This is a genomic window from Agromyces sp. NPDC057865 (assembly GCF_042796995.1).
Taxonomy (GTDB): Bacteria; Actinomycetota; Actinomycetes; order Actinomycetales; family Microbacteriaceae; genus Agromyces.
Window position 1 is genome coordinate 172218 of record NZ_JBHVMJ010000003.1, and the last position, 111579, is coordinate 283796.

At 72.6% G+C, this 111579-nt stretch carries 103 protein-coding genes and 1 tRNA gene (2 of these 104 running past the window's edge); 54 read left to right on the plus strand and 50 right to left on the minus strand.

Annotated elements, in window-relative coordinates:
- The 5 genes from ACFVN5_RS13710 to ACFVN5_RS13730 form a co-directional block, all read left to right on the plus strand.
- Positions 1-711, plus strand: partial view of a Glu/Leu/Phe/Val dehydrogenase gene (locus ACFVN5_RS13710; protein ID WP_376956808.1) — the 3' portion only. Its footprint begins 585 nt before the window's first position; only the last 711 of its 1296 coding nucleotides appear in the window; the start codon falls outside the window, past its left edge; its stop codon occupies positions 709-711.
- A gap of 64 nt (positions 712-775) precedes the next feature.
- Entirely contained in the window at positions 776-2245 is a 1470-nt protein-coding gene (locus ACFVN5_RS13715; protein ID WP_376955795.1) for an NAD-dependent succinate-semialdehyde dehydrogenase, read from the plus strand.
- Between the two features lie 186 nt (positions 2246-2431).
- Positions 2432-3814 (plus strand): flavin monoamine oxidase family protein, encoded by a 1383-nt coding sequence (locus ACFVN5_RS13720; protein ID WP_376955796.1) that lies wholly within the window; start codon positions 2432-2434, stop codon positions 3812-3814.
- The gene (locus tag ACFVN5_RS13725) at positions 3811-4683 is read left to right on the plus strand and encodes a universal stress protein (protein ID WP_376955797.1); all 873 of its coding nucleotides are present in this window, start codon (positions 3811-3813) and stop codon (positions 4681-4683) included. The genes ACFVN5_RS13720 and ACFVN5_RS13725 overlap by 4 nt, the downstream gene beginning before the upstream one ends.
- 11 nt (positions 4684-4694) lie before the next feature.
- A complete protein-coding gene (locus ACFVN5_RS13730) occupies positions 4695-6245 on the plus strand; it encodes an APC family permease (RefSeq protein ID WP_376955798.1) in 1551 nt (516 codons plus the stop codon).
- Between the two features lie 130 nt (positions 6246-6375).
- On the opposite strand, the gene ACFVN5_RS13735 is transcribed toward ACFVN5_RS13730, so the two are convergent.
- A complete protein-coding gene (locus tag ACFVN5_RS13735; RefSeq protein WP_376955799.1) occupies positions 6376-6705 on the minus strand; it encodes a hypothetical protein in 330 nt (109 codons plus the stop codon).
- 2 nt (positions 6706-6707) lie between these two features.
- Positions 6708-8330, minus strand: a complete 1623-nt coding sequence (locus ACFVN5_RS13740; protein WP_376955800.1) for a PspC domain-containing protein — start codon at positions 8328-8330, stop codon at positions 6708-6710.
- A 114-nt stretch (positions 8331-8444) separates the two neighbouring features.
- Between ACFVN5_RS13740 and ACFVN5_RS13745 the strand changes: the two genes are divergently transcribed.
- On the plus strand, positions 8445-9635 hold the full coding sequence (locus ACFVN5_RS13745; protein ID WP_376955801.1) for a PspC domain-containing protein: 1191 nt from the start codon (positions 8445-8447) through the stop codon (positions 9633-9635).
- Positions 9628-10293, plus strand: a complete 666-nt coding sequence (locus ACFVN5_RS13750; protein ID WP_376955802.1) for a LuxR C-terminal-related transcriptional regulator — start codon at positions 9628-9630, stop codon at positions 10291-10293. Before ACFVN5_RS13745 ends, ACFVN5_RS13750 begins: the two co-directional genes overlap by 8 nt.
- Positions 10294-10301: 8 nt before the next feature.
- Here ACFVN5_RS13750 and ACFVN5_RS13755 read toward each other — a convergent pair whose 3' ends face one another.
- From ACFVN5_RS13755 to ACFVN5_RS13770, 4 genes are all read right to left on the minus strand, one after another.
- Positions 10302-10952, minus strand: a complete 651-nt coding sequence (locus ACFVN5_RS13755) for an SRPBCC family protein (protein ID WP_376955803.1) — start codon at positions 10950-10952, stop codon at positions 10302-10304.
- Position 10953: 1 nt separating this feature from the next.
- Complete coding sequence (locus ACFVN5_RS13760; RefSeq protein WP_376955804.1) at positions 10954-11394, minus strand: ArsR/SmtB family transcription factor; 441 nt, start codon at positions 11392-11394, stop codon at positions 10954-10956.
- Positions 11395-11630: 236 nt separating this feature from the next.
- A complete protein-coding gene (locus tag ACFVN5_RS13765; protein WP_376955805.1) occupies positions 11631-13280 on the minus strand; it encodes an amidohydrolase in 1650 nt (549 codons plus the stop codon).
- Positions 13277-14509 carry an MFS transporter gene (locus tag ACFVN5_RS13770; protein ID WP_376955806.1) on the minus strand — a complete coding sequence of 411 codons (1233 nt, stop codon included), beginning with the start codon at positions 14507-14509 and terminating at the stop codon, positions 13277-13279. Before ACFVN5_RS13770 ends, ACFVN5_RS13765 begins: the two co-directional genes overlap by 4 nt.
- A 146-nt stretch (positions 14510-14655) precedes the next feature.
- Between ACFVN5_RS13770 and ACFVN5_RS13775 the strand changes: the two genes are divergently transcribed.
- From ACFVN5_RS13775 to ACFVN5_RS13795, 5 genes are all read left to right on the plus strand, one after another.
- A complete protein-coding gene (locus tag ACFVN5_RS13775) occupies positions 14656-15270 on the plus strand; it encodes a TetR/AcrR family transcriptional regulator (protein ID WP_376955807.1) in 615 nt (204 codons plus the stop codon).
- A gap of 189 nt (positions 15271-15459) precedes the next feature.
- The gene (locus ACFVN5_RS13780; RefSeq protein ID WP_376955808.1) at positions 15460-16104 is read left to right on the plus strand and encodes a DUF937 domain-containing protein; all 645 of its coding nucleotides are present in this window, start codon (positions 15460-15462) and stop codon (positions 16102-16104) included.
- Between the two features lie 125 nt (positions 16105-16229).
- The gene (locus ACFVN5_RS13785; protein ID WP_376955809.1) at positions 16230-16679 is read left to right on the plus strand and encodes a MaoC family dehydratase N-terminal domain-containing protein; all 450 of its coding nucleotides are present in this window, start codon (positions 16230-16232) and stop codon (positions 16677-16679) included.
- Complete coding sequence (locus tag ACFVN5_RS13790; RefSeq protein WP_376955810.1) at positions 16679-17107, plus strand: MaoC family dehydratase; 429 nt, start codon at positions 16679-16681, stop codon at positions 17105-17107. The genes ACFVN5_RS13785 and ACFVN5_RS13790 overlap by 1 nt, the downstream gene beginning before the upstream one ends.
- Positions 17107-18339 carry a UDP-N-acetylmuramate dehydrogenase gene (locus ACFVN5_RS13795; RefSeq protein ID WP_376955811.1) on the plus strand — a complete coding sequence of 411 codons (1233 nt, stop codon included), beginning with the start codon at positions 17107-17109 and terminating at the stop codon, positions 18337-18339. Before ACFVN5_RS13790 ends, ACFVN5_RS13795 begins: the two co-directional genes overlap by 1 nt.
- Before the next feature lie 22 nt (positions 18340-18361).
- On the opposite strand, the gene ACFVN5_RS13800 is transcribed toward ACFVN5_RS13795, so the two are convergent.
- The 9 genes from ACFVN5_RS13800 to ACFVN5_RS13840 form a co-directional block, all read right to left on the minus strand.
- Positions 18362-19081 (minus strand): VOC family protein, encoded by a 720-nt coding sequence (locus ACFVN5_RS13800; protein ID WP_376955812.1) that lies wholly within the window; start codon positions 19079-19081, stop codon positions 18362-18364.
- Between the two features lie 11 nt (positions 19082-19092).
- On the minus strand, positions 19093-20715 hold the full coding sequence (locus tag ACFVN5_RS13805; protein ID WP_376955813.1) for a phosphatase PAP2 family protein: 1623 nt from the start codon (positions 20713-20715) through the stop codon (positions 19093-19095).
- Between the two features lie 90 nt (positions 20716-20805).
- Positions 20806-21468, minus strand: coding sequence for a response regulator (locus ACFVN5_RS13810; RefSeq protein ID WP_376955814.1), 663 nt, complete (start codon positions 21466-21468; stop codon positions 20806-20808).
- Positions 21465-22646 (minus strand): sensor histidine kinase, encoded by a 1182-nt coding sequence (locus tag ACFVN5_RS13815; protein ID WP_376955815.1) that lies wholly within the window; start codon positions 22644-22646, stop codon positions 21465-21467. Before ACFVN5_RS13815 ends, ACFVN5_RS13810 begins: the two co-directional genes overlap by 4 nt.
- A 61-nt stretch (positions 22647-22707) precedes the next feature.
- The gene (locus ACFVN5_RS13820) at positions 22708-23529 is read right to left on the minus strand and encodes an ABC transporter permease (protein WP_376955816.1); all 822 of its coding nucleotides are present in this window, start codon (positions 23527-23529) and stop codon (positions 22708-22710) included.
- On the minus strand, positions 23526-24446 hold the full coding sequence (locus ACFVN5_RS13825; protein ID WP_376955817.1) for an ABC transporter ATP-binding protein: 921 nt from the start codon (positions 24444-24446) through the stop codon (positions 23526-23528). The genes ACFVN5_RS13820 and ACFVN5_RS13825 overlap by 4 nt, the downstream gene beginning before the upstream one ends.
- A gap of 119 nt (positions 24447-24565) precedes the next feature.
- Positions 24566-25948 (minus strand): RNA polymerase sigma factor, encoded by a 1383-nt coding sequence (locus ACFVN5_RS13830; protein ID WP_376955818.1) that lies wholly within the window; start codon positions 25946-25948, stop codon positions 24566-24568.
- Entirely contained in the window at positions 25891-26730 is an 840-nt protein-coding gene (locus ACFVN5_RS13835) for a YciI family protein (protein WP_376955819.1), read from the minus strand. The genes ACFVN5_RS13830 and ACFVN5_RS13835 overlap by 58 nt, the downstream gene beginning before the upstream one ends.
- 101 nt (positions 26731-26831) lie before the next feature.
- The gene (locus ACFVN5_RS13840) at positions 26832-27599 is read right to left on the minus strand and encodes a LysE/ArgO family amino acid transporter (RefSeq protein ID WP_376955820.1); all 768 of its coding nucleotides are present in this window, start codon (positions 27597-27599) and stop codon (positions 26832-26834) included.
- A gap of 72 nt (positions 27600-27671) precedes the next feature.
- On the opposite strand from ACFVN5_RS13840, the gene ACFVN5_RS13845 reads away from it, so the two are divergent.
- Both ACFVN5_RS13845 and ACFVN5_RS13850 read left to right on the plus strand, forming a co-directional pair.
- The gene (locus tag ACFVN5_RS13845; protein ID WP_376955821.1) at positions 27672-28568 is read left to right on the plus strand and encodes a LysR family transcriptional regulator ArgP; all 897 of its coding nucleotides are present in this window, start codon (positions 27672-27674) and stop codon (positions 28566-28568) included.
- A gap of 95 nt (positions 28569-28663) precedes the next feature.
- Positions 28664-28846 carry a CsbD family protein gene (locus tag ACFVN5_RS13850; RefSeq protein WP_376955822.1) on the plus strand — a complete coding sequence of 61 codons (183 nt, stop codon included), beginning with the start codon at positions 28664-28666 and terminating at the stop codon, positions 28844-28846.
- 64 nt (positions 28847-28910) lie between these two features.
- Here the strand turns inward: ACFVN5_RS13850 and ACFVN5_RS13855 are convergent, their stop codons facing one another.
- Positions 28911-30128, minus strand: coding sequence for a pyridoxal phosphate-dependent aminotransferase (locus ACFVN5_RS13855; protein WP_376955823.1), 1218 nt, complete (start codon positions 30126-30128; stop codon positions 28911-28913).
- An 87-nt stretch (positions 30129-30215) separates the two neighbouring features.
- On the opposite strand from ACFVN5_RS13855, the gene ACFVN5_RS13860 reads away from it, so the two are divergent.
- On the plus strand, positions 30216-33263 hold the full coding sequence (locus ACFVN5_RS13860) for a hypothetical protein (RefSeq protein WP_376956809.1): 3048 nt from the start codon (positions 30216-30218) through the stop codon (positions 33261-33263).
- Here the strand turns inward: ACFVN5_RS13860 and ACFVN5_RS13865 are convergent.
- Both ACFVN5_RS13865 and dgt read right to left on the minus strand, forming a co-directional pair.
- Positions 33223-33630: a hypothetical protein gene (locus ACFVN5_RS13865; RefSeq protein ID WP_376955824.1), complete on the minus strand. Its 408-nt coding sequence runs from the start codon at positions 33628-33630 to the stop codon at positions 33223-33225. The genes ACFVN5_RS13860 and ACFVN5_RS13865 overlap by 41 nt on opposite strands.
- A gap of 130 nt (positions 33631-33760) precedes the next feature.
- Complete coding sequence (gene dgt, locus ACFVN5_RS13870) at positions 33761-35275, minus strand: dGTP triphosphohydrolase (protein ID WP_376955825.1); 1515 nt, start codon at positions 35273-35275, stop codon at positions 33761-33763.
- Positions 35276-35518: 243 nt separating this feature from the next.
- Here dgt and ACFVN5_RS13875 point away from each other — a divergent pair.
- From ACFVN5_RS13875 to ACFVN5_RS13900, 6 genes are all read left to right on the plus strand, one after another.
- Positions 35519-35591 (plus strand) — tRNA-Trp (locus ACFVN5_RS13875).
- Positions 35592-35631: 40 nt separating this feature from the next.
- Complete coding sequence (gene secE, locus ACFVN5_RS13880) at positions 35632-35907, plus strand: preprotein translocase subunit SecE (protein ID WP_376955826.1); 276 nt, start codon at positions 35632-35634, stop codon at positions 35905-35907.
- A 60-nt stretch (positions 35908-35967) separates the two neighbouring features.
- A complete protein-coding gene (nusG, locus tag ACFVN5_RS13885; RefSeq protein WP_376955827.1) occupies positions 35968-36894 on the plus strand; it encodes a transcription termination/antitermination protein NusG in 927 nt (308 codons plus the stop codon).
- Positions 36895-37133: 239 nt separating this feature from the next.
- Positions 37134-37562, plus strand: coding sequence for a 50S ribosomal protein L11 (gene rplK / locus ACFVN5_RS13890; protein WP_148732537.1), 429 nt, complete (start codon positions 37134-37136; stop codon positions 37560-37562).
- Between the two features lie 145 nt (positions 37563-37707).
- Complete coding sequence (gene rplA, locus ACFVN5_RS13895; RefSeq protein ID WP_376955828.1) at positions 37708-38397, plus strand: 50S ribosomal protein L1; 690 nt, start codon at positions 37708-37710, stop codon at positions 38395-38397.
- A gap of 138 nt (positions 38398-38535) precedes the next feature.
- On the plus strand, positions 38536-40389 hold the full coding sequence (locus ACFVN5_RS13900; protein ID WP_376955829.1) for a LuxR C-terminal-related transcriptional regulator: 1854 nt from the start codon (positions 38536-38538) through the stop codon (positions 40387-40389).
- Here the strand turns inward: ACFVN5_RS13900 and ACFVN5_RS13905 are convergent.
- Together ACFVN5_RS13905 and ACFVN5_RS13910 are read right to left on the minus strand one after the other, a co-directional pair.
- Positions 40379-40738, minus strand: coding sequence for an SPW repeat protein (locus tag ACFVN5_RS13905; protein ID WP_376955830.1), 360 nt, complete (start codon positions 40736-40738; stop codon positions 40379-40381). The genes ACFVN5_RS13900 and ACFVN5_RS13905 overlap by 11 nt on opposite strands.
- Before the next feature lie 137 nt (positions 40739-40875).
- Positions 40876-41145 carry an acylphosphatase gene (locus ACFVN5_RS13910; protein ID WP_376955831.1) on the minus strand — a complete coding sequence of 90 codons (270 nt, stop codon included), beginning with the start codon at positions 41143-41145 and terminating at the stop codon, positions 40876-40878.
- A gap of 66 nt (positions 41146-41211) precedes the next feature.
- Here ACFVN5_RS13910 and ACFVN5_RS13915 point away from each other — a divergent pair, with 66 nt between their 5' ends.
- Together ACFVN5_RS13915 and ACFVN5_RS13920 are read left to right on the plus strand one after the other, a co-directional pair.
- Positions 41212-42834: a LuxR C-terminal-related transcriptional regulator gene (locus ACFVN5_RS13915; RefSeq protein WP_376955832.1), complete on the plus strand. Its 1623-nt coding sequence runs from the start codon at positions 41212-41214 to the stop codon at positions 42832-42834.
- 118 nt (positions 42835-42952) lie between these two features.
- Positions 42953-43591, plus strand: coding sequence for an iron chaperone (locus ACFVN5_RS13920; protein WP_376955833.1), 639 nt, complete (start codon positions 42953-42955; stop codon positions 43589-43591).
- 6 nt (positions 43592-43597) lie between these two features.
- On the opposite strand, the gene ACFVN5_RS13925 is transcribed toward ACFVN5_RS13920, so the two are convergent.
- On the minus strand, positions 43598-44398 hold the full coding sequence (locus tag ACFVN5_RS13925) for an alpha/beta fold hydrolase (RefSeq protein ID WP_376955834.1): 801 nt from the start codon (positions 44396-44398) through the stop codon (positions 43598-43600).
- A 97-nt stretch (positions 44399-44495) separates the two neighbouring features.
- The gene (locus ACFVN5_RS13930; RefSeq protein ID WP_376955835.1) at positions 44496-46019 is read right to left on the minus strand and encodes an APC family permease; all 1524 of its coding nucleotides are present in this window, start codon (positions 46017-46019) and stop codon (positions 44496-44498) included.
- A gap of 226 nt (positions 46020-46245) precedes the next feature.
- Between ACFVN5_RS13930 and ACFVN5_RS13935 the strand changes: the two genes are divergently transcribed.
- Both ACFVN5_RS13935 and ACFVN5_RS13940 read left to right on the plus strand, forming a co-directional pair.
- The gene (locus ACFVN5_RS13935) at positions 46246-47880 is read left to right on the plus strand and encodes a LuxR C-terminal-related transcriptional regulator (RefSeq protein ID WP_376955836.1); all 1635 of its coding nucleotides are present in this window, start codon (positions 46246-46248) and stop codon (positions 47878-47880) included.
- A gap of 92 nt (positions 47881-47972) precedes the next feature.
- Positions 47973-49121: a flavin-containing monooxygenase gene (locus tag ACFVN5_RS13940; RefSeq protein ID WP_376955837.1), complete on the plus strand. Its 1149-nt coding sequence runs from the start codon at positions 47973-47975 to the stop codon at positions 49119-49121.
- A gap of 126 nt (positions 49122-49247) precedes the next feature.
- Here ACFVN5_RS13940 and ACFVN5_RS13945 read toward each other — a convergent pair whose 3' ends face one another.
- From ACFVN5_RS13945 to ACFVN5_RS13955, 3 genes are all read right to left on the minus strand, one after another.
- Positions 49248-50612, minus strand: a complete 1365-nt coding sequence (locus ACFVN5_RS13945) for an NAD-dependent succinate-semialdehyde dehydrogenase (RefSeq protein WP_376955838.1) — start codon at positions 50610-50612, stop codon at positions 49248-49250.
- A 113-nt stretch (positions 50613-50725) separates the two neighbouring features.
- On the minus strand, positions 50726-51502 hold the full coding sequence (locus tag ACFVN5_RS13950) for a hypothetical protein (protein WP_376955839.1): 777 nt from the start codon (positions 51500-51502) through the stop codon (positions 50726-50728).
- Positions 51483-52253 carry a winged helix-turn-helix domain-containing protein gene (locus ACFVN5_RS13955; RefSeq protein WP_376955840.1) on the minus strand — a complete coding sequence of 257 codons (771 nt, stop codon included), beginning with the start codon at positions 52251-52253 and terminating at the stop codon, positions 51483-51485. Before ACFVN5_RS13955 ends, ACFVN5_RS13950 begins: the two co-directional genes overlap by 20 nt.
- 115 nt (positions 52254-52368) lie before the next feature.
- Between ACFVN5_RS13955 and ACFVN5_RS13960 the strand changes: the two genes are divergently transcribed.
- From ACFVN5_RS13960 to ACFVN5_RS13975, 4 genes are read left to right on the plus strand one after another with little or no spacing between them, the layout of a single operon-like run.
- A complete protein-coding gene (locus ACFVN5_RS13960; RefSeq protein WP_376955841.1) occupies positions 52369-53550 on the plus strand; it encodes a CaiB/BaiF CoA transferase family protein in 1182 nt (393 codons plus the stop codon).
- Positions 53547-54785 (plus strand): acyl-CoA dehydrogenase family protein, encoded by a 1239-nt coding sequence (locus ACFVN5_RS13965; protein WP_376955842.1) that lies wholly within the window; start codon positions 53547-53549, stop codon positions 54783-54785. The genes ACFVN5_RS13960 and ACFVN5_RS13965 overlap by 4 nt, the downstream gene beginning before the upstream one ends.
- Positions 54785-56284, plus strand: coding sequence for an aldehyde dehydrogenase (NADP(+)) (locus tag ACFVN5_RS13970; protein WP_376955843.1), 1500 nt, complete (start codon positions 54785-54787; stop codon positions 56282-56284). Before ACFVN5_RS13965 ends, ACFVN5_RS13970 begins: the two co-directional genes overlap by 1 nt.
- 37 nt (positions 56285-56321) lie before the next feature.
- The gene (locus ACFVN5_RS13975; protein ID WP_376955844.1) at positions 56322-56579 is read left to right on the plus strand and encodes a hypothetical protein; all 258 of its coding nucleotides are present in this window, start codon (positions 56322-56324) and stop codon (positions 56577-56579) included.
- Between the two features lie 82 nt (positions 56580-56661).
- Here the strand turns inward: ACFVN5_RS13975 and ACFVN5_RS13980 are convergent, their stop codons facing one another.
- On the minus strand, positions 56662-56991 hold the full coding sequence (locus tag ACFVN5_RS13980; RefSeq protein WP_376955845.1) for a hypothetical protein: 330 nt from the start codon (positions 56989-56991) through the stop codon (positions 56662-56664).
- Between the two features lie 297 nt (positions 56992-57288).
- On the opposite strand from ACFVN5_RS13980, the gene ACFVN5_RS13985 reads away from it, so the two are divergent.
- The 4 genes from ACFVN5_RS13985 (at position 57289) to ACFVN5_RS14000 (ending at position 60621) form a co-directional block, all read left to right on the plus strand.
- On the plus strand, positions 57289-58110 hold the full coding sequence (locus tag ACFVN5_RS13985; protein ID WP_376955846.1) for an amino acid ABC transporter substrate-binding protein: 822 nt from the start codon (positions 57289-57291) through the stop codon (positions 58108-58110).
- Positions 58111-58169: 59 nt separating this feature from the next.
- Complete coding sequence (locus ACFVN5_RS13990; RefSeq protein WP_376955847.1) at positions 58170-58835, plus strand: amino acid ABC transporter permease; 666 nt, start codon at positions 58170-58172, stop codon at positions 58833-58835.
- Positions 58836-58962: 127 nt separating this feature from the next.
- Positions 58963-59715 (plus strand): amino acid ABC transporter ATP-binding protein, encoded by a 753-nt coding sequence (locus ACFVN5_RS13995; RefSeq protein ID WP_376956811.1) that lies wholly within the window; start codon positions 58963-58965, stop codon positions 59713-59715.
- 111 nt (positions 59716-59826) lie between these two features.
- The gene (locus ACFVN5_RS14000) at positions 59827-60621 is read left to right on the plus strand and encodes a Pr6Pr family membrane protein (RefSeq protein ID WP_376955848.1); all 795 of its coding nucleotides are present in this window, start codon (positions 59827-59829) and stop codon (positions 60619-60621) included.
- Here the strand turns inward: ACFVN5_RS14000 and ACFVN5_RS14005 are convergent.
- The 3 genes from ACFVN5_RS14005 to ACFVN5_RS14015 all read right to left on the minus strand — a co-directional run bounded on the left by ACFVN5_RS14005 (position 60518) and on the right by ACFVN5_RS14015 (position 65434).
- On the minus strand, positions 60518-62053 hold the full coding sequence (locus tag ACFVN5_RS14005) for an FAD-dependent oxidoreductase (RefSeq protein WP_376955849.1): 1536 nt from the start codon (positions 62051-62053) through the stop codon (positions 60518-60520). The genes ACFVN5_RS14000 and ACFVN5_RS14005 overlap by 104 nt on opposite strands.
- A 255-nt stretch (positions 62054-62308) precedes the next feature.
- Positions 62309-63721, minus strand: a complete 1413-nt coding sequence (locus ACFVN5_RS14010) for an aspartate aminotransferase family protein (RefSeq protein WP_376955850.1) — start codon at positions 63719-63721, stop codon at positions 62309-62311.
- A 174-nt stretch (positions 63722-63895) separates the two neighbouring features.
- A complete protein-coding gene (locus ACFVN5_RS14015; protein ID WP_376955851.1) occupies positions 63896-65434 on the minus strand; it encodes a CoA-acylating methylmalonate-semialdehyde dehydrogenase in 1539 nt (512 codons plus the stop codon).
- A gap of 146 nt (positions 65435-65580) precedes the next feature.
- On the opposite strand from ACFVN5_RS14015, the gene ACFVN5_RS14020 reads away from it, so the two are divergent.
- From ACFVN5_RS14020 to ACFVN5_RS14030, 3 genes are all read left to right on the plus strand, one after another.
- Positions 65581-67254: a PucR family transcriptional regulator gene (locus ACFVN5_RS14020; RefSeq protein WP_376955852.1), complete on the plus strand. Its 1674-nt coding sequence runs from the start codon at positions 65581-65583 to the stop codon at positions 67252-67254.
- 388 nt (positions 67255-67642) lie between these two features.
- Positions 67643-68104 (plus strand): VOC family protein, encoded by a 462-nt coding sequence (locus tag ACFVN5_RS14025; protein ID WP_376955853.1) that lies wholly within the window; start codon positions 67643-67645, stop codon positions 68102-68104.
- Positions 68105-68117: 13 nt separating this feature from the next.
- A complete protein-coding gene (locus ACFVN5_RS14030) occupies positions 68118-68870 on the plus strand; it encodes a winged helix-turn-helix transcriptional regulator (protein ID WP_376955854.1) in 753 nt (250 codons plus the stop codon).
- A gap of 148 nt (positions 68871-69018) precedes the next feature.
- Here ACFVN5_RS14030 and ACFVN5_RS14035 read toward each other — a convergent pair whose 3' ends face one another.
- The 4 genes from ACFVN5_RS14035 to ACFVN5_RS14050 all read right to left on the minus strand — a co-directional run bounded on the left by ACFVN5_RS14035 (position 69019) and on the right by ACFVN5_RS14050 (position 73163).
- Entirely contained in the window at positions 69019-69573 is a 555-nt protein-coding gene (locus tag ACFVN5_RS14035; protein ID WP_376955855.1) for an MOSC domain-containing protein, read from the minus strand.
- Entirely contained in the window at positions 69570-69929 is a 360-nt protein-coding gene (locus ACFVN5_RS14040; RefSeq protein ID WP_376955856.1) for a cupin domain-containing protein, read from the minus strand. Before ACFVN5_RS14040 ends, ACFVN5_RS14035 begins: the two co-directional genes overlap by 4 nt.
- Positions 69926-71374, minus strand: coding sequence for an NAD(P)/FAD-dependent oxidoreductase (locus tag ACFVN5_RS14045; RefSeq protein WP_376955857.1), 1449 nt, complete (start codon positions 71372-71374; stop codon positions 69926-69928). Before ACFVN5_RS14045 ends, ACFVN5_RS14040 begins: the two co-directional genes overlap by 4 nt.
- A 286-nt stretch (positions 71375-71660) precedes the next feature.
- Positions 71661-73163 (minus strand): helix-turn-helix domain-containing protein, encoded by a 1503-nt coding sequence (locus ACFVN5_RS14050; RefSeq protein ID WP_376955858.1) that lies wholly within the window; start codon positions 73161-73163, stop codon positions 71661-71663.
- Between the two features lie 185 nt (positions 73164-73348).
- On the opposite strand from ACFVN5_RS14050, the gene ACFVN5_RS14055 reads away from it, so the two are divergent.
- Positions 73349-73828 carry a hypothetical protein gene (locus tag ACFVN5_RS14055; RefSeq protein WP_376955859.1) on the plus strand — a complete coding sequence of 160 codons (480 nt, stop codon included), beginning with the start codon at positions 73349-73351 and terminating at the stop codon, positions 73826-73828.
- 13 nt (positions 73829-73841) lie between these two features.
- Here the strand turns inward: ACFVN5_RS14055 and ACFVN5_RS14060 are convergent, their stop codons facing one another.
- The gene (locus tag ACFVN5_RS14060; protein ID WP_376955860.1) at positions 73842-74795 is read right to left on the minus strand and encodes a TIGR03557 family F420-dependent LLM class oxidoreductase; all 954 of its coding nucleotides are present in this window, start codon (positions 74793-74795) and stop codon (positions 73842-73844) included.
- A 172-nt stretch (positions 74796-74967) separates the two neighbouring features.
- On the opposite strand from ACFVN5_RS14060, the gene ACFVN5_RS14065 reads away from it, so the two are divergent.
- The 3 genes from ACFVN5_RS14065 to ACFVN5_RS14075 all read left to right on the plus strand — a co-directional run bounded on the left by ACFVN5_RS14065 (position 74968) and on the right by ACFVN5_RS14075 (position 78752).
- On the plus strand, positions 74968-75771 hold the full coding sequence (locus ACFVN5_RS14065; protein ID WP_376955861.1) for a dienelactone hydrolase family protein: 804 nt from the start codon (positions 74968-74970) through the stop codon (positions 75769-75771).
- Positions 75772-75895: 124 nt separating this feature from the next.
- Positions 75896-77371, plus strand: coding sequence for an anaerobic C4-dicarboxylate transporter family protein (locus ACFVN5_RS14070; protein WP_376955862.1), 1476 nt, complete (start codon positions 75896-75898; stop codon positions 77369-77371).
- Between the two features lie 25 nt (positions 77372-77396).
- A complete protein-coding gene (locus ACFVN5_RS14075; RefSeq protein ID WP_376955863.1) occupies positions 77397-78752 on the plus strand; it encodes a M20/M25/M40 family metallo-hydrolase in 1356 nt (451 codons plus the stop codon).
- A gap of 21 nt (positions 78753-78773) precedes the next feature.
- On the opposite strand, the gene ACFVN5_RS14080 is transcribed toward ACFVN5_RS14075, so the two are convergent.
- The 3 genes from ACFVN5_RS14080 to ACFVN5_RS14090 form a co-directional block, all read right to left on the minus strand.
- Entirely contained in the window at positions 78774-80156 is a 1383-nt protein-coding gene (locus ACFVN5_RS14080) for a permease prefix domain 1-containing protein (protein WP_376955864.1), read from the minus strand.
- A 4-nt stretch (positions 80157-80160) separates the two neighbouring features.
- The gene (locus ACFVN5_RS14085; RefSeq protein ID WP_376955865.1) at positions 80161-80532 is read right to left on the minus strand and encodes a PadR family transcriptional regulator; all 372 of its coding nucleotides are present in this window, start codon (positions 80530-80532) and stop codon (positions 80161-80163) included.
- 139 nt (positions 80533-80671) lie between these two features.
- A complete protein-coding gene (locus ACFVN5_RS14090) occupies positions 80672-81565 on the minus strand; it encodes an aminoglycoside phosphotransferase family protein (protein ID WP_376955866.1) in 894 nt (297 codons plus the stop codon).
- 574 nt (positions 81566-82139) lie between these two features.
- Here ACFVN5_RS14090 and ACFVN5_RS14095 point away from each other — a divergent pair.
- From ACFVN5_RS14095 to ACFVN5_RS14115, 5 genes are all read left to right on the plus strand, one after another.
- The gene (locus ACFVN5_RS14095; protein WP_376955867.1) at positions 82140-82694 is read left to right on the plus strand and encodes a hypothetical protein; all 555 of its coding nucleotides are present in this window, start codon (positions 82140-82142) and stop codon (positions 82692-82694) included.
- Positions 82695-82914: 220 nt separating this feature from the next.
- Positions 82915-84240, plus strand: coding sequence for an isocitrate lyase (gene aceA / locus ACFVN5_RS14100; protein WP_376955868.1), 1326 nt, complete (start codon positions 82915-82917; stop codon positions 84238-84240).
- A gap of 139 nt (positions 84241-84379) precedes the next feature.
- The gene (gene aceB, locus ACFVN5_RS14105) at positions 84380-86089 is read left to right on the plus strand and encodes a malate synthase A (protein WP_376955869.1); all 1710 of its coding nucleotides are present in this window, start codon (positions 84380-84382) and stop codon (positions 86087-86089) included.
- A gap of 231 nt (positions 86090-86320) precedes the next feature.
- Positions 86321-86872: a GNAT family N-acetyltransferase gene (locus ACFVN5_RS14110; RefSeq protein WP_376955870.1), complete on the plus strand. Its 552-nt coding sequence runs from the start codon at positions 86321-86323 to the stop codon at positions 86870-86872.
- 59 nt (positions 86873-86931) lie between these two features.
- Entirely contained in the window at positions 86932-87876 is a 945-nt protein-coding gene (locus ACFVN5_RS14115) for a GNAT family N-acetyltransferase (protein ID WP_376955871.1), read from the plus strand.
- Here the strand turns inward: ACFVN5_RS14115 and ACFVN5_RS14120 are convergent.
- Together ACFVN5_RS14120 and ACFVN5_RS14125 are read right to left on the minus strand one after the other, a co-directional pair.
- Positions 87873-89243, minus strand: coding sequence for a cryptochrome/photolyase family protein (locus ACFVN5_RS14120; RefSeq protein ID WP_376955872.1), 1371 nt, complete (start codon positions 89241-89243; stop codon positions 87873-87875). The two genes, ACFVN5_RS14115 and ACFVN5_RS14120, sit on opposite strands and share 4 nt — an antisense overlap.
- A gap of 26 nt (positions 89244-89269) precedes the next feature.
- Entirely contained in the window at positions 89270-90661 is a 1392-nt protein-coding gene (locus tag ACFVN5_RS14125) for an MFS transporter (protein WP_376955873.1), read from the minus strand.
- Between the two features lie 56 nt (positions 90662-90717).
- Here ACFVN5_RS14125 and ACFVN5_RS14130 point away from each other — a divergent pair, with 56 nt between their 5' ends.
- Entirely contained in the window at positions 90718-91677 is a 960-nt protein-coding gene (locus tag ACFVN5_RS14130) for a DUF5937 family protein (protein WP_376955874.1), read from the plus strand.
- Between the two features lie 310 nt (positions 91678-91987).
- On the opposite strand, the gene ACFVN5_RS14135 is transcribed toward ACFVN5_RS14130, so the two are convergent.
- Entirely contained in the window at positions 91988-92965 is a 978-nt protein-coding gene (locus ACFVN5_RS14135) for an NADP-dependent oxidoreductase (RefSeq protein ID WP_376955875.1), read from the minus strand.
- 100 nt (positions 92966-93065) lie between these two features.
- On the opposite strand from ACFVN5_RS14135, the gene ACFVN5_RS14140 reads away from it, so the two are divergent.
- A complete protein-coding gene (locus tag ACFVN5_RS14140; protein ID WP_376955876.1) occupies positions 93066-93755 on the plus strand; it encodes a Pr6Pr family membrane protein in 690 nt (229 codons plus the stop codon).
- Here the strand turns inward: ACFVN5_RS14140 and ACFVN5_RS14145 are convergent.
- From ACFVN5_RS14145 to ACFVN5_RS14155, 3 genes are all read right to left on the minus strand, one after another.
- Complete coding sequence (locus tag ACFVN5_RS14145; protein WP_376955877.1) at positions 93752-94546, minus strand: alpha/beta fold hydrolase; 795 nt, start codon at positions 94544-94546, stop codon at positions 93752-93754. The two genes, ACFVN5_RS14140 and ACFVN5_RS14145, sit on opposite strands and share 4 nt — an antisense overlap.
- Positions 94543-95184: a YqaJ viral recombinase family protein gene (locus ACFVN5_RS14150; RefSeq protein WP_376956813.1), complete on the minus strand. Its 642-nt coding sequence runs from the start codon at positions 95182-95184 to the stop codon at positions 94543-94545. Before ACFVN5_RS14150 ends, ACFVN5_RS14145 begins: the two co-directional genes overlap by 4 nt.
- Before the next feature lie 139 nt (positions 95185-95323).
- A complete protein-coding gene (locus ACFVN5_RS14155) occupies positions 95324-96040 on the minus strand; it encodes an amidase domain-containing protein (protein ID WP_376955878.1) in 717 nt (238 codons plus the stop codon).
- Between the two features lie 163 nt (positions 96041-96203).
- On the opposite strand from ACFVN5_RS14155, the gene ACFVN5_RS14160 reads away from it, so the two are divergent.
- The 3 genes from ACFVN5_RS14160 (at position 96204) to ACFVN5_RS14170 (ending at position 99078) form a co-directional block, all read left to right on the plus strand.
- The gene (locus ACFVN5_RS14160; RefSeq protein WP_376955879.1) at positions 96204-96608 is read left to right on the plus strand and encodes a hypothetical protein; all 405 of its coding nucleotides are present in this window, start codon (positions 96204-96206) and stop codon (positions 96606-96608) included.
- 9 nt (positions 96609-96617) lie between these two features.
- A complete protein-coding gene (locus ACFVN5_RS14165) occupies positions 96618-97661 on the plus strand; it encodes an alpha/beta fold hydrolase (RefSeq protein WP_376955880.1) in 1044 nt (347 codons plus the stop codon).
- 178 nt (positions 97662-97839) lie between these two features.
- Positions 97840-99078: a class I SAM-dependent methyltransferase gene (locus ACFVN5_RS14170; RefSeq protein WP_376955881.1), complete on the plus strand. Its 1239-nt coding sequence runs from the start codon at positions 97840-97842 to the stop codon at positions 99076-99078.
- Positions 99079-99160: 82 nt separating this feature from the next.
- Here the strand turns inward: ACFVN5_RS14170 and ACFVN5_RS14175 are convergent, their stop codons facing one another.
- Both ACFVN5_RS14175 and ACFVN5_RS14180 read right to left on the minus strand, forming a co-directional pair.
- On the minus strand, positions 99161-99832 hold the full coding sequence (locus tag ACFVN5_RS14175) for an ABC transporter ATP-binding protein (protein WP_376955882.1): 672 nt from the start codon (positions 99830-99832) through the stop codon (positions 99161-99163).
- A gap of 107 nt (positions 99833-99939) precedes the next feature.
- Complete coding sequence (locus ACFVN5_RS14180; protein ID WP_376955883.1) at positions 99940-101445, minus strand: ABC transporter permease; 1506 nt, start codon at positions 101443-101445, stop codon at positions 99940-99942.
- Between the two features lie 171 nt (positions 101446-101616).
- On the opposite strand from ACFVN5_RS14180, the gene ACFVN5_RS14185 reads away from it, so the two are divergent.
- The 4 genes from ACFVN5_RS14185 to ACFVN5_RS14200 all read left to right on the plus strand — a co-directional run bounded on the left by ACFVN5_RS14185 (position 101617) and on the right by ACFVN5_RS14200 (position 107263).
- Positions 101617-102357, plus strand: a complete 741-nt coding sequence (locus ACFVN5_RS14185; RefSeq protein WP_376955884.1) for a response regulator transcription factor — start codon at positions 101617-101619, stop codon at positions 102355-102357.
- A complete protein-coding gene (locus ACFVN5_RS14190; RefSeq protein ID WP_376955885.1) occupies positions 102354-103958 on the plus strand; it encodes a sensor histidine kinase in 1605 nt (534 codons plus the stop codon). Before ACFVN5_RS14185 ends, ACFVN5_RS14190 begins: the two co-directional genes overlap by 4 nt.
- Before the next feature lie 51 nt (positions 103959-104009).
- The gene (locus ACFVN5_RS14195; RefSeq protein ID WP_376955886.1) at positions 104010-105215 is read left to right on the plus strand and encodes a PucR family transcriptional regulator; all 1206 of its coding nucleotides are present in this window, start codon (positions 104010-104012) and stop codon (positions 105213-105215) included.
- A gap of 194 nt (positions 105216-105409) precedes the next feature.
- Complete coding sequence (locus tag ACFVN5_RS14200; protein ID WP_376955887.1) at positions 105410-107263, plus strand: Xaa-Pro dipeptidyl-peptidase; 1854 nt, start codon at positions 105410-105412, stop codon at positions 107261-107263.
- A gap of 69 nt (positions 107264-107332) precedes the next feature.
- Here the strand turns inward: ACFVN5_RS14200 and ACFVN5_RS14205 are convergent, their stop codons facing one another.
- From ACFVN5_RS14205 to ACFVN5_RS14225, 5 genes are all read right to left on the minus strand, one after another.
- Complete coding sequence (locus tag ACFVN5_RS14205; protein ID WP_376955888.1) at positions 107333-107728, minus strand: RidA family protein; 396 nt, start codon at positions 107726-107728, stop codon at positions 107333-107335.
- Between the two features lie 101 nt (positions 107729-107829).
- A complete protein-coding gene (locus tag ACFVN5_RS14210) occupies positions 107830-108270 on the minus strand; it encodes a MarR family winged helix-turn-helix transcriptional regulator (protein ID WP_376955889.1) in 441 nt (146 codons plus the stop codon).
- 10 nt (positions 108271-108280) lie between these two features.
- Complete coding sequence (locus tag ACFVN5_RS14215) at positions 108281-110002, minus strand: DHA2 family efflux MFS transporter permease subunit (protein WP_376955890.1); 1722 nt, start codon at positions 110000-110002, stop codon at positions 108281-108283.
- A gap of 192 nt (positions 110003-110194) precedes the next feature.
- On the minus strand, positions 110195-110440 hold the full coding sequence (locus ACFVN5_RS14220; RefSeq protein WP_376955891.1) for a hypothetical protein: 246 nt from the start codon (positions 110438-110440) through the stop codon (positions 110195-110197).
- Positions 110441-110448: 8 nt separating this feature from the next.
- On the minus strand, positions 110449-111579 hold the 3' portion of the coding sequence (locus tag ACFVN5_RS14225; protein WP_376955892.1) for a S8 family serine peptidase. Its footprint extends 222 nt past the window's final position; only the last 1131 of its 1353 coding nucleotides appear in the window; its start codon lies off the right edge, out of view; it ends in the stop codon at positions 110449-110451.

Below are 111579 nucleotides of genomic sequence, written 5' to 3' on the forward strand. Positions count from 1 at the left end.
GGCGGCTCCCAGGGCCGCGCGAGTGCGACGAGCCGCGGTGTCACGCACATCGCGCTCGCCGCGCTGCGCCACGTGGGCCTCGACCCGGCGCGATCGACCGCCGCCGTGCAGGGCTTCGGCAAGGTCGGCGCGGATGCCGCGCGGTTCCTGTCCGAGGCCGGCGTCCGCGTCACCGCGGTCAGCGACCAGTACGGTGCGGTGGTGAACGCCCGCGGCCTCGACATCGAGGCGCTGTCGGACCACGTGCGCGCGACCGGCTCGGTCATCGGCTTCGCGGGCGGCGAGCCGCTCGAGGGCGCGGACCTGCTCACCCAGCACGTGGACCTGCTCGTCCCGGCCGCGGTCGAGGGCGTGCTGCACGACGGCAACGCCGGCGACGTGAAGGCTGCGGTCATCGTCGAGGGTGCGAACGGCCCGACCACCCCGGCGGCCGACCGCATCCTCCGTGAGCGCGGCGTGCTCGTCGTGCCCGACATCCTCGCCAACGCGGGCGGCGTCATCGTCTCGTACTTCGAGTGGGTGCAGGCCAACCAGGCCTACTGGTGGCGCGCCGACGAGGTCGAGTCCAGACTGGAGGAGCGGATGCTCAGCGCCTGGCAGCACGTGCTCGGCTACGCCCGGGCGCGCGACCTCTCGCTCCGCACCGCGGCCACCGCGCTCGCCGTCGAGCGCGTCGCCGAGGCGCACCGCCTCCGCGGTCTCTACCCCTGATCGGGCACGACGCCGAAACCGCCATCACGACTCACCCTCCCGGCAGACACGAAACGGAACCAGAATGACCGACACCATGCTTGAGACGACGATCCTCGACCGGGTCGCCGACCGCCTCTTCATCGGCGGCGAGTGGGTCGAGGCGGAGGGCGGGCGCACGCTCGCCGTCACCGACCCGTCGACCGGCGACACGATCAGGGAGATCGCGGACGCCTCGCCGGCCGACGGCATCCGCGCGCTCGATGCCGCCGTGGCCGCGCAGGAGGCGTGGGCCGCGACCGCGCCGCGCGAGCGCGGCGAGCTGTTGCGCCGTGCCTTCGACACGCTCATGGCGCGCAAGGAGGACTTCGCCCTCCTCATGACGCTCGAGATGGGCAAGCCGCTCGCCGAGGCGCGCGGCGAGGTCGCCTACGGCGGCGAGTTCCTCCGCTGGTTCAGCGAGGAGGCCGTGCGCATCTCGGGTCGCTACGGGCTCAACCCCGAAGGCACGGGCCGCATGATCGTGTCGCAGCGCCCGGTCGGCCCGTCGTTCTTCATCACGCCGTGGAACTTCCCGCTCGCGATGGCCACCCGCAAGATCGCCCCGGCACTCGCCGCGGGCTGCACGGTCGTCATCAAGCCGCCGGCCCTCACGCCGCTCACGACCATCGCGTTCGTGCAGCTGCTCGAGGAGGTCGGGCTGCCGAAGGGCGTCGTGAACGTCGTCACGACCTCGAAGTCGTCGGCGCTGTCGGCCCCGATCATCGCCGACCCGCGCCTGCGCAAGCTGTCGTTCACGGGCTCGACCGAGGTCGGCCGCAAGCTGCTCGAGCAGTCGGCGCTCGGCATCCTGCGCACCTCGATGGAGCTCGGCGGCAACGCGCCGTTCGTGATCTTCGAGGACGCCGACCTCGACAAGGCGGTAGACGGCGCGATGATCGCGAAGTTCCGCAACATCGGCCAGGCCTGCACCGCGGCGAACCGCTTCCTCGTGCACGAGTCGGTCGCCGACGAGTTCGCGAAGCGCGTCGCCGACCGCGTGCGCGCCATGAAGGTCGGACGCGGCACCGAGGACGGCGTGAACATCGGCCCGCTCATCGACCAGGACGCGGTCGACTCGACCGACGCGCTCGTGCAGGACGCGGTCGGGCGCGGCGCGACCGTGCTCACGGGCGGCACCCCGATCGACGGCGACGGCACGTTCTACGCGCCGACCGTGCTCGCGGGCGTCGCGGCGGGCAGCCGCCTCCTCAAGGAGGAGATCTTCGGGCCCGTGCTCGGCATCACCACGTTCGCCGACGAGGACGAGGCCGTGCGCCTCGCGAACGGCACCGAGTACGGCCTCGTGTCGTACGTGTTCACGCAGGACCTCGCGCGCGGCCACCGCCTGATCGACCGCCTCGCCACGGGCATGATGGGCCTCAACACGGGCCTCGTCTCGAACGCGGCAGCGCCGTTCGGCGGCGTGAAGCAGTCGGGCATCGGCCGCGAGGGCGGCCTCGAGGGCATCCACGAGTACCTCGACACCAAGTACACGCTCATCCCGGTGAGCTGAGGCCGAGCGGATGCCGCAGCCGCGCGCCGCGGCATCCGTTCACCCCACCCCACCCCACCCCCACCTTTTTCAGGAGTCGGCCCCCGATTCATCCGCTTCTCAGGACGACACGCCGTGCCAGGTCGTGGTGCCGGCCGGAATCTCCTGAGAAACGTCGGCTCACCTCCACCAGAAAGCACAGGAATCATGGAACGCATCGACTGCGACGTCGTCGTCGTGGGCGCCGGGGCATCCGGGCTCACCGCGGCCAACCGCCTGAAGGACGCCGGCCGCCGGGTCGTCGTGCTGGAGGCCCGCGACCGCGCCGGAGGCCGGCTCTGGACCGACGACGTCGACGGGGCCATGCTCGAGATCGGCGGCCAGTGGGTCTCGCCCGACCAGGACGCGCTCATCGAGACGCTCGACGAGCTCGGGCTCGAGACGTACCCCCGCTACCGCGAGGGCGTGAACGTCTACATCGGCCCCCAGGGCGAGCTGCGCAAGTTCGAGGGCGAGATCTTCCCGGTCCCGCCCGCGACGGAGCAGGAGATCGTCTCGCTCATCGACAAGCTCGACGCGCTCGTCGCGCAGATCGACCCCGAGCGCCCGTGGGACCACCCGCAGGCGAAGGACCTCGATGAGATCTCGTTCTCGCGCTGGCTGGAGACGCAGACCGACGACGAGGAGGCGCGCGAGAACATCGGCATGTTCATCGCCGGCGCGATGCTCACGAAGCCCGCGCACGCGTTCTCCGCGCTGCAGGCGCTGCTCATGGCCGCCTCGGCCGGCTCGTTCTCGAACCTCGTCGACGCCGACTTCATCCTCGACCGCCGCGTCGTGGGCGGCCTGCAGCAGGTCCCGCTGCTGCTCGCCGAGCGGCTCGGCGGCGCGGTGCGCCTCGGCCAGGCCGTGCGTACGCTGCGCTGGCACCCGGATGCCCCGGAGCGCGGCGTCGTCGCCGTCACCGACCAGCTCGAGGTGCACGCCGCGCACGTCATCCTCGCGATCCCGCCGATCCTCATCTCGCGGATCTCGTACGACCCGCCGCTGCCGCGCCGACAGCAGCAGCTGCACCAGCACCTCTCGATGGGCTTCGTCATCAAGGTGCACGCCGTCTACGAGACGCCGTTCTGGCGCGCCGACGGCCTGAGCGGCACCGCCTTCAGCCCGTACGAGCTCGTGCACGAGGCGTACGACAACACCAACCACGAGGACCCCCGCGGCACGCTCGTCGGCTTCGTCGCCGACGAGGAGGCCGACGGCGTCTTCTCCCTGAGCGCCGAGGAGCGCAAGGCCCGGATCCTCGAGTCGTTGTCGCACTACTACGGCGAGCAGGCGAAGCATCCGGTCGTCTACTACGAGAGCGACTGGGGCTCGGAGGAGTGGACGCGCGGCGCCTACGCCGCGAGCTTCGACATGGGCGGCCTCGCGCGCTACGGAGCCGACCTGCGCACGCCCGTCGGACCCATCCACTTCTCGTGCAGCGACATGGCGGGCAAGGGGTACCAGCACGTCGACGGTGCGATCCGGGTCGGCCGCGAGGTCGCCGACGAGATCCTCGCCGCCGACGAGCTGCGCGCGGTCTCGTGAACGGACGGATCGTCGTCGGATACACCGCTGACGACTCCGGCGCCGACGCGCTCGCGCTCGGCACCCGGATCGCGCGGGCGAGCGAGGCGATCCTCGACGTCGTGATGGTGCTGCCCAGCGAGGCGCACAACAGCACGGTGCCCACCGACACCGGGTACGAGCGGTTCCTCAGGGGCCAGTCGCGCGAGTGGCTGGCCGAGGCATCCGAATCGCTCGACGACGAGGACGTCGTGCAGTCGCTGCACATGCGCTACGCGGAGTCGTTCGCCGAGGGCCTCATCGCCGCGGCGCACGAGTTCGGTGCGTCGCTCATCGTCGTGGGCGCGGCCCGCGGCGGCCTGCTCGGCCGGTCGCGCATCGGCTCCGTCGCGAACGAGCTGCTGCACTCCTCGGATGTCCCGGTGGCGCTCGCGCCCGTCGGCTCGCGCGACGTGCCCGTGGCCCAGGGCGTCACGCGCGTGACCGCCGCGATCGGCACGCGTCCCGGCGCGGACGCGCTGCTCGAGGCATCCGTGCGCCTCGCCCGCACCACGCACGCGCCGCTGCGGCTCGTGTCGCTCGTGCCCATCGACCTGCCCGCGGGCCTCGACGAGGGACTCGTCGAGCTCACCGGCACGGTGCACGCCGACGAGGTGCTGCACACCGCGCGCCGCGAGCTGCCCGCGACCATCGACGCCACGGCGATCGCGGCCACCGGCGCCACCATCGAGGAGGCCGTCCGGGGCCTCGACTGGCACGACGGCGAGCTCGTGCTCGTCGGCTCGAGCCGCCTCGCCGCCCCGCGGCACCTCTTCCTCGGCTCGACGGCGACGAAGATGCTGCGCGAACTGCCGGTGCCCATGATCGTGGTGCCGCGCACCACCACCTGAAGGACCTGGCCATGACGCACCAACCGAACCAGCCCCCGCTCACCGAGGCGACCTCCGCCGTCGACGGCGCCGAGCACGGCATCTCGAAGAAGGGCCTCTCGGCCGGGTCCGTCGGCCTCATCGGCGCGATCGTGATCGGCATCTCGTGCATCGCGCCCGCCTACACGCTCACCGCGGCCCTCGGGCCGACGGTGTCGGAGGTGGGCGAGCAGGTGCCGGCGATCATCCTCGTCGGGTTCATCCCGATGCTGCTCGTCGCGTTCGGCTACCGCGAGCTCAACAAGCGGATGCCGGACTCGGGCACCTCGTTCACGTGGGCGACCCGCGCGTTCGGACCGTGGATCGGCTGGATGGCCGGCTGGGGCCTCGTCGCCGCGACGATCCTCGTGCTCTCGAACCTCGCGGGCATCGCCGTCGACTTCCTGTTCCTGCTCATCTCGCAGGCGTCGGGCAACCCCGAGATCGCCGACCTCGCGGCGAACCCGTTCATCAACGTCGGCGTCTGCCTGCTCTTCGTGCTCGGCGCCACGCTCGTCTCGTACCGCGACATGCAGACCACCCAGAAGCTGCAGTACTGGCTCGTCGGCTTCCAGGTCGCCGTGCTCGTGCTGTTCTCGGTCGCCGCGCTCGTCGAGGTGGCCAACGGCAACGCCTTCGACGCGACGCCGATCGAGCTGGGCTGGTTCAACCCGTTCGCGGTCGACTCGTTCTCGGCGTTCGCGGCGGGCCTCTCGCTCTCGATCTTCATCTTCTGGGGCTGGGACGTCACCCTCACGATGAACGAGGAGACGAAGGGCTCGGCGAAGACGCCCGGTCGCGCGGCGACCATCACGGTCGTCACGATCGTGGTGCTCTACCTGCTCATCTCGGTGTCGCTCATCGCCTACGCCGGCGTCGGCGACGGCGAGTACGGGCTCGGCAATCCCGAGATCCAGGACAACGTGTTCTTCCACCTCGCGGGCCCGATCCTCGGCCCGCTCGCGGTGCTGGTGTCGCTCGCGGTGCTCACGAGCTCGGCCTCGTCGCTGCAGTCCACGTTCGTGTCGCCCGCGCGCACGCTCCTCGCGATGGGCCACTACGGCGCACTGCCCGAGCAGTTCGCGAAGGTCAGCCCGCGCTTCTTCACGCCCGGGTACGCGACGATCGTGTCGGCCGTCGTGGCATCCGTGTTCTACGCCGTCATGCGGTTCGTGAGCGAGAACGTGCTCTGGGACACCATCACCGCGCTCGGCATGATGATCTGCTTCTACTACGGCATCACGGCGTTCGCGTGCGTGTGGTTCTTCCGGAAGCTGTGGTGGCGCTCGGTGCACGACTTCTTCTTCACGCTGCTGTTCCCGCTCGTGGGCGGCGTGATCCTCGCCGTGCTGTTCTTCACGACGCTGATCGACAGCATGGACCCCGAGTACGGCAGCGGCTCGCACGTCTTCGGCCTCGGCCTGGTGTTCGTGCTCGGCATGGTCGTGCTGCTCTCGGGCGTCGCGATCATGCTGTGGCAATGGCGCACGCGTCCCGCGTTCTTCCGCGGCCAGACCCTCTCGCGGGCGGTCGCCGAGGACTGAGGTCCCGCCGATCCGGCCTCCGCTTCCGAGAGCACCGCAGGACCGCCCCCGCGACACCGGGGGCGGTCCTGTCATGTGTGCACTGCCGTGCGGGCGAGCGGATGCCGCGACCGGCGGATGCCGCGGGCGATCACGCCCCGCGGTGCTCCGAGCGCCGGCCGAGGCTCGAGAGTCCCGCGACCAGCAGCAGGGCGCCGAGCGCGACCAGGACCGTGAGGATCAGGCCGCCGGGCGTGAGCGTCGCCCACCAGCCCGCGACGAGCTCCATTCGGGCGGGATCGAGCACGAGCCAGAGCACCGTCGCGGCGAGCCCCGCGAAGACCAGGCCCCAGACGATCCCGGCCCAGCGGATGCGCGGCCGGAGGTCCTCGGGCTCAGGCGTGCCCGGCGCGCTCGGTGCCGCGGGCGGCCGCAGCGTCTCGTTGAATCCGAGCGCCATCGTCGTGTCGTCGTCGGTCATGATCAGTTCCCCTCGGGCTCGAACTCGGTGACGTGGATCGCGGTCGCGATCGCCTGGATGTGGATCTCGACGTCGACCTCGCCGGCCTGCAGACCCGGTCCGATCTCGTCGCTCCATCCGGCGACCGACCGGCCGGGTCCCAGGTCGACCTCGTCGACGAGCGACCAGTCGCCGTCCGCGTCGAAGCGGGCGTGCGTGACCGTGCAGTCGGCGCACTCCACCGCCAGCGCGATCCGGGCACCGTCGCGGACGTCGATCGACACCGACCCGACGCCCTGCACGAGCTTCCACTCGACAGGCGCGGCCTGGTCGGCGACCTGCTCGTCGACCGTGAGGCTGACCGCGCCGATCGGCTGCACGACGCTCGTCGTGCTCGCGGACTCGGCGATCCCTCCGAGCACGAGCCGCGGGTCCCGCGGCACCACGGCCGTGACGACCGTCGCGAGCAGCAGCGTGACGGTCACGAACGCGAGGAAGCCGCTGCGGCGCCGGAGGGAACCGGCGAGCACCATCGCGAGCGCCGTCACGATCGTCCCGACCGCGAGCCCGATCGTCACGGACTGCGCCGCGAGGTCGGCCGACCCGAGCGCGACCATCGCCGCGATCGCCCCGGCGACGAGGGAGGCGCCGAGCGTCGCGACCACGTAGGCGAAGCTCGTGCGTGGCCGGGTGAGCCGCCGGATGCGCCGGGCCTCCTCGGCCTGCACCTGGAACTCGATCGCGCGGGCCCGGTTCTCGGCGGCGAGCTGGGCGCGAGCCGCGCGGTTCGCCTCGTCCTGGCTGCGCCGCCACGCGTCGTGCTCGGCGCGCCAGGCCTCGTGGCGCACCTTCCACGCCTCGTACTCGTCGGTGCCGTAGGGCGCCGACGTCGGCTGGGTCGGTGCGACGGGCTCGGCTGCGTAGGCCGCGCCGGCCAGGGGGATCGTCGCCGCGGTCGCGGAGGCCGGCAGGGGGACGGTCGCGGCGGTCGTGCCGGTCGTGGCGGCATCCGTCGATTCGGCGCCGGCGGTGGTCGCGGCGGTCGCTGCGAACGGCGCGGCGGGCGTGGTGGCCGGGGCGGACGGCGTGGTGGCCGGGGCATCCGGCCGCGGGACGGCCCCTGCCGGCGAAGCGTTCCGCGCGAGCCAGACGATGAGCGCGGTCACGCCGGCGATCGCGAGCAGCACCCAGAGCACGCCGAGCCACCGGAACGGCCCGCCCCATTCGTCGACGGCCCAGTTCCAGCCGCCGAACCACCACGGCCCGCCGAGGCCGAGCAGGCCGACGAGCGCGAAGGCCGCGACGCCGACGAGTGCGCTGTCGTACAGGCCGCGCAGCATCGACTCGAGGTGGATCCGGCCGGTGGTGTCGGGCAGCAGCAGCCACGCGGCGCCGTAGGCCAGGAACGCCACGGGGAGGAACAGCGCGACGACGACGAGGATGCCCCGCACGATGATCGGGTCGATGCCGAGCCTGGTGCCGACTCCGGCGGCGACGCCGCCGATCCAGCCGGGCCGGCGCGGCACGCCGAGCGAGCGGAGCCAGGCGAAGAAGCGATCGTCGGATGGCGGCGGGGCAGACGCGCCGGGGGCGCCGGGTGCGCCGGCCGGGTCGCCCGCTGGGGGCGGGGTCGTCGTGGAGGTCATGGGTCGATCGTCCCGCGTCGGGCTCCCGGCCGGCCATCCGGCATCTCCCTGACGCGACCCTGAATTCCGGGCGGGGCCGTGTCGGGGCATCCGCGGGTCTGCTTGGATCGGAGCATGAGCACGGCATCGGCGACCCCCGCGCTCGCGCGCCGACGCGATTGCCTCGTCGCGGGCGTCGCGGGCGGGCTCGCCGACCACCTCGGATGGCCCGTCCGGGTCGTGCGCATCGCGTTCGTCGCGACCGCGCTCCTCGCGGGTGCGGGTGCGCTGCTCTACGCGTGGCTCTGGGCGTTCGCACCGTGGGCGGAGGCATCCGGCCCCGACGACCGCGTCGAGCGACGCGCACCCGTGGCGATCCTGGCGACGGCCGGCGCGCTCGGCGCAGCGGTCCTGGCCATCCTGCTCGCGATCCTCGACGACGGCCTGCCCGACGGCGGCGCGCCCGACTGGCTCGTGCCCGCGGTCCTGGCCGTGCTGCTCGCCGCAGGCGCCGGGGCCTGGGTGAGCTTCATCGACCGGCCCGATCCCGCGCGCGGCCGGCGCCTCGAGGTCGGGGTTCGCGCTGCGCTCACCGCGGCGCTCGCGCTGCTGGCGGTCGTGCTGGTGCTGGGACCTGCCGCGCGAGCGTGGCCGGTCGCCGCGGTGCTCGCTGCGTTCGGCGCACTGCTCGGCATCGGTCTGGTGTACCTTCCCGCGCTCGTGAAGCTGTGGCGCGACCTCGAGGGCGAGCGCGTACGACGCATCCGCGACGAGCAGCGCAGCGCGATGGCCGCGCACCTGCACGACTCGGTGCTCCAGACGCTCGCGCTGATCCAGAACCGGGCCGGCGCGTCGAGTGAGGCGGGGCGGCTCGCGCGCGCGCAGGAGCGCGAGTTGCGCAGCTGGCTGTACGAGGGCGACGCCCCGGCCGACAGCGACCTCGCGACCGACCTGCGCGACTTCGCGGCCGCCCTCGAGCTCGACTACGCGGTGCGGATCGACGTCGTCGCCGTCGGCATGTCGGACGAGCGTGCGAGCGGCGAGCTCGCCGCGGCCGTGCGTGAGGCGATGCTCAACGCCGCCCGGCACGCAGGCGGTGAGGTGTCGGTGTACCTCGAGGGTTCGCCCGACGCGGTCGACGTCTACGTGCGCGACCGCGGACCCGGGTTCGATCCGACGCAGGTCGCGCCGGGTCGGCTCGGCGTCCGCGAGTCGATCATCGGGCGGATGCGGCGCGCCGGCGGCAGCGCCACCGTCCGACCCGGCGCGGGTGGCGAGGGCACCGAGGTGCACCTGCGATTCGAGACGAGGGCGGAGCATGGCTGACACGCTCACCGTGGTCGTGGTCGACGACCACTCGATCTTCCGGTCGGGCCTGCGCGCCGACCTCGACCGCTCGATCGAGGTCGTGGGCGAGGCGGCGGACGTCCCGTCCGCGGTCGCGGTGATCGCCGAGACGCGGCCCGACGTGGTGCTGCTCGACGTGCACCTGCCCGGCGGCTCCGACGCCTCGATCTCGGGCGGCGCAGAGGTGCTGCGACGCGTGGCATCCGAGGTGCCGTCGACGCGGTTCCTCGCCCTGAGCGTCTCCGACAAGGCCGAGGACGTCGTCGGCGTCATCCGTGCGGGTGCCCGCGGCTACATCACGAAGGGCGCGTCGGGCGCCGAGGTGAGCCGCGCGGTGCAGGCCGTCGCGGGCGGCGATGCGGTGTTCTCGCCACGCCTCGCGGGGTTCGTGCTCGACGCGTTCGGAGCAGCAGTGGGGGAGACGGCCGCGGCCGACGACGAGCTCGACCGGCTCTCGACGCGCGAGCAGGAGGTCATGCGGCTCATTGCACGCGGCTACGCGTACAAGGAGGTCGCGGCGACGCTGTTCATCTCGGCGAAGACCGTCGAGTCGCACGTGTCGAGCGTGCTGCGCAAGCTGCAGCTCTCGTCGCGGCACGAGCTCACCGCCTGGGCGACGGCCCGCCGCCTGCTCTGACCCGGAGGTCAGTCCATCGAGGCGGGGGCTGCGCCCGTGTACGCCGCGAACGTGGTGTCGGCCGCCGCACGGGCGACGTCGGCGGCGGCGCCGAACGCGACGTGCGCGGACGCCCACCGGTCGGCGCTGCCGCGCATGAACCCGATGCCCTCGTCGCTCACGAGCCACTCCTGCGCGTTGTCGGGCCGCACCTCGCCGGTCGAGAGGTGCTGCGCGAGGCCGAGCAGCGTCTGGTCCCAGCCGATGCCCGTGGCCGACGGTCCGAACTGCTCCCACATCTCGGCGCCGAGGTCGGCCGACGGGGCGACGTGCTGGAGCTCGACGCGGGTGCGTCCCGGCTCGACCTCGGTGAGGCGCACGGTCACCCACGTGACGCCGCCGCCGTACTCCCAGGTGACGCCGTACGAGTTCGGCGCGTCGCACGACTCGACGATGCCGCCGGCGTTGCCCTGGAGCTGGTAGCGGCCGCCGAGCCGCAGGTCGCCGCTCACCGGCAGGAACCAGCGCGGGATGCGCTCGGCCGAGGTGAGGGCGTCCCACACGTCGTCGATCGGTGCGGCGTACGTCTGGGCGAGCGTCTGCACGAACGTGTCGGCGCCGTCGCGCGTGCCGGTCGTCAGGCCGCGGTCCACGGCGTCGAGCTGGGTGTCGATGTCCATCTCAGGTCTCCTTGTTCGAGGCGTTCGTCTGGGGTGCTGCCGAGTCGGATGCTGCCGATTCGGATGCCGCCGAGTCGGATGCCGCCGAGCCGGGTCGTGCAGGTTCGGCTGCGGCGATGCGTCGTGCACGTGCCGAGCGCGCGAGCTCCGTGCCGAGGGCGTCGAGCCGCGGGCGCCAGAAGCGCTCGAACGGCGTGAACCACTCGGCGGCCTCCGCGATCGGCTCGGGCTCGAGCGCGTACAGGCGCCGCGTGCCCTCGGAGCGAACCGACGCGAACCCGGACTCGCGCAGCACCTTCAGGTGCTGGGAGACCGCGGGCTGCGAGATGCCGAACTCGCGCTGCACGGCGCGCCCGACCTCTCCGGCGGCGAGTTCGCCGTCGGCCAGCAGTTCGACGATGCGTCGCCGCACCGGATCGCCGAGGATGTCGAGCGCGTGCACGATCCCCATTCTTCACCTGCGACTTATATAAGTCAAGAGTGAAAGATAACGGAGCCTCCTCGCATGCGATATCGACGTGTCGACGGCTGTCGGTTGTTCCGACCGCGCGACTCCCGAAAACAAGGACGCCCTGCCACGTCGACCGGATGTCCGTGGTTTCAGGAGTCGACGTCTTCAGCGTCGGCGAACGTCCTTGCTTTCAGGAGTCCGTAGGGGGGAGTATGCGTCGCATTCGGTCAGGCGGCGGATGCCTCCTGCGCCGCGTCGCCCGCCTCGGCCTCGTAGACCGTGGCGCCGGCCACCACCGTGCGCACCACGCGCGCCTCGAGCAGTACGTCGGCGCCCTCGGCGAACGGATCACGGTCGAGCACCGCGAAGTCGGCGGCGAGCCCCGGCGCGATGCGGCCGCGCTCGTGCTCCTCGAGGCAGCTCGCGGCGGCGTCGCGCGTGGCGTGCGCGAGCGCGTCGGCGAGCGGCAGCGCGTACTCGGGGTGGTTCGCCGGGAACGAGCCGTCGAGCGCCGATCGGCGCGTCGCCGCGATGTAGAGGTTCGGCAGCGCCTCGTGCGGAGCGGTCGGGGCATCGGTCGAGAACGCCAGCAGCGCGCCCGCCTCGGTGAACTCGGTCCAGGCGAAGCCGCGGTCGGCGCGCTCGTCGCCGAGCATCGCGGCCCAGTTCGCCCAGATCGCGGGGTCGGCGTGCACGGGCTGCATCGACGCGGTGACGCCGAGCGCGGCCATGCGGCCGGCCGTCTCGGGGGCGGCGTACTCGAGGTGCTCGATCCGGTGCCGGCGGGGGCGGTCGCCGTTCACGGCGTGCGCGTGCTCGAGTGCGTCGAGCGCGACATCGCTCGCGAGGTCGCCGATCGCGTGCAGCGCGACCTGGAGGCCCGCGGCATCCGCTGCCGCCACGACCGGGCGCAGGCGCTCGAGCGGCCAGATCGGCTCGGCGTTCGAGCCGTCGGCGTACGGATGCCGCATCGCGGCCGTGCACGCGTCGATCACGCCGTCGAGCACGAGCTTGATGCCCGCGATCTTGAGCCATGCGCGCTGCTCGCCCGCGAGCTCGATCGCCCGGGACACCTGCGCGAGGTTCCCGCCGTCGTCGCCGGTGTTGCCGATGAACCAGTGCGCGAGCACGCGGATCGGCAGCGTGCCGCCGCGCCGCTGCGCTGCGCGGTCGAACGCCGCGAGTCCGAGCTCGTCGAACGCCATGTCGACGACGCCGGTCACGCCGGTCGCGAGGTACGCGGCGATGGTGCGCTCGACGGCGGCATCGCGGTCGGCGTCGGTCGCGACCTCGGCCAAGAGCGTCCAGACGTGCTGCTGCGCGGCGGTCTCGAACAGCATGCCGTCGGGCTCGCCGTCGGCGTCGCGGCCGATGCGGCCGCCGATCGGGTCGGGGGTGTCGCGGTCGATGCCGAGCTCGCGCAGGGCGGCCGTGTTGACCCACACCGAGTGGTAGTCGTTCGCGTCGAGGTAGACGGGCACGTCGGCGACGACCTGGTCGAGCATCGCGGCGGTCGGGGCGCCGCCCGGCACGGAGTCGAAGAGCCAGCCGCGGCCGAGCAGCCGCGGGGCATCCGGGTCGGCGTCGCGGGCCGTGCGCAGCCGCTGCTGGATGTCGGCGAGGGTGCGCGCGTCGGTCAGTCCGACCTTGCCGAGCGCCTCGCCCATCATGACCAGGTGGGTGTGGGCGTCGATGAAGCCGGGAACGACGACGCGGCCTTCGAGGTCGACCGTCGCGGCATCCGTGCCGGCGAAGTCCGCGGCCTCGGCGTCGGAGCCGACGAACGCGATGCGCCCGCCGTCGGTGACGATCGCCTCGGCCCAGGCGGGCTCGTCGGCGGTGAACGCGCGGCCGCCGCGGTGGAGCACCCGGGTCATGCGGCGACCTCCTCGGTGACGGCGGACGCGGGCTCTTCGGTGCGCTGCAGCCGCGACGAGACGCGTGCGACGAGGAACGCGGGCACGGCGAGGACGAAGCTCGCGACGCCGAGCACGGTGACGAAGCCCTGGTAGCCGAACGCCTCGACGAGGGCGGCACCGATGACGGGCGTGAGCGCCGAGCCGACGAGGTAGACCGCGAGCAGCGGGCCGGACCAGCGGCCGTCGGCGTCCAGAGCCGCGGCGGTGGCGACGAAGTAGAGGAAGGCGATGGCGTAGACGGTGTTCCACGCGATGAAGACGACGATGAACATCGTCGGGTCGGTGACGAAGCCCTCGGCGATCTTCAGGAGGCCGCCGGCCACGAGCAGGATCGCGAGCGGCACGGCGCGCCCGAGACGGTTGCCGACGATCATCAGCAGGATGGCGCCGACGATGCCGCCGGCGGTCGCGCCGCTCAGGGCGATGCCGAGGCCCTCGGGGGTGAGGCCGGCCTGGTCGGCGCCCATGACGCCGGCCATCGCCCAGAGCGAGTCCTCGCTCGCGGCCCAGAGGGCGAACGTGACGAGCAGCACGAAGCCCGCGAACGTCTCGGCGCGGCGCGGCCGGCGGGCGACGGCGTCGGATGCGGCGGCGGCCGTGGGAACGGCCACGTGCTCGACGACCGGGGCGGTCGGCAGCCAGGCCGACGCGAACAGCACGAGCAGGGCGAACAGCGCCAGGGTGCCGAACACGCTGATCGGCACGAGCGGCAGGAGCGGGATGAGCGCGAGGATCACGGTCACGACCGCGCGGTTGGCGAGGCCGCTGATGCCGGCGACCCGGTCGGGGTTGACGAAGGCCGCGATGGCCGCGCCCGACGACGAGACCGCGCCGCCGGCGCCGATGCCGCCGATGAGGAGGCCGGCCACGACGACCGCGGGTGCCGGCACGAGCGCGGCCGCGCCGAAGCCCACCACGGCGAGGACGAGCCCGATGCGTGCGACGAGGAGGCGGCGAGGGCCCGCGCTGAGCTTCGCCGTCGCGAGACCGGTGACCGCGGTGAGCAGCAGCGCGCCGGTGACGATCCAGCTCGCCGTGAGCACGTCGGCGCCGAGGGCCGACTGCACGGCCGCGATCATGTACGGCGAGAGGTTCACGCCGAGGTAGCCGGCGATGCCGATCCCGAACGTGGCGACCGCGCTGGGCAGCCGCAGGGGGATCCTGGCGGATGGGAGGGAGTGGGACACGGGGGACCTCCGGGGTTCGGCACGACGATGTGCACGAGGTAAACGAATGGTATTCGTTTATTATGCATACGTGAGGCCGATTCGGGAAGTGCGGATTTCGCGACCCGTAGGCTGACGACACATGCACGTGCACGAGGGAGGCGCAGATGCCGAGGCCGAGGACCCCGCTGCTGTCGACCGATCGCATCGCGGATGCCGCGATGGAGCTCGTCGACGAGGGCGCGCCGTTCGGCGTCAACGCGATCGCCCGGCGGCTCGGCGTGACGCCCTCGTCGCTCTACAACCACGTGCGCGGCCGCGACGAGATCGTCGAGCTCATGCGCGGGCGGCTCGGGGAGCGGTACCTCCCGCGCCCGGTCGGCGGCGCGTGGGACGAGGTGGTCGAGGGGAGCCTGCGCGCCCAGCGCCGGATGTACGCGGAGCATCCGTTCCTCATCCCGCTCATCGTGGAGCAGACCATCACCGACCCGACCGTCATCGCCTCGTACGACCACCTGGCGACCACGCTCGTCGCGGCCGGGTTCCCCGAGGACGACGTGCTCGACGTCGTCGCGATCATCGACGCCTTCTCGATCGGCATGGGCCTCGACCTCGCGTCGCCCGACGAGGTGTGGGCGCCCGAGACCCCGACCGAGACGCTCGGGCGGCTCGTGGCAGTCGGGCCTCGCGGCGCGGCGCGCAGCGACCGGGCATTCGAGTCGGGCCTCGAGCTGCTGCTCGACGGGCTGCGCCTGCGGCTCGCCCGCTACGAGCTCGACTGAGTACTCGCGGGTTGAGGAGCGCCCGGCGCAGCCGGACGCGTCTCGAACCCGCCAGCACGGACATCCGGGTTTCGAGACGCGGGCTGCGCTCGCTCCTCAACCCTCGGCTCCGTCTTCCGCGCGCGGCATCCGCCCGGCTACGGTGAAACGGTCGCGTCCGAGGGCGGGCGCGGGACGGGGGAGTTCCACATGGCCGGATACGACGACATCATCGCCGACCTTCCGATCGGCGACATCGCGGCGAAGCTCGGGGTCGACGAGGCCACTGCGAGGAAGGCCGTCGACGACGCGCTTCCGGCGCTGCTCGCGGGCATGGGCGCGAACGCGACCGACCCGGCCGGCGCCGCATCGCTCGAGCGAGCGGTCGTGCACCACGACCCGAAGCTCGTCGAGGGCGGCGTGAACCTCGCCGACGTCGACGAGGACGACGGCCGCAAGATCGTGAAGAACGTGTTCGGCACCAACACCGACCAGGTGGTGACGGCGCTCGACACGAAGGACGGTGGTGGCGGCGGCAACCTCATCGGGAAGCTGCTGCCCATCCTCGCGCCGATCGTGATGGCCTGGCTCGCGAAGCAGTTCACCAAGAAGCAGGAGCCCGCGGCATCCGGTGACGACGGCGGTGGCGCGGGCGGCGGCGGCATCGGCGACATCCTCGGCGGGTTGCTCGGCGGTGGCGGCGGTTCGGGCAGCTCCGGCGGCTCGGGCGGAGGCCTGGGCGACATCCTCGGCGGCCTGCTCGGCGGCGGCAGTGGCGGTTCGGGTGGTTCGGGCGGCTCCGGCGGCGGCCTCGGCGACCTGCTCGGAGGCCTCCTGGGCGGTGGCAAGCGGTAGATCCTCGGTCGTCGAGTAGCGAGCGAAGCACGCGTATCGAGACGTCGTGCCGGGTCTCGATACGCGTGCTCCTTCGTCGCTCGCTACTCGACCAGCGGGACTGGGCGCCCGCATAGACTGTCGGGGTGCCAGTGAACCCAGAGCTGCAGGGGCGCGAGTTCCCGCCCGCCGAGCCCTACCTGGTCGGTCGCGAGAAGGTGCGCGAGTTCTCGCGCGCGGTCTTCGCGACCGATCCGATCAACCTCGACCCCGAGGCCGCGCGGGCCGCCGGCTACGACGACGTCGTCGCGCCGCCCACCTTCGCCGTCGTCGTGCAGGAGCAGACGCTCGCCCAGCTGCTGGCCGAGCCCGACGCGGGCATCGACTTCTCGCGCGTCGTGCACGGCGACCAGCGCTTCACGTTCACCCGCCCGATCGTCGCCGGCGACCTGCTCACCGCGACCCTGAGCGTGCCGAGCGTGAAGACGCTCGGCGGGCACTCGATCGTCACGGCCGAGACCGCGATCACGGATGCCTCCGGCGCCCACGTCGTGACCACGATCTCGGCGCTCGTCGTGCGCGGAGAGGACGACTGATGCCCGCGACCTCCGCCTTCGACGGCCTGACCGTGGGCGACATCGTCGCCGAGGCCTCGTTCCCGCTCACGCGCGACTCGCTCGTGCGCTACGCCGGCGCCTCCGGCGACTTCAACCCGATCCACTACCGCGACGACGTCGCCCGCTCGGTGGGGCTGCCGGGCGTGCTCGCCCACGGCATGCTCACCATGGGCTTCGCCGTGCAGCCGGTCGTCGACTGGGCCGGCGATCCCGGCCGCGTCGTCGACTACCAGGTGCGTTTCACGCGTCCCGTCGTCGTCGACCCCGAACTCGGCGCCGTCGTGTCGGTCGTCGCGAAGGTCGGCCAGCTCGACGCCGAGGCGCGCGTGGCACGCGTCGACCTCACCGTGAAGGTCGGCGAGGAGACCGTGCTCGGCAAGGCGCAGGTGCGGGTCTCGCTCGTCTGATGGCTCGCGACATCCCGTTCTCCGAGCTCACCACGCTGCGCGTCGGCGGCCCGGCCGGCCGGCTCGTCACAGCGACGACGCAGCGCGACCTCGTCGACCTCGCCACCGAGGCGTGGGAGCACGGAGTGCCCTGGCTCGCGCTCGGCGGCGGCTCGAACCTGCTCGTCGGCGACGAGGGGTTCGACGGCACCGTGATCCGTGTCGCCACGAAGGGCATCGAAGTGCTCGGCCGCGGCGACGCAGCCGATCCGTCGCTGGTCGGCGATGCGGTCGCCGCCGACGGAGTGGCCTCCGTGCGCATCCGCGTGCAGGCCGGCGAGACCTGGGACGATGTCGTGGCCTGGGCCGTCCACGAGGGCTACTCCGGATTCGAGGCGCTCTCGGGCATCCCCGGATCGGTCGGCGCCGCGCCCGTGCAGAACATCGGCGCCTACGGGCAGGAGCTCGAGTCGACGCTCGTCGCGGTGGAGTTCCTCGAGGAGGGCGCAGACGAGCCGCACCGCATGACCGCCGCGGACCTGGGACTCGGCTACCGCACGTCGGTGCTCAAGCGCGGCCTGCCCGGGATCGTCGTCTCGGCGGAGTTCGACCTGCACGACACGTCGGTGGAGCGGGCGGTGCTCGGCGAGCCGCTCGGCCAGCCCGTCGCCTACGCCCAGCTCGCCGACGCGCTGCACGTGAACCTCGGCGACCGCGTGCCGGTCGCGCGCGTGCGCGAGGCCGTGCTGCGCCTGCGCGCCTCGAAGGGCATGGTGCTCGACCCCGACGACCCCGACTCGGTGAGCGCCGGCTCGTTCTTCACGAACCCGATCGTCACCGAGCGCACCGCCCGCACCCTGCCGGGCGACGCGCCCCGGTGGTACCTCGACGACGAGTCGCCCGATCAGGTCACGCCGATCACGCCGGGCCTCGACGAGTCGCCGCTCGACCAGTTCCTCGCGCACCAGGCGTCGCTCGAGCCCGTCGAGTCCGAGGCGGATGCCGCGCCGCCCGAGCCGCTCGTCAAACTCTCGGCCGCGTGGCTCATCGAGCGCTCGGGCATCCACCGCGGCTTCGCCCTCCCCGGTTCGCGCGCGGCGATCTCGTCGAAGCACACGCTCGCGTTGACGAACCGTGGCGGCGCCACCGCCGAGGAGATCGCGCAGCTCGCCCGCTTCGTGCAGAGCCGGGTCCAGGGGGAGTTCGGCATCCTGCTGCACCCCGAGCCGGTGCTCGTCGGTCTCCGCCTCTAGAGCTGCGTCGTGAGTCGGCCGATCACCCCTGCTTCGCCGCGGACACGTCGACGCAGACGACTCCCGTGTTGCCGTCCTGGTCGGCGATCACCGTGAGCCCGGGCGCCTCGCTGTCGTCGACGACGGTACCGCCCGCGGCGAGGGCGGCCGCGATCCGCTGTTCGGCCACCTCGGGCGCCACATAGACCTCGAGGTGGAACCGCTGAGGCGCGGTCGCCTGCTCATCGCCCTGCTCGTCGTCATCCCCGAACCACAGGTTCGGCACCCGTCCCGTGGCGTCCCGGACCTCGTCGCTGGGGGAGCCGCGGCCTTGGGACTCGGCACTCCCGGTCAGGAGTGCGGCCCACACCGGGGCGATGGTCGCGGAGCGGGCCGTGTCGAGGCCGAGCTCGATCTCGCTGACCGAGGCCGGGTCGGCGGTGAGCCCGTGGTCCGCGGCGATCCCGCTGATGCGTCGCGCCAGGTCGACGTCCTGCTGGGTCACCCACTCCACGACGTACTCGGTGCCCTCGTCGTCGCGGTAGATCGCGTCGTCGCTGACCAGCTCGAGGTCGACGTACCCGGTGCCGATCGACACCCGCGGGTGGTGGCCGATCGCGTCGCCCGCCTCGCCCACCGCGACGACGAACCCTGCGCCGGCGGCGAAGCCGTCGACCAGGTACCGGGCGTGCAGCCCCTGGGCGAGCTTCCGCCAGTCGGTCAGGTCGGCTGCGGCGATCTGCGGGCCCCTCAGCATGTCCATAGTCGGGGAGTCTAGGCCCGGTGCGGCCGCGCCGGCACCCGCGAATCCCGCCGCGCACTCGACGGACGGTAGACGTCGAGGGCCTGCGGCACGATCCGCAGCAGCGTGCGATAGCCCGAGCCCGCGTAGGCCGTCTGCGCCTCGGCGGGTGCGGCGAGCGCCACCTCTCCGTCGTGCGCGAACCCGGGCGGCTGGCCGCTCCGTGGGCGAACCACGACGTCGAGCGACGCCGACGTGAACGCCTCGATGCGCTCGGGCAGGAGCCGGAGTCCGCGCAGCACGCGGCTCACCCGGCGCCCGAACGCGAGCGACGCGGCGGCGCGCGCGCGCGACCCTGCGTGCAGGATCCGCACGTCGAGCACGCCGCCGTCGAGGCTCCGGCGCTGCAGCGGCGCGGCGGTGCCCGGATCGTTCGCGCCCACGCCCACGAAGAGCGTCCAGACCCGTGCCCGACGCCCGGCGACCACGACCTCCACGGGCTCCGACCGACTCAGCACGCGCGCGGCCGCGATGAGGGCGGCGGGCCACTTGCCCCAGCGGTCGCGCAGTTCCTCGCGCGCGGCCACGAAGTCGGGGTAGATGCCGACCGACGCGGTGTTCAGCACGGTGACCGGCGGCCGGTCGCCGAACGACAGCTCCGCGACATCCGCCCGCACGCCCTCGCCGCGCTGCAGCGCGCTCACGGCCAGCTCAGCGGATGCCGCGCCCGCCGTGCGCGCGAAGTGGTTGAACGTGCCGCCCGGCACCACGAGCAGCGGCAGCCCGGCGGCCCGGGCCTCGTGCGCCACGGCGGCGACCGTGCCGTCGCCGCCGCAGACCCCGAGGATGCGCGGCCGCCCGCGGCGGTGCCGGAGCGCGGCGCGCACGACCGCGCCGGGCTCCTCGTCGTCCTGCAGCACGTGCACCCGGGCGGCGGGGAGCCGCTCGGCGACGACCCGCAGCGGGTCGGCCCGCACGACCGCGGTGCCCGACGCGCGGTTCGCGACGAGGAACACCCCCTCGCCGTCAGGCGACGCGGGCAGCGCCCGGTCCACGCCGCTCGGCGGCTCCGGCACGGGTTCGCCGCGGCGCGGCGCCACGAGCGCGCCGAGGCCGGCGACGCCGACGCCGAGCGCCAGGCCGCCCACGACGTCCGAGAGCCAGTGCGCGCCGGTGTGCAGACGCGAGTAGCCGACGCCGAGCGCGAGCGGCGCGATCGCGGCGCCGATCACGGGCTGCTCGATCGCGACGCCCGTCGCGAACGCCGCGGCGCTCGCCGAGTGCCCCGACGGGAACGACGGGGTGATCGGCGGCTTCGGAAGGCGCCGGGCGATCGGCACATCCGCGAGCAGCGGACGGTCGCCGCCGAACACCTCCTTCGCGATGAGGTTCGTGAGCGCGCTCGCCGCGAGCAGCGACAGCACGCCGCGCGCGGCGGCGCGACGACGGCGTGTCACGGCGAGCACGCCCGCGAGCGTCCACCACAGCACGCCGCGATCGGCGAAGCCGGTCAGGCGCGACCAGAACCGGTCGGCGAGCGGATGCGCGTGGCGCCGGTTCACGGCGCGGCCGGCCGCGGCATCCGCCCGGCGCACCCACCGGGGGAGGACCTTCGTGCGCTGGATGGCGACGCGGACGCTCGATGCTGCGGTCACGCGCACAGCGTAGGGCGAGCGTCGCCCGTCGTCACGGCGTTGCGGCGTGCGAGCGGCCACGCTATGCGACGACCGGACGGCCGGCGCCGGTCAGAGGAGTCCCAGCTCCATCGCCCGGGTGACCGCGCGGGTGCGGTCGTTCACGCCGAGCTTCTCGAACGCGTGCAGCAGGTGCGTCTTCACCGTCGCCTCGCCGATGTAGAGGGCCTTCGCGATCTCGGGGTTCGAGCGTCCCTCGGCGACGAGCACGAGCACCTCGCGCTCCCGCGGCGAGAGCGCGGGCGGTGCCACGGATGCCGCGTCGGCCCGTACCCGCGAGACGAGCTTCGCCGCGATCGACGGTGCGAGCACCGTCTCGCCCGCGGCGACCGCGCGGATGCCCGCGAGGATCTCGGCCTGCGGCGCCGCCTTCAGTAGGTAGCCGCTCGCGCCCGCCTCGATCGCCGCGAGGATGTGGTCGTCGGTCTCGTACGTGGTGAGCACGAGCACTCGGGTGCCGCCGCCCGCCGCGACGATGCTGGCGGTCGCGCTCGCGCCGTCGACGCCGGGCATCCGCAGGTCCATGAGCACGAGGTCGGGGCGTTCGGATGCCGCGAGCGCGACCGCCTCGGCGCCGTCGGCCGCCTCGCCCACCACCTCGATGCCGGGCGCCGTCTCGAGCAGCCCGACGATGCCGGCGCGCACGATCGGGTGGTCGTCGGCGACGACGATGCGGATGGAGTCGGGGCCGTCGTGCGGCTCCCGAGGGGTCATGCGACGCCTCCCGTGGGGCTCGCGGCATCCGCTCTGGGCACGACGACCCGCAGGCGGGTGCCGCCCGAGGCGCCTGGCCCGAACTCGAACGTGCCGCCCGCGAGCGCCGCCCGGTCGCGGATGCCGGCGAGGCCGAAGCCGTACTCGCCGGGCTGCGCCTCGCCGGGGCCGACGCCGTCGTCGGTCACGGTGAGCACCACGTCGGCGTCGTCCGCCGTCACCGCGATGGTCGCCGTCGACGCACGGGCGTGCTTGCGCACGTTCGCAATGGCCTCCTGCGCCGAGCGCAGCAGCACGACCTCGAGTTCCCGGTCGAGACCCGTCACCTCGGCGGACACCGACACGGCCACGCCGGTCTCGCGCTCGAACGAGACGGCCAGTCGACGCAGCGCCTCGGCGAGACCCGCCTCGGCCTCGACGGGCGTCAACGACGCGACGAGTCCGCGCGCCTCGGTGAGCGCCTCGCGGGCCATCTGCTCCATGAGCTCGATGTCGCCGCGAGCGGCTGCCGCGGCCTCGCCGTCGACGGCCTCGAGCCGGTTGCCCGCCCGCTGCGCCACCATCACCAGTCCGGTGAGGCTCTGCGCGATCGTGTCGTGGATCTCGCGGGCGAGCCGCCCGCGCTCCTCGGTGACGCCGGCGTCGCGGTGCATCGCGGCGAGCTGCCCCTGCGCGGCCTGCAGGTCGTCGAGCAGGCGGGCGCGTTCCTCCCCGTACTGGGCGATGCGGGTGATCCAGAGGCCGAGCGCGATGCTGAAACCGACCGTGAGCACGGCCACCCCGAGGCCCGTGAGGAGGCCCGCGGCGCCGGACCGCGCGACGTAGCCGACGACGATCGCGACGGCGACGAGGATGTTGGCGGTGATGGCGCTCCGCGTGCTCGGCGCCGTGGTCCACACGAACGGGTAGATGAACGCCTGCACGATCGCGAACGCCGGCTCGAACGTGGTGCCGACCGCGAGGACAGCGGCGAAGAGGATCGCGACCACGAGATACGGCCGCAGCTCGCCCACGGGCAGCAGTCGACGGCCGCCGGCGAAGTACACGACGAGGAACGCGGCGGCGGCCGCCCACGCGCCCCACTCGCTGGGCCCGTAGGGCGGGTCGATGATCGTCAGCACGACGATGACGCTCGCGGCGACGATCGCCGCGAGGTCCCACCAGCGTGCGCTCAGCATGACGCCACCTTCTCACGAGCGGGACGGCGCCGGCAGCGCAGGGCTGCCGGCGCCGGTCCGGTCACGCGTCGCGCCGGATCCACCGGAACGTGACGCGGCTGACGATGAGCCCCACGACGAGCCAGGCCACCAGCACGATCGCGACGAGTCCGAGGTCCCACTCGCCGTTCTGCTCCATCACCTTGAAGTCGTCGGGCAGGAACACGGCGCGCATGCCCTGGGCCATCCACTTGAGCGGGAAGATGCTCGCGATGTTCTGCATCCACTCGGGCAGCTGCGAGAACTGCAGGTACACGCCCGAGATGAACTGGAGGATCAGCACGATCGGGATGACGACGGCGGTGGCGCTCTTGCCGCTGCGCGGCAGCGCCGACAGCGCGATGCCGAGCAGCGCCGACGTGGTGATGCCGAGCACGAACACCCATGCGAACGTGAGCCACGCCTCGAGGGTCGTGGGCAGCGCGATGCCGAGCACGGTCGCCGCCACGAGCAGCAGGAGCGCGGCCTGCAGCGCGCCGGTCACGAAGACCTGGCCGATCTTGCCCATGAAGTACGAGACGGGCGACAGCGGCGTGCCGCCGAGCCGCTTCAGCGTGCCGTTGCTCTTCTCGCCCGCGATCTCGACAGCGAGGTTCTGCACGCCCGAGAGGAGCAGGCCCGCGGCGAGCATGCCCGGCAGGTAATAGGCCCCGACCGAGACGCCCTCGGTGCCCGGGCCCGGCTGGATCTCGCCGGACGAGCTGAACGCGGCCGTGAAGATGCCGAGCATGATGACGGGGAACAGGAACGTGAAGAACACGGCGTCGGGCGAGCGGAAGTAGCTCCGCGTCTCGTAGCCGATGCGCGATGCGCCGACCGTGGTCGTGTTCAAGGTCGTGCTCATGCGAGCGCCTCCTCGTGAGCGTGGGCCTCGGCTCCGGCCGAGTGCACCAGTTGCAGGTAGATGTCCTCGAGGCTCGGTCGGATGACCTCGAGCCCCTCGGGTTCACCGCCGAGCCGGGTGACGACGGATGCCACGAGCTCGGCCGGCCGGTCGGTGCGCACCTCGCGCAGCGCGCCGTCGGCCTCGCGCCACCGCACGATCGGGACGCGCGCCTCGGCGCCGCCCAGCTCGTCGATCGCGCCGATGTCGATGAGCCGGCCGCCGACGATGACCCCCGCCCGGTCGCCGAGCTGGGCGGCCTCGTCGAGGTAGTGCGTCGTGAGCAGGATCGTCGTGCCCTCGGCCTTCAGCGACCGGATGAGCTGCCAGAACTCGCGCCGCGCCTCGGGGTCGAAGCCGGTGGTCGGCTCGTCGAGGAACAGCAGTTCGGGGCGCCCGATGATGCCGAGCGCGACGTCGACGCGGCGGCGCTGGCCGCCCGAGAGCTTCGACACCCGCGTGCGCGCCTTCTCCTCGAGGCCGACCGCGGCGATGACCTCGTCGACGTCGAGCGGGTCCGGGTAGAAGCCGGCGAAGTGCGCGAGCTGCTCGCGCACGGTCGCGGTTCCGGGCTCGGTCGCCGACTGCAGCACGATGCCGATCCGCGCCTTCCAGGCGAGGTTGCCGTGAGCCGGGTCCACCCCGAGCACGCTGACGTCGCCGCTGGAGCGGAGCCGGTAGCCCTCGAGGATCTCGACCGTGGTCGACTTGCCCGCGCCGTTGGGGCCGAGCAGGGCGAAGGTCTCGCCGCGCGCGATGTCGAGGTCGATGCCGTCGACGGCCGCGAGCCGACCGTAGTCCTTGCGGAGTCCGCGGATGCGCACGGCGGCGTCCGCATCGCTCGGGATGGTGCCCGTACTGGGCGCTGAGATGTCCATGCCATCGACCCTGCCGGTTGCGGCTGCCGTGCGGCAGCGACCGTGCGGTCGATTTCCTCCTCCACCGATCGGTGGATGGTGCGTGTCGGCGCCGGGTCTCGAGACGGGCTGCGTCCTCCTCAACCCTCGGGATCGAGCTCGGCGAGCCGACGCTCGAGGAAGCGGCGCTCGGGCGCCGTGCGGGCGAGCGCGATCGCCTCGCGGTAGCCGGCGGCCGCGGCATCCGTGCGCCCGAGCCGGCGGAGCAGGTCGGCCTGGGCGGCGGGCAGCAGGTGGTAGCCGTCGAGCCGGCCGGATGCCTCGAGCAGCCCGAGGTCGTCGAGGCCCTGTTGCGGCCCGAACGCCATGCCTCGCGCGATCGCGCGGTTGAGCGCGACGAACGGCGAGTCGGCGAACGCCGCGAGGGCGTCGTACCGGTCGACGATCGCCGCCCAGTCGGTGTCGTCGGCCGTACGGGCGCGTGAATGCACGGCCTGGATCTCCGCCTGGAGGCGGTACGGGCCGGGCGAGTCGGCACGGTCGTGGCCTCCGGTGTGGGCCAGCAGCTCGAGCCCCTCGGCGAGCTCGGCCACGTCCCACGTCGAGCGATCCTGCTCGGGCAACGGCACGAGCTCGCCGTCGGCGTCCACGCGCGCGGCCGACCTCGCGTGCTGGAGCAGCAGGAGCGCGAGCAGCGCCCGGGCCTCGTCGGCGTGGGGGATGAGCGCCACGACCATGCGCGTGAGGCGGATCGCCTCCGCGGTGAGGTCGAGGCGCTGGAGCTCGTCGCCGTGCGACGCGAGGTAGCCCTCGTTGGCCACGAGGTAGAGCACCGCGAGCACGCCGCTGAGCCGTTCGGGGAGCAGGTCGGCGGTCGGCACGCGATAGGGGATGCCGGTGTTCCGGATCCGGCGCTTCGCCCGCACGATGCGCTGGGCCATGGTGGCCTCGGGCACGTGGAAGGCGCGCGCGATCTCGCCCGTGTCGAGGCCTCCGACGGTGCGGAGGGTCAGCGCCACGCGAGCGTCCATGGCCAGTGCGGGGTGGGCGCAGGTGAAGACGAGCCGCAGCCGGTCGTCCCAGGCGGGCTCGTCGTCGGCGACGACGTCGGCGGGGTCGCGCGGGCCGTCGGCCCGCCCTGAGAACTCCTCCATCGCCATCCACTCCCTGACCTTCTCGGCCTCGACGCCGCGGCGTCGCAGGCGGTCGAGCGCGAGGTTGCGCGCGGCGGTGGTGAGCCAGGCTCCGGGGTTCCGTGGGACGCCATCGCGGGCCCAGGTGGTCGCCGCGCGCTCGAAGGCGCCCGACGCGGCGTCCTCGGCCACGTCCCAGTCGCCCGTCACGCGGATCAGCGTCGCGACGACGCGCGCCCACTCGCTGCGATACGCCTCCCGCAGCGCGCCCGCGACGCCGGGTGCGAGCGCGTCGCCCGCGCTCGCACCCGGCTCGTCCTCGCCCGTGGGCGTCAGCGGGACACTCCCTCGAGGGCCTCCGACGCGGCGGGCTCGTGACGGCGTGCCCACGCGTCGGCCTCGCTCTCGGCGCGGGCGACCTGGTCGCCGTGCACGTCGAACGGCCACGTCGGCCGCAGCTCGATCGCGCCACCTCGCGCCATCGGATGCTTCGCGGCGACCTCGATCGCCTCGGCCAGGTCCTGCACGTCGAGGAGGTCGAAGCCCGCGACCCACTCCTTCGCCTCCGCGAAGCCACCGTCGGTGACGAGCACCTCGTCGTTGCGGCGTCGCACGAACGTGGCATCCGATGGCGGTCGCAGCACCTCGCCGAACTGCCGGACACCGCGGCCGTCCATCTCGCGCACCCACGCCTCGGGGTCGTCGTCGGTCGCGTCGGCGGCCCCGTCGGCGTCGCTTCGCTCGCCGGTGGGATCCACGACGACGAGCATGAGGTACCGGCGCCCCTGCGGCGCCCGCTCGGCGAACCCCTCGGGCACGATCCTCGCCCCGGGCTCGGCGCCGGGCCACTGCACGAACGGCCGGATCTCCACGCGTCCGAACGCCGCCACCGGATGCTTCGACGCGATCTCGATCGCCTCGTCGAGGTCGCGCACGTCGACGACGTCGAACCCGCCGATCGCCTCCTTCGCCTCGGAGAACGGCCCGTCGACGACGAGCACCTCGCCGCCGCGCACGCGGACGGTCGTCGCGTCGTGCCCGGGCCGCAGGCGTTCCCCGTACTCGGAGACGCCGCGCGCCACGACCTCGTCGACCCACTCGCCCACGTTGTCGTCGGCGGGAACGTACGGCAGGGCGTCGGGGCCCTCGGCATAGAACAGTGCGTACTGCATGGCGGATTCCTCTCTCTCGGTCACGCTACGCAGGTACGACGAACGAGGGGAGGGCGAATCGACACTTCGATCCGGAGAGTCGAGCCTTCGATCCGGAATCGTCAGTGCGGGAGCACGAGCGAGACGCCGAGCACGATCATGACGACCGCGATCACCGCGTCGAGCACGCGCCACGCGCGCGGGCTGGCGAGCACGCCGCCGAGGAGTCTCGCGCCGTACGCCAGCCCGAAGAACCAGGCGATGCTCGCGAGGCCGGCGCCCGCCGCGAACGCCCACCGACCGTCGCCGTGCGTGTTCGCGACCGAGCCGAGCAGGAACACCGTGTCGAGGTACACGTGCGGGTTGAGCCACGTGAGCGCGAGGCAGGTGAGCACCGCCGCGAGCAGTCCCGAGCGCGCGGTCGACGCGCGGGTCAGGGTCGCCGCCGCGGTGCCGGATGCCTCGAGCCCACCGGATGCCTCGAGCCCACCGGATGCCGCGAGCCCGCCGGATGCCGCCGGGCCGTCGGATGCCGCGGGTGTCCCGGCCCCGGCATCCGACCGCCCCGGGGCATCCGCACCCCCGCTCGCGTCGAGTGCGACCCCGCTCGGACGGATCGCCCGTCGCGCGGCGAGCAGCCCGTAGGCCATGAGGAACGCCGCGCCCGCCCACCGGATCACGTCGACCAGCCACGGCACGGCCTGCATCACGGCGCCGACGCCCGAGACGCCGACCACGATGAGTGCGAGGTCGGAGAGGGCGCAGATCGCGGCGACCGCGAGCACGTGCTCGCGGCGGATGCCCTGCCGCAGCACGAAGAGGTTCTGCGCGCCGATGGCGACGATGAGCGACAGGCCGAGGCCGATGCCGGCGAGCAGAGGGGTGAGCATGCGTTCGAGGCTACGGCGGCCGCCGTCGGCAATCCAGCTCATGATTCTTCACCGCCATTAGCATTGCTTCAGATGGAGATCCCGCTCGACCTCGCCCGCACGCTCGCCGCCGTCATCGACGAGGGCACGTTCGACGCGGCGGCAAGGCGCCTGCGCATCACGCCGTCGGCCGTGTCCCAGCGCGTGAAGAGCCTCGAGCAGCAGCTCGGGCGCGTGCTCGTGGTGCGCACGAAGCCGGCCCGCCCCACGGAGGCCGGCGCGCCGATCGTGCGGCTCGCCCGCCAGCTCGCGCTGCTCGAGCACGACGCGCTCGCCGCGTTCGGCGACGACGCCGCGCCCGACCGGCCCGTCTCGGTGCCGCTCGCCGTGAACGCGGACTCGCTCGCCACGTGGTTCCTCCCGGCGCTGGCACGCGTGGTGCAGCGGCATCCGGTGGTCTTCGACCTGCACCGCGACGACCAGGACTTCACCGCCGGACTGCTCGAATCGGGCACCGTCATGGCCGCCGTCACCTCGCAGGCCGAGCCCGTCGCGGGGTGCGTCGTGCGCCCGCTCGGCATCATGCGCTACCGCGCGGTCGCCACGCCGGACTACGTCGCCCGCTGGCTCCCCGACGGGCCGACGACCGACGCGCTCGAGGCCGCGCCGCGCGTCGACTTCGACCGGCGCGACGACCTCCAGTCCGCCTGGCTCGAGGAGGTCGGGGCGGATGCCGCGCGCTCGCCCCGCCACTACGTGCCCGCGTCGAACGACTTCGCCGAGGCCGTCAAGCTCGGCCTCGGCTGGGGGCTGCTGCCCGGGTTCCAGTGCGACGACGAGCTCGACCGCGGAGCGCTCGTGCCGCTCGGCGGGCCGCCGCTCGACGTGCCGCACCACTGGCAGCAGTGGAACCTGCGCTCGCCCCTCCTCGACGCGATCGCCGAGGAGGTCGTCGCCGAGTCCCGGCGTGCGCTCCTCGGTGACCGGTAGCGCGTCGGGCCCCGCGACTCAAGCCCCTTGTCCGCTCGGCCGACTCCGCGTTGAGTGGGATGCAGGCGGCGATCCCGCCGGGAAAGGAGCCCATCATGGGCGTTGACGACCGCATGGAGAACACTGGCGAAGACCTGAAGGGCAAGGTCAAGGAGGCCGCCGGAAAGGTCACGGACAACGAGCGCCTCGAGGCCGAGGGCAAGATGGACCAGGCCAAGGCGGACATGAAGAACACGGTCGAAGACGTGAAGGACGCCTTCCGCGACGACGACCGCTGAGTCATCGACGATGACGGGCCGCCGGGGATGATCCCCGGCGGCCCGTCGTCGTGTCAGGAGCCGATCAGGCGAACAGCTTCTGGAGGCGCTGCACGCCTTCGAGGAGCGGCGCGTCGCCCAGCGCGTAGCTGAAGCGCAGGAAGCCGCTGGGGCCGAAGGCCTCGCCCGGGACGGCCGCGACCTCGGCCTGCTCGAGCATGAGGTCGGCGAGCTCGAGCGAGGTGGCGGGCGTGACGCCGCCCCACTCGCGGCCGAGCAGTCCCGTGACGTCGGGGTAGACGTAGAAGGCGCCCTGCGGCACCGGCACGTGCACGCCCTCGATCTTCGAGAGCTCGGCGACGATCGTGCGACGGCGCCGGTCGAACGCGCGGCGCATCTCCTCGACCGCGTCCTGCGGGCCGGTGAGGGCGGCGATGGCCGCGCGCTGCGAGATGTTCGAGACGTTCGACGACAGGTGCGACTGCAGGTTGGCGGCTCCCTTGATCACGTCCGAGGGGCCGACCATCCAGCCGAGTCGCCAGCCGGTCATCGCGTAGGTCTTGGCGACGCCGTTGACGAGGATCGTCTGGTTCGCGAGCTCGGGTACCGCCTCGACGACCGACACCGCGCGCGGGGGCACGCCGTCGGGGTCGTCGGCGTACGTGAGGTTCTGGTAGATCTCGTCGGCCACGATCCAGATGCCGTGCTCGAGCGCCCACTCGCCGATCTCGCGCACCTGGTCGGCGGAGTACACCGCGCCGGTCGGGTTCGAGGGCGAGACGAAGAGCAGCACCTTCGTGCGGTCGGTGCGCGCGGCCTCGAGCTGGTCGACCGTGACGAGGTAGCCCTGGTCGGCGCCCGCGAACACGTCGACCTGGCGGCCGCCCGCGAGCTTGATCGCCTCGGGATACGTCGTCCAGTACGGCGTCGGCACGAGCACCTCGTCGCCGTCGTCGAGCAGCACCTGGAAGGCCTGGTACACGGCCTGCTTGCCGCCGTTGGTGACGACGACCTGGCCGGCGCCGACCTCGAGGCCCGAGTCGCGCAGCGTCTTCTGCGCGATCGCCTCGCGGAGGTCGGGCAGGCCGGCGGCGGGCGTGTAGCGGTGGTTGCGCGGGTCGCGCACGGCGGCGAGGGCCGCCTCGACGATGTGATCGGGCGTCGGGAAGTCGGGCTCGCCGGCAGCGTAGGAGATGACCGGCCGGCCCTCGGCCTGGAGGGCCTTCGCCTTCGCATCGACCTTCAGCGTGGCGGACTCGGCGATGGCGGCGATTCGAGCGGAGAGGCGGGCGTGTTCGGTCACCCTCACAGCCTAGGCGAGCGGATGCCGCGTGGCGGATCGATCCTCGACTGGGACATCTGTCCCACTTCTGCTACGCTGCGCCGCGTGATGACGCGCCCCCGACGAGCCCTGCGCGCCGGGGCAGCGATCCTGGTCCTGCTCGCCCTCGGGGTGGGCATCGCCTTCGTGCTCACCGATGCGCTCGGCATCCGATCGGAGCCGTCCGACATCCCCGCGGAGACGCTCGTGGCCGCGCCCGAGGCGCCCGTCGCGGTGCCTCCGGCGTTCACGGCGGTGACGGCGCCCGACTCCATGCGCGTGGGGATGGCGGTCGAGGAGCTGCAGGACGCGGTCGCCGATGCGGGCGCGACCGCCGGCACGGCGACGCTCGACGTGGTCGTGGAGGGGAACGGCGCGGCCGCGGCATCCGAGGCCGACGACACGTACCGGCTCGACGGTACGGCCGCCGCACTGCGCGTGGTCGCGGCCACCGAGGCCGGGGCCGCCCTGGGGGTCTACGACCTCGCCGCGGCGGTGCGCGACGGACGGCCCGTCGACGAGCGGCTCGGCGACGTCGTGGAGTCCGAGCTGGGCTTCCGCATGGTCGACCTCGGCGCGGTCGGCGTGACGGTCGACGAGGCCGAGTGGGCGGCCGGCGACGACTACTCGCACAACTCGAAGGCGTTCGCCGACGTGATCCTGCCCGAGGCGCCGTACATCGACGAGACGGCGCTCGCGGTCGCCCGCGTCGACTTCGAGGCGTACGTGCGCCACGCGCTCGCCGAGGGCTACAACGCGATCGCGATCCCGGGGTTCATCGAGTACCTCACGTTCTCGGAGGTCGGCGACGGCGACGACGTGTACGGCCCCGGCGATGACCACGTCGCCCGCGCGCTCGCGATGCGCGAGGCGTTCGGGCCGATGTGGGAGTTCGCGCACGACGCGGGCCTGCGCGTCTCCTTCCGCACCGACATGCTCACGCTCACGACGCCGCTCGAGGCGTACCTCACCGACCGCTTCGGCGGGCTCGCCACCGAGGATCCCGCGTTCTGGGACGTCTACTCGGCCGGACTCGACGAGCTCTACGCCGAGATGCCCTACGTCGACGGCCTGCTGGTGCGCATCGGCGAGGCGGGCCGCGTCTACGACCTGCCCGGCTGGGACTACTACTCCGAGCTCGCCGTCACGACAGTCGACTCGGTGCGCGCGATGCTCACGGCGTTCACCGAGCAGGCGGCGCGAGCCGACCGCGAAGTAATCTTCCGCACGTGGAGCGTGGGCGTCGGCGCCGTCGGCGACATGCACACGAACGACGACTCCTACGCGGCCGTGCTCGACGGCATCACGTCCGACCGCCTGATCGTGTCGACGAAGTACACGCTCGGCGACTTCTACAGCCACCTGCCGCTCAACCACACGCTCGAGGTCGGCGACCACCGCCGCATCGTCGAGTTCCAGAGCCGTCGCGAGTTCGAGAACTTCGGCGCGTTCCCCAACGACCTCGGCGTGCTCTACCAGGAGGCCTTGCAGCGCTTCATCGCGGCGAACCCCAACCTCGAGGGCATCTGGACCTGGACGCAGGACGGCGGCCCGTGGCGCGCCGGACCGCTCTCGCTCGAGCTGAAGGCCGGCTTCTGGCAGCTCTCCGAGCTCAACACCGAGCTCGCCGTGCGGCTCGCGCGCGATCCCGGCGCCGACCCGGCACAGCTCACCGCGGACTGGGCGCGGCGCTGGTTCTCCGACGACCCGGCCACCGTGCAGGCGATCGGCGAGGCGATGGCGCAGTCGCGCGAGGCCATCACTGAGGGCCTCTACATCGGCCCGTTCGCCGATCGCCGCGTCTTCGCGATCGGCCTCGAGCCGCCGCCCATGATGTGGATCTTCGAGTGGGACATCGTCACGGGCGACAGCGCCGTGCTCGACGTCATCTACGACGTGAGCCGCGACGAGCTCGACGAGGCCATCGTGGGTGGCGACCGGGCGAGCGCGGCCGTCGAGCGCATGCACGAGGCGGTGGCCGCGACGGATGCCGCGACGTGGCGTGATCCGGCCCTGCGCACGGCGTTCCTCGACACGCTCGACTACCAGGCGTCGACCTACGCGATGCTCGGCGACTACCGCGAGATGTTCCTGCGCCAGGCGCAGTGGCACGACACCGGCGAGCAGGCGGCGTACGAGCAGTGGGATGCCGCGCGGCGCGCGTTCGAGGCATCCGCCGCCGCGCACGAGGCGGCCTACGCGGGCGACCCGTACTACCCCGCCTACAACCTCACCGCTGCGCAGCTCGGCGTGGACCGCGCCGAGCGCGACCTGCCGATGGCCTGGGCGGCCCGCATCGCGCTCGTGCTCGTCGCGATCTGGCTCGCGTACGGGATCGCCGCCGGCGCCGCGCGTGCCGGCTGGCCGGGCGCCCGCGCCGCACGCGCGCTCTGGGTCGCGGCGACCCGTCCGTGGCGCGCCGCCGAGGCGGCCGAGGGACTCACGCGCGTCGACCGCGCGCTCGTCGTCGGCGTGCCCGCGCTCGCGCTCGTCGCGAGCCGCGGCATCCAGACCTGGTTCCTCGCGCCCTCGCACCTCGTGGTGACGCTCGGCTCGTGGGCCGTGTTCGTGCTCGTGCTCCTGTTCGCGCTCCGCGGCCGCTCGGCGTGGCCGGTGCTCACGGCGGTCGGCGGCGCGGCGATGCTGCGGGTGGTGCTCCTGCTCGTGGTGCTCGCGCCGACGGGCCCCGGCGGCTACTGGTTCCACTTCTGGACCGACCCGCTCGCGCGCTCGGCCTACGTCACCCTCGCGTTCGCCGCGTTCGGCTGGGTCGTCGTGGCCGGCGCGTGGGCGCTCGCCGGACAGGTCGGCGCGCGCCGGGCGACCGGCACCGTCGTCGCGGCCGTCGGCGCCGTGCTCGCCGTCGTCGGCACGCTCATCGGCGCCATCGGCCTCGAGGCGGCGCTCACGCTCTGGAACGACGAGATGGCACTGCTGCCGTGGGGCCTCTCGCGCATCCTCGGCATCAGCGTCTACCTCGACATCCCCGCCGACACCGCATGGTGGGCCGCGGCGGCCGGCGGGGTGCTCGTCGTGATCGGCGCGCTCCTCGCGCTGCCGGGACGGCGCCGGACGCTCAGTCCGTCCGCGCCGCCAACTCCCGTCCGTGCACGATGATCGCGTAGATCACGAGCACGTCGAGCGCGATCACGATGATCGACAGCCACGGCTGCGTCGGCAGCAGGAACAGCTGGCTGATGCCGCTGATGGAGACGAGGATCACCGCCACCACGCGCGCCCAGGTCGCGCCGCGGAACAGCCCCGCGGCGCCGATGATGAGCGCGATGCCGATGATGAGGTGCCACCAGCCCCAGCCCTGCACGTCGAAGAGCAGCAGCGCGCCCTCGGTCCTCACGAAGTAGGCGCTCCCCGGCGCGAAGATCGCCGCGAGCCCGTGCAGGGCGTCGAAGACGCCGGCGATGAGCATGACGATCGCGGCGAACCAGACCCAGCCGACCCACTTGGTCACGGTGTTGTCACTCATGGCGGAACACTCCCTCGAACTCGCATGAGGCGCCGGGCGGGGGCGCACGGCGCGGGGTGGTGCTGAGCGTGACGCTAGCGCTGCCGCCGTCGCACGACAAGGTACACGGGCGACGTGTCGCGGCCGGCGCTCAGAGGCTCTGGCCGATGTCCCACAGCCGGTCGGGGCGGCCGTCGATCGCCTCCGACACGGCGAGGGCCTGGTCGTCGGACAGCGACGCGACGTAGTCGACCACGCCTCGCGCCACGCCCAGCGTGTGCACCTCGGATGCCTCGGGCACCGGGATGCCCGCCGGCTGCGCCGCGCGCAGCCGCGCGTACCCCTCCGTGGCGAGGTCGACGAGCTCCCGGAGCCGTTCGGGCACGCGGTGCCGGTCGAAGTCGTCCGTGACCCAGGCGGTGAGCCCGCGCACGGTGCGCGTGAGCGCGCGGCTGAGTCCGCGCTGGTACATGACGATGTCGGCGCGGTCGAGGATGAAGTGCCGGTGCACGAACTTCAGGATCTCCACCTCGTGCCACGCCCTGCGGTCGAGTGTCACGAGGCCCGAGCGGGCGACGTCGGGCGGCGCCGGGACGACCGAGGCCCGCAGGTGCCCGATCCAGCGGTTCGTGAACGACGAGAGGGCGCGCTCCGACGCGATCGAGCCGTCGAACGGCGTCGCGAGCAGGCCGTCGACGAGGTCGTCGGCCACGACGTCGACGGCGTCCGCGAACGCGTCGTCGTCGGCGATCCACGGGTCGCTGCGCCGGAGCTTCCGCCGCAGCCCCTCGAGCGCCGACCCGGGCGGTGCGCCGCGGGTCGTGAGGGCGTCGTCGTCGAGGGCGCGCAACTCGCTCGCACCCGCGATCCACCCGCGGAACTCCCGCGCCACCGCGCCCTGGCTGAGGAGCCCGGCCCGGTAGAAGTCGTCGACGTCGTGGATCGAGTAGGCGATGTCGTCGGCGATGTCCATGATCGAGCACTCGAGCGACTGCTGCATCGGCGGCATCCCGTGTCGTGCGGCGAACAGGTCGTCGGCGTCGAGGTCGTAGGCCGAGAACTTCACGACCTCGACCCCGCCGGACACGCGGCGGAGCCCTCGCGGCAGCGGATCGTCGGATGCGCCGACGTCGACGAACCGAGTCCACGGGTACTTCGCCACGGCCGTGCGCACCGCCGCCGTGAGGTTCAGGCCCTGCGGCGCGGCCTCGCACACGTCCAGCGCGGTGATGATGCGGTAGGTCTGCGCGTTCCCCTCGAACCCGTCGGCGAGGCCGAGGCTCTCGCGCGCCAGCCGGTCGAGCACGCGCTCGCCGAGATGGCCGAACGGCGGGTGCCCGAGGTCGTGGGCGCTCGCCGCGGCCTGCACGACGACGGCGTCGCAGCCGTGCTCGAGTGCGAGCTCGCGGGCCGGCGACGACGGGTCGGTGATCCCGACCGCGATCGCGCGTGCGACCGCCGTGACCTTGATCGAGTGCGTCAGGCGGTTGTGGATGAGCGGGCCGGCGCCGGGCTGCGCGATCACCTGCGTCACGGCGGACAGCCGCGAGAAGTACGGCGAGAAGCGGATGCGCTCGAGATCGAGCCGGAACTCGGAGTGCTCGCCGATCACCTCGACGCTCGATCGCGGCTCGGCGAACCGTCGGGCGGCGCGTGCTGACGGCATCGGGCGGCTCCCCTCTCGGCCGGGCGATGATGCTCCGATCCCGGCGCTGCGATTCCCAATCTACGGGCGTCGGCGGCGCCTCGGGGGCCGCCGACGGGTCCGCGATCCGGGCGCGGTTTGGCGGCGCGGCATCCGTCGCCTAAACTTGCTGAGGTTGCGGTTCCCACGCAAGCTTTCCCCTGCCCGTTTTCGGGCAGGAGGAGCGGGCGGGAGTGCGGCAGCCACGGAGGCCACGTCCTCCGAAGGGCGGTGGCTCAATTGGTAGAGCAGCGGTCTCCAAAACCGCAGGTTGCAGGTTCGAGTCCTGTCCGCCCTGCGAGCCGGCAGTGATTGCCGGCCCACGAAAGGTGTACGAGGTGGCACGGAAGATCATCGACGAGCCCAGCGAGGATGTCGTCGCCAACGCGAAGCGCGATCGCGCGGCGCGGCGCAACCCCTTCGCGCGGATCGCGCTGTTCATCCGGCAGGTCTTCGGCGAACTGCGCAAGGTCGTCACCCCCACGCGGCGGGAGCTGATCAGCTTCACGGTCGTCGTGCTCGTGTTCGTCGTCATCATGATGGCGCTGGTGTGGGGCCTCGACCAGGTCTTCGGCTGGCTCGTCCTCTGGGTCTTCGGTACTCCCGCGACCTAGTGGGGCGCGACCCCGGTGACCGGAGCGCCGACGGCGCACTGAAGAGAAGGATTGAGACAAGTGGCTAGGACTGAGCGGGACGACGTCGACTGGGCGACCGCTGCAGAGCAGTCGTCCGAGGAGGACGAGGCGCAGGAGGGTTCGCCCAACGAGCGCGACGAGGATGCGGTCGAGGCGGCCGAGCACCGCGCCGTGCACATCGTCGACGACGAGGGCAACGACATCGACCTCGACGCGGTGCTCGACGCCATGGCCGAGGCCGCGGACCCCGAGGCCGACGCGGTCGTCGACGACGCCCTCGAGATCGACTCCGAAGACGAAGTGCTCGCGGCCGCCGAGGCGACCGCCGAGGAGGCCGAGGACGTCAACGACCCGTACGAGGAGTTCCGCGCCGAGCTGCGCTTCCTCCCGGGCAAGTGGTACGTCATCCACTCCTACGCGGGCTTCGAGCGTCGCGTGAAGGCGAACATCGAGCAGCGCCGCGAGTCGATGGCGATGGCCGACTACATCTTCCAGGTCGAGGTGCCGATGGAGGACGTGGTCGAGATCAAGAACGGCCAGCGCAAGATGGTCACCCGCGTGCGCATCCCGGGCTACGTGCTCGTGCGCATGGACCTGAACGAGGAGAGCTGGTCGGTCATCCGCCACACGCCGGGTGTCACCGGCTTCGTCGGCAATGCACACAACCCCACGCCTCTCCGCTTCGAGGAGGCCTTCGGCATGCTGAAGAGCCTCGTCGAGATCAAGGACGTCGCCCCCGCGCGCGGTGCGAAGGCCGGTGCCGCCGCAGGCGCCGCCCGCGCCATCCCGGCCGAGGTCGACTTCGAGATCGGCGAGACCATCACGATCAAGGACGGCTCGTTCGCGGGCCTGCCCGGCACGATCAGCGAGATCAAGCCCGAGAGCGGCAAGCTCACGGTGCTCGTCTCCCTCTTCGAGCGCGAGACGCCGGTCGAGCTCAGCTTCGACCAGGTCACCAAGCTCTAGCCGGTCGTCGAGTAGCGCCGCGCGGAGCGCGACGCGTATCGAAACGCGATGAGCGGTCTCGCGGCACGGTCACCGGGTCTCGATACGCCGCTGCGCGGCTACTCGACCACCGGTGCTCGAAACATCCGTTATCATTGACAGGTTGTGCGCTCTGCGCACCCCGACCACCGCAGCCCGGATCCGCCGGAACCTGCGGGAGAGTGCCCCGATCGGGGCGTTCGAACAGAAAGAGAGAAATCATGGCACCGAAGAAGAAGGTCACTGGTCTGATCAAGCTTCAGATCAACGCCGGCGCCGCAAACCCGGCCCCGCCCATCGGCCCGGCCCTGGGTCAGCACGGCGTGAACATCATGGAGTTCTGCAAGGCCTACAACGCGGCCACCGAGTCGCAGCGCGGCAACGTGATCCCCGTCGAGATCACCGTCTACGAGGACCGCTCGTTCACCTTCATCCTGAAGACCCCGCCCGCCGCCGAGCTCATCAAGAAGGCCGCCGGCGTGCCCAAGGGCTCGGGCGTCCCGCACACCACCAAGGTCGGCAAGCTCACGCAGGACCAGGTCCGCGCGATCGCCGAGCAGAAGATGGTCGACCTCAACGCGAACGACCTCGACGCCGCCTCGAAGATCATCGCCGGCACCGCCCGATCGATGGGCATCACGGTCGAGTAATCCCCCCGTTCCCTGAGCTCGTCGAAGGGAACGCCACCGCTCGCTTCCGCCCCTTCGACAGGCTCAGGGGCCGAAGAGCACAGAACTCTCATTCGTGGCAGCGCCCGCCAGGCGCGATGACCACACTCTCTCAAGGAGAAGCAACATGGCACAGAAGTCCAAGGCCTACCGGGCCGCGGCCGAGAAGATCGAGGCCGGCAAGTACTACACCCCGACCGACGCCGTCGCCCTGGCGAAGGAGACCGGTTCGGCGAGGTTCGACTCGACCGTCGAGGTCGCGCTGAAGCTCGGCGTCGACCCCCGTAAGGCCGACCAGATGGTGCGCGGCACCGTCATCCTCCCGCACGGCACCGGCAAGACCGCTCGCGTCATCGTGTTCGCGACCGGCCCCGCCGCCGAGGCTGCGATCGCGGCCGGCGCCGACGAGGTCGGCGGCGCCGAGCTCATCGAGAAGGTCGCCGGCGGCTACACCGCGTTCGACGCGGCCGTCGCCACCCCCGAACTCATGGGCCAGGTCGGCCGTCTCGGCAAGGTGCTCGGTCCCCGCGGCCTCATGCCGAACCCCAAGACCGGCACCGTGACCCCGAACCCGGCCAAGGCCGTCGAGGACATCAAGGGCGGCAAGATCGAGTTCCGCGTCGACAAGCACGCCAACGTGCACTTCGTCGTCGGCAAGGCCTCGTTCTCGCACGACCAGCTCAACGACAACCTCAGGGCCGCCCTCGAGGAGGTCGTGCGCCTCAAGCCGTCGAGCGCCAAGGGCCGCTACATCCAGAAGGGCGCCGTGTCGACCACGTTCGGCCCCGGCATCCCGCTGGACGTCAACGCGATCTGACCTCGCTGATCGAGCCGCGCGAAGCGCGCATCGAGACCTGAAGGGCCCGCCGGTTCGCCGGCGGGCCCTTCGTCGTACCCCCCGAAGAGGGCGCCCACGCGCCGCGCCGCCGCCGATACGCTGGCGCCGGGGCGGATCATGCACCGGGCACTCGACCTTCGCGGGAGGGGCGGAGCAGACGAGACGGGCTGGCTTCCCGGCGAGCGGACGCTGCTGGAGACCGGCAGCCTCGGCGCGCTCGCACGGCGCGGCGCGAAGGAGCTGCGCGAGGGCTCGCCGCTCGACGACGAGCTGCGCGTCGCCGCGTACGAGCAGAACGGCGGGCACGTGCGCCGTGCCGAGCTGCGCCTCCTGGCGGCCGCATCACGCGCGGTCGGCGTCCAGGAGCGCGCCGCCGTCGCCGCCCAGCTCGGGCTCGGGCGACTGCACGGCGACTGGACCGCCTCCGCTCGTGTTCGCCTGCCATCGATGCCGCGAGGGCTCCGGCCGGCCACCGAGCTGAAGCTCCTCGTCGCCGCCGCCTTCGACGCCCTGTTCCACGACGGCACCGGGCCCCGCGTCGACTGGGCCGAGCAGTGCGCCGCGGCCGGGCGGGCAGCGGACATCCTCGACCGCCTCGGCGACGAGCATGGCGGACGCGACCTCGCGCGCGACGGCGACGCCGTGCACGCCGCCCTCCTGCTCGTGTGCGTGGGGATGCCGGAGCGCGCGGCGCCCGTCGCGTCCCGATCCCTCGAGGCGCTGCGGAGCGTCGGTGCGGAGGCCTGGGCCTCGGTCGCGGAGCTCTACCTCGCGTTCGCGCAGCTCGCATCGGGCGACATCGCGACCGCGCTCGACGGGTTCCGGCGTGCCGACCGCGTCTTCCGCGACGAGCCGGGATCGCCGTGGAGCATCTTCGGCGTCGTCAACATCGTCGCGATCGAGGCCCTCCGGGGCGGGCCGGGCCTGCAGCTCACTGAGGCCGAGCACGAGTTCGTGCGGCGCGCGGGCACGCACAGCTCGCCGGCGTCCGCGGCGTCCGCACTCGTCGTGCTCGCCAGCGCACTGGCCGACCTCGGCGACCCGGCAAGCGCGCACCGCGTGCTCACGGCGGCGGGCAGCGTCGACGGGATGCTGCCGCACCTCGGCTCGCACATGAAGGGCCGGGCGCTCGAGATCGCCGGGCTCGCGGCGGCGGAGTCCGGCGACCTGCACGACGCGCGCGGGTGCGAGCGTCGCCTCGCGCGGCTCATGGCGTCCCCGTCGAACGAGCTGGCCACCCGGCGCCTTCGGCTCGCGATCGCGGATGCCGCGGGCCGATCGCCGCGCACGGCCCGGCCGCGCCTCGCCGCGGCATCCGTGCGCAACCCCGGCATCGAGGCGCTGCGGGCCCGGATGATGCTGCTCGCCAGCTGCGTCGCCGCGGGCGACCGCGCCGGGGCGCTCGCGGAGCTGCCGAACGTGTCGCGGCTTGCGACCCGGCTCGACGCCGTCGCGGTCGCGCACTCGTCGGTCGCGCGCGTGCGCACCCTCAACCACGGGCTCGCGCCCGCCCGGCCGTTGTCGCGCCGCGAGCGCGAGGTCGCCGCGCTCGTCATCGCCGGCTGGAGCAATCGGCGGATCGCGGAGGCGCTGTTCCTCAGCGTGCGCACGGTGGAGAGCCACGTCGGCCGCATCCTGCGGGTCTACGGGGTGACGCGGCGAGCGCACCTCCTCGGCGTGGTCGTGGAGCCCGTCTCCCGCGACGCCGTCGCCGACGCGCGGCTCACCGAGCGGCAGTCGCAGGTCGCCCACCTCATCGCCGCAGGCGCGAGCAACGCCGAGATCGCGGTGGCGCTGTCGCTGCGCACGAAGACGGTCGAGAAGCACGTATCGAGCATCCTCGAGCGGATGGGCGGCACCTCGCGCACGCAGATCGCGGCGCGCGTGCCCGACCCCGCACGCACCGGGCCGACGACGAGCCCGCCGGCGGACGCCGACGGGCCCTCGTCCTTCCCGATCGTCAGTGGGTGATCGCGTCCTCGTGCGCCCGCATGCTCGGGCGGATGGCGAGCGCGGCGACGATCACGACGACCGCACCGCCGATCCAGGACATCCACGCCGCACCGAAGGTCATCGGATCGGCGTAGCCGCCGATCCACGGCGAGATGATGAGCAGCACGCCGAGGGCGCCCTGCACGTACTCCATCGCGACGAGGCCCGGCATCGCCAGGTTGACGAGCCCCGAGACGATGAGCAGCACGCCGAGCGTCAGCATGATCGCGACCGATGCGCCCATCGGCGGCACGAACACGGTCGACAGTGCCACGGCGAGACCGGCGGCGATGGCCACCCAGTCCTCCCATCGCGTCCACTTCTTCATAGAAACCAGCCTCCTCACGGTCGGTGGCTCCCAAAGCGGGGGTCGACTTAACGGTACGACCGCCTGAGTCGCGCGGCAATCGCTGCTGATCAGGGAATCCGGCTCGTCGCGAGGGGACGGGGGCGCGCGGCATCCGCTCAGAAGCCGATGCGGAACCCTCGCTCGCCAGTGGGCTCGACCTCGGCGACCTCGGTACCCTGCACGAGGGCTCCGGGCGGCCCCTCGGCGAGCCAGTCGAGCATGGCCTGCACGGATGCCGCGTCGCCCTCGACCTCGGCCTCGACCGTGCCGTCGGCGCGGTTGCGCACCCAGCCGGCGACCCCGAGTCGCTCGGCCTGCATCCGCGCGGAGTAGCGGAAGCCCACGCCCTGGACCCCGCCGTGCACGATCACCCGCCTGCGGATCACCCCTCCAGCGTACGATGACGAGTGCCGGCGTCGGGCCACGGCGGACCGCACCCGGCTGGGAGCGAGATGACCTCGTCGAGCGCACTCGAGACGGGCCGCGCGGCCGCGGCGGAGCGGCGCTGGGCCGAGGCGTACGAGCGCCTCTCGGTCGCGGACGCCCTCGACGGCCTCGGCCCGACCGACCTCGAGCTGCTGGCGAACGTCGCGCTGCTGCGCGGCGAACCGCAGGGCTCGGTCGACCTGTTGTCGCGCGCCTACGACGGGCACCTCGGCGCCGGCGACACCGCAGGGGCCGCGCGCGCGGCGGGCTGGCTGGCGCTGTGGTTCATCGAGCTCGGCGACTTCTCGCGGAGCGTCGTCTGGGCCTCGCGCGGGATGCACCTCGTGCACGCCATGGCCGACCCGGGCTCGGTCGCCGGGTTCGTCCGGATGGCTCCCGCGGTCGGGCTGCTCGGCAGCGGAGATCCCGCCGAGGCGCGGCGGCAGTGCGAGGAGGTCCTCGCGATCGCCGAACGTCACGACGACCGGGAGCTCGCCGCGAACGCCCTGCTGTGCCGCGGCAAGTCGCTCATCGAGCTCGGCGAGATCGACGAGGGATTCCGCAGCTTCGATCGCGCGATGGCGGCGGTCGCGGCCGGCGACGTCGCGCCCGTGCCCGTCGGGGTGATCGTGTGCGCCGTGATCTCCGACGCGCTGATGGCGTCGGACCTCGAGCGCGCCGCCGCCTGGACGGCGGTGCTCGACGAGTGGTGCCGCGGGCAGCCCGAGCTCGTCACCTTCAGCGGGCAGCGCCACGCGCTTCAGGCAGCGCTCCTGATCGCGCGTGGCGCGTGGGACGAGGCGGCGACGGCTGCGGAGCTGGCGCTCGCCCGGTTCCGCGCGGGCGACTACCGGGCGATCTACGGCGCGCCGTACCAGCTCGCCGAGCTCGCGCGCCTGCGCGGCGCGTTCCACTCCGCCGAGGCCTCCTACCGACGGGCGGGCGAGTCGGGGTGGGAGCCGCAACCGGGCCTTGCCCTCCTCCACCTCGCCGCCGGGCGCACGCAGCAGGCGCAGGAGGCGATCCGGCGCAGCGCCGCCGGGGCCGATCGGTTCACCCGGCGGTACCTGCTTCCCGCGGTCGTCGAGATCGAGCTCGCCGGCGGCGAGGTCGAGGCGGCCCGGCGCGCCATCGCCGAGCTCCGCGAGTCGGGCGAGCAGATGACCACGCCGACGCTGCAGGCGGTGATCGCGTCGGCCGAGGCCCGCGTGCTGCTGGCCGAGGGCGACGCGGCGGCGGCGCTCGAAGCGGCGCGCGTCGCCGTGGACGCGTGGCGGGCCACCGGTGCGTCGTACGAGCTGGCGCGCAGCCGGGTGGTGGCGGGCCGCGCGCTGGCCGAGCTCGGCGATCGGGCCGGCGCCGAGGCCGAGATCCGCGGCGCCCGAGCGGTGTTCCGCGCGCTCGACGCGGACCCGGCGCTCGCCGAGCTCGCCGAGCTCACTGGGGACCGGCCGACTGGTGCGCTCACCGCTCGGGAGGTCGAGGTGCTCCGCCTGGTCTCGACCGGCCTCACCAACCGCGCGATCGGCGAGCGGCTCTCGCTGAGCGAGAAGACCGTCGCGCGCCACCTCAGCAACATCTTCGGCAAGCTCGGGCTGTCGTCGCGCTCCGGCGCGACCGCCTACGCCTACGAGAACGGGCTCGTCTGACCGTTCCCGGCGACGCCGCCGACGGCCGTCTGCATCGGATGACCCATGTCCGCCGGCCCGCGGAGTTGGGCGCTTCGGCCGACGCGGCATCCGGATGCCCCGGCCTACCGTTGCGGCCATGGACATCCCCATGATCGCCGGCACGGTCTCGACCGTGGCCTTCGCGGTCAGCAACCTGCCGATGCTGCGCAAGGCGCTGCGCACGCGGGATGTCTCGTCGTACAGCCTGACGAGCATGGCGATCATCAACGCGGCGAACGCCGTGTACTCGCTCTACGTGTTCAGCCTTCCGGTGGGCCCGATCTGGGCGCTGCACACGTTCTACCTCGTCTCGTGCGGCATCATGCTGCTGCTCTGCCTCGCATCGGCTCGTCGTACCTCGGGCGTACCATGTGACGTCATGGGGGAGATGAGCGACTACATCGCCGGGCTCGAGGAGCCCGAGCGCGACCTGATCGAGCGGATCCGGGCGAGGGCCGTGTCGCTCGTGCCCGAGGCGGTCGAGGGCGTGAGCTACGGCATGCCGGCACTGCGGTACCGCGATTCGCCGCTGCTCAGCCTGATGTCCACGAAGGACCACATCGGGCTCTACCCGTTCAGCCCCGAGGTCGTCTCGTCGGTGCAGGGGGAGCTCGACGGCTGGTCGTGGTCGAAGGGCACGATCCGGTTCACGCCCGAGCATCCGCTGCCCGAGTCGCTCGTCGACCGCATCATCCTGCTGCGCCGCGACCAGATCGACGCCGCGAAGAAGCGCTGACCGCGTCTACGCCGCGGCCTCGTCGCCCAGGTCGTCGAGGAACCGCTCGACCGCGCGGATGAACTCGGCCTCGCCGCAGCAGTCGTGGCCGAGGCCGGCGAGCTCCACGAGTCGCGCATGCGGGATCGCCTGCGCGATCGCGAGCGCCGCGGTGAACGGGCTGCGCCGGTCGGCGCCGCCGTGCACGACCAGGGTCGGGACGTCGATGCGGGGGAGGCTCGAGCGAAGGTCGAGCTGCCCCAGCGCCTCGAGCATCGCCGCGGTCGTCTGCGGCCGCCACTCCAGCAGGGCCGCCCGAGCCGAGGCGAGGCGCTCGGGTGCGGCGCCGGTCGGGAAGGCGTCGCGCAGGAACTCCTCCGCCCACTCGGCCGGCGGCACGTCGACGGTGGCCTCGAAGTCGCGGATGCGTCGCTCCACCTCGGTGGGCGGCAGCGACCCGGCCCAGCCCGCGTACGGCCCGGCGAGCACGAGGCCCCTGGCCAGGCCGGGGTGGTCGCGCACTGCGAGCAGGGCGAGCACGGAGCCGAGCGAGAGCCCGCAGATCACGGGCCGATCGAGCCCGAGCGCCTCGACGAAGCCGGCGATGGCGTCGGCCCAGTCCTCGTCGGTCCAGCCCACGGGTACGTCCGACGAGCCGCCGCAGCCGGGCGCGTCCCAGGCGACGACGTCGGCGCGATCGGCGAGCTGCTCGGACTCTGCGGTCCAGTCACGGGAGTCGCCGAAGGCGCCGTGCAGGAACAGGAGCGGGATGCCGTGTCCGCTCCGACGATAGGCGAGGTCGAGGCCGTCGACCCGCACGGTCCCCATGCCGCCACGGTAGCCCGGTGGAGCGGACGTGGGCGACGAATGGCGGACGAGCGGTCGCGACGTTCCCCAGGCCGCGACCGCTCGTCCCCGTCCCGCGTCAGCTCACGGTCGAGGGCTCCTCCGTCAACTCGCCGCGGTGGGCCCGCAGGCGCGCCGCCACCTCGATGGCGTCGCCGGCCGGGGCATCCGACTTGCGGTCGGGTCGCGCCAGGAAGAGGTACGCGAGGCCCGTCGCGAGCACGACGCCGAGGCCGAGGAGGACCACCCAGTCGGTGAAGAAGTCACCCGATGCGCCGGGAGCCGCGAGCAGGTACATCGCGAAGATCCCGTACGCGAGCGCGAGGACGTTGACCACGATGCCCCAGCGGCCGAGCGAGAACGGACCGGCCGGCTTCCAGCCGCGGAGCCGCTGGCGCAGGGAGCCGAGCACGACCATCTGGAACGCCACGTAGATGCCGAGGACGGCGAACGCGGTGACGGGGTAGAGCAGGTCGGCGTTGAGCCAGACGAGGATCGCGATCAGCGCGGGCACCGTGCAGGCGACGATGAGCGCGTTCGTCGGGACCTTGCTGCGCTCCGACACCTTCGACAGCCAGCGGTGACCGGGGAGCATCCCGTCGCGTGCGAAGGAGAACAGGAGCCGGCTCGCGGCGGCCTGCAGGCTGAGCACGCAGGACAGGAAGGCCGTGATGGCGACGACGAGGAACAGCTTCGCCCCGACCGGGCCGAGCGTCGACTCGAGGATCGCGGGGATCGGATCGGCGTCCTCGCCGGAGACGATGGCCTGCAGGTCGGGCGCGGCGAGCACGTAGCCGCCGAAGGAGAACAGCGCGGAGACGCCGCCGACGAGGATGGTCAGGATCATCGCCTTCGGGATGCGTCGTGCCGGGTTCTCGACCTCCTCGGCGACGTCGCCGCACGCCTCGAAGCCGTAGAAGAGGAACAGGCCGGCGAGCGCGGCACCGATGAACGCCGGCAGGTAGCTGCCGTCGCCCTGCACGCCCATCGTGTCGAAGAAGATGCTGAACTCCTGCTTGCGCTGGAAGATCAGCAGGTACAGGCCCAGTCCGATGACGCCGATGAGCTCGGCCGCGAGGCCGATGCGGGCGACGCGGGCCAGCCACTTCGTGCCGGTGAAGTTGATCGCGAGCGCGATGAGCAGCAGGGCGAGGGTGAGCACGAGCCCCGTGGTCGGAGTCGCCTCGACGCCGAACAGGCTCGCGGCGAAGCCCGACCCGTACTCGGCGACGGCGGTGATCGTCACGATCATGGCCCAGATGTAGACCCACGCGGCCATCCACGCGTAGCGGCGACCCCACAGGCGGCGAGCCCATGGATAGATGCCGCCGTGGATCGGGTACTGGGACACGACCTCGCCGAACACGAGCGAGACGAGCAGCTGCCCGGCGCCGACGATGACGATCCACCAGATCGACGGCGGGCCGCCGACGGTGAGCGCCAGCGCGAAGAGCGAGTAGACGCCGACGAGCGGCGACAGGTAGGTGAAGCCGAGGGCGAAGTTCGCCCAGAGGCTCATGGAACGGTTGAACTCGTCCTCGTAGCCGAGGACCTGGAGGTGCTCGCCGTCGCCGAGGTCGGCGGGCTTCGCGGGTTCTGACATCGTGACCTTTCGTGATCGTCATTGATCGCGTCCGCCCACCCCGGACGCCAGTCGATTGCGACAGCTTGCCATACCTTCGGCGCTAAAGCTATAGCACCGAATGATTTTCCGATCCCGCCGTTGCCGCGCTCCGGCACGGGGTCTAGCCTGAGGCTGGGCGCCGGTCGGATCCGCCGGTCTCCCGACTCGCGCACGGTCGACGCCGACAGCCCCACTTGGAGGCGTCATGGACGCGCCGACCGCCCTCGACCGAGGCCGCACCGCGTATTCGGAACAACGCTGGACCGACGCCATCGACGGCTTGGATGCGGCCGATCGTGCGACGGCGGCCACTGCACTCGACCTCGAGCAGCTCGCCACCGCGGCCCTGCTGGTGGGGCGGTTCGAGGAGAGCGTCGCGTGGCGAACCCGGGCACACGAGGCGTTCATCGCCGAGCGCGACCTCGACGGCGCGATCCGGAGTGCGGTCTGGCTCGGCATGGAGTTCATGTACGTCGGGAACCTGGCGCAGGCCGGCGGCTGGTTCGCGCGGGCGCAACGACTCCTCGACGAGCACCCCGACGGCCGCCCCGACCACGGGTTCCTCTTCATCCCGGAGGCCCTGGCCTCCCTGTACCGCGGCGACGCCGCGGACGCCGCTGCGTTGTTCGCGCGCACGGCCGAGCTCGCGCGCGTCGCGCAGGATGCCGACCTCGTCGCCCTCGGGGAACTGGGCCTCGGCGAGTCGGAGATCATGCTCGGCCGTGCGGCGGAGGGTCTCGCGCGGCTCGATGAGGTGATGGTCGCCGTCACGGCGGGCGAGCTCTCGCCCATTCCCTCCGGCATCGTGTACTGCGAGGTCCTGCAGTGCTGCCGCCGGACCTTCGACGTGCGGCGTGCGCATGAGTGGACGAGGGCGCTCGATCGCTGGTGTGCCGAACAGCCCGACATGGTCGCGTTCAGCGGCCAGTGTCACGCGCACCGTGCCGAGCTCTTCCTCCTGCACGGTGCCTGGGCGGACGCGCTCGCAGCGGCGGAGGAGGCGCGGCAGCGATCGGAGCTCGGGGATCCCAACGGCATGTTCGGAGCGTGCTACCAGATCGGGGAGGTGCATCGGCTGCGCGGTGAGCCGGATGCCGCGGCATCTTCTTTCGAGCAGGCCGCACGCACGGGCTTCGAACCCCAGCCCGGCCTCGCCCTGCTGAGGCTGGCACAGGCGGAGGTCGACGTGGCGCGCGCCATGGTCCTCGCCGCGGCGGAACGACTGGACCCGGCGGAGCGCCGCTGGCTGCTGCCCGCGACCGTCGAGATCCAGCTCGCCGCCGGCGACGTCGCCGCCGCGCGTGCGGTGGCCGACGAGCTGCGGGAGCTCAGCCGGTCGAGCCCGATGCCGATGCTGCTGGCGGTCGTCGAGCAGGCCGACGCGGCCGTACGGCTCGCCGAGGGCGACGCGCGTGGCGCGCTGACGGCGTCGCGGCGGGCATGGGCCCGGTGGCGTGACCTCGATGTGCCCTACGAGGCGGCGCGGTGCCGGCTGACCGCGGCCAGGGCCTGCCGGGCCCTCGACGACGAGGCGTCCGCCGCGATGGAGCTCGACGCGGCGCGCGTGGTGTTCTCGGATCTCGGCGCCGGTCAGGCGCTCGCTGCGGCGGAGGCCGAGTGGTCGACCGTGTCGACGCCGCAGCCGGGCGGGCTGTCCGACCGGGAAGCCGAGGTGTTGCGGCTCGTTGCCGCGGGCGAGACCAACCGCGAGATCGCGAGCGATCTCTTCCTCAGCGAGAAGACCGTCGAGCGGCACCTCAGCAACATCTTCGGCAAGCTCGGCGTGTCGTCGCGGTCGGCCGCGACGGCCTGGGCCTTCCGGAAGGGGGTGGCCGACTGAGCCGGGCTGGGTGGAATCCCCCATCGCCCGCGTCGGTCGGATGCGAGATCCTCTCGACGCGGCGGCGTCGTGGCATCCGTACCGTGTCGCCCATGAACGAGACAACCGACCACATGGACGAGATCGATCGGGAGCTCGACGCCGTCGTCGTCGGCGGCGGGCAGGCCGGGCTCGCGATCGGCTACCACCTGCGGCGGCAGGATCGCGACTTCGTTATCCTCGACGATCGGCATCGCGTCGGCGACGCGTGGCGCACGCGCTGGGACTCCCTCCGCCTGTTCACACCGGCGCGATACGACGGGCTGCCCGGCATGAGGTTCCCCGGCGACGGGCTGGCCTTCCCCACCAAGGACGAGCTCGCGGACTACCTCGAGGCGTATGCGACCCGGAATGCGCTCCCGATCCGGCTCGGCGTGCACGTCGACGGCGTTCGTCGCGATGGCGACGTGTTCACGATCAGCGCCGGCGATCGCCGGTGGAGGGCCCAGCGCGTGATCATCACGACCGGTGCGTTCCACGAGCCGAGGGTGCCGGACTTCGCCCATGAGCTCGGGCCCTCCATCGTCCAGCTGCACTCCGCCGAGTACCGCAACCCCGGCCAGCTGCAGCCCGGGCCCGTGCTCGTCGTCGGGCTCGGCAACTCGGGCGCCGAGATCGCCTGGGAGCTCAGTCGCACGCATGCCACGAGCGTCTCGGGGACGCCGGGCGGCGAGCTGCCCGTGCGGCACGGGCGAACGGCGGCGCGGTTCGTCTTCCCGCTCGTGCGGTTCGCGGGCCTGCACGTGCTCTCGCTCGGCACGCCCGTCGGACGGTGCGTGCTGCCGAAGCTCACCGCGCATGCCGCACCGCTGATCCGCACCCGGAGGAAGGAGCTCACCGCGGCCGGAGTGGAGACGGTCGGACGGGTGACGGGGGTCAGCGACGGGCTTCCCGTCACCGCGGACGGACGCGTGCTCGCCGTGGCGAACGTGATCTGGTGCACCGGATTCCGCAGCGACTTCGGATGGCTGCAGGTCCCCGCGTTCGACGAGACGGGTCGGTTCCGGCAGTGGCGCGGCGTCATCGAGTCGGTGCCCGGGCTCTCCGTGCTCGGCATGGACGCCATGTACTCGATCAACTCCGAGAGCCTGCCCGGCATCGTCCGCGACGCGGCGTACCTCGCCAGGCGCATCGCTCTCGAACAGGGCGTCGCGGCGCCCGCGCGCGAGGCGCGGGCGGCGGGCGTTGCGGTGGTCGAGTAGCGCCGGCCGGAGGTCGACGCGTATCGAGACCGAACATGCCGGGTCTCGATACGCGTCCGGCTGCGCCGGGCGCTACTCGACCACCGGGAAGGCAGCGCCGGGCGCTCCTCGACCACCGGTCGGGCGTCAGCCGACGCGGATCATCTTCTTGTTGACGAACTCGTCGGCGCCGAAGCGGCCGAGCTCGCGGCCCGAGCCCGAGCGCTTGACGCCACCGAAGGGCAGCTCGGCGCCGTCGGCGAGCACGAGGTTGACGAACACCATGCCGGCCTCGATCGCGTCTGCGACGCGGTCGGCCTGCGCGGCGTCGGTCGTGTAGACGTACGAGCCGAGGCCGAACGGGATGTCGTTGGCGATGCGGACGGCGTCGCCCTCGTCGGCCGCGCGGTACACCTGCGCGACCGGGCCGAAGAACTCCTCCTTCGACGCGGGGTTGTCGGACGAGACGTCCGTCAGCACCGTCGTCTGGAAGAACGCGCCGTCGCGCGAGCCGCCGTGCACGAGCGTCGCGCCGTGCTCGACCGCGCGCTTGACCTGCTCGTCGAGGCCCTCGGCCGCCTTCAGCGACGACAGCGGGCCGAGCGCCGAGTCCGACGAGGTCGGGTCGGTCGCCTCGACCTCGGCGATCCTCGCGGTGAACTTCTCGAGGAACGGCTCGTAGAGGTCGTCGATCACGATGAAGCGCTTGGCCGCGTTGCACGACTGGCCGCTGTTGTCGAGGCGCGCGTCGACCGCGTTCTGGACGGCCGAGTCGAGGTCGTCGGTCGACAGCAGGATGAACGGGTCGGAGCCGCCGAGCTCGAGCACGACCTTCTTGAGGTGACGGCCGGCGATCTCGGCGACCGCGGCGCCGGCGCGCTCGGAGCCCGTGAGGGAGACGCCCTGCACGCGCGGGTCGGCGATGACGGTCTCGATCTGGTCGTGCGACGCGTAGATATTGACGTAGGCGCCCTCGGGGAAGCCCGCATCGGCGAAGATCTGCGCGATGGCCGCGGCCGACTCGGGGCACTGCTCGGCGTGCTTGAGCAGGATCGTGTTGCCGATGATGAGGTTGGGTCCGGCGAAGCGGGCCACCTGGTAGTACGGGAAGTTCCACGGCATGACGCCGAGCAGCACGCCCAGCGAGGAGCGGCGGATGACCGCCGAGCCGTCGCCCGCGAGCAGCGACACCGGCTCGTCCTTCAGGAACTCGGCCGCGTTGTCGGCGTAGTAGCCGTAGATGTCGCCGGCGAAGTCGGCCTCGGCGAGGGCCTGCTCGATGGGCTTGCCCATCTCGCGCACGATGATCTCCGCCAGCTCCTGGCGGCGCTCGACGTGCAGCTCGCCGACGCGGCGGACGAGCGCGGCGCGCTCCTCGACCGTGGTCGACTTCGACCAGGTGCGGTGCGCCTCGGCGGCGGCGGCGATCGCGGCCTCGAGCTCGGCGTCGGTGATGGTCGGGTACGTCTTGACCGTCTCGCCGGTGGCGGGGTTGGTCACGGCATAGCTCATGGGAGTTCTCTCCTTCTCAGGTGCACACGCGCCATTGATCCCTGGGCCTGTCGAAGGGTCGTCTGCCGCGGTGCAGTCGCTCGTCCGTCAAAGATATACCACTGAATGATTGATCACGAACCGGATGCCGCGGGCCGTACGCGCACGGCGAACGGCGTGCCGGCGCACGGCACGGTCCCGCTGCCGGGGCCTGCAAGCTGGCCGACCTGCAGCGCCGGCTCGGTGGAGAGCACGACGCGGCCGTGCTCGTTCACGAGCGCCAGCGGCTCCTCGACGTCGAGGAACGCGGCGAGCAGCGCGCGCTCGAGCGTGCGCACGGCGACGTCCGCGCCGACGACGCCGACCATGCGCTCGCCGTCCGCATCGTGCACGGGCATCGTGAGGGTGAGGATGTAATCGCACGTGCAGAGGTGGTCGACGTAGGGGCCGGTGACGTGCGCGTGCCGCGTGGTCGCGGGGATGCGGTACCACTCGAGGGCGCGGAAGTCGCGGAGGTACTCGGTGTAGCCGCGCGTCGAGAGGTCGAGCCGGGTCGGTCCGTCGGTGGAGCCGAGCACGGGGTTGTCCTCGAGGGGGCCCAGCCACCACGCGAAGTGCACGCCCTTGCCGCGCACCACCTCGCCGTCGGCGATGAACCCGGCGCCGACGAGCATCGGCTCGTCCTCCTCGAGCCGCGGGAGCACGAGGTCCGCGACCGTCGCGTCGAGCGTGACCGGACGGACCTCGCCGCTCGACGCGCCTGCGCCCGTGCCGCCTGCAGCAGCACCCACTCCGCCCGCGCTGGCCGCGAGCAGTTGCTCGATCGGTGTGCGCCACGCGGCGAGCTGGTCGAACACCCCGCGGAACACCTCGCTGACGGCGTCGGCGACCTCAGTCGGCGTGCGGCTCATCGAGCGCACCCCCTCGTTCGACGCGCGCCTTCGCGGCGAGCAGTCGCCGGGCGAGCATCGCGACCAGCTCGCCCGCGGCCTCGCGGGCCCGGGCCGCCCGGTGCCGTGCGACGGCGCGCACGATGCGCTGGTTCAGGTCGGCGGCCTCGGCCCTCGCGACCTCGTCGGCGAACCCGAGCAGGAGCAGCGGGCCGAACTCGGCCTGCAGCCGGATCTGCTCGCGCACGAGCCGCGCCGACTGGCTGAGCACCGCGAGCTCGAGCAGGAACCCGCCCTGGTTGGTGCGCGCCGCCGCGGCGGTGGAGAAGTCGGCGTTGCGGAGCCAGCCCGCCAGGTTCGCTGCGTCCGCGTCGGACGCGCGCTCCGCGGCGCGCTCGGCGGCGCCCGCGAGGATCGCGCCGAAGTACACGGCCATGTCGCTGAGCTCGACCTGCGCGAGACCGCGAAGCCGCGCCGTGATGATCGTGCGGTGCTCGGCGTCGTCGTGCACCACGAAGCTGCCGCCCTCGCGGCCACGACGGGTCTCGACGAGGCCGGCGTCGCGCAGGATGCCGAGGCCCTCCCGCACGGTGATGAGCGCAACGCCGAAGCGGCGGGCGAGCTCGGGCTCGCTGGGGAGGCGCTCGCCGGGGTCGAGCACCCCGAGCACGATGCCGTCGGTGAGGCGCTGGGCGACCTGCTCCGCGCGGCCGGCGTCGGCGAGCTGGGCGAACACGGCTTCGCGCGCGCCGGGACCGACCCTCGTCTCCATGGGACCACGTTAGCCGAGGGGTGCGCCCGCGGCGGGCGCCGCGCGTAAAAAAGATTCGATATAGGATGAATCCCGCGTGCCCCGCCGGGCCGCATCATGCGAAGGCGGATGATCCATGACCGAGTCGACCCGTGCGACGCCGCGCGGCGCGCTCGCCGGCGTGCGCGTCGCGGACTTCTCCCGCGTGCTCGCGGGGCCCTACGCCACCATGACGCTCGCCGACTTCGGCGCCGACGTGATCAAGGTCGAGCCGCCGGCGGGCGACGACACGCGGCACTGGAAGCCGCCCGTCGACGCGGCGGGGGAGGCCACGTACTTCGGCAGCGTGAACCGCAACAAGCGGTCGGTCGCGCTCGACCTCGCCACGGAGGCGGGGCTCGCGGAGGCGCGTCGGCTCGCGGCATCCGCCGACGTCGTGGTCGAGAACTTCCGCCCCGGCGTGATGGACCGGTTCGGGCTGTCGTACGACGACGTGCGCGCCGCGAACCCCGGGGTCGTGTACTGCTCGATCACGGGCTTCGGCACGGGCGACGGCGCGACCCTCGCGGGCTACGACCTCCTCGTGCAGGCCGTCGGAGGACTCATGTCGATCACCGGCGAGCCCGAGGGCGAGCCGTCGAAGGCGGGCGTCGCGCTCGTCGACGTGCTCTGCGGGCAGAACGCCGTGGCCGGCATCCTGCTCGCGCTGCGCGACCGCGACCGCACCGGCCTCGGCCAGCGCGTCGAGGTGAACCTGCTGCAGAGCCTGCTCTCGGCGCTCACGAACCAGGCCGCCTCCACCCTCGCGACCGGGCGCGCGCCGCGACGGCTCGGCAATCGGCACCCGAGCATCGCGCCCTACGCCGTGTTCCCCGCCGCCGACCGCGACCTCGTCATCGCCGTGGGCAACGACCGGCAGTTCGTAGCGCTCGCCGGGCTGCTCGGCGTCCCTGCCCTCGCCGACGACCCGCGCTACGTCACGAACGAGGCGCGCGTCGCGCACCGCGACCTGCTGCACGCCGAGCTCGAGGGCGCGCTCGCCGCGGCATCCGCCGACCACTGGGTGCGCACCCTGACGGACGCCGGCGTGCCCGCAGGGCTCGTGAACGACGTCGCCGAGGCCATCGCGTTCGCCGCGTCGCTCGGCCTCGAGCCCGTCGTCGAGCTGGGCGCGACCCGCACCGTCGCCAACCCCATCGGTCTCTCCGAGGCCGCCGCCGATTACCGCACGCCCCCGCCGCGGCTCGACGAGCACGCCGGCGCCGACTGGCTTCCGCGCGATCCGCGCGATGTCCGTGAGAAAGGACCCATCGCATGACCACGGCCCCACGCCTCGACGAGGTGTTCGACCTCGACGGCCTGCTCACCGCAGAGGAGCGCGACTGGCAGCAACGCGCTCGCGCGTTCGCGCAGGAGCGCATCCTCCCGATCATCGAGGAGGACTTCGAGAACCGGCACTTCCGCCGCGAGCTCGTGCGGGAGCTCGGCGAACAGGGCTTCCTCGGCATGCACCTCGAGGGCTACGGCTGCGCGGGCGCCGGTGCCGTGAGCTACGGCCTCGTCTGCCTCGAGCTCGAGGCCGCCGACTCGGGCTGGCGCACGTTCGTCTCGGTCCAGGGCTCGCTCGCGATGAGCGCGATCCGCAGCTACGGCTCCGAGGAGCAGAAGCAGCGGTGGCTGCCGGGCATGGCGAAGGGCGAGCTCATCGGATGCTTCGCGCTCACCGAGCCGCAGGGCGGCTCCGACCCGGCGGCGATGACCACGGTCGCCCGCCGCGACGGCGACGAGTGGGTCATCGACGGCGCCAAGCGCTGGATCGGGCTCGCGTCGCTCGCCGATGTCGCCGTCGTGTGGGCGCGGGTCGAGGACCCTTCGACGGGCTCAGGGACCGGCCCTTCGACGGGCTCGGGGACCGGGACGGGCTCAGGGACCGGGGGCGCGGCCGTGCGCGGCTTCCTGGTGCCGACGACGACCGCCGGGTTCACCGCGACGCCCATCGAGGGCAAGCTCTCGATGCGCGCGTCGGTGCAGTGCGACATCGACCTCGACGGGGTGCGCGTGCCGGCCGACGCGATCCTGCCCGGGGCATCCGGACTCTCGGGCCCCTTCGGCTGCCTCAACGAGGCCCGGTACGGCATCGTCTGGGGCGCCATGGGCGCCGCCCGGTCGTGCTTCGAAGCCGCCCTCGAGCGCTCGCGGGAGCGCGAGGTGTTCGGCAAGCCGATCGGCGCGAACCAGCTCACCCAGGCGAAGCTCGCCGACATGCTGCTCGAGCTCGAGAAGGGCATCCTGCTCGCCCTCCACCTCGGTCGCCTCAAGGAGCAGGGGCGCCTCACGCCCGCCCAGATCTCGGTCGGCAAGCTCAACAGCGTGCGCGAGGCGCTCGAGATCGCGCACCAGGCGCGCACGATCCTCGGCGGCGACGGCATCACCGACGCGTTCCCCGTCATGCGGCACGCCGCGAACCTCGAGTCGGTGCGCACGTACGAGGGCACCGACGAGATCCACCAGCTCATCCTCGGCCGGGCCCTCACCGGCCTGGCGGCGTTCTGATGAGCGGCCGCCACACCGTCGTCGTCGACGGCAGCACCGAGGCCTCGGCCGAGGTCGACGCGACCGTGCGCGCCGCCGCGGCATCCGGTGTCGACCGTACGACCCGTACCGAGCGCGCGACCTGGCTGCGGGCGCTCGCGGACGCGGTCGAACACCACCGCGACGAGCTCGTCGCGATCGCGCACGACGAGACCCACCTGAGCGAGGCGCGGCTCGTCGGCGAGGTCGTGCGCACGGCCACCCAGCTGCAGTTCTTCGCGGGGGTCATCGAGGAGGGCTCGTACCTCGAGGCGACCGTCGACCCGCCCGACGCGCGGCTCGTGCCGCCGCGTCCCGACCTGCGGCGGATGCTGCGGCCGATCGGCCCCGTCGCGGTGTTCGCCGCGTCGAACTTCCCGTTCGCGTTCTCGGTGCTCGGCAACGACACCGCGTCGGCACTGGCCGCCGGATGCGCCGTCGTCGTGAAGGCGCACCCGGGGCATCCGCGGCTCTCGCGCCGTGTCGCCGAGGTCGCCCTGGTCGCGCTCGCCGATGCGGGTGCGCCGGCCGATGCGCTCTCGCTGGTCGAGGGACTCGACGCGGGCGTGGAGCTCGTGGGGCATCCGCTCGTCGCGGCCGTCGGCTTCACCGGGTCGCTGCGCGGCGGACGCGCGCTGTTCGACCTCGCCGCGGCCCGGCCCGCGCCGATCCCGTTCTACGGGGAGCTCGGCTCGCTGAACCCCGTCGTCGTCACGCGCGCGGCGGCCGACGCCGACGTCGAGGCGATCGCGACCGGACTGGCGGGTTCGTTCACCCGCGACGGCGGCCAGTACTGCACGAAGCCCGGACTCGTGTTCGTGCCCGACGGCACGGGCTTCGAGGAGGCGCTCTGCGACGCGCTCGGCACGGTCGGCGCGCAGCGCCTGCTCACCGACGGCATGGCGACCGCCTTCACCGACGGGGCGGAGCGGCTGGCTGGCCTCGACGGCGCCGAGCTGATCTGGCGCGGCGCGGCCGAGGGTGCGGATGCCCCGGCCACCGTCGTCGCGACCGATGCGACCACGCTCGCCGCCGCCGCCGACGCGTGGCTGCAGGAGTGCTTCGGACCGCTGACCGTGCTCGTGCGCTACCGCGACGACGACGAGCTCGATGCGGCGCTCGCGTCCCTCGAGGGCAGCCTCACCGCGTCGATCCACCACGCACCCGGCGAGGACGTGACGGCGCTCGCCGGGAAGCTCGAGCGCGTCGCCGGCCGGCTCGTGTTCAACGGCTGGCCGACGGGCGTCGCGATCGCGTGGGCGCAGCACCACGGCGGCGGCTGGCCCGCCACGACGGCATCGGTGCACACCTCGGTCGGCGCGACCGCGATCCGCCGGTTCCTGACGCCCGTGGCGTACCAGGACGCGCCCGCCGAGGTGCTTCCGGTCGAGCTCCGCGACGGGAATCCGCTCGGGATTCCGCGCCGCGAGGACGGCGTCCCGATACCGGCCGTCAACCGTGACGACACGTCGCCCGAGTAGGCATAACATCGTTGATGCAACGAAGCAAGGAGCACCGATGAAGGCAATGGAGCCTCGTCTCACCCGTGCCGTCGTGGAGTGGACTGGCTGGGGCAGCACGCCCAGTCCCGTCCGCGACGACGCGCGGGTCATCGCACGGTTCGGCGGGGTCGCCGGACCGGCACTCGCCAAGGCGGCCCGCACCCTCGAGGCCGACTACGCCGCGTCCTCCTCGGAGTTCCGGCTGCGGCATCCCGAGCTCGGCGGCGACGCCGTCGACGCACTCGCCTGGAGCGCTGCGTACGACCGCGGCTGACCGGCGCGCACGACGCGAGGCGGCCGCCCCCACCGGGGACGGCCGCCTCGTCGCGTGCTTGAGATCGTTCGAGCGCCAGGCGTCAGTTGACCCCGGGGATCACCAGCCAGCGGTTCGCGAGGATCAGGTAGAGCGCGATCGCGACGAGGGCGATGATCGTGATCGTGCGTCCGGTGCGGCCGCCGGCGAAGAGCGCCACGGCCAGCACGACGAGCGTGGCGACGGCGAGCACGATGGCGCCGAACGGGATGCCGGGGATGAACAGCGCGAGCAGGAACAGGCCCGCGACGACGATCTCGATGATGCCGACGATCGTCGAGCCGCGGCGCGCCCGCAGGCGCAGGATGCCGTCGACGAGCGCGAGCGCGCCGCCGATGAGGGCGATGACGAGGAGCCAGGACAGCGTGATCATGGGGTCCCTTCGGGTTGGTGTGGGGGTCACCGCGACGCGGGAGGGGACTCCCACGACGCGGCCAGCGTAGCGACGGGCGCCTGCGCCGCGGCAGGGCTTGCACGCGACACGCCGTGCCGTGTATGCCGTCGCCCGCATGCACCGCGGGGCCGGCCATACGTCCCGATCTCGCGGCATCCGGAATGCAACGCGGAGTCATGCGGTTTCACCACGGGTCGCCCCCGTGCTGGACTGGTTCCGCCCGGGCGACGCACGAACGCCCGCCGGGCCTCGACATTCCCCACGAAGGAGCACCACATGACCCGCGCCCGCCGCGCCCGCACCCTGCTCGGCCTCGCCGCAGCATCCGCCGCACTCATCGCCCTCGCCGCCTGCTCGAGCGGCGCACCCGCGGCGAGCGACAGCGCGGAGGGCGGCGACGAGTTCGGCCTGCTCAAGGCGGGCACGCTCACCGTCGCGACCGAGGGCACGTACCGTCCCTTCAGCTTCCACGAGGACGGCTCGGGCGACCTGGTCGGCTACGACGTCGAGCTCGCCGAGGCCGTCGCCGACAAGCTGGGCCTGAAGGTGGAGTTCCAGGAGACGCAGTGGGACGCGATCTTCGCGGGCCTCGACGCGGGCCGGTTCGACGTGATCGCGAACCAGGTCTCGATCAACCCCGAGCGCGAGGAGCAGTACCTCTTCAGCGAGCCCTACACCGTCTCGCCCGGCGTCATCGTCGTGAACGAGGGCGACTCGTCGATCTCGAGCTTCGACGACCTCGCCGGCAAGACGACCGCGCAGTCGCTCACGAGCAACTGGTACGAGCTCGCGCAGGAGTCCGGCGCGAACGTCGAGGCCGTCGAGGGCTGGGCGCAGGCCGTCTCGCTCCTGCAGCAGGGACGCGTCGACGCGACGATCAACGACAAGCTCACCTTCCTCGACTACGTGAACACGACGCCCGACGCGGCGATCGAGGTCGCCGCCGAGACCGACGACCCGTCGCTCAGCGCCCTCGCCTTCACGAAGGACAAGCAGGCGCTCGTCGACGCCGTGAACGGCGCGCTCGCGGAGCTGCGCGACGAGGGCGTGCTCGCCGAGCTCGGCGAGAAGTACTTCGGCGCCGACGTCTCGCAGTAGGTGAGCCCGTCACCGGATAGGGTGGCGGCGCGGCGGATGCCGCCGGAGGGAGGCTCCCGGTGAACGAGGACCTGCAGCTCTTCCTGGAGTCGTTCTGGCCCATCGTCTGGGGCGGCATCACGGGAACCATCCCGCTCGCGCTCATCTCGTTCGCGATCGGGCTCGTGCTCGCCCTCGGCGTCGCGCTCATGCGGCTGTCGCGGAACCGCGTGGTCTCGGGCATCGCCCGGTTCTACGTCTCGGTCATCCGCGGCACGCCGCTGCTCGTGCAGCTGTTCGTGATCTTCTACGGCCTGCCGGCGATCGGGATCGTCATCGACCCGTGGCCGAGCGCGATCGCGGCCTTCTCGCTGAACGTGGGCGGCTACGCGGCCGAGGTCATCCGCGCCGCCATCCTCTCGGTGCCGAAGGGCCAGTGGGAGGCGGGCTACACGATCGGGATGTCGAACGCGAAGACGCTGCGGCGCATCATCCTGCCACAGGCCGCGCGCGTCTCGGTGCCGCCGCTCTCGAACACGTTCATCTCGCTCGTGAAGGACACCTCGCTCGCCTCGCTCATCCTCGTGACCGAGCTCTTCCGGGTGGCGCAGCAGATCGCGGCGTTCAGCCAGCAGTTCATGCTGCTCTACCTCGAGGCGGCGCTCATCTACTGGCTGTTCTGCCTCGCACTGTCGTCGGGGCAGAATGCCCTCGAGAGGAGGCTCGACCGCCATGTCGCACACTGATCCGACGGGTCGCGACGACGAGCGCGACGAGCCGGTGCCCGCAGGCCCTTCCACGGGCGCCGACGGCGACGCCACGGATGCCGCGGGCGGCGACGCCCTCGCACCCGAGACGCCGGCCGACCACACGATGGTGCTCACCGCCCGCGGCATCCGCAAGTCGTTCGGGCAGAACGAGGTGCTGCGCGGCGTCGACCTCGAGGTGCGCCGCGGCGAGGTGGTCGCCCTCATCGGGCCGAGCGGCTCGGGCAAGACCACCGTGCTGCGCTCGCTGAACGGGCTCGAGACGCCCGACGCGGGCACGATCGCGGTCGACGGGGGTCCGTCGATCACGTTCGGCGCGCCCGTGCCGAAGGCCGACCGGTTCGCGCTGCGCGACCGTTCGGCGATGGTGTTCCAGCACCACAACCTGTTCCCGCACATGACCGTGCTGCAGAACGTCATCGAGGGGCCGACGCAGGTCCAGCGCGTGCCGAAGGCCAGGGCGATCGCCGACGCCGAGGCGCTCCTCGCGCGCGTCGGGCTGTCCGAGAAGCGCGACGCCTACCCGTTCGAGCTGTCGGGCGGGCAGCAGCAGCGCGTCGGGATCGTGCGCGCCCTCGCGCTGAAGCCCACGCTCCTGCTGTTCGACGAGCCGACCAGCGCTCTCGACCCCGAGCTCGTCGGCGAGGTGCTCGCCGTCATCAAGGAGCTCGCCGAGGAGGGCTGGACGATGGTCATCGTGACGCACGAGCTCGGGTTCGCCCGTCAGGTGGCCGACGAGGTGCTGTTCCTCGACGGCGGGGTCGTCGTCGAGCAGGGCCCGCCCTCGCAGCTCTTCACCGCGCCGCGCGAGGAGCGCACCCGGCGGTTCCTCGAGCGCATCCTCCGCCCGTTCGACTGAGCGGCGGCGGCGCCGCCTTCTCGCCCGCCCGCTCCGTCGCTCCGTGCGCGCCCGCTCGCCGCTCCGCGGCCGCCCGGGCCGCCTCGGAGGCGCGGGGCGTAGCGTTGACGCATGGCCGCCCGCACCCCCGGAGTCACCGCTCCGGCCGCGCGGGCCCAGGTGGAGCCGGCCCCGAACCCCCGGATTCCGGGCATGCGGCAGCGCCGCGCGCTCGGCGTCTTCCGCGTGCTCATCGCCGCGATCGAGGTCGTCGCACTCATCGGCAACTACGAGTACGTGCTCGGATTCCGCTTCTTCGCCACCGCGAACTTCTTCAGCTACTTCACGATCCAGTCGGCGATGCTCGCCGTCGCGACGCTCGGCATCGCCGCCGCCTACGCGCTGCTCGCGCCGAGCGATCCGCCGTGGCTCGGCGTGCTGCGCACCATGGTGACGGCCTATCTGCTCGTCTCGGGCATCGTGTTCGCGCTCATCGTGAGCCAGGCGTCGACGCGCGACTACCGCGTCGACGTGCCCTGGTCGGACACGCTGCTGCACTGGGTCGTGCCGGCGCTCGCCGTGATCGCGTGGACGACCGACAGCATCATGGCGGTGAACCCGCCCGTCCCGTGGTCGACGGTCGGCTGGGTGCTGGTCTACCCATCGCTGTGGCTGCCGTACACGCTCTGGCGCGGCGCCGACGTGGGCTGGTACCCGTACTTCTTCCTCGACGAGGCGCAGGTCGGCGGGGTACTGGGGGTCGCGCTCTACTGCGCGCTCGTGCTGCTGATCTTCGTCGCGGTCACGGCCCTGCTCGTCGCGATCAACCGGGCGCTGTGGCGTAGGGCGCGAGCCCGACGAGGATCGCCTCGAGGAACTCCCGATCGTCGAGCGCTTCCAGTCGAGGTGCCTGCCCCGCCGCGATGACGCCGACGAGGATCGGCTCGCCCGTCTCCCGGCCGACGTCGAGCCAGGCGGCGACGGGCGAGGGCGTGCCCACGAGCGTGAGCACGTCGGCCGCGGATGCCGCGGGCTCGACGGATGCCGCGTCGCCCGACGCATCCGCCCCGTCGTCGCCCCCCGCGGCCGTGCCGCCCTCGCGCCAGAACGCCTCGTCGAATCGCAGCCACACCACGTCGATCGCGCCCGTCTCGAGTACGGCGATCGCGTGCTGGTGCGCGTACGGCAGCGCGGGGGAGAAGCGCAGCGTGTCGGACTTCAGCACGCCGAGCGGGACCGTCACGATCGCGCGGTCGACCGTGAGGGACTCGCCCGAGTCGAGGCGCAGGCTGACGCGCGTGTCGTTGTAGGCGATGCGCGTCACGACGCTCGACACGGCGATGTCGACCTGGTCGGCGAGCCCGTCGAGCAGGTCGGAGAGGCGCCCGGTCACGAGGCGGGATCCGGGCGGGAACGCGGTGGTCGGCGCCGTGCGCGCGGACACGCGGCTCGGCGGTGCGCCCGTCGCCGGCTGTACGTCGCTCGTGATGGTGTGCGCGAGCCACGAGGCCGGGCTGACGCCGTCGTCGCCGGGCGCCTGCGACAGCGGGACGACGCCCGACTGCACGAGCGCATCCGCGAGCGAGATGTCTCGGGGCGCGGCCTCGGCCCAGGCGCGGGCGGTGTCGACGGCTGCATCGCCCGTCGGCGGGATCGCGACGACGGCGCCGTCGACGGTGCGTGCCTCGACGACGCCGTCGAACGTCAGGGTGTCGACGGATGCCCCGCCGAGCGCCTCGGCGAGCGGCTCGTCGTCGGGCACCAGCACGGGGCCGAGCTCGACCGACCGGTCGAAGCCGTCGACGTCGACCGACCAGACGCGCCCGCCCGCGCGGTCGCGGGCCTCGACGACGACGACCTCGAAGCCCTGCTCGAGGAGGTGCACGGCAGCCGTGAGCCCGGCCATGCCGGCGCCGATCACGGCGATGCGCTCGCCGGACTCGGCGACGCGGGCGACGTGCTCCGCCGCGGCGAGTCCGGAGTCGCGGGCGCCGGTGATGGTGCCCGGGGCGTCGGGGGAGCACGCCTCGCCCGCGATCCAGAGCCGGTCCTCGACGGGATCGGCGAGCGAGGAGCGCAGCTCGGGGGTCGTGCCGACGCCGTCGAACGAGAACGCGCCGCGCGCGAACGGGTCGGAGCTCCAGCTCGAGCGCCGCATCGCGGTCGGCAGGGGGACCCCCTCGGGCACCGCAGGTGTCGGCGTCGGCGTGGGCGACGGGGTCGGGCTCGCGGTGGGGGTGGTCGTCGGGTTCGGCTGCCCCCAGGTGCAGCTCGAGAGGGCGACGGCGGCGATCCCCGAGAGCGACGCGGCGAGGAAGGTTCGCCGGGCCATGCCGCCGGACCCCGCCCGAGACTCCATGTGGTTCAGGCTAGTCGACGGCCTCTGCGCGGGTTGAGGAGGGCGCTTTGCGCTCGTCACCCGCGCGGGTTGAGGAGGGCGCGCCAGCGCCCGTCTCGAAACCCAGCCTGCGCAGGCCGGTTTCGAGACGCGTCCGGCTCCGCCGGGCGCTCCTCAACCCGCGACGCCCCCGAAATGCATGAGAATCCGCGCTTCGCCCCCTCGTGGAGACCCGTCGCGCGGATTCTCATGCGTTTCCGGTGTGCCGGGTGCGCGTTACCCCGCCGCGACGTACCCGTCGGCGACGTCGAGCGCCCCGTCGATGACGTCGAGTCCGCGCAGGAGCTCGTCCTCGGTGATGACGAGCGGCGGTGCGACGTGCATCCGGTTGAAGTGGATGAACGGCCAGAGGCCGGCCTGCTTGCACGCGGCCGCCACGGCCGCCATCGGCGCGGCATCCGCCCCCGACGCGTTGAACGGCACGAGCGGCGCGCGCGTCGCGGCATCCGACACCAGCTCGATCGCCCAGAACAGGCCGAGGCCGCGCACCTCGCCGACCGACGGATGCCGCTCGGCCATCGCCCGCAGGCGCGGCTCGACGACGCGCGTGCCGAGGTCGCGCACGCGCTCGAGGATCCCGTCGCGCTCGAACACCTCGAACGTCGCGACGCCCGCCGCGCACGCGAGCGGGTGGCCCGAGTACGTGAGGCCGCCCTGGAACGACACCGTGTCGAAGTGCGCCGCGATGCGCTGCGAGATGACCACGCCGCCGAGCGGCACGTAGCCCGAGTTCACGCCCTTCGCGAAGGTGATGAGGTCGGGGGTCACGCCGAAGTGGTTCACGGCGAACCACTCGCCGACGCGGCCGAAGCCGACCATGACCTCGTCGGCGATGTAGACGATGCCGTACTTGTCGGCGAGTGCCCGCACGCCCTGCAGGTAGCCCGGCGGCGGCACGAGCACGCCGTTGGTGCCGACGACGGTCTCGATGATGATCGCGGCGATCGTCGACGCGCCCTCGAGCGTGATGACCTGCTCGAGGTGCGCGAGCGCGCGCTCGGTCTCCTGCTCGGGCGTGGCGGCGTGGAACGACGACCGGTACGGGTACGGCCCGAGGAAGTGCGCGACGCTGCCGTCGCTCGGCTCATTCGCCCAGCGGCGCGGGTCGCCCGTGAGCGAGATCGCGGTCGCGGTGCCGCCGTGGTAGCTGCGGTACATCGAGAGCACCTTGCGCCGGCCGGTGACCGCCCGCGCCATGCGCACGGCGTACTCGTTGGCGTCGGCGCCGCCGTTCGTGAAGAACACCTTGTCGAGGTCGCCGGGTGCGACCTCCGCGATGCGCCGGGCGAGCTCGCCGCGCACGTCCGACGCCATCGACGGCTGGATCGTGGCGAGGCGGCCGGCCTGCTGCTGGATCGCCGCGACGAGGTCGGGGTGCTGGTGCCCGAGGTTGAGGTTCACGAGCTGGCTCGAGAAGTCGAGGTACGCGTTGCCCGCGTAGTCCCAGAACGTCGAGCCCTCGCCCGCCGCGATGGGCAGCGGGTCGATGAGGGCCTGCGCGCTCCACGAGTGGAACACGTGGCCGCGGTCGTCGGCGCGCACCTGCGCCTCGGCCGCGAGGTCGGGCAGCGGATGCCGCATGCCACTGCGGTCGACGTACGTCGCCGCGTCGATCAGGGTGTCGGTCATGAGGGGGTCCTCTCAGGATCGGTGGTCGAGTAGCGCCGCCCACCCGGTGGTCGAGTAGCGCCCGGCGCAGCCGAACGCGTATCGAGACCCACGATGCGTCTCGATACGCGTCGCCTCCGGCGGCGCTACTCGACGACCGGACGAGAGGGCGCTACTCGACCACCGGTGGTGGGATCAGTGGTTGCTCGGGAAGCCGAGGTTGACCTGCGACTCCGACGGGTCGGGCCAGCGCGTCGTGACGACCTTCGAGCGGGTGTAGAAGTGCACCGACTCGGGGCCGTAGATGTGCGAGTCGCCGAAGAGCGAGTTCTTCCAGCCGCCGAACGAGTAGGCGCCGATCGGCACGGGGATCGGCACGTTCACGCCGACCATGCCGACCTCGATGTCGAACTCGAACTGGCGGGCCGTGCCGCCGTCGCGCGTGAAGACCGCGACGCCGTTCGCGAAGTCGTTCGCGTTGATCAGGTCGACGGCGTCCTCGTACGACGCGACGCGCACGACCGAGAGCACCGGTCCGAAGATCTCGTCGTCGTAGACCTTCATGCCGGGCTTCACGTGGTCGACGAGCGAGGTGCCGACGAAGAAGCCGTCGCCCTCGAACGCCTGCTGCGTGCCGTCGACCACGACGGTGGCGCCCTCCGCGGCAGCGCCCGTGACGTACGAGGCGACCTTGTCGCGGTGCTCGCGGGTGATGAGCGGGCCCATCTCGCTGGCCGGGTCGGTGCCGTCGCCGATCCGCAGCGTCGCCATGCGCTCGGCCACCTTCGCGACGATCGCGTCGGCGACCTCGTCGCCGACCGCGACGAGCACGGAGACCGCCATGCAGCGCTCCCCGGCCGAGCCGTACGCGGCCGAGACGGCGGCGTCCGCCGCGGCATCGAGGTCGGCGTCGGGCATGACGACCATGTGGTTCTTCGCACCGCCGAGCGCCTGCACGCGCTTGCCGTTCTCGGACGCCCGGCGGTAGATCGAGCGGGCGATCGGCGTCGAGCCGACGAACGAGACCGCACGCACGTCGGGCGAGTCGAGGATCGCGTCGACCGCCACCTTGTCGCCGTGGACGACGTTGAGCACGCCGTCGGGCAGGCCGGCCTCCTGGAACAGCTTCGCCAGGAAGAGGGAAGCGCTGGGGTCCTTCTCGGAGGGCTTCAGCACGACGGTGTTGCCGCACGCGATCGCCGAGGCGACCATCCACAGCGGCACCATGACCGGGAAGTTGAACGGCGTGACGGCCCCGACCACGCCCACGGGCTGCTTGGCCTGGTGCACGTCGACGCCGCGCGCGACCTGCTCGGAGCGCTCGCCCTTCAGCAGGTGCACGAGCCCGGCGGCGAACTCGACGTTCTCGATGCCCCGGCTGATCTCGCCCTTCGCGTCGGAGAGCACCTTGCCGTGCTCGTTGGTGAGGATCGCGGCGAGCTCGTCCTGGCGCTCGACGAGGAGGTGCCGGAGCTTGAAGAACACGTCCGCCCGCTTGATGAGGCCCGTGGCGCGCCACCCGGGCAGTGCGGCCTTCGCGGCGGCGATCGCCGCGTCGACCTCGGCGGTCGAGGCGAACGCGACGCGTCGCGACACCTCGCCGGTGGCGGGGTTGAAGACGGGACCGGTGCGGTCGGCGCCGCCGACCTCGCGGCCGGCGACGAAGTGACGGACGAGGGTGGTCTCGCGCTCGTCGGCGACCTCGCGGTCGACGGTGTCCTGGACGAGGCTCATGGCGCTCCTTCGGTTGGTTCTTGACGACGGATGCCTCGGCACCGGTTCGACGGATGTGCGTGCCGCCGACATCCTGGTCGGACAGATCGACCGAGTTCGTCTAAGCTGGCGTTCCCCAGTCTTGCAGAGGCAGAGAGGCCGAACTGATGGCAGACCGTCGCGAAGACGAGCCGAACCGAACGGATCGTCCGAACGGCCCAGGAGCGCGCGGCGGCGATGCCGGACTGCCCACCGTGCGCGAGATCCTGACCCTCGAGGCCGTCGCCCAAGGCGTGCCCGAGGTGCTCGCGAGTGACGATCCGCTCGACGCGCGCGTGCGCTGGGTGCACGCGTCCGACAGCGCCGGCGTGGCTCGCCTGCTCAACGGCGGCGAGCTGCTGCTCTCGACCGGATCGGGCTGGCCGACCGAGCCGGCCGAGCTCGAGGCGTTCATCGCGGGGCTCGTCGACGCGGGCGTCGCGGGCCTGGTGCTCGAGCTCGGGGTGCACTACCGCTACGTGCCCGCGATCGTCGAGCAGGCGGCCCGTGAGCACGGCCTCGCCCTCGTCGCGCTGCACCGCGAGGTGAAGTTCGTGACGCTCACCGAGGCGGTGCACAGCCGCATCATCTCCGAGCAGACCGAGGCGCTCCGGGCGCGCGACGAGGTGCGCGAGCGGTTCACGGCGCTGAGCCTGCGCGGCTCGCCCGCGGACTTCATCGTGCACCAGCTCACGCAGACGCTCGGCGCCGCCGTGGTGCTCGAGAACCTGGCGCACGAGGTCGTGGCGGCCGAGGTGCCGCCCGCCGCCGAGGAGGGACTCTTCGCGGGCTGGGAGGCGCGCTCGCGCGCGGCGCATCGCGACGACGAGCAGCGGCGCCGCGACGGCCGGCCCGCCGGCGCGGGCGAGTGGCTCATCGTGCCCGTCGAGGCCCGCGGCATCCGCTGGGGGCACCTCATCGCGCTGCCCGGCCCGGCGCACCCCGCCGGTCGGGTGAGCGTGCTCGAGCAGGGTGCGATCGCGCTGGCGCTCGGACGGCTCGCCGACGGCGGCGCCGACGAGTGGACGCGCATCGGCCGGCAGCGGCTCGTGGACGCGCTCCTCGAGGGACGGTTCGCGGGCGGCGCCGGGGCGACCGCGCGGCTCGAGGCGGCCGGGCTCCCGGTCTCGGGTGCCCGACTGTACGGCATCGTCGCGACAGGTCCGGCGATCCGCGACGGCGCAGCGGATGCCGCGGCGCGCGCCCTCGGCGGCCGGGCCATCGACGGCGTGGGGCCCGGCGCCACGATCACGCGGTCGGCGCAGGTCGTGCTCCTGTCGCTGCCCGCGCCGCTGACGGATGCGGCCGCGAGCCGCTTCGCGTCGGACCTCGTGGGCGGCGACGCGGCATCCGCCGACCGGCTCGTCGTGTCGATCGGTTCGGTCGCCGACGGGCTCGACGGCTTGCTCGGCTCGGTGCAGGAGGCGACCGACCTCTCCCGCGGGGCGCGCCCGCGCGGGGTGCGTGCCGCGGTGCTGCGGCGCGCCGACGAGCGGCCGCTCATGCGGCTCGTGACGTCGCTGCGCGACGACCACCGGCTGCTGCGGCACAGCGAGCGGATGCTGCAGCCGCTCATCGAATACGACCTCGCCCGCGACGGCGACCTGCTGCACGTGCTCGGGGCGGTGGTCGCGCATCCGGGCAACCGCACGGCGGCGGCCGCGGCGAGCCACCTGTCGCGCTCGGTGTTCTACCAGCGGCTCGCCCTCATCGGCGACCTGCTCGGAGCCGACCTCGACGACGGCGAGACGCTCACGGGCCTGCACCTCGCGCTGCTCGTACGGCGCAGCGCGGCGAGCTGAGCGCCTCGGTCGTCGAGTAGCGCCCGCCCCGGTCGTCGAGTAGCGCCGACGAAGTCGACGCGTATCGAGACGTGGTGACATCACCGATCGACTTGCCGCGTCTCGATACGCGTCCGCCTCCGGCGGGCGCTACTCGACGACCGGGGAGCGTCTCGATACGCGTCCGCCTCCGGCGGGCTCTACTCGACGACCGGGGAGCGTCTCGATACGCGTCCGCCTCCGGCGGGCGCTACTCGACGACCGGGGAGCGTCTCGATACGCGTCCGCCTCCGGCGGGCGCTACTCGACGAGCGAACTTTTTACTTGCTATTGACAAGTTCACTTGCAAAGAGCAAGCTAAGGATCACACCGGAACCAACCGACCGACGACGATCCACCGGAGGACACCATGACCGCCACGAGCATCTTCGTGAACATCCCGACCACCGACCTCGACCGCGCCAAGGCGTTCTACGAGGCGCTCGGGTTCACGATCAACCCGAACTTCACCGACGAGAACGCCGCCTGCGTCGTGCTCAGCGACACCATCTACTTCATGGTGCTGACGCGCGAGTACCTCGGCACGTTCACCGACAAGCAGATCATCGACCCGAAGACGCAGGCGCAGGTCGCCATCGCGCTCACCCGCGACTCCCGTGAGGACGTCGACGCGGTGCTCGCCAAGGGCCTCGCCGCCGGCGGCAGCGAGCCGCGACCCGTGCAGGACTACGGGTTCATGTACTCGCGCGACCTCGACGACCCCGACGGCAACAACCTCTCGTTCCTGTTCATGGAGCCGGCGGCCGCCGAGATGGGGCCCGAGGCGTACATGGCGCAGCAGGGCGCCGGCGCCGAGGCGTCGTCCGCCTGACCGGGCACCCCGGATGGCCACACGCGCCACTCGCGGCTTCGGCCAGTACAGCGGCGTCGCACGAGCAGTCGAGCGGGTCGGGGAACGGTGGGCACTGCTCATCGTCCGCGACCTGCTCGTCGGCGCGCGCCGGTACGGCGACCTGAAGGCCGGCCTGCCGCGCATCCCGACGAACATCCTGGCCGACCGGCTGAAGGAGCTGCAGGAGGCGGGCGTCGTCCGCCGCGTGCCCACGGTGCGCGGCGGGTACGAGCTCACCGAGCTCGGCCGTGCCCTTGAACCCGTCGTCGTCGCCCTCGAACGGTGGGGCTGGTCGACGCTGGGCGAGCCCGCCGAGGGCGAGCTGGTCACGGCCGATGCGCTGGTGACGGCGCTCGGCGCTGCGTTCAAGCCGGATGCCGCGGCGTCGCTGCCGCCCACCGAGTACGTGCTGCACGTCGGCGACGTCTCGATCTCGGCGATCGTGACGGGCCGCCACCTCGACGTCGCTCCCGTCGGCCCGGGCGCGCTCCCGCAGCCGCGCCGAGCGATTCCCGACGTCGCACCCGAGGACGTGCTCGAGCTCGCGGTCGAGCCGACGGGGTTCCGCGACCTCGTCTCGGGCGTCCGCGGGGCCGTCGCCGTCAAGGGGCCGCCATCAGGCGTCGCCATCCTCGACGGGGGGAGCGCGCTGCTCGAGCGCTTCCGACTGACGTTCCGCATCGACCCGATCGCGCCGCCGACCGGCGCGGCGAGCGAGGCCGGCGACGCGGCATCCGTCGCCTGAGCCGGCGGCCTCTCGTGCTCCGGTCGTCGAGTAGCGCCCGCCGAAGGCGGACGCGTATCGAGACGCGGTCACGCCGATCGGTCACCGCACCGCGTCTCGATACGCGTCGCGCTCCGCGCGGCGCTACTCGACGACCGAGGCACGAGCCTCAGACCACGGGCAGCGGCTCGTGCGGCTGCGCCGGCAGCACCACGAGGATCGGGTCGCCCGGGCGGACGACGCCGTCCTCGACGACGACGGCCATCACGCCCGCGCGACGGTGCGTGCCCTCGGCGTCGCGGCGGATCATCCGGCGCATCAGCCCCGGCTGGAATCGATCGATCTGCACGCAGGGATTCCGCAGCCCCGTGAGCTCGACCTCCGCGGCGTCGCCGAGCCGAAGCCGCGTCCCGAGCGGCAGCGACAGCAGGTCGATCCCGAGCGTCGTGACGTTCTCGCCGAGCTCGCCCGGCCCGACCTCGTGACCCTCGACGGCGAGCTCGTCGAAGAGCTCGCGCTGGAGCAGGTGCACCTGGCGCACGTTCGGCTCGGTCCACGTGCCGCGGAACCGCGAGCGGCGCCGCACCGTGGCGCCGGCATGGGCGTCGCCCTCGATGCCGTGCCCCGCGACCAGGCGGATCTCGTCGCGAACGGGCTTCGTGAACCGGTGCGCGTCGTCGCGGGCGACCGCGAGCACGGATGCCGCCGGAGCTTCGTCGCTCACGGCGAGACGTACACCTTGCGCAGGGTCTGCCGCACCGTCCAGATCGTGCGCATGCCCGACTCGAGGCGCACGACGGAGCCCGGCCGAAGCACGATCGGCGATGCGTGCGGGTGCTCGAACTCCACGGTCGCGGCGCCGGCGAGCACGACGAACACCTCGTCGGCCTCGACGTCGCGCATCGCGCCGACGGACATCTCCCAGACGCCGACCGTGCGGCCGCCGTCGTCGTCGAGCACGAGGTGACCCGTGGTCGGCGAGCCGGCGACGACCTGGTCCGCCTCGACCGGCACGTGCGCGAGCTCGACCGTCGCGGCATCCGCGATGACGCCCGGATGCAGGCGGGGTGCGTCGCTCATGAGTCGAACCCCAGGCCGAGGGCGTCGAGTGTCTTCAGCAGCATGTTGCGCCTGCCTCTCGTGTGGTCGGCGCGGTCGAGCGACCAGCGCGTCGCGTTGATGCCCATGGCGGCGATGGGCTCGGGCGGGAACGGCAGCGGCCGGTCGCGCACCATGCGCAGCTGCGTCCGCTCGTTGTCGCGCCGCTCGAGGAGGTCGAGCACGACCTCGCCGGCGAAGCGCGCGGCGGCCACGCCGAGGCCCGTGAACCCGGCGGCGTAGGCGACCCGGTTGTCGCGGGCGGTGCCGTAGAACGCGGCGAACCGCGTGCTCGTGTCGATCACGCCGCCCCACCGGTGCGTGAACCGGAGGCCCTCGAGCTGCGGGAACGTCGTGAAGAAGTGGCCGGCGAGCCGCTCATAGGTCTCGGCGCGATCCTCGTAGCGTTCGAGGATGCGCCGACCGTAGTGGTAGACCGCGTCGTAGCCGCCGAACAGGATGCGTCCGTCGCGCGTCGGCCGATAGTAGTGGAACTGGTTGGCGAGGTCGCCGAGGCCCTGCCGGTGCTTCCAGCCGATCGACGCCTGCTGCTCGGCGGTGAGCGGCTCGGTCATGAGCACGTAGTCGTAGACCGGCACGGTCATGAGCCGGTTGCGCTTCAACAGGCTCGGGAACACGTTGGTCGCGAGCACCGCGCGCTGCGCGATCACGCGGCCGCCGTCGGTGACGACCGTCACCGCGCCCGTCGAGCCCGGTGTCTCGATGCGGCGCACACGGGACTGCTCGAAGATCTCGACGCCGAGCTCCTCGGCGACGCGGGCGAGCTCGGCCGTGAGCTTCGCCGGGTGCAGGATGGCGCTACCGCGTGTGTCCCAGACGGCGGCGAGGTATGTAGGGGAGTCGACCTCGGCGCGCACCTGCTCCTGGTCGAGGAACCGCACGGTGTCGTCGCCACGGGCCGCCGCCTCGGCGATCTCCTCCTCGAGCCACTCCACCTGGTGCGGTTCGATGGCGAGGGCGAGTGCGCCGTTGCGTTCGAACTCGAAGTCCATGCCGAGCTCGGCCTCGGACGCCTCGATCGCATCGAGGTTCTCGATGCCGAGCCGGTCGAGCGTCGGCATCTCCTCTGGCCAGCGCGACATCCCGTTCTCGTGGCCGTGCGTCAGGCTGGCCTCGCAGAAGCCGCCATTGCGACCGGATGCCGCCCAGCCGATCGTCTTCGCCTCGATGAGCACGACGTGCGCGTCGGGGTTGCGGCGCTTGGCGAGCACTGCCGTCCAGAGCCCGGTGTAGCCGCCGCCGACGACGACGAGCTGCGCGACGTGCTCGCCCGTCAGTGCCGGGCGGCGCTTCCGCGCCTCCGCGCCGAGGTCGTCGAGCCAGAACACGCGGTGCTCGCTCCCGGCGAGCGAGTGCTCGACGACGGATGCCGCCGGCCGGCGGCGTTCGAATACGGTCGTTCCCACGAGGTCTCTCCAAGGCGGTCGGTGCTTCCATCCTCCCGCCCATCACGAGCGCCGCGCCACCGCGCGGTGTCGTGAATGCAGACGCTCGCCGGACGGATTGGCCGGATGGACAATTAGCGGCGGCGCCGGGCGTGCGTGCGTGCGCAATTCAGGTCGGAGGTGTGTCGCGCGGCCCCGGCTCGGCGTGTCGAGGCGACACGCCGAGCGCCGACCTGAATTGCGCACGGGGTACGAGGAGTGTGCGCCGCGTGACGGCGGGTAAGCCCCGCGACGCGGAGACTGCGGGTCAGCCGCGCGGCGCGTGCGCCTCCAGGAACTGGAACACCTCGGTCTGGTCGACCCCGGGGAAGGTGCCGGTGGGCAGCGCAGCGAGCAGCGACGTCGGCGTGCGCGCGGCCGGCCATGAGGCATCCGCCCACCGGTCGGACAGCGTCGAGGGCGGGCGCCGGCAGCACGACTCGTCGGGGCAGGTCGACACCGCGCGGTGCGGCGTCTCGCGTCCGCGGAACCACTTCACGTGCTCGAACGGCACGCCGACCGACACCGAGTACTCGCCCTCCTTGGCCTTCTCGATGCGGGAGGTGCACCAGAACGTGCCCGACGACGTGTCGGTGTACTGGTACCAGGGGCTGAACCGGTCCTCGACGTCGAACACCGTGCGGGCGGTCCAGTTGCGGCAGACCGTCGTGCCTTCGACCGCGCCGAGCGCGTCGGACGGGAACCGCACCTTGTCGTTCTCATAGGCCTTGATGATGGTCCCCGACTCGTGCACCTTCATGAAGTGCACCGGGATGCCGAGGCGCGCCGTCGCGAGGTTCGTGAACCGGTGCGCGGCGGTCTCGTACGACACCGCGAAGGCGTCGCGGAGCTCCTCCATCGAGATGCGGCGGAGGTTCTTCGCCTCGGTGAGGAAGCGGACCGCCGCCTGCTCGGGCAGCAGGATCGCCGCCGTGAGGTAGTTCGTCTCGATGCGCTGGCGCAGAAATTCGCCGTAGTTTCGCGGCTCCTCGTGACCGAGCAGGTGGCTCGCGAGGGCCTGCAGGATGGGGGAGCGGGAGTCGCGCGACGGCGACTGCTGGGTCGGCAGGTAGATGCGGCCGTTGTGCTTGTCGGTCACCGAGCGGGTCGAGTGCGGGAGGTCGCCGACGTAGTGCAGCGAGTAGCCGAGGTGCGACGCCATGTCGGCCACGAGCTGGTGCGACACGGGGCCGCCGGTGTGCCCGACCGCCTCGAGGAGCTCGGCCGCCTTCGCCTCGAGCTCGGGATAGAAGTTGTCGCGGGCGCGCATCTCGGCGCGCAGCTCGGCGTTCGCCCGACGGGCCTCTTCAGGCGTCGCCGCCCGCTCGCGGTGCAGCCGGTCGATCTCGTGGTGCAGCGCGAGGATCGTCTGCAGCGTCTGGTCGCTCATCGTCTTGGCCACGCGGAACGGCCCGAGTCCGAGCGCCTGGAACACCGGGCCGCGCTGCGCCCGCTCGACGGCGATCTCGAGCGCGGCGCGCTCCGACGGTGCGTCGGGCTTCAGCAGTTCGTCGGCCGTCGTGCCGAGCGCGAACGCGATCGTGCGCAGCATCGAGAGCCGCGGCTCGCGCTTGCCGTTCTCTATCGCGGACACCTGGGACGGAGCCCGGTCGATGGCCCGGGCGAGCTCGCCGAGCGTCATGCCGACGGCGGTGCGGCGGTCGCGGATGCGCCGGCCGAGGGTCAGCGCATCGACCTCGTCGCCCTCGCTCGCGGGCTCGGTCGAGGCGGCCTCGAGGGTCGTGCGAGCGGTGCGATCGGCGGTGACCATGCATCGATGGTCACACGGGCGCACGGATGCCGCAAACGGAACAACCTCAAAAGTTCTGTTCGTCGCGGCCTCGGCGTTCGCCGGCACTCCTCGGCCTCGGCGGGAACCGTGACCGCGTCGTGACCTGGAAACTGCTTCACTGGTGCGGCGGCCCCTACCGCCCGACCCGAACCCTGGAGGAACCAATGTCGCTTCCGCGCGCCGTCGCACTCGTCCCCGCCGTCCTCGGCGTCCTGCTCGTCACCGGCTGCGCCGGCGGCGCGGTCGCGGAGGAGGCTGCACTGCGGACGAAGGCGCCCGAGCCCGCAGCCGAGGCGCTCGCCGAGCAGACGGTCGCCGAGGCGTGCCTCCTCCTGCAGTCCGGCGCGATGGAGTTCGTAGCGCTGGGCCAGCAGGAGGACGCATTCACCGCGGCCATGGCCGACCCGGCAGGGCACGCCGCCAAGTTCGAGTCCGCCGATGCCGCGTTCGCGGCCGCGGTCGATCAGGTTTCGCACGCCGAGGTGCTCGTCCCGGCGGAGAGCACCAGCGAGGCGATGCACGGCCTCGCGGTGTTCCTGCGCGGAGCGATCGACGACCCGGCGAGCGCCGACCCGAACGCGGTGGGCCCGTTCCTGGACGACCTCTACGCGGGTCTCGGCGGCATCAGCGAGGTGTGCTCCTGACGCCGGCCCCGCCTCAGTCCAGCAGCGCCGGCTTCAACTCCTTCGTGAAGAAGTCCATGAAGCCGTCGGGATCGGGTCCGTTGTTCGCCAGGACGACGTGGTCGTAGCCCGCCTGCTCGTACGAGCGCACGGCGGCGACGTGCTTCGCGATCTCGGGGCCGCATGGCATCTGGGCGGCGACGTCCTCCTCGCGGACGTACTTCGCCGATGCCTCGAAGTTCACCGGGTTGGGCAGTTCGCTCATGACCTTCCATCCGGTGAGGGACCACCTGGACGACTCGAACGCCGCCCGGACGGCCTGCTCCTCGTCCACGGCCCAGGCGAGGCCGACCTCGCCGTAGCGCGGCCCCGTGCCGCCGGCGTCGCGGTACGCGCCGAGCAGCTCGGCGTCGGCCTCGGTGCCGAACAGCCCGTCGCCGAGCTCGGCCGCGAGCTCCGCGGCATCCGGCCCGCCCGCGGCCACCGCGATCACGGGGAGCCGCTCGGGCAGGTCGAACACCCGCGCGTCCTCGAGGTCGAGGTACTCGCCGCGATACGACCGGTACCCGCCCTCCCAGAGCAGTCGGATGATCTCGAGCGCCTCGCGCAGCATCGCCTGCCGTTGGGCGACGGCGGGGAACCCGCGCGCCACGACGTGCTCGTTGAGTCGCTCGCCCGCGCCGATGCCGAGCGTGAAGCGGTCGTCGGAGACGATCGCGAGCGTGGCCGCCGCCTGCGCGATGATCGCCGGGTGGTAGCGCACGGTCGGGCAGGTCACGCCCGTCGCGAGGCCGATCCGATCGGTCTCCGCGGCGATGGCACCGAGCACGGTCCACGCGAACGGCGAGTGGCCCTGCGAGTCGAGCCAGGGGTGGTAGTGGTCGCTCATCTCCACGAAGTCGAACCCGGATGCCTCGGCGAGCTTCGCCTGGCGCACGAGCTCCTTCGGGTCGAAGCCCTCGGCCGACAGCTTGTATCCGTACCGCATCGGTTCCCCCTGTCGTCGGAGTCGGTCGTCGGATCGTCGCGACGCTACGCGGCGCGCGACGCGGCCTGAAGGCCGTTGACCGACCGAGCGGATGCCGCGAGAATGCGGGCGGATGCCGCGACGGCAGACGAGCGATGGCGGGCGACCCAGCAGCCGGATCGGAGGAGCGCCGATGAGCGGACACGCGCCGGTCGGCCGGCTCGAGGACTGGACCGAGGTCGACGACGACGCGGCGCCGTGGCCGCGGTACGAACGCGGCGCCGGGCCCGCCGTCATCGTGCTGCACGAACTGCACGGCATCACGCCCGAGGTGCTCGGATTCGGGGACTTCCTCGCCCGGAGCGGCTTCCACGTCGTGATCCCGCACCTCTTCGGCGTGCTCGGCAGGCGCGCGAGCGGCGCGCGCACGGCCGGCCTGGCCCTGAGGATGTGCGTCTCCCTCACGTTCCGCGCCCTCGCGCTCGGATCCGACCGCCCGATCGCCCGCGAGCTGCGTGCGTTCGCGGCCTCGCTGGCCGAGCGCACCGGCGGGCAGGTCGGCGTGGTCGGCATGTGCTTCACCGGCGGGTTCGCGCTCGCGGCGGCGGTGGACCCGCGCGTCGCGGCGCCGGTCATGAGCGAGCCGGCGGTGCCGTTCCCGCTGCCCGGCCCGTGGTCGCGCGACCCCGGGGTGAGCGAGGCGGAGCTCGCCGAGGTGCAGCGGCGCGCACGCGAGGAGGGCCTGTGCGTGCTCGGCCTGCGCTTCAGCGAGGACGCCACGTCGCCTGCCGCTCGCTTCGGCACGCTGAAGGACCGCCTCGGTTCCGCGTTCGAGGTCTTCCAACTCGACTCGCGGCCCGGCAACCCCGGCGGATTCGGTCGGCGCGCCCACTCGGTCCTCACGATCGAGGTGCGCGACGATCCGCCGAACAGGGCCGCCGGGGCCCGTGATCGGGTCGCCGGATTCCTGCACGAACGGCTCGATCCCGAGCGCTGAACGCACCGGATCCCGACCGCGGAGAGGCGGATGCCGACGGCCGGAGCGCGCCGGATGCACCTCTCGACCCGGAGGCGGCGGCGGCGCTACTGTGAGCCCAGACATCGACGTCCGGGGGGTTGCGATGGAGATCCTGCTCGTGGTGCTCCAAGGTGCCGTCGTCATCGGCGCGATCGTCATGGGCGTTCGCACCGGCGGCCTCGGACTGGGGCTGTGGGGCGTCGTCGGCACGGCGGTCCTGGTGTTCCTGTTCCACCTGCAGCCCGGTGCGATCCCCATCGACGCGTTCTTCATCATCATCGCGGTGATCACGGCGTCGTCGGCGATGCAGGCCGCGGGCGGAATCGACTACCTCGTGGCGATAGCGTCGAAGATCATCCAAGCGAACCCGAAGCGGCTCACCTACGTCGCCCCGGTCGTCGCGTTCGCCTTCACCGTGCTGTCGGGCACCTCGAACATCTTCTTCGCGCTCATCCCGGTCATCTACGAGACGGCCTACCGCAACGGGCAGCGGCCCGAGCGGGCGCTCGCCGCCTCCACGGTGACGTCGGGCCTCGGCATCACGGCCAGCCCGGTCTCCGCCGCGATGGCCGCGTTCCTCGTGCTCATGGACGGCACCGGCTACGGCCTGCCGAAGATCCTCGCGATCACCATCCCCGCCGCGCTCATCGCGTGCATCGCGACCTCGGTCGTGCAGCAGCGCATCGGCAAGGAGCTCCTCGACGATCCGGTGTTCCTCAAGCGGGTCGAGCGGGGCACAGTCGAGGTGCCGCCCGCGCTCAAGGCCCGCTACGCCGCGAAGCTGGCGGGCACCGCGGCATCCGCCGGCTCTGTCGGGTCGACCGCCGAGAGCGGCACGGATGCCGCGGGCGCGACCACGACCGCGACGGCCGACAACTCGGCCGACGTGCCGCCGCCCCGCATCGAGCACCCCGTGCCTCCGGGCGGCGCGGTCTCCGCGTGGATCTTCATCGCGGGCACGCTGCTCATCGTCCTCTTCGGACTCTTCTCGGGGCTGCGCCCCGCCTTCCCGACCGGGGAGAACGGCGAGCTCGAGCCGATCCCGATGGCGACCATCATCGAGATGGTCATGTTCACGGTCGCGCTCGTGATCATCCTGGTGCGCAAGGTCAAGCCGTCGGTCGTGGTCGAGCAGCCGCTGCTGAAGGCGGGCTTCGTCGCGGCGGTGGCCCTGTTCGGCATCGCCTGGATGGCCGACACGTTCATCACAGCGAACGAGGAGACGATCATCGAGCCGCTCGGCGCGATGATCGAGTCGAACCCGCTGCTGCTCGCCGTCGCCCTCTTCCTCGTCTGCGGTCTCACGACGAGCCAGTCGGCGACGACGAACACGATGATCCCGATCGCGCTCGCCGCGGGCCTCGCGCCCGGCATCATCACGGCGATGTGGCCCTCGCTCATCGGCGTCTGGCTGTTCCCGGCCAACGGCTCGCAGATCGCTGCGGTCGAGACCGACCTCACCGGTTCGACGAAGCTCACGCAGGTGCCGGTGTACCACTCGTTCACGATCCCGATGCTCGTGTCCTGGGTCGCCGTCGTGGCATCCGGCCTGCTCATCCAGCTGATCATCCCGGCTTGACGCCCGACTCGAAGGAGACCACGCGATGTCCCACGCCGATGACCTGTCCGCCGCGACCGCGCAGCTCATGCCCGAGGTGATCGAGCGCCTCGAGCAGCTGGTCCGCATCCCCTCCGTGGCCTTCCCGGGGTTCGACCCCGAGCCGGTGCACGAGATGGGGAAGGCCGTGGTGGAGCTGTTCGAGGCGGCGGGCGCCGAGGGCGTCGCGCTCCTCGACGTGCCGGGCGGCTACCCGTGCGTGTACGCCGACCTGCCGGGCCCCGAAGGATCGCCGACCGTGATGCTCTACGCGCACTACGACGTGCAGCCCGCGCCGAAGAGCCAGGGCTGGTCGAGCGAGCCGTTCGAGCCGGTGACGAAGGACGACGGCCGCATCTACGGGCGGGGCGCGGCCGACGACAAGTCGGGACTCGTGATCCACTACGCCACGCTGAAGCTGCTCGCCGCCGACCGGCCGTGCCGCATCAAGATCCTCGTCGAGGGCGAGGAGGAGACGATCTCGCACCTCGAGGCGTTCGTCGAGGCGAACCCCGAGCGGTTCGCGGCCGACGCGTACGTGATCGCCGACATCGGCGGGCAGGCCGCCGGTCGGCCCGGCCTCACGACGGCGCTCCGCGGCGACGTCGCGTGCACGGTCACGGTGCGCACGCTGGAGTACCCGGTGCACTCGGGCGAGTTCGGCGGCGCGGCCCCCGACGCCATGACGGCGATGATCCGCATCCTCGACACGCTGCACGACGAGCACGGCGACACCGTCATCCCCGGCGTCGACAGCGGGCGGTGGCACGGCGCGGCCATGGACGAGGAGGTCTACCGCAGCGGTTCGGCGATCCTGCCGGGCGTGAAGTTCCTCGGCACCGGTTCGCTGTCCGACCGGATCTGGGCGAAGCCGTCGGTCACCGTGCTCGGCATGGACCTGCCCAACACGACCGAGGCGTCGAACGTGCTGCTGCCCGAGGTCACCGCGAAGCTCTCGATGCGCATCGTCCCCGGTTCCGACGGCGAGGCGCAGCTCGAGGCGCTCATGGAGCACCTGCGCTCGCAGCGGCCATGGAACTGCGAGGTCGAGGTGAAGCGCGTGAAGGTGGGGCATCCGTTCGCCGTCGACGAGTCGAACCCGGCCATCGTGGCCGCCGAGGACGCCCTGCAGGAGGCCTACGACGCACCGGTCGAGTCGATCGGCAGCGGCGCGTCGATCCCGCTCGTCGCCTCGCTGAAGAAGGTGTCGCCGGATGCCGCGATCGTGCTGTGGGGCGCGGAGGACACCGCGAAGTCCCGCATCCACGCATCCGACGAGTCGGTCGACCCGAAGGAGATCGAGCGGATGATCGCGGCGCAGACGCTCTTCATCCGCAAGGTCGCGGAGGCGGAGCGTCGCTGAGGCGGCTGCCGACCCCGCGGATCAGGCGAACCCGAACACCGGCGGGAAGACCAGCAGGATGACCGCCGCCCACGCCAGGTAGATCGGCAGGTAGCCGGTCTGCCACCGTTCCAGGCGCCCGAACGCGACGGACCGCCGAACGAACCCGACCTGGAGCCACGCAGCCCATGCGAGGTTCGCCAGGAGGATGAGGTTCAGCAGGAGCGACGCCGTCTTGTTCGCCGTGAAGCCGAACTCGCCGGTCCGGGCGATCATCGCGATGAGCACGATCACGTCGACGACGAGGGCGCTCGCGAGCATGAGCACCTGCAGCCGGTCGAACCACCCCGGAGGCAGCGCCGGGTCGCGCGCCGAGATCGCGTAGACGAGCAGGGCGACCACGACGACGAGCACGAGGTCGAACGCGATGAGGAGGTCGCGGCTGGCGTCGACCAGGTTCCACTGCAGCACCGCCGCGACGATGAGCGCGAGCATCATGAGCGTGAAGAGCGGGGTGAACACCTTGGTGAGCACCGGCGCGATGTTCTCGATGACCCGCTGCTTCGCCCCGACCAGCCACGCCGCGACGAGGACCGCGCCCGCCGCGCCGCACGGCAGCACCCATTCCTCGACGAACGGCACCACGTCGACCTGGATCGAGGCGAACACCGCGATGGTGAGTGCGCTGAGCGCACCGCCGACGAGTGCGATGAGGAGGTAGTAGACCGCCCATTCGCCGCTGAAGCGCAGGAAGTCCATGCGGGCGGTGTCGCTCCGCCAGGCGCCGCGCGCCTCCACGATCCCCGTCATGAGCCAGAGCGCGAGGAGCGAGCCCGCCGCGGCGAGCATGGCGGTGGACGCACCGGGGAGGAACGGGTACGCGTTGAGGGCGATCGCCGCGACCGCGAAGGCACCGCCGACGACCCAGGCGGCGGTGGCCGGCGGTCGGCGACGCCAGGCGAACCAGGCCGCGAGGAACGGCAGCACGAGCACCGCCGCGTTGCGGGCGACCACGGCGGGATCGTCGATCAGGAGGTCCGCGACCTTGACGGCCAGTCCCGCGCCGACGCCGAGCGCGAGTGCGACCGGGAGGCCGTTCGCGCGTCGGAGGAACGGGATCGGGGCGGCCGTGGCATCCGTGCCGTCGGCACCCGGCGCGTCGTGGAGCACGAGCTGCTTCCAGAGCCGCTCGGAGTGCTCGGCGGCGTACTCGTGCGACAGCGCGTCGATGCTGCCGAGGCGCTTCACGGCGATGAGGAACGCCTCGTCCTCGGTGAGCCCGGCGTCGGCGAGTCCGTCGATCCGGTCGCGCAGGTGCGACTCGAGCTCGTCGATGTCCGCCGAGGTCAGCACGTCGCGTCGCGCCATCCAGTCGCGCCACGAGGCGATCAGGTCGTCGAGCCCGGGGCCCTGTTCGATGGTCATCGTCTCACTCCGTCCCCAGGGCGAGCCGGGGCCGGCGGTGGCCGTCGGCGCCGTCGGGCCAGACCTTGTCGAGCACGCCGCCGACGATCGACCACTGCTTCCGCTGCTCGGCGAGCGCGGCGGCGCCCTGGGCGCTGAGCCGGTAGTGCTTGCGCGGTCGTCCCACCGACGAGTGCCGCCATTCGGACTCGACATGGCCGAGCCGCTCGAGCCGGTGGAGCAGCGGGTAGAGCATCCCGTCGCTCCATTCGAGCTCGCCGCCCGAGAGCTCGGTGACCCGCTGGAGGATCGCGTACCCGTACGACTCGCCGTCCGCGAGGATGCCGAGCACCACGGGTGTGGCGGCAGCGGCCACGAGATCCTTGCCGATGCGCATCCGATGCTCCCGCCTCGAGTCGGAGATACCTTGCAGTGCTACGTACATAGAACCGCAATGTATGTGGAACTGCAAGGTACGGCACGCAAGTCGGATGCCGCGGGGTCGGCCGATCGGCCACCGGCAGCTCGGCGTGGCTTCAGCTGCGCTCGGCCACGAGCTCCGCGATGACGTGGCGCGCGTTCGCGGCGAGCGGCGGGTTGCGCTCGGCGTAGTACGGCAGTTGCGCCAGCGCCTGCAGCAGCACCCAGCCGCGGGCGCGCGCCCACGTCGCATCGTCGGCGCCGACCTCGTCGCGGAACACGGCGCGCGCCGCCGGCGGCAGCAGGTTCCATGCGACGCGGTGGTCGCTCGCGGGGTCGCCGAGGCCCATCGCGCTGAAGTCGAGCACGCCCGTGAGGCGTCCGTCGCGCAGCAGGAGGTTGCCCGGCGACAGGTCGCCGTGGATCCAGACGGGCGGTCCGTCGTGGCGCGGCGCGGCGAGCGCCCCGTCCCACACGGCGACCACGTCGTCGCGGACGGGACCGAGCTCGTCGGCGACGAGTTCGAGGTTCGCGCGCACGAGCTCGTCCTCCTCGTGCAGCGGGCGCGGCCACGCCGTCGTCGGGGCGTCGGTCGGGTCGAGCGCCCGCATAGCGCGCACGAACGCGGCGAGATCGCGCGCGAGCGCATCGTCGTCGTATGCGCCGCCCTCGGTCGACGGATGCCGCCCCTCCACCCAGCGGCACACGGTCCATGGCCACGCCCACTCCTCCACGGGCGCGCCGAGCGCGAGGGGGACCGGCACCACGACAGGGAGCGACGACGCGATGCGCGGGAGCCACGCGTACTCGCGCTCGAGCGGCGCGACCGCCCAGTGGATGCGCGGCATCCGCACCGACAGCTCGTCGCCGAGCCGGTAGATCGCGTTGTCGGTGCCGTACGACTCGACCGGCGTCACGGGAAGCCCGGCCCAGTCGGGGAACTGCGCGGCGACGAGGCGGGCGACGAGCGCGGCATCCGTCGTCACCTCGTCGTCGTGCATGCGCGCCATCCGCTCACGCTAGCTTTCGAGAGGCCTCGAGGGGACGAACTCTGCCGCTCAGTCGTGACGTGCGCGGCGGATTTCGTCCCCTCGTCATCCGCCGACCGAGCCACAACTGGTCCTCCACAACAAGTGCGGCTCGCGCAGAGAGCCCGGTGGCCAGTCGCGCGGGCAGATTGCTCCATCGAGGGTGAAGGGTCGACTCGTGCCCGCCCCCAGTGCCTTGCCGTCGGAGTTCGTGGGCGGCGCCTTCACGGTGAGCTCGGCTCTTCGCGCGGGCGTCACCAGTCGGCGACTCCGCGCATCGGACCTTCAGGCGCCGTTCCACGGGGTGCGCTCGGGATCCGATCGAGCATCGCTTCATGACCGCTGTGCCGCCCTGACCACGGTCATGGCAGATGAGCACGCGTTCTGCGGGCCGACGGCGGCGATGTTGTGGGGTATCCCGCTCCCGCGATCGTTGGAGGAGGACCGGCGCCTCCACGTCACCACGACCGATGGAACCCGCGCGCTCCGCCGTATCGGCGTCGTCGGCCACAAGGGGACCGGCCGTCTCGGTGTCGTCACTCGAGGCGGCCTCCGCATGACGTCCCCCGCCGTCACGTGGTCCGCGCTCGCCACCGTGCTCGAGATCGACGATCTCATCGCGGCCGGCGACCGCATTCTCGGCCTGCCGAGGGCGCTCGCGACGCCCGACGAGATCGATCGCGCGATGTCGGAGCACGGACCTCGGCGCGGGGCCGTGAGACTCAGGACGGCACGGCCGCACCTTCGGGCCAACGTCTACTCGAGACGCGAAACCTTCGTGCGGCTCCTCATCGTGCGTGCAGGACTACCGGAACCCGAACCGAACGGATGGATCCTGCTCTCGTCCGGTCGCCGCGCCCGAGGGGACCTGGTCTTCCGTCGCGAGGGCGTGCTCCTCGAGTACGACGGCGAGCAGCACCTCTTCGACGCCTCCCAGTGGGCCACCGACGTGGATCGATTGAACGACCTGGCTCAGGACGAGTGGCGCGTCATCCGGATCACTCGACGGACACCGCCCGCGGAGGTCGTGGCCCGGACGCGTCGAGCGCTCGTCGACCGCGGCTGGAACGGCGAAGCGATTCCCCGAGAGGACGAGATCGGTCGTCGGTGAGGCATTCGCGCGGCAGTTCGAGTCCCCTCGGCGGCGCGCGGAGGCGCTCGGGGGTCGCTTCTTCCGCGGGGCAGAAGAACCCGGGAAGTTCACCCCCCGAATCGTCGGTCGAGCCCCTCGAGCCCGCCGCAGCATGGATGCACAGACCCCCGGACGGCACCGGAGACGACGCCCGACGGAACACCGAAGCATCCGCACGCTGCACCGAAGGAGCACCACGATGAGCACGACGAACCGCCCCGGCGACCAGACCCAGACCGCGGCCGAGCTGCAGCTCGAGTGGGACGCCGACCCCCGCTGGGAGGGCGTCCGCCGCGACTACACGGCCGAGGACGTCATCGCCCTGCGCGGCCCGGTGCGCGAGGAGCGCACGCTCGCCAAGCGGGGCGCCGAGAGGCTGTGGGAGGACCTCCAGCGGAACACGGGCACGGCGTTCGCCCCGCAGGAGGACCCGCAGTGGTCGGCCGCGCTCGGCGCCCTCACCGGCAACCAGGCCGTGCAGCAGGTGCGCGCGGGACTCAAGGCGATCTACCTCTCGGGCTGGCAGGTAGCGGCCGACGCGAACCTCAGCGGGCAGACCTACCCCGACCAGTCCCTCTACCCCGCGAACTCGGTGCCGGCGGTCGTGCGCCGCATCAACAACGCGCTGCTGCGCGCGGGGCAGATCGAGCAGGGAACCGACGGCCGCGACTGGATGGCCCCCATCGTCGCCGACGCCGAAGCCGGCTTCGGCGGCCCGCTCAATGCCTACGAGCTCATGCACCAGATGATCGAGGCGGGCGCCGCGGGCGTGCACTGGGAGGACCAGCTCGCGAGCGAGAAGAAGTGCGGCCACATGGGCGGCAAGGTGCTCATCCCGACGTCGCAGCACATCCGCACCATCAACGCGGCACGGCTGGCGGCGGATGTCGCGGGCGTCCCGTCGATCATCATCGCCCGCACCGACGCGCTCGCCGCGACCCTGCTCACGAGCGACCACGACGAGCGCGACCGCCCGTTCGTGACGGGCGAGCGCACCGCGGAGGGCTTCTACGAGGTGCGGAACGGCATCGAGCCGGTCATCGCCCGCGGCCTCGCCTACGCCGAGTATGCCGACCTGCTCTGGGTCGAGTCGGCCGAGCCCGACCTCGACCTGGCCCGCCGGTTCGCCGAGGCCGTCCACGCGAAGTTCCCCGGCAAGCGCCTGAGCTACAACTGCTCGCCGTCGTTCAACTGGAAGCGCCACCTCGACGACGACCAGATCGCGAAGTTCCAGCGCGAGCTCGCGTCGATGGGCTACGCGTTCCAGTTCATCACCCTCGCGGGCTTCCACGCCCTCAACCACTCCATGTTCACGCTCGCCAAGGACTACAACGAGCGGCACATGAGCGCATACGTCGAGCTCCAGGAGGCGGAATTCGCCTCGGAGGCATCCGGATACACCGCCACGCGCCACCAGCGCGAGGTCGGCACCGGCTACTTCGACCAGATCGCCACGGCGCTGAACCCCACCAGCGCCACGCTCGCCCTCGTCGGATCGACCGAGGAAGAACAGTTCAACCACTGAGATCCGCTCGTCGAGTGGCGCCGGCGCAGCCGGCGCGTGTCGAGACGCGACACCCGGATCTCGATACGCCTCCCGCGTCTCGATACGCGGTGGCCTTCGGCCAGCGCCACTCGACGACCGACTTTCGAAGGAGAAGACCATGAACACCACGCCCAGCATGACGCTCGAACGCGAGCGAACGGATGCCGCGGCATCCGCCCCCCGTTTCGCGAGCCAGCAGTCCGACAGCGCCGGCACCGGCAGCTTCCGCACCGTCGAGCCCCGCATCGAGGTGACCGCTCCGCTCGGCGAGCGGTACGAGGAGATCCTCACGCCCGAGGCGCTGCGCTTCCTCGCCGAGCTGCACGACCGGTTCGCGCACACTCGGCACGACCTGCTCGCCGTGCGCCTGCAGACCCGCGTGGACGCGGCGAACGGCCGCGACCCGAAGTTCCTGCCCGAGACCGAGTGGATCCGCAACGACCCGTCGTGGCGCGTCGCCGGCACGGCCCCGGGCCTCGAGGACCGTCGCGTCGAGATCACCGGTCCGACCGACCGGAAGATGGCGATCAATGCGCTGAACTCGGGTGCGAAGGTCTGGCTCGCCGACCAGGAGGATGCCACGAGCCCCACTTGGGGGAACGTCATCGAGGGTCAACTCACGCTGTTCGACTTCCTGCGCGGGAACCTCGAGTACACGAGCCCTGAGGGCAGGGAGTACCGCGTCAGCGCGTCGGAGACTCCGACGATCGTGATGCGGCCGCGCGGCTGGCACCTCGTGGAGAAGCACCTGAAGTTCCACGACCGGGCGGGGCGCGCGATGCACGCGTCGGGTTCGCTCGTCGACTTCGGGCTGTACTTCTTCCACAACGCGCGGGCGCTCATCGCGGCTGGTCGCGGGCCGTACTTCTACCTGCCGAAGCTCGAGTCGCACCGCGAGGCGAAGCTCTGGAACGACATCTTCGTGTTCGCGCAGGGCGCGCTCGGCATCCCGCAGGGCACGATCCGCGCGACGGTGCTCATCGAGACGATCCAGGCCGCGTTCCAGATGGACGAGATCCTCTACGAGCTGCGTGACCACTGCGCCGGCCTCAACGCGGGCCGCTGGGACTACATCTTCTCGATCGTGAAGACGTTCCGCTCGCGCGGTCGTCGCTGGGTCATGCCCGACCGTCGCTCGATCACGATGACCGTGCCGTTCATGCGGGCGTACACCGAGCTGCTCGTGCAGACGTGCCACAAGCGCGGCGCGCACGCGATCGGCGGCATGAGCGCGTTCATCCCGAATCGTCGCGACCCCGAGGTGACGGAGCGCGCGCTCGCCGCGGTCGCCGCCGACAAGCGGCGCGAGGCCGGCGATGGCTTCGACGGCACCTGGGTGGCGCACCCCGACCTCATCCCGACGGCTCGCGCGGAGTTCGACGCGGTGCTCGGCGACCGGCCGAACCAGGTCGACCGGCTGCGCGACGACGTCGAGGTGACGGCGGCGCAACTGCTCGACATCCCGTCGATCGGCGGCGAGGTCACCGAGGCCGGCGTGCACGACAACATCTCGATCGCGATCCGCTACATCGAGTCGTGGCTGCGCGGTACGGGCGCCGCGGCGATCGACAACCTCATGGAGGACGCCGCGACCGCCGAGATCTCGCGCTCGCAGGTCTGGCAGTGGCTGCACGACAACACCATCACCGCCGAGGGCACGCGCATCGACCAGACCTCGATCGTGCGCATCATGGCGGCGGCCGTCGCCGGGCTGCCGCGCTTCGAGGGCGACCGCTTCGACGACGCCATCTCGGTGTTCCGCAGCGTCGCGCTCGAGCCGGAGTTCCCGACGTTCCTCACGGTGGGGGCCTACGCGCGGTTCCTGTGAGAAGCGCGTCTCGATACGCGTCCGCCGTGGCGGTCGCTACTCGACGACCGGACGGCGCGTCCGCCTTCGGCGGTCGCTGGTCGACGACCGGACGGCGCGTCCGCCTTCGGCGGTCGCTACTCGACGACCGGGCGAGCGGATGCCGCGGGCGGGGACCCCGCGGCATCCGCTCTCGTCTGCGTTGCGTCACATGTCCTCGATGCGCGACGGCCTCTGCGAGAATCCCTGTCCATGTCCGACATCTCCATCCGCGTCGCCGAGCGGGCGGATGCCGCGGCGCTCTCCGAGCTCGCCGCCGACACGTTCCCGCTCGCATGCCCGCCGTCGACCACGCCCGACGCGATCGCCGAGTTCATCGCCGAGCACTTCACGGTGGAGCGGCTCGCGGACTGGCTCGAGGATGCCGATCGCACGCTGCTCGTAGCTGAGGAGCCCGGCGGCCGCCTCGTCGGCTACTCCATGCTCATCGGCGGCGCCTCGGGCGAGCCGGGCGACACGGATGCCGCAGCCGCCGTGTCGGCGCGACCGGCGATCGAGCTGAGCAAGTTCTACACGCGGGCGGGCGCGCACGGCTCGGGCACGGTCGCGGGGCCCCTCATGACGGCGACGATCGACGCGGCGGGCGCCGCCGCGGCCTCGACGGTCTGGCTCGGCGTGAACGAGGAGAACGCGCGGGCCATCCGCTTCTACGAGAAGCACGGCTTCGGCAAGGTGGGGCGCAAGACCTTCCGGCTGGGCGACCGGCTCGAGGAGGACTGGGTGCTGGAGCGTCCGCTGGCCTGAGCGGTCGGCGCGACCAACCGTCATTGCCGAACGTCGTATCCCTGACTAAGGTCAGAGATATGGCGAGCACGAGCCACGAACCCCAGCACGACCCCGACGCGATCGGCACGGTGCGCGCCTTCAACCGCACGGTCACCACGCGCATCGGGGCCCTGCAGGACCACTACCTCGGCAGCGACCGGTCGCTCGGTGCGTCGCGCGTGCTCTGGGAGGTCGGCGACGACGGCCTCGACGTGCGAGCGATCCGCGAGCGGCTCGGCCTCGACTCGGGCTACCTCTCGCGGCTGCTGCGCTCCCTCGAGCGCGAGGGGCTCGTCACGGTCGAGGGCTCGGCCGGCGACTCGCGGGTCCGCACGGTCCGCACGACCGCGCAGGGTCGCGCCGAGCGCACGGAGCTCGGCCGCCGCAGCGACGACCTCGCCGGGTCGCTGCTCGCACCGCTCGGCGTCGGCCAGCGCGCTCGGCTCGTCGAGGCCATGGCCACCGTGACGCGGCTGCTCGACGCGGGCCTCGTCGAGGTCGAGCCGGCGGATGCCGCGTCCGACGACGCCCGCGCGTGCCTCGCCGCCTACTACGCCGAGCTCGCGCGGCGCTTCCCCGACGGGTTCGAGCCCGGCCGCAGCCTGCACCCGGATACGCACGAGTTCCAGGAGCCGACGGGCGGCTTCCTGCTCGCCCGGCTCCGCGGGCGGGCGATCGGATGCGGCGCGGTCCTGTTCCACGACGATTCGCCCGCCTACATCAAGCGCATGTGGGTCGACGACGAGGTGCGCGGAATGGGCGTGGGTCGGCGCATCCTCGGCGCGCTCGAGCAGGCCGCACGCGACCACGGCGCGGCATCCGTCACCCTCGAGACCAACGCGAGCCTCACCGAGGCGATCGCGATGTACCGTGCGTCGGGCTACGTCGAGGTCGAGCCGTTCAACGACGAGGTCTACGCCGACCACTGGTTCGAGAAGCAGCTCGAGCGCGCAGGATCTCGGGTGGGCGAGCGGCCGAGCTAGCTTCGCGCCGCCTTCACGTGCTCGTAGGCGGCGAGGGCCGCCTCGCGGGTCTCCTTGAGATCCACGATGGGCTCGGGGTAGTCGTCGGTGCCGGCCTCGGGCACCCAGCGCTGCACGTAGACGCCGTCTGGGTCGAACTTCGTCGCCTGCAGCTCGGGGTTGAAGACGCGGAAGTACGGCGCGGCATCCGCCCCCGAACCGGCGACCCACTGCCAGTTGAACGGGTTCGAGGCCGCGTCGGCATCGACGAGGGTGTCCCAGAACCACTGCTCGCCGCGGCGCCAGTCGATGAGCAGGTTCTTCGTGAGGAACGACGCCGTCACCATGCGCACGCGGTTGTGCATCGTGCCGGTCGCCCAGAGCTCGCGCATGCCCGCGTCGACGAGCGGCACGCCGGTGCGCCCCTCCTCCCACGCGCGCAGTGCGGTGGGGTGCAGGCGCGGCCAGGGGAACGCGTCGAACTCGGCGCGCCAGTTGCGCGTGGCGAGGTCGGGCGCGTGGAACAGCACGTGCCAGGCGAACTCGCGCCAGCCGAGCTCGGTGAGGAATCGCGAGGCGCCCGTGCCGCCGGACCGGCGCTCGCGCACCGCGTGCCACACCTCGTAGGGGCTCAGCTCGCCCCAGCGCAGGTGCGGCGAGAGCCGCGAAGTGACCGACTCCGACGGCACGTCGCGGCCGTCGGCGTAGTCGCCGAGGTCGTCGGCGAGGAACTCGCGCAGGCGAGCGTGAGCCGCCTCGGCGCCCGGGGTCCACGCGTCGCGGAGGCCGCCGGCCCAGTCGGGGCGGGTGGGCAGCAGCGCCCAGTCGTCGAGGTCGTCGCTCGCGGCATCCGCCGGGGTGATCGCGTCGGCGCCCCCGGGTGCCGGCAGCGGATGCCGCGGCTCGGGCGCCGACCGGCACGCACGCCAGAACGGGGTGAACACCGAGAACGGCGTGCCCTGCCCGGTGCGGATCGTCCACGGCTCGAACAGCAGGTTCGCCGCGAAGCTCTCGACGGCGAGACCGTCGTCGCGCAGCGCCTGCTTGAGGTTCGCATCGAGGTCGCGTTCTGGGCCGCCGTAGCGGCGGTTCCAGAAGACGGCGTCCGCGCCGGTCTCGTCGATGAGCGCACGGATGACGCGGGCGGCCGGCCCGCGTCGCAGCACGAGCCGCCCGCCGTGCCGGTCGAGGGCATCGGCGAGTGCGGTGAGCGAGCCGTGCAGCCACCAGCGAGCGGCGCCGCCGAGCGGGCGGACGCCGGGCGACTCCTCGTCGAGCACGTACGCGCAGACGATCGGCCCGCCGCGCCCGATCGCGGCGTGCAGGGCCGGGTGGTCGGCGATCCGGAGGTCGTCGCGGAACCAGACGATCGACGGTGCGTCGCTCATGCGGGCGACCCTAGCCGAGTCCGCCGTCAGGCGGCAGGCGTTGACGTGCGCGCCGCGACGCGAGCGATCGCCCAGGTGCCGAGGCCCGAAGCGAGGAACACGGCGGCGAGGATCGCCCACCCGCCGAGCCCGAGGGTCAGCGCCGTCGACGTCGCGAACAGCGGGGAGACCATCGCGCCGAGCGAATAGCCCATCGAGAACACGCCCTGGTACGTGCCCGCGCGCACCGGGTCGGCCAGCTCGAAGCTGAGTCCCCAGCCGCCGGCCTGCGAGAGCACCTCGGCGAACGCGTGCGCGATCGCCGCGGTCACGATCACGGCGATCGCAAAGCCGGCCGGGAGTCCGGCGGCGGCCGCGTAGACGAGGCACGCGGCCGCCATGAGCCATGCCGCGATGGCTGAGACGCGACCCGCTCGGCGCAGGTCGTGGGTGCCGCGCGAGAGCGGCACCTGGAACAGGACGACGATCACCGTGTTGAGGATGAGCACGACGGCCACGAGCACCTCGGGCGCGTTGGTGTCGTTCGCGATCCAGAGCGGCACGCCGACCTCGCCGACGCCGAACTGCATGCCGAAGATCGCACTGAGCGCCGTGAGGGCGAGGTAGCGGGGGTCGCGCCAGGGGGAGTGGGCGAGGCGGGATCGACGAGGCGCGGCATCCGTGTCCGTCGAGGCGACGGCCGCCGCGCTCGGCACCGGGGTCGGCGCGTCGACGTACCTCGGCAGCTTCACGAGCTGGGTCACGCCGGCGAGGTACATGACGCCGGCACCGACGATGATCCAGCGGTAGGCGTCGGCCGTGCCAGCGAGCAGGGCGAGGGCGCCGATGCCCGATCCGACCGCGATCGCGACGTTGGTGACGGTGCGCAGCACCGCGCGCGCGTGCACGCGGCGGTCGCCGTCGAACGCTCGGGCGATGATCGCCATCCGCGTCGAGTTCGCCGCCTGCTCGACCGCCCCGACGATGACGGCGATCACGAGCGCGCTCGCGAAGTCGTGCGCGAAGACGTAGCAGATGAGGCCCACCCCGTCGACGATCGAGAGCACCACGAGCAGTCGGCGGGCGCTGATGCGGTCGGCGAGCCAGCCGCCCGCGAGCGACGAGAGCACGCCCGCGGCGCTCGCCGCGCCGAGCACGATCGCGACCTCGTGGGGAGCCAGGCCGACGATGAGCGTGAAGTACAGCACCGTGACGGTGAGGAAGATCCCGCGGCCCACGCGGCTGATGAGCGTCGCGATGACGAGGATGCGCAGCACCGGGTCGGCGACGGATGCCGCGAGCCGCCGCAGGAGGCCGGGTCGCTCGCCGCTCGGGGTGACCGCCGCATCGAGCTCGGGCTCGAGCGGGAGATCGGGCTCGACGACCGGGACGGCATCGGTGTCGGGGGAGGGCGACGAGGGGGCGGGGGCAGGGCTCACGGATCCAGTTCTCCCAGACCCGCAGGGGCGCCGAAATCGATGTAGCGTAGTGCTTCATGTTGAGGTACCTGCTGACCGAGGACGACGTCGGCAGCGTGCGCTTCGGGCTGTCGCCGCTGTGCGAGCTGGGCCTGTCGCTGCGGGCGATCAAGGAGCCCGCGCGGTTCCCGCTGCAGCTCGGCTGGCTGCGGCGCACCGAGGACGCTCGGGCTCGACTGGACATGCCGACGCTCATGGCCCTCATCGACGAGCGGATGTGGACGCCCGACTTCCTCAACCCGCGCCCGACCTCGCCGTTGACCCGGCTCGACGACGAGCTCGAGGCGCTCGCGGCGACACCGGGGGAGGTGTTCCGCGCCGACCTCGTGGCGGTGCACGGGTACGTGCCCGACGTGCTCGACGGATCGTCCAGCGCGGCGCTCCGGCGCGTCATCCGTGCCCTGCGGCAACTCTGGGACAGGTGCTTCGAGCCGTACTGGCCGCGCATGCGGGCGGTGCTCGAGGCCGACGTCGTCTACCGCGGGCGCCAGATCGCGCAGTCGGGCGTCGCCGGGATGCTCAACGGCCTCTCGTCGCGCATCGAGTACGACCACGGGGTCGTGTCGGTGCGGCTCGCCGACCCGAAGGACCGCACGCAGGCGATCGACGGCAACGGGCTGACCCTCGTGCCGACCATGTTCACGCGCCGGGCCTCCGCGCCCGTCGGCGACGGCCCGCCCATGATCATGTACTCGGCCCGCGGCCAAGGGGCGCTCTGGGAGACGGAGCGCGTCGCGAATCCCGCCGCGGTCGCCGCGGTGCTCGGCGAGACCCGCGCCAGCCTGCTCGCCGCATTGGGCGACCCCGCCTCGTCGACGGAGCTCGGCGTGCGCCTCGGGGTCACCGCATCGGCGGTGAACCAGCACCTCCGCGTGCTCCGCGACGCGGGCCTGCTCGTGAGCACGCGCTACGGTCGCAGCGTGCTCTACCTCCGCAGCGAGCTCGGCTCGGCGCTGCTCGAGGCTCGCACGGGCTGACGGGAATCCGGTGGTCGAGGAGCGCCCGGCGAAGCCGGCCCCGGTGGTCGAGGAGAGACCGGCGAAGCCGGCTCCGGTGGTCGAGGAGCGCCCGGCGAAGCCGGCTCCGGTGGTCGAGTAGCGACCGGCGAAGCCGGCTCCGGTGGTCGAGTAGCGACCGGCGAAGCCGGCCCCGGTGGTCGAGTAGCGACCGGCGAAGCCGGACGCGTATCGAGACCGTACGCGCAGCGTCTCGATACGCGTCGCCGTTCCGGCGGCGCTACTCGACGACCGGGCTCCTCGACGAGCGGGCGCTCCTCGACGACCGGAGTCACTCGGCCGGGTCGTCAGCGACCCGCAGCACGACCTTCCCGCGCACGTGCCCGTCCTCGAGCATCCGATGCGCCTCCGCCCCGCCGGCGAGCGGCAGCTCCCGTTCGACGTGCACGCGTACCGACCCGTCGTCGATGAGCCGCGTGATCACCGCGAGCGTGCGCGCGTCGGGCGACACCGAGTAGCCGGTCGCACGGATGCCGCGGGCCGCCGCCTCCTCGGCCATCGTCGGCCACGACCCGGTCGGCACGTTCACGACCAGCCCGCCGGGCCGGAGCACCTCGAGCGAGCGCGACCCAGTGTCGTCCGCGACGTTGCCGATGAGGTCGATGACGACGTCCTGCTCGCCCGCGACATCCTCGAACCGCTCGGCCCCGTGGTCGATCACGTGCCGGGCGCTGAGCGATCGCACGAACTCGACGTTGCGCTCGGAGCACGTCGCGGTGACCTCCGCCCCGAAGTAGGCGGCGAACTGCACCGCGAAGTGCCCGACGCCGCCCGAGCCCGCATGGATCAGCATCCGCTGCCGGTCGTGCGCCCTGGCCACGTCGATGACGGCGCCCCACGCGGTGAGCGCGGCGAGCGGCACGCCGGCCGCCTCGACGAACCCGAGCGACGCGGGCATCGGGGCGAGGCTCATCGACGAGACGGAGAGGAATTCGGCGTAGCTGCCGCTCGTACGCGGCACGCGCCCCATCCCGTACACGCGGTCACCGGGCTGCAGCGGATGCGCCGCATACGGCACCGCCTCGACGACTCCAGCGAAGTCGTTGCCGAGCACCGCGGGATACGACGTGATGGCAGCCGAGACGCCCCGACCGGCGCGGGTCTTCACATCGATGGGGTTCACGCCCGCCGCCACGACGCGAACGAGGACCTCGTCGCTGATCCGCCGCGGCCGCGGCACGTCGGCGAGGTGCAGCTCGTCGGCGTCGCCGGTGCGATCGATCACGAGCGCCCGCATGGTCTCCGCCATCGCACCGTCCTTCCGTCCCCGTCTCCCCACGCACCACTATGCTGCAGACAGCGCGCCGGGGTGCCTCCGACGCGTCGGATGCTTCGGGACGGGGGTTCGGATGCGGCGGCTGTTCGGGGTGCTGCGGGTCATCGCGGCCGCGGCGATCATCATCGCGATCGTCGGCCAGTTCGTGCAGAGCTGGTCGATGGTGCCCGACCGGCTCTCGTTCGTCGTGAACTTCTTCAGCTTCTTCACGATCCTGTCGAACGCGCTCACCGCGATCGTGCTGCTCATCGGCGCGGGATACGCGTTCACGCGCGCCGTCGACCCCGACTGGTACAACCTGGTCCGTGCGTGCGCCGTCACCTACATGGCCACGACGTTCGTGGTCTACAACCTGCTGCTGCGCGAGATCTCGCTCGACCAGGCGACGACGGTGCCGTGGTCGAACGAGATCCTGCACGTCTGGGCGCCGCTCTACCTCGTCGCCGACTGGGTGCTCGCGCCCGGTCGACGGCACGTGGAGTGGCGTCGGCTGTGGACGATCGCGATCTTCCCGCTGGCGTGGGCCGTGTACTCGATGATCCGCGGCGCGATCGTGGGCTGGTACCCGTATCCGTTCCTGAACCCGGCGCAGGAGGCGGGCTACGGCGGCGTCGCGGTGTACGTCATCGCCATCGCCGCGTTCATCCTGCTCGTCGGCGCTGGCATCATCGCGCTGAGCCGCACGCCGTGGCCGCACGAGCCCACCGAGCCCACCCCGCCGAGCGGCGCGGCCGAGCTCGAGGACGCCCGCCCGGTCGGCTAGTCCCGCACGAGCCAGCGCGCCACCCGCTCGCGCAGCACCTCGGTCTGCTCGGCCTGGCCGTCGTCGCGCGGCGGCAGCAGCTCGAGCATCGAGCGCAGCCCGCCCGCCCATCGCTCGGCGATCGGGAACGGATGCACCGGGTCGCGCGCCGCGCCGATGACGAGCGATCGGATGCCGCGGGCCGAGAGCTCGCGGAGGTCGTCGTCGTGCTCGAACGCGCGATTGCGCGGGATCTCGACCAGCCGCATCGCGCGGCGTGCTGCGTCTGGCGCCTGGAACTGCGCGAGGAGCGCACGACCCCCGGCCGGCGACACCGACGCGACCTCGTGGAAGATCTCGCGGTCGCGGAACTCCTCGGCGCCCGCCGGACCCGCATCGGCCAGGATCTGGCCGATCACCGGGAACGCCCGCAGGTTGTCGGGCAGCGAGGTGTCGTCGAACGACGGCCGCACGAACACCACCCGGCGCACGGGCAGCAGGTCGTCGAGCACGATGCGCAGCGCGATCGCGGCGCCCATCGAGATGCCGATGATCGTGACCGGCTCGGATGCCTCGTGGTGCCCGCGCCCGGCCTCGGCGAGCGCCGCGGGCACGTGCTCGCAGACCTCGGCGGCGAGGCGGTCGATCGCGAAGTCGGCCGGTTCGCCGACCGCGAGGAATCCGCCGTGGGCCCGCACGTCGGGCGCGACGATGAGCTCGTCGGCCCCCGCCGTCTCCTGGATGACCGACTCGAACAGCCCGAGGGGCTGCCGGCGGTCGTTGCCGAGTCCGTGCAGGAGGACTGTGGTCACGCCAGCACACCCGGGCGGTAGACCGCCCTCGCCGCGTCGTCGGGGCGCAGTGCGGCGAGCAGCTCGTTCGCGAGCGTCACGAGGATGGCGATCTGGTCGTCGTCGCGATCGACCCAGCGGCATCGCGGCTCGGGGTGCACGGGCACGAAGTCCTCGTGCTGCTCCCACACCACCAGCGTGCGCTCGGCCCCGAGCACGTACTGCTGCCACCACACCTGGCGCAGGTAGCCGCGGGGGATGCCGCGCCACGCGCGCGACGTCGTCTTGATCTCGCAGAGCTCGGGCGTGCCGTCGACCGCGACGCGCAGGCCGTCGGGCGTCGCCAGGTGCCGTCGGTCGGATGCCGCGTGGAAGAGCAGCGTGGACGGCTCGATGCCGTGCGCCCGCCGCACCCACTCGGCGATCACGGGTTCGCGCGTGCGGCCGTGATCGGTGAACCGGCTCCCGCCGAAGCTCCGAGGCGACCCGTGCAGCTTCTCGTAGGCCGCGCCGCGGACCGAGGAGCGGGACGCCAGCTTCGCGGCATCCGTCGCGGTCACGCCCTGCGAGCGCGCCCGCAGCCAGGCCACCCGGTCGCTCGCGTCGGCCACGATGCGTCGCTCGTGCGGGTGCGGCTCGGAGCGGAGCGCCTCCGACACGCGAGGTGCGACCGATTCGAGGTCGAACAGCGCGAACGGGATGTCGGTCACCCCCTTACGGTACCCCCGAGGACCCCCGTCCGCAGGCGGATCGGGCGTGTCCGGGGGACATCTCGGCCGCGTCGCGACCTGTGGAGTGCTAGTCGGCGATGCTCCAGTAGGAGGCGACGCCACCGGGGTGGTCCACGGTGATCGCCCAGTCCACCGATCGGTCCCACGTGGCATCCGTGTGGCCGGCGTAGTGGATGCTGATCGAGCCGTCGTCCTCGTGGATCACGGCCGTGACGATGCCGGTGTGGTCGCGGTCGCCCGAGTCGTCCCAGTCGAACTGCACGATGTCGCCGACCTTCACCTGGTCGCGCTGGTCGTCGGTCAGCGCGGTGGCACGCTCGGGGTGGTCCTCGAGGTACCACATCAGGGCGGTCGAGCTGCGCCACGCGTCGGAGCTCGCGTACGGGTCGCCGTCCTCCTCGTCGTACCACCACTCGTCGTCGGGCTCCCAGCCGCGGGCGAGCAGCGACTGGCTCGTGAAGTTCACGCAGTCGTTCTCGTCGAGGTAGCCGAACTCGTCGCTCTCGGTGGCGTCCCAGTGCTCGCGCACGTACTCGAGCTGCGCGGCGACGGCGGGGCTGAGCGACGACCAGTCGAGGCCGTCGTCCGACGTCTCATCGGCGTCGTCGCCGGCGACGCCCGTCGTCGTGTCCGCGGCGGCGGTGTCCGACGTGCTCGCCCGCTGCCCAACGGCGAGACCCAGGCCGACGGTCGCGCCGCCGACGAGGAGGGCGACGACGGCGGCGGTGGCGAGGACGAGGGCTCGTCGCCGGCGGAAGATGCGGTGCTGGTCCGGGTTCGTCATCCATTCGACCGTATGCATTCGTCCTGTGCGTCACCTTCGCACGCGGCATGGATGGCCCGAACGGGCCACGCCGGAGTGGCCCGAACGCGCGATGCCGCGATGCGGCGCGCGGCGTGGAATCGGGATGTCGGCCAGCCGGCCGGCCCGAATCGCTGGAGTCGTCATGTCCGCCACCGCCACCGCCACCACCGTCACTCGCGTCCCGTCCACGGCCGATGCCGCCGACGCTGCGCGCGTCGCACGCGCCTCGATCGCGTTCGGCCGCACGCGCGGCTACTACCGCGTGCTGTTCGAGGCCGGGCCCGTGGATGCCGCGACCTTCGCGGAGCTCGCGGGCGTGACCGAGGCCGACGCCCGCGCCTGGCTCGCCCAGCAGGTCGCCGCCGGCGTGCTCCGCGCCGTGCGCGGTGCCGACGCCGACCACGAGGAGCTGCTGCTGCCCGGCGAGTTCGTCCCGATCCTGCTCGGCGACCACGGCGAGCCCGAGCTCGCGGGCGCCCGCGCACTGCTCGGCGAGCACCGCGACGAGCTGCCGTCCGTCCTCGGCGAACCCGTCCCCGCCTCCTAGACTCGGGGCGTGGAGCCCGAGGACCAGGTCATCCGCTACGCCGAGCACGACGGCACGTCGATCGCGTGGTCGGCCGTGGGGCAAGGGCCGCCGCTCGTCATCGGCGGCTGGTGGTCGAGCCACCTCGAGCTCGACTGGCGCAACGCGAGGTTCCGCCGGTTCACGGGCGCGCTCGGGCAGCACCGCACGGTCATCCGGTACGACCGGCCCGGAGCCGGCATCTCCGACCGCGGCGCCATGCCGCCGCGCACCCTCGAGGAGGAGCTCACCACCCTCGAGGCGCTCGTCGACGAGGCCGCCCCCGGCCGGATCTCGCTGTTCGGGGCCTCCTCGGGCTCGGGCGTCGCGTCCCTCTACGCCGCGCGGCATCCCGACCGCGTCGACCGGCTCGTGCTCTACGGCTCGTACGCCCGCGGCGTCGACCTCGCCCCGCCCGCTGCGCGGGAGGCGATGCTCGCGGTCATCGACCAGCACTGGGGCCTCGGCTCGCGCGTGCTCGCCGACCTCTTCCTGCCCGACGCCACCGCCGAGGAGCGCGACGAGTTCGTGGAGTTCCAGCGCCGCTCCGCGTCGCGCGAGGTCGCCCTCGCCTCGCTGCAGGCCGTCTACGACTTCGACTCGACGGGGCACCTCGGCGACGTGCTCGCACCGACCCTCGTGCTGCATCGCCGCAACGACCGGGCGATCCCCTTCGCGCTCGGCAAGGACGTCGCCCGCCGCATCCGCAACGCCCGCTTCACGGCGCTCGAGGGCGACGACCACTTCCCGTGGCGCGGCGACGCCGACGCCGTCGTGCGCGAGACGCTCGCCTTCCTCGGCGCGCCCGTCGATGCCGTCCCCGCCCGCTCGGGATCCGGCACGGCCCGCCTCACCGAGCGCGAACGCGAGGTGCTGCGACTCGTCGCAGGCGGCCGGACCGACGCCGAGATCGCGGCCGAGCTCGTGCTCTCGACCCACACCGTGCACCGGCACATCGCCAACATCCGCACGAAGCTCGGCGTTCCGTCGCGCACCGCGGCGGCGGCCTGGGCGTTGCGCAACGAGCTGATCTGAGCGCGTCCGCAGGGGCCTGGCCGGCAGGCCCTCGGCCCGAGCGGATGCCGCGGGCTGGCCCGTTCCGGCCACGCGAGGTTGGCCGGATCCGGCGATTCCCCGCGCGCCGCATCGGCGTTGACTGGCGTCCCATGCCGCATATCCGTGCGGCGGCGAGACGAAGCAAGGAAACCACACCATGTCCGAAACCCTGACCACCACCGGCGCCGAGGAGGCACGCACGGCCGTCCTCGACGACGCCGCGCCGATCGACGCGATCGCCCCCTCGCCCGAGGAGCAGGAGGCCGCCCTCGTCGGCGCCTTCGCCGAGCAGCTCGTCGGCATGCTCGCGTCGGCCACGACGCTCCTCACCGTGGAGCTCGGCCGTCGCTTCGGGCTCTACCGCACGCTGCGCGAGCAGGGGCCGACGACCGCCGACCGCCTCGCGCGCACGACCGGCGTCGCACCGCGCTACGCCCGCGAGTGGCTCGAGCAGCAGGCCGCCGCCGGCCTCCTCGCCGTCGAGGATCCAGCCGTATCCCGCGACATCCGCCGCTTCTCGCTGCCGGCGCACCACGCGCCCGTGCTGGTCGATGAGACGCACCCGGCGCACGCCGCGCCCGTCGCGGGGCTCCTCGCCGGCGTGGCGCTGGCCTTCCCCGAGGTCGTCGCCGACTTCCGGCAGGGTCGCGGCGTCGCGTTCGAGGAGTACGGCGGCGAGCTCCGACAGGGGCTCGGCGCGCTGAACCGTCCCGGCTTCACACACGAGATGCGGGCCTGGGTCGAGACCCTGCCCGACCGCGCCGCCGCGCTCGACGCCGGCGGCCTCGTCCTCGACGCCGGCTGCGGCACGGGCTGGTCGACGATCGCGCTCGCGACGGCGTTCCCGTCCGCGCGCGTCATCGGCCTCGACCTGGACGGCGCTTCGATCGACGAGGCACGCGAGCACGCGGCGGCCGCCGGCGTCGCCGACCGGGTGGTGTTCCTCGTCGGCAATGCGGGCGACGCGACCGCCGTCCGCGACGCGGCCGCCGCGATCAGGGTGTTCACGACGGGCCCCGTCGAGTCCCGCGAGACGGATGCCGCGTCGCCGGGCTTCGACCTCGTCACGGTCTTCGAGGCGCTGCACGACATGGGCCGACCGGTGGACGCGCTCGCCGCGTTCCGGTCGCAGCTCCGTCCGGGCGGCGCGATCCTCGTGGCCGACGAGCGCGTCGCCGACGAGTTCCACGCCGACGCCGACGCCGTGGAGCGCATGCTCTACGCGATGAGCGTGCTGCACTGCCTGCCCGCGACGACCGCCGAGTCCGACACCGTCGCGAACGGCACCGTGCTGCGCGCGCCGACCGTGCGCCGCTGGGCCGCGGCGGCCGGCTTCGGCCGGGTCGACGTGCTGCCGATCGAGAACCCGTTCTGGCGGTTCTACCGCATCGACTGACCAAGCAGGGCGGGCACCACGCACAGACGGATGCCGCGGCGGGAGGGCACCGCCGCGGCATCCGCTCGCACTCGTGGCCGGGTCACCCCTGCTCGGTCACGGTGCCGTTCTTGATGTGCAGCCGCCGCTCGGCGCGCTTCGCCACCGCGGAGTCGTGCGTCACGATCACGAGCGTGAGGCCGCGGTCGCGCCAGAGGCCCTCGAGCACGTCCATGATCTCGTCGCGGGTCTCCTCGTCGAGGTTGCCGGTGGGCTCGTCGGCCAGCAGCACGTCGGGCTCCTTCACCAGCGCGCGCGCGATCGCGACGCGCTGCTGCTGGCCGCCCGACAGCTCGCCCGGCACGTGCCCGGCGCGGTCGGCGAGCCCGACCGAGGCGAGGGCCTCGACGGCGCGGCGCCGCCGCTCCTCGGCGCTCACGGCGAGCGGCTCGAGGGCCGTCTCGACGTTCTCCTGGGCGGTGAGCGTCGGGATGAGGTTGAACCCCTGGAACACGAAGCCGATCTCCGTCGCGCGGATGCGGCCGAGCTTGCGGTCGGGCAGGTGCGAGAGCTCCGCGTCGCCGAGGCTGATGCGGCCGGCCGACGGCCGGTCGAGCGCGCCGAGCATCTGCAGCAGCGTCGACTTGCCGCCGCCGGTCGGGCCCTGGATCGCGACGAGCTGGCCCGACGGGATCGTGAGGGTCACGTCCTGCAGCGCGGTCACGGTGCGCTTCGACTGCGCGTAGGTCTTCGAGACGTTCTCGAGCGTGTACATGGTCGGTCCTTCTCAGTCGTTCGGTTGCGGGCGTGGTCGTCGGTGCGACGCGGTGGGTCGGTGGTGGCCGGATGCCGCAGGGCAGTGGCCGACGTCGGCCGTCGGCGTCATGCGACGCTCCGCAGGGCCTCGGCCGGGCGGAGCCGTGCCGCGCGCCAGCCGCCGGTCGCGCCGGCGAGCAGCCCGCCGAGCACCGCGAGTCCGATCGCGACGGCGATCACGCTGACCGTGACGGGGGCGTTGAGCACCACCTCGGTCGTCGCGGCCGTGGCCTGGTTCGCCGCGCCGAACGGTCCGCCGCCCGCCGCGCCGCCCGGTCCGCCTGCCATGACGCCGTCGGGCAGGGTCGTGCCGGCGCTGCCCGCGAGCGTGGGCGAGACGAGGTTGACGATCCAGATGCCGAGGAGCCCGAGTGCGAGGCCCGCGGCGCCGCCGATGAGGCCCTGCACGAGCGACTCGCCCGCGACCTGGCCGGTGATGCGCCGGTTCGACCAGCCGATCGCCTTCAGCGTGCCGAACTCCCGGGTGCGGCGGGTGACGCCCTGGATGGTGAACAGGATCGCGATGAGGAACGCCGCGGCCAGCACCGCGATCGACAGCCAGAGTCCGAGGTTCGCGATGAGGCTCGACGCGGTCGAGAGCGACCCCGAGACCGATGCCGCGAGGTCGGCCTGCGTCGACACCGTGGCATCCGGCAGCGCCTCCTCGAGGTCGGCCTGCACGGCGGCGATCTTGTCGGCCGACTCGGCCTGCACGTAGACGTCGCTGACCTGGTCGGCAAGGCCCGACAGCTCCTGTGCGAGGTCGAGCGGGATGTAGACGTTCGAGGCCGTCGCGGCATCCGCCGACGTGGAGGTCACGGTGCCGACGACCTCGAAGTCGGTGCCGCCGACGTCGATCGTGCCGCCGACCGCGAGCTCGGCGCTCGTGGCGTAGTTCGCGTCGAGCACGGCCACGGCCTGGCCCGAGTCGGATGCCTCGAGCCCGCGTCCGTCGGCGAGCTCCACCGCCGAGAGGGGTCCGACGGCGGCGGCCGACGGGTCGATGCCGAGCACGGTGAAGCTGTCGACGTCGAACGCGCTGCCGCCCGCACCGTCGAAGCCGCCGGTCGGGGGCTGCTGCTGCGTCTGGTCCTCGCTGGGCGCCGAGCCGTCGGCGCTCGGAGCGGACTGCTGCATGCGCGGCGGCAGCTCACCCGAGAACGTCATGTTGGTGAGCGACAGCGCAGCGGATGCCGCGGCGACGCCGTCGACGTCGGTCACCGTGTCGAGCGCCGACGCGTCGAACGTCGTCGAGCCGAAGCCCGCCGTGAGCCGCGACTGGCTGAGCTCGGTGGAGTCGCCCTCGGTCGTGCCGTCGTCGGCGCCGAACTCGAACCGGCCGGGGCCCTGCCCGGCGTCGCCCTCGCCGGGGGCCGTGGGCTCCTGCGAGACGGTGAGGTCGGTGCCGACGCCGTACACGGACTCGAGTACGGCGGCCTGGGCGTCTTTCACGCCGGTCGAGACGGCGTTCACGATCATGACGAGGGCGATCGCGAGCGCCATCCCGATGGCGATGATCGCGGTCTGCCTGCGGCGCCCCGCGAGTTCGCGTCGGAGGTAGGTGAAGAACATGGGGATCCTCGGGGTCGTGGGGATGCGCACCGGACGGGGCGCCGATCGCGACGTTAGGAACGGAGGCTTTGGTCCGGCTATGGCCCGCCACTGGGGTCGCTATGGCTTCGGCTGCGGCATCCGCACATGGAAGTCATAGGGAACGCATAGCGGCGCGCGGATACTGGAGTCATGAGCACCCCGACGACCCACCGCGCCCCGCAGATCACGAAGGGCGATGGCTCGATGGTCCGCGTCCTCGTCGTCGACGACGAGCACTCGCTGACCGAGCTGCTGAAGATGGCGCTGCGGTACGAGGGGTGGGACGTGCGCACCGCCGCCGACGGCTTCAGCGCGGTGAAGGTGGCGCGCGAGTTCCGCCCCGACGCGATCGTGCTCGACATCATGCTGCCCGACATCGACGGGCTCGAGGTGCTGCAGCGGGTGCGCTCCGACGGCACCGAGACGCCCGTGCTCTTCCTCACCGCGAAGGACTCGCTCGACGACCGCATCGCCGGCCTCACCGCGGGCGGCGACGACTACGTCACCAAGCCGTTCAGCCTCGAGGAGGTCGTGGCCCGGCTGCGCGGACTCATCCGCCGCTCGACGCTGACGCTGGCTCAGGCGAAGGACCCGGTGCTCGTCGTCGGCGACCTCACGCTCGACGAGGACTCGTACGAGGTCGCCCGAGACGGCGCACCGATCGAGCTCACCGCGACCGAGTTCGAGCTGCTCCGCTTCCTCATGCGCAACCCGCGCCGCGTGCTCTCGAAGGCGCAGATCCTCGACCGCGTCTGGAGCTACGACTTCGGCGGCAAGGAGTCGGTCGTGGAGCTCTACATCTCCTACCTGCGCAAGAAGGTCGACGCGGGCCGCGAGCCCATGATCCACACCGTGCGCGGCGCCGGCTACATGCTGAAGGCGGCGGGATGACCCACCCGGGCGACCCCGGATTCGCCGCCGCGTCGCGTGCCGAGGCGCAGGCGACCACGACGAGGTCGACGACGGATGCCGCGCGCCGCCGCCGGCGGCCGTGGACCCTCCACCGACGGCTCCTCGCCATCGTCGCGGTGCTGCTCATCGCCGTGAGCGCGGTGATCGGGATCATCAGCGTCGCGGTCTTCCACACCTCGTCGGTCGGCCGCCTCGACGCGAGCCTGGGGGAGGCCATCTCCCGTGCCAACATCGCGATCGGCGGACAGCCGCCCGGGTTCCCGGGCGACCCCGACGATGCGCCGGGGCTCGTGCTGAACATCCCCGGACAGCAGGCCGGGACGCTCGCCGCGCTCGTGCGGGCGGGCGACGAGGTGCGCGCCGGGTACATCACCGAAGGCGGTCGCGTGCTCGACCTGCCCGAGGAGGTCTCGTCGGTGCTCGGCGACGTGCCGGCCGACGGCGATCCGCACACCATCACGGTGCCGCGGTTCGGCGACTACCGCGCGATCGCCACGACGCGACCCGAATGGAACGGCGTCTCGATCGTGCTCGCCCTCCCGCTCGCCGACGTGAACGCGCAGACCACCCAGCTCGCCATCACGGTCGCGATCGTCGCCGCAGGTGGACTCCTGCTCGCGCTCGCGATCGGCTCCGCCGTCGTGCGGCGGGCGCTCAGTCCGCTCGCCGAGGTGACCGCCACGGCCCAGCGAGTGTCCGAACTGCCGCTCGATCGCGGCGACGTCGCGCTCGCCGAGCGCGTCCCGGTCGACGACGACGGCACCGAGGTCGGGCGCCTCGGCACCGCCTTCAACCGCATGCTCGGCCACGTGGCCTCCGCGCTCACCGCGCGCGAGCAGAGCGAGCAGAAGGTGCGCCGCTTCGTCGCGGACGCGAGCCACGAGCTGCGCACCCCGCTCGCGTCGATCCGCGGCTACGCCGAGCTCACGCGCCTGCACGGCGGCGAGCTGCCGCCCGACGTGGTGCACGCCATCGGGCGCATCGAGTCGGAGTCCGTGCGCATGACGGAACTCGTCGAGGACCTGCTGCTGCTCGCGCGCCTCGACGAGGGCCGCGAGCTCGCCGCCGATCCGGTCGACATGGGCCGCGTCGTGGTGGAGGCGCTCGGCGACGCCCAGGCGGCCGGCCCCGACCACGACTGGGAGGTGCGGCTGCCGGATGCGCCAACCGTCGTCATGGGCGATGAGCCGCGCCTGCGCCAGGTGGTCATGAACCTCCTCGCCAATGCGCGCGTGCACACGCCCGAGGGCACGAGCGTGGTGGCCTCGCTCGCTCGGGACGGCGACGAGGTCGTGCTCACGGTCGAGGACGACGGGCCCGGCATCCCGCCCCAGCTCGCCGACACCCTGTTCGAGCGCTTCGCGCGCGGCGACTCGTCGCGCTCCCGCCGTGCGGGCAGCACGGGCCTCGGGCTCGCGATCGTGCGTGCCGTGGTCGAGGCGCACGACGGCGACGTGTCGGTCGAGAGCGGACCGGGCGCGACGCGCTTCACGGTGCGGCTGCCCGCGGCGACGGCCGGCGCGCGAGCCGTCGCCGAGCCGCCGGCCTCCGTCGAGGCGCGGGTCGGCCGCGCGGTCTAGCTCGCGCCTAGGCTGGGGGCACCCGTAGTCCCCGGAACGACCCGAGACCCGATGACCCTGCAGCAGACGATCACCCGCATCGCCGGCGAGCTCGAGCGCCCGGCGCTGCTCGAGGATCGCCGCCGCCGGGTCGTCGCGCACAGCCCGCACCCCGACGGGATCGACGACGTCCGACGCCGCTCGATCCTCGAGCACCGGGCGAACCCCGCGATCCACGGGTGGCTCACCGCGCTCGGCGTCTACGACGCGACCGACCCCGTGCGCGTGCCCGGCAACCCCGAGCTCGGCATGGTCGCACGCGTGTGCGTGCCGATCATCCGTTCGGGGGTCGTGTTCGGGCACCTCTGGTTCATCGAACCCGACGACGGGACGCCGCCGCTCGACCTCCGCCGCGCGGGGGCGTCGGCGGTCGAGGTCGCCGACGAGTGGGCGAGCGCGCGGTCGTCGCAGGACCATCAGGGCGCGCGCGAGCGCGAGCTCGTCCGCGACCTCGTGCTGGGCCGAGCCGAGGTGCGCCGACGGGCCGCCGACGCGCTCATGGAGTCGGGACGATTCGAGGGCGGACGCCTCCGCACCTACGTCCTGGAGCGGGTCACCGGAGGCGGCACCTCCGACGCCGAGCTCGACCGCGCCGCGCGCCGCGCCCGACGCGCGCTCGGAGGCCGCGGGGTGCTCGTGGTCGCGCGCGGCGACCACGCCGCGCTCGTCGCGCCGGCGTCGGGCCGCTTCGCGGACTCCGATCGCATCGCCGCGATGATCGCGTCGTCGGCGGTCGAGGCGCTGGCCGGCCCGGATGCCCCGGACGACGTCGTGCGCGTCGGCGTGGGCGGCGAGGCGCCGGTCGCGTCGGCGCGCGCCAGCTACCGGGAGGCGCGACGCGCGCTCGGCGTCGCTCGCTCCTTCGGGCTCATCGATCCCGTGGTGCACTGGGACCGGCTCGGCGTGTACCGCGGGCTCGACGCCGCCGCCGCTCGCGGCCTGCGTTCCGGCGACGTCCAGCCGGGCCTCGACCGCGTGGCGGCCGAGCGCGACGGCCAGGTGCTGCTGGAGACCATCGAGTGCTACCTCGACGCCGCGGGCCACGTGCAGCAGGCGGCCGCGAGGCTGCAGGTGCATCGGACATCGCTGTACAACCGGATCGCCCGCGTGGAGCGCATCCTCGGCATCGATCTCGGGAGCGGGCTCGATCGCCTCGCCCTGCACCTCGCGCTGCTGCTGCGCGCGGGTGAGGCCGCGTCGCCCCGACCGTTCGGGTGAGGCATCCGACACCGGCACCTGAAGCTGGAGCGCCGACTCGACATCTGTCGAGCGCGGGCGGACGAGCCGTCGACATCTGACGCGTGCCCTTCGCATGGGAGATCCATAGCGTGTGATGTGCCACGGGGCGGTGGTCCTCGTCCGCGGTCGCGGGCGTGGGGTGCCGTCCCACCATGAGCGAAGGAGCATCCCCCATGACACCAGCGGTCCCACGCGCGGGCGACAGGCGGCGCGGCCGCGCGCTCGCCGTCGCGATCACCACGGTCCTGGCCGGCGGACTCGTCGTCGCGGCGACCCCCGCGCAGGCCGCGCCGACCCCCGAGCCCGCCGAGCCGACCTTCGTCGACGGCCTCTCGCAGTCCGTCTTCACGCGCGTCTCGACCGAGTGGATCAACCAGGAGGCCTGGGTCGAGAGCGAGGTCGACTCCGACCGCGACGGGAAGCTCGACCTCGTGCACGTCGACGTGAGCCGCGTGCCCGAGACGGCCGCCGGCCTCAAGGTCCCCGTGCTGATGGAGATGAGCCCCTACTACGCGGGCGGCAGCCAGGTCACGAACTGGCCGGTCGACCACGAGATCGGCGCCCCGCCGTCCGAGAAGGACCCGTGGCCCGCCTACAACCCCGTGAACCGCACGAGCCCGACCATCTCGCGCTCGCTCGAGAGCACGTGGGTGCCCCGCGGGTTCGCGGTCGTGCACGCCGAGGGCTTCGGCAGCGGCTGGTCGGAGGGATGCCCCACGTCGGGCGGCCTCAACGAGTCGCTCGCCGGCAAGGCCGTGGTCGACTGGCTGAACGGCCGGGCGACGGCGTACACGAGCACCGACCGCACGACCGAGGTCTCGGCCGACTGGACGACCGGCAAGGTCGGCATGATCGGCACGTCGTACAACGGCACGCTGCCCATCGGCGTCGCGAGCACGGGCGTCGAGGGCCTCGACGCCATCGTCCCCGTCTCGGCGATCTCCGACTGGTACAACTACTACCGCGCGAACGGCGCCGTGCGCGCGCCGGGCGGCTACCAGGGCGAGGACCTCGACGTGCTCGCCGACTACGTCTACACGCGGTTCGACCAGCAGATCTGCCAGCCGATCATCGACGAGCTGCGGGCGAACCAGGACCGCGCGACGGGCGACCGCAGCGCGTTCTGGGAGGAGCGCGACTATCTCGCGAACGCCGACCGGATCACGGCCGCCACGCTCGTCGCGCACGGCCTGAACGACTGGAACGTCATGACGAAGAACGCCTCGGACCTCTACGAGGTGCTGAAGGCGAACGGCGTGCCGCACCAGATCTACCTGCACCAGGGCGGCCACGGCGGAAACCCGAACGACACGCTGCTCAACCGCTGGTTCACGCGCTACCTCTACGACGTCCAGAACGGCGTCGAGCAGCTGCCCAAGGCGTACGTGGTCCGCGAGGACCGGACGCTCACCGAGTACCCCGAGTGGCCCGACCCGGCCGCGGACGACGTGAAGCTGAAGTTCCGCCCCGCGGCCCAGGCCGACGGCGTCGGCGGACTCGCGGTCTCGCGCGACCCGAACAAGGCCTTCGAGGACCTCGTCGACGACGCGAGCCTCCGTGCCTCGACGCTCGCCGCGGCGGAGTCGTCGCCGAACCGGCTGCTCTACCGCACCGAGACGCTCGGCACCCCGGTGCGCCTGTCGGGCACGCCGTCGGTGTCGCTGAAGCTCGCGGTCGACCGCACGAAGGCGAACCTCACGGCCCTGCTCGTCGAGTATCCGGCTACGGGTGCGCCGAAGATCATCACGCGCGGCTGGGCCGACGTCGAGAACCGCTCGAGCGATGCGGTGACCGAGGCGATCGTGCCCGGCACGGCGTACACGTTCGACTTCGACTTCGAGCCGAAGGACTACGTGTTCAGCGCCGGGTCGAAGATCGGCGTGGTCGTGATGTCGTCGGACTACGAGTACACGGTGCGCCCCGCGCCGGGCACGGTGCTCAAGCTGCAGCCGTTCTCGTCGGACGTGCACCTGCCGCTCGTCGGCGGTATGGACGCCCTGCAGGCGTCGCTGCGCGCCGGCCGCTGAGCGCCCGCCGACGCTGATCGGCATCGAGGGCGGGGTCCTGCTTCGGCAGGGCCTCGCCCTCCTCGCGTCTCAACCCCGCGGGATCGCGGCGGTCGCCTCGATCTCGACGAGCGCGTCGGGGCGCCCGAGCCCGGCGACGTGCGCGCCGGTGATCGCGGTGACGTGGGGACCCCAGACCGGCATCGCCGCGGCGAAGCCCTCTTGGAACGACTGGCCCTCGACGAGCAGGATCGACATGCGGATCACGTTGCCCTGGTCGGCGCCGGCCGCCTCGAGCACGGCGAGCACGTTGCGCATGGCCTGCTCGGTCTGCGGCCCGATGCCGCCGGGGACGATCGCGCCCGAGGCATCCGTGCCGTTCTGACCGCCGACCTGCAGGAGGTCGTGGTCGCCGCGCACCAGCATGCCCTGGCTGAACGCGGGGCTCGTGTGCAGCGACGGTGGATTCACGTGGATGAGTTCCATGGGCCGAGTCTGGCACCGGCCACCGACGCCGGCCACCGACGCCGGGCACGGCGAAGGGCCCGCCCCCGATCGGGACGGGCCCTTGACGTGTCGATGGTCGGTCAGGCCTCGGCGAGCACCCGCAGCATCTCGGCGAACGTGCGCAGCTCGTCGACCGAGCGGTTCTCGAGCGCGGCACGCACGCGGGCCTGGTTGCTCGTCCGGACCGCCGAGATCCGCTCGACGGCGGTCGCCGTCGGCCGGAGCACCCGGATGCGGCCGTCGCGTTCGTCGGGCAGGCTCTCGACGAGCCCCGCCTCCTCGAGCACGCGCACCTGGCGGCTCACGACGCTCTTGTCCATCTCGAGCTCGGTCGCGAGCACGTGCGCGGTGGTCTCGCCCAGCCGGGTGATCGTCGAGAGCACCTTGTAGCCGGCGGGCTGCAGGTCGGGGTGGATCTGCTCCGCCGCCTGCTTCCACACGAGCCGCGCCCGATTGAACACGACGCCGAGCTGCTCCTCGACGCGGGCGATCGCCTCGTCGAGGGCGGGATCGGCGGTCATGACGCTCATGCTACCGAGCGCTCCTCGCGGTCTCGCGCTCGCGCCCGCCGTCATCGGCGACCTCGTCGTCCGCGACCTCGTCGTCGGCGCCCTCGACCAGTCGGATCGACGACGTGACGGGTGCCCCGATCTCGGCCTCGGCGAGGTCGATGGCGACCTGCTCGGCCTCCTGCTCAAGCTTCTCGGAGGCGGTCTGCCGCGAGAGCGGCTTGTTCGGCAGGAACGCGATGGCGATGAGGCTCAGCACGGCGAGCGGGATCGCGATGATGAAGACGTCGGCGATGCCGTGGCCATAGGCGCCCTCGACGATCACGCGGATCGCGTCGGGGAGCTCGGAGACCTTCGGCACGGCGCCGCCCGCGAGGCCCTGCAGTGCGGCGACCTCGTCGGGCGAGGTCGGCGTGAACGACGCGAGCCCGTCCTTCACGTGCGTGGTCACCTGGGTGGCGAGCACCGAGCCCATGATCGTCACGCCGATGGTGCCGGCGATCGACCGGAAGAAGTTCACGTTCGAGCTGGCCGCACCGAGCTGCGACGCCGGGGTGTCGTTCTGCACGACGAGCGTGAGGTTCTGCATCACCATGCCGAGGCCCGCGCCGAGCACCACCATGAAGACGGAGACCCAGAGGAAGTCGGTGTCGTAGCGCAGCGTGGCCATGAGGCTGACGCCCGCGACGATGAGCGCGGAGCCGAGCAGCATCCAGCCCTTCCACTTGCCGAAGCGGCTCACGAGCGCGCCGATGCCGATCGAGGCGCCCATCTGGCCGACGACCATGGGGATGGTCATGAGGCCCGACTCGGTCGGGGTGGCGCCCCGGGCGAGCTGGAAGTACTGGGCGAGGAAGACGCTCGTCGCGAACATCGCGACGCCGACGGAGATCGACGCGATCACGGCGAGCGTGAACGTGCGGTTCGCGAACAGGCTCATCGGCACGATGGGCTCCTCGACGAGGAACTCGGTGATGATGAAGCCGATGATGGCGGCGGCCGAGATGCCGATCACGACGAAGCTCGTCATGGAGTTCCAGTCGAACTGGTTGCCGCCCATCGAAACCCACACGAGCAGGAGCGAGACGCCCACCGCGAGCAGCACGGCGCCGACGTAGTCGATCTTCACCGTGGTGCGGGTGCTCTTCGGCAGGTGCAGCGTGCGCTGGATCAGGATGATCGCGACGATCGCGAAGGGGATGCCGAGGAAGAAGTTGGCGCGCCAGCCGAATGCGTCGGTGACGACGCCGCCGAGCAGCGGCCCGCCGATGGTGGCCATGGCCATGACGCCGCCGACGATGCCCATGTACTTGCCGCGCTCGCGCGGGGAGATGATGAGCGCCACGGCGATCATGACGAGCGACATGAGGCCGCCGGCGCCGATGCCCTGGACGACGCGGAAGCCGATGAGCATGCCGGTGTCCTGCGCGAAGCCGGCGAGGGCGGTGCCGAGCACGAAGAGGCCGAGCGCGAGCTGCAGCAGCACCTTCCGGTTCAGGAGGTCGGCCAGCTTGCCCCAGATCGGGGTGGACACGGCGGTCGCGAGGAGGCTCGCGGTGATGACCCAGGTGTAGGCGGACTGGTCGCCGCCCAGGTCGGCGATGATGATCGGCATCGACGTCGAGACGACCGTGCCCGAGAGCACGGCGACGAACATGCCCATGATGAGGCCGGACAGCGCGGTCAGCACCTCACGGTGCGAGCGCTTGGCCTCGAGCGAGGGGGTTTCGGTGGTTGCGGTCACGTCTGGTTCTGCTCCAAGAATGTTGATAGAGGTCAACTATATCTAGATCGTTGCTGTCTGTCAACCATCGACCTCGGTCAACTATTCCGCCCACGACGCGACCCGGCGCGCGCGACGAGGAGCCGGGCCCGTCGGGCCCGGCTCCTGATGACGGATGCCGCGACGTCGCGCCGCGGCATCCGATCGTCCCGGCTACTGCACCGGGGCATCCGGCGGCGGCAGCTGCACGCCGCTCTCGGGTTCGACCGTGACACCGGGGATGCCGCGCAGCCGCTCGACCGCGTCGGGGGCCGCGCGCCCGGTCACGATGCCGAGCCCGCCGAGCGCCTCGTCGACCTCGAGTCCCGCGTCTCGCAGGTCGGGGAGCACGTCGTCGACGCCGCGACCCTGCACCGTCACGTGGACGCGGTCGGCGCTCGGGGCATCCGATTCGGCCATGGTCGCCCCTACGGGAGCGGTGTCGGCTCGAGCGGACCGGGGTCCACGATCGGGCCGGGCCGCCACGGGATCGGCTGGTAGTCCCAGATGGGACGACGCCGTGTCGGCACCACCGCGAGGCCCGCGCCCACCTCCTGGGCGGACTGGGGGAGCGGCACGGCGGTGCGCACGAGCTCCTGCCAGAGCGCCCGGCCGCGGAGGCCGGTCTTGCGGGCCAGGGTGGCCGCGACGCCCGCGACGTGCGGCGTCGCCATGCTCGTGCCGCTCTTGAACCCGTACGAGCCCTTCGCGACCGGGACCGACGAGTACGTCGCGACGCCCGGCGCCGCGATGTTGATCTCGCCGCCGTTCCCATTGAGCGCGACGCACGAGAACGGTGCGCGCTGCAGGGCCTGGTCGAGGGCTGCGACCGCGAGCACGGACGGGCTGTTCGCCGGTGCACCCACGGGCGCCCAGCCGCTGTTGCCCGCCGCGGCGACGATGAGCGAACCGGCGTTCAGCGCCGTGGTCGCAGCCTGCTCGTAGTACGTGTAGTACGTCTGGCCCACGGCGACGGCCGAGCCGAGCGACATCGAGATCACGTGGGCGCCCTGATCGATCGCCCACTGGATGCCGGCGAGGATCTGTCCGCTCGTGCCGCTGCCCTGATCGCTCAGCACCTTGCCGACGAGCAGGCGCGACCCGTGCGCGACGCCGTACCGGCGCTGCGTGCCGGGCGGGCTCTTCGGCCCAGCCGCCGTCCCTGCGCAGTGCGTTCCGTGCGAGTGGCCGTCCTGCACCGGTGCGCCCGGGATGAACGACTGGCTCGCGATGACGCGCCCGGCGAAGTCGGGATGGCCGAGGTCGATGCCCGTGTCGAGTACGGCGATCCGGATGCCGGCGCCCGCCCACGGGGCGGTTGCGAGGATCGGGGGCACCGCGCGCACGGCCTTGAGGCCCCACGCGTAGGTGTCGGTGTCGACGTACGTCTCGGCCGCGTCGACCTCGTCGTCGTCGGCCTCGGTGTCGGCGTCATCCGCCATGCTGGCCGGGGGCGCGTCCATCGCATCGATGGTGTCGAACGGATACACGTAGACCTCGGGCTCGACCGCGATGATCGGGCTCGCCGAGTCGCCCACGGCCCTCGAGAGGGCGCCGAG

Bases quoted from the DNA above. Each gene is read 5' to 3' on its own strand.
- ACFVN5_RS14000 (WP_376955848.1), top strand. From the start codon at position 59,827: ATGGCCGCCCGCACCCCCGGAGTCACCGCTCCGGCCGCGCGGGCCCAG.
- ACFVN5_RS13795 (WP_376955811.1), top strand. From the start codon at position 17,107: ATGGCTCGCGACATCCCGTTCTCCGAGCTCACCACGCTGCGCGTCGGC.
- ACFVN5_RS13850 (WP_376955822.1), top strand. From the start codon at position 28,664: ATGGGCGTTGACGACCGCATGGAGAACACTGGCGAAGACCTGAAGGGC.
- ACFVN5_RS13920 (WP_376955833.1), top strand. From the start codon at position 42,953: ATGGACATCCCCATGATCGCCGGCACGGTCTCGACCGTGGCCTTCGCG.
- ACFVN5_RS13965 (WP_376955842.1), top strand. From the start codon at position 53,547: ATGACCACGGCCCCACGCCTCGACGAGGTGTTCGACCTCGACGGCCTG.
- ACFVN5_RS13790 (WP_376955810.1), top strand. From the start codon at position 16,679: ATGCCCGCGACCTCCGCCTTCGACGGCCTGACCGTGGGCGACATCGTC.
- ACFVN5_RS14160 (WP_376955879.1), top strand. From the start codon at position 96,204: ATGTCCGCCACCGCCACCGCCACCACCGTCACTCGCGTCCCGTCCACG.
- ACFVN5_RS14220 (WP_376955891.1), bottom strand. From the start codon at position 110,440: ATGGCCGAATCGGATGCCCCGAGCGCCGACCGCGTCCACGTGACGGTG.
- aceA (WP_376955868.1), top strand. From the start codon at position 82,915: ATGAGCACGACGAACCGCCCCGGCGACCAGACCCAGACCGCGGCCGAG.
- ACFVN5_RS13825 (WP_376955817.1), bottom strand. From the start codon at position 24,446: ATGGACATCTCAGCGCCCAGTACGGGCACCATCCCGAGCGATGCGGAC.
- rplK (WP_148732537.1), top strand. From the start codon at position 37,134: ATGGCACCGAAGAAGAAGGTCACTGGTCTGATCAAGCTTCAGATCAAC.
- ACFVN5_RS14110 (WP_376955870.1), top strand. From the start codon at position 86,321: ATGTCCGACATCTCCATCCGCGTCGCCGAGCGGGCGGATGCCGCGGCG.
- ACFVN5_RS14080 (WP_376955864.1), bottom strand. From the start codon at position 80,156: ATGACCATCGAACAGGGCCCCGGGCTCGACGACCTGATCGCCTCGTGG.
- ACFVN5_RS13750 (WP_376955802.1), top strand. From the start codon at position 9,628: ATGGCTGACACGCTCACCGTGGTCGTGGTCGACGACCACTCGATCTTC.
- ACFVN5_RS14180 (WP_376955883.1), bottom strand. From the start codon at position 101,445: ATGTTCTTCACCTACCTCCGACGCGAACTCGCGGGGCGCCGCAGGCAG.
- ACFVN5_RS13800 (WP_376955812.1), bottom strand. From the start codon at position 19,081: ATGGACATGCTGAGGGGCCCGCAGATCGCCGCAGCCGACCTGACCGAC.
- ACFVN5_RS14140 (WP_376955876.1), top strand. From the start codon at position 93,066: ATGCGGCGGCTGTTCGGGGTGCTGCGGGTCATCGCGGCCGCGGCGATC.
- ACFVN5_RS13915 (WP_376955832.1), top strand. From the start codon at position 41,212: ATGACCTCGTCGAGCGCACTCGAGACGGGCCGCGCGGCCGCGGCGGAG.
- ACFVN5_RS13995 (WP_376956811.1), top strand. From the start codon at position 58,963: ATGGTGCTCACCGCCCGCGGCATCCGCAAGTCGTTCGGGCAGAACGAG.
- ACFVN5_RS13935 (WP_376955836.1), top strand. From the start codon at position 46,246: ATGGACGCGCCGACCGCCCTCGACCGAGGCCGCACCGCGTATTCGGAA.
- ACFVN5_RS13930 (WP_376955835.1), bottom strand. From the start codon at position 46,019: ATGTCAGAACCCGCGAAGCCCGCCGACCTCGGCGACGGCGAGCACCTC.
- ACFVN5_RS14030 (WP_376955854.1), top strand. From the start codon at position 68,118: ATGGCCACACGCGCCACTCGCGGCTTCGGCCAGTACAGCGGCGTCGCA.
- ACFVN5_RS14120 (WP_376955872.1), bottom strand. From the start codon at position 89,243: ATGAGCGACGCACCGTCGATCGTCTGGTTCCGCGACGACCTCCGGATC.
- ACFVN5_RS14065 (WP_376955861.1), top strand. From the start codon at position 74,968: ATGAGCGGACACGCGCCGGTCGGCCGGCTCGAGGACTGGACCGAGGTC.
- ACFVN5_RS14040 (WP_376955856.1), bottom strand. From the start codon at position 69,929: ATGAGCGACGCACCCCGCCTGCATCCGGGCGTCATCGCGGATGCCGCG.
- ACFVN5_RS13925 (WP_376955834.1), bottom strand. From the start codon at position 44,398: ATGGGGACCGTGCGGGTCGACGGCCTCGACCTCGCCTATCGTCGGAGC.
- aceB (WP_376955869.1), top strand. From the start codon at position 84,380: ATGAACACCACGCCCAGCATGACGCTCGAACGCGAGCGAACGGATGCC.
- ACFVN5_RS14075 (WP_376955863.1), top strand. From the start codon at position 77,397: ATGTCCCACGCCGATGACCTGTCCGCCGCGACCGCGCAGCTCATGCCC.
- ACFVN5_RS14205 (WP_376955888.1), bottom strand. From the start codon at position 107,728: ATGGAACTCATCCACGTGAATCCACCGTCGCTGCACACGAGCCCCGCG.
- ACFVN5_RS14185 (WP_376955884.1), top strand. From the start codon at position 101,617: ATGAGCACCCCGACGACCCACCGCGCCCCGCAGATCACGAAGGGCGAT.
- ACFVN5_RS14025 (WP_376955853.1), top strand. From the start codon at position 67,643: ATGACCGCCACGAGCATCTTCGTGAACATCCCGACCACCGACCTCGAC.
- ACFVN5_RS13740 (WP_376955800.1), bottom strand. From the start codon at position 8,330: ATGACCTCCACGACGACCCCGCCCCCAGCGGGCGACCCGGCCGGCGCA.
- ACFVN5_RS13720 (WP_376955796.1), top strand. From the start codon at position 2,432: ATGGAACGCATCGACTGCGACGTCGTCGTCGTGGGCGCCGGGGCATCC.
- ACFVN5_RS14020 (WP_376955852.1), top strand. From the start codon at position 65,581: ATGGCAGACCGTCGCGAAGACGAGCCGAACCGAACGGATCGTCCGAAC.
- ACFVN5_RS13960 (WP_376955841.1), top strand. From the start codon at position 52,369: ATGACCGAGTCGACCCGTGCGACGCCGCGCGGCGCGCTCGCCGGCGTG.
- ACFVN5_RS13715 (WP_376955795.1), top strand. From the start codon at position 776: ATGACCGACACCATGCTTGAGACGACGATCCTCGACCGGGTCGCCGAC.
- ACFVN5_RS13900 (WP_376955829.1), top strand. From the start codon at position 38,536: ATGCACCGGGCACTCGACCTTCGCGGGAGGGGCGGAGCAGACGAGACG.
- ACFVN5_RS14130 (WP_376955874.1), top strand. From the start codon at position 90,718: ATGTTGAGGTACCTGCTGACCGAGGACGACGTCGGCAGCGTGCGCTTC.
- ACFVN5_RS13985 (WP_376955846.1), top strand. From the start codon at position 57,289: ATGACCCGCGCCCGCCGCGCCCGCACCCTGCTCGGCCTCGCCGCAGCA.
- ACFVN5_RS13735 (WP_376955799.1), bottom strand. From the start codon at position 6,705: ATGACCGACGACGACACGACGATGGCGCTCGGATTCAACGAGACGCTG.
- ACFVN5_RS13810 (WP_376955814.1), bottom strand. From the start codon at position 21,468: ATGACCCCTCGGGAGCCGCACGACGGCCCCGACTCCATCCGCATCGTC.
- ACFVN5_RS14010 (WP_376955850.1), bottom strand. From the start codon at position 63,721: ATGACCGACACCCTGATCGACGCGGCGACGTACGTCGACCGCAGTGGC.
- ACFVN5_RS13975 (WP_376955844.1), top strand. From the start codon at position 56,322: ATGAAGGCAATGGAGCCTCGTCTCACCCGTGCCGTCGTGGAGTGGACT.
- ACFVN5_RS13820 (WP_376955816.1), bottom strand. From the start codon at position 23,529: ATGAGCACGACCTTGAACACGACCACGGTCGGCGCATCGCGCATCGGC.
- ACFVN5_RS13950 (WP_376955839.1), bottom strand. From the start codon at position 51,502: ATGAGCCGCACGCCGACTGAGGTCGCCGACGCCGTCAGCGAGGTGTTC.
- ACFVN5_RS13860 (WP_376956809.1), top strand. From the start codon at position 30,216: ATGACGCGCCCCCGACGAGCCCTGCGCGCCGGGGCAGCGATCCTGGTC.
- ACFVN5_RS14210 (WP_376955889.1), bottom strand. From the start codon at position 108,270: ATGACCGCCGATCCCGCCCTCGACGAGGCGATCGCCCGCGTCGAGGAG.
- ACFVN5_RS14155 (WP_376955878.1), bottom strand. From the start codon at position 96,040: ATGACGAACCCGGACCAGCACCGCATCTTCCGCCGGCGACGAGCCCTC.
- ACFVN5_RS14190 (WP_376955885.1), top strand. From the start codon at position 102,354: ATGACCCACCCGGGCGACCCCGGATTCGCCGCCGCGTCGCGTGCCGAG.
- ACFVN5_RS14170 (WP_376955881.1), top strand. From the start codon at position 97,840: ATGTCCGAAACCCTGACCACCACCGGCGCCGAGGAGGCACGCACGGCC.
- ACFVN5_RS13845 (WP_376955821.1), top strand. From the start codon at position 27,672: ATGGAGATCCCGCTCGACCTCGCCCGCACGCTCGCCGCCGTCATCGAC.
- ACFVN5_RS13765 (WP_376955805.1), bottom strand. From the start codon at position 13,280: ATGACCCGGGTGCTCCACCGCGGCGGCCGCGCGTTCACCGCCGACGAG.
- ACFVN5_RS14200 (WP_376955887.1), top strand. From the start codon at position 105,410: ATGACACCAGCGGTCCCACGCGCGGGCGACAGGCGGCGCGGCCGCGCG.
- ACFVN5_RS13755 (WP_376955803.1), bottom strand. From the start codon at position 10,952: ATGGACATCGACACCCAGCTCGACGCCGTGGACCGCGGCCTGACGACC.
- ACFVN5_RS13980 (WP_376955845.1), bottom strand. From the start codon at position 56,991: ATGATCACGCTGTCCTGGCTCCTCGTCATCGCCCTCATCGGCGGCGCG.
- ACFVN5_RS14135 (WP_376955875.1), bottom strand. From the start codon at position 92,965: ATGGCGGAGACCATGCGGGCGCTCGTGATCGATCGCACCGGCGACGCC.
- ACFVN5_RS13815 (WP_376955815.1), bottom strand. From the start codon at position 22,646: ATGCTGAGCGCACGCTGGTGGGACCTCGCGGCGATCGTCGCCGCGAGC.
- ACFVN5_RS14195 (WP_376955886.1), top strand. From the start codon at position 104,010: ATGACCCTGCAGCAGACGATCACCCGCATCGCCGGCGAGCTCGAGCGC.
- ACFVN5_RS14115 (WP_376955871.1), top strand. From the start codon at position 86,932: ATGGCGAGCACGAGCCACGAACCCCAGCACGACCCCGACGCGATCGGC.
- ACFVN5_RS14095 (WP_376955867.1), top strand. From the start codon at position 82,140: ATGACGTCCCCCGCCGTCACGTGGTCCGCGCTCGCCACCGTGCTCGAG.
- ACFVN5_RS13730 (WP_376955798.1), top strand. From the start codon at position 4,695: ATGACGCACCAACCGAACCAGCCCCCGCTCACCGAGGCGACCTCCGCC.
- ACFVN5_RS14175 (WP_376955882.1), bottom strand. From the start codon at position 99,832: ATGTACACGCTCGAGAACGTCTCGAAGACCTACGCGCAGTCGAAGCGC.
- ACFVN5_RS14090 (WP_376955866.1), bottom strand. From the start codon at position 81,565: ATGGCGCGCATGCACGACGACGAGGTGACGACGGATGCCGCGCTCGTC.
- ACFVN5_RS13955 (WP_376955840.1), bottom strand. From the start codon at position 52,253: ATGGAGACGAGGGTCGGTCCCGGCGCGCGCGAAGCCGTGTTCGCCCAG.
- dgt (WP_376955825.1), bottom strand. From the start codon at position 35,275: ATGCCGTCAGCACGCGCCGCCCGACGGTTCGCCGAGCCGCGATCGAGC.
- ACFVN5_RS13835 (WP_376955819.1), bottom strand. From the start codon at position 26,730: ATGCAGTACGCACTGTTCTATGCCGAGGGCCCCGACGCCCTGCCGTAC.
- ACFVN5_RS13945 (WP_376955838.1), bottom strand. From the start codon at position 50,612: ATGAGCTATGCCGTGACCAACCCCGCCACCGGCGAGACGGTCAAGACG.
- ACFVN5_RS14050 (WP_376955858.1), bottom strand. From the start codon at position 73,163: ATGGTCACCGCCGATCGCACCGCTCGCACGACCCTCGAGGCCGCCTCG.
- ACFVN5_RS13840 (WP_376955820.1), bottom strand. From the start codon at position 27,599: ATGCTCACCCCTCTGCTCGCCGGCATCGGCCTCGGCCTGTCGCTCATC.
- ACFVN5_RS13865 (WP_376955824.1), bottom strand. From the start codon at position 33,630: ATGAGTGACAACACCGTGACCAAGTGGGTCGGCTGGGTCTGGTTCGCC.
- ACFVN5_RS14060 (WP_376955860.1), bottom strand. From the start codon at position 74,795: ATGCGGTACGGATACAAGCTGTCGGCCGAGGGCTTCGACCCGAAGGAG.
- ACFVN5_RS14055 (WP_376955859.1), top strand. From the start codon at position 73,349: ATGTCGCTTCCGCGCGCCGTCGCACTCGTCCCCGCCGTCCTCGGCGTC.
- ACFVN5_RS13940 (WP_376955837.1), top strand. From the start codon at position 47,973: ATGAACGAGACAACCGACCACATGGACGAGATCGATCGGGAGCTCGAC.
- ACFVN5_RS14015 (WP_376955851.1), bottom strand. From the start codon at position 65,434: ATGAGCCTCGTCCAGGACACCGTCGACCGCGAGGTCGCCGACGAGCGC.
- ACFVN5_RS14005 (WP_376955849.1), bottom strand. From the start codon at position 62,053: ATGGAGTCTCGGGCGGGGTCCGGCGGCATGGCCCGGCGAACCTTCCTC.
- ACFVN5_RS14070 (WP_376955862.1), top strand. From the start codon at position 75,896: ATGGAGATCCTGCTCGTGGTGCTCCAAGGTGCCGTCGTCATCGGCGCG.
- ACFVN5_RS14085 (WP_376955865.1), bottom strand. From the start codon at position 80,532: ATGCGCATCGGCAAGGATCTCGTGGCCGCTGCCGCCACACCCGTGGTG.
- ACFVN5_RS13905 (WP_376955830.1), bottom strand. From the start codon at position 40,738: ATGAAGAAGTGGACGCGATGGGAGGACTGGGTGGCCATCGCCGCCGGT.
- ACFVN5_RS13745 (WP_376955801.1), top strand. From the start codon at position 8,445: ATGAGCACGGCATCGGCGACCCCCGCGCTCGCGCGCCGACGCGATTGC.
- ACFVN5_RS13775 (WP_376955807.1), top strand. From the start codon at position 14,656: ATGCCGAGGCCGAGGACCCCGCTGCTGTCGACCGATCGCATCGCGGAT.
- ACFVN5_RS13780 (WP_376955808.1), top strand. From the start codon at position 15,460: ATGGCCGGATACGACGACATCATCGCCGACCTTCCGATCGGCGACATC.
- rplA (WP_376955828.1), top strand. From the start codon at position 37,708: ATGGCACAGAAGTCCAAGGCCTACCGGGCCGCGGCCGAGAAGATCGAG.
- ACFVN5_RS13970 (WP_376955843.1), top strand. From the start codon at position 54,785: ATGAGCGGCCGCCACACCGTCGTCGTCGACGGCAGCACCGAGGCCTCG.